Genomic DNA, 109,002 nt, shown 5'->3' on the forward strand with positions numbered 1-109,002 from the left:
ACTCGCTGCGCTCGGACATCGAACCGGTGATCACCCTGGGCGGCTGGGGCATCCACACCCCGTACGCGGTGACCTGGGCGCATGAAACCCAGCACGGTGTGGCCGACGACGAACCGCGCATGGTCGACGCCCCGACCGCCTTCGACTGGCCGCAGGCCCTGCGCGCCATCGAAGCCAAGGCCGCGCAGGCCTGACCGGCATGCAGCGCCGCGGCGGTGGTGTCCCATGAACTTGCGCACGTGGCTGGTGCTGCTGGTGCTGATGCTGCCGTGGGCGGCATCGGCACAGCAGACTGCTGAAAAGTCCGAGGCGTATGTCGTCGATACCGGCGACGTGTGGGTGGACGGCCAGCTGCAGGACATCAACCACTATGCCGAACGCTACCCGGACAGTTTCCTGGACGAGGTGGCGCGCTATGCCGGCGTGTCGCGCGGCTACATCGCCGCGCTGATGTACACCCACGGCTGGCAGGCGGGTGACATCTACTTCGCCTGTTTCTGGGCCCATGCCATTGAGCGCGCGTGCCGCGACAGCGTGCAGGCCTGGAGCCGCGCGGTACCGGAAGAAGGCCAGCCCAAGCGCTGGGAGGACGTGGTGGCCGCGCTGCCGGTCACGCCGACCAACCTGCACTGGCGCGCGCTGCGCCACGCCATCGTGGCCAGCCACGACCACTGGGACCGCCCGATCACGCTGGACGCCACCCTGCAGCGCCAGCTCGGCGACCGCGCCCAGCGCCAGCGCGCAGCGAGCAACCCCACGCCGCCCGCGCGCTAGATTTCTGCGCACGCCCGCACCGGGGGTAGAGCCACCCCATGGGTGGCTGCATGGAATGCCATGGTCGCCAAGGGCAGCCACCCATGGGGTGGCTCTACCCGCAACGCCCCTTTGTTGCTGTGCAGATCGCGGTAACCCCCCGCCCTCGGCGACAATGCGCGCTTGCTGCACCTTCCCCCGTGATCCGTTGCCGAGTACGTAATGAGCGCCGACCGTTTCGTTTCACCCGACGATATCCGCAGCCTGTTCGCCCAGGCCATGTCCACCATGTACCGCACCGAGGTGCCGCTGTACGGCACGCTGGTGGACCTGGTGGCCGAGATCAACGATGCCGTGCTCACCGCCAACCCGGCACTGGCCGAGCAGCTGGACCGCACCGACGAACGCAGCCGCCTGGACCAGGAGCGCCACGGCGCCATCCGCGTGGGCACCGCCGAGGAACTGGCCACGCTGGGCCGCCTGTTCGCGGTGATGGGCATGCACCCGGTGGGCTATTACGACCTGTCGGTGGCCGGTGTGCCGGTGCATTCCACCGCGTTCCGTCCGCGCACCGCCAAGGCACTGGCGCACAACCCGTTCCGGGTGTTCACCTCGCTGCTGCGGCTGGAGCTGATCGAAGACGCCGCGCTGCGCGAGGAATCGGCGCGCATCCTGGCCCGGCGCCGCATCTTCACCGACACCGCGCTGGCCCTGATCGACCAGGCCGAGCGCGACGGTGGCCTCAGCCAGGACGATGCCCGCCGCTTCGTCATCGAATCGCTGGAGACCTTCCGCTGGCACGGGGATGCCACCGTGTCGCTGGCCACCTACCACGCCCTGCACGACGCGCACCGCCTGATTGCCGACGTGGTCAGCTTCCGTGGCCCGCACATCAACCACCTCACCCCGCGCACGCTGGACATCGACGCTGCGCAGGCGGCCATGCTCGCGCGCGGCATCGACGCCAAGGCCGTGGTCGAAGGCCCGCCGCCGCGCCGCTGCCCGATACTGCTGCGCCAGACCAGCTTCAAGGCGCTGCAGGAAACCGTGCACTTCCCGTCGGGTGAGGCGGCTGATGCCGGCACCCACACCGCGCGTTTCGGTGAGATCGAACAGCGTGGCCTGGCACTCACCCCGAAGGGCCGCGCGTTGTACGACCAGCTGCTGGCCCAGGCACGCGACAGTGGCGGCGCCGGCAGCACCGGGCAGGATTACCCGACCCGCCTGGCCGCGGCATTCACCGGGTTCCCGGACGACCACGCCACCCTGCGCCGCGAAGGCCTGGGCTACTACCGCTACGCCCTCACCGACGCCGGCCGCGCCGCCCCGTCCGCCATCGGCGACCTGCCGGCCGAAGCATTGATCGCCGCCGGCCTGGCCAGCGCCGACCCGATCGTCTACGAGGATTTCCTGCCGGTCAGTGCCGCGGGCATCTTCCAGTCCAACCTGGGCGGGGAAGAGCAGCGCGCGTATGCCGCCCATGCCAACCGTGACGCATTCGAGCAGGCGCTGGGCATGCAGGTCGAAGACGAATTCGCGATCTACGAACGCCTGCAGGCCGAATCGCTGGCGACGCTGCGCCACGCGTAACGCATAACACCGGAGTGCCACGACCAACGGTCGTGGCCTACCGCCGGTGGATCATTCTTTCATCGTGCCCGTATCCAGCCACCGCTGGTGCCACGACAACGCTTCGGGCAGCAGATGCGGAGTGTGCTTGCCGTAACTGTCGCGGCTGGCGCGCTCGAAATAATCGTTGAGCGGGTCGCGGAAATCCGGGTGCGCGCAGTTGTCGATCACCACCCGCGCGCGCTTGCGCGGGGTCAGCCCACGCAGGTCGGCCAGGCCCTGCTCGGTCACGATCACCGACACGTCGTGCTCGGTGTGGTCCACGTGGCTCACCATCGGCACGATCGCCGAGATGCTGCCGTTCTTGGCCGTGGACGGGCTCAGGAACGCCGACAGGAACCCGTTGCGCGCGAAGTCGCCCGAGCCGCCAATGCCGTTCATGATCCGCGTGCCCATCACATGGGTGGAGTTGACGTTGCCGTACAGGTCCACCTCGATCATTCCGTTCATGCCGATGCAGCCCAGGCGGCGCACCAGTTCGGGATGGTTCGAGATTTCCTGCGTGCGCATGATGATGCGCTCGCGGTAGAAATCGATGTTCGCCTTGAACGTTTCATTGGCCTGCGGGCTCAGTGCAAACCCGGTGCACGAGGCATAGCTCAGCACCCCGTCGCGCAGCAGGTCGAGCATGCCGTCCTGGATCACCTCGGTGAACGCAGCCAGGTCGCGGAAGCCGCTCTTGGCCAGCCCGGCCAGCACCGCGTTGGGAATGTTGCCCACGCCGCTCTGCAGCGGCAGCAGGTTGGCCGGCAACCGGCCCTTGGCCACTTCGTGCTTCAGGAAATCGATCAGGTGTTCGGCGATCTGCTCGCTGGTGGTATCGATCGGGCTGAACGGGCTGTTGCGGTCCGGGCCGTTGGTGCGCACCACCGCCACGATCTTGTCCGGGTCGCAGCGCAGCGAGGTTTCGCCGATGCGGTCGTTGGCGTGCACCAGCGGAATCGGCTTGCGATGCGGCGGCAGCGCCGTGCCGTAGTAAATGTCGTGCATGCCGTCCACGCCGGCCGGCTGCCACTCGTTGACCTCGATGATCACTTTCTTGGCCAGGTCCAGCCAGGTCTTGTTGTTGCCCACCGACGTGGAGGGCACCAGCGAGCCGTCCTCGCGGATGGCCGACACTTCCACCACCGCGGTGTCGATGTCGCCATAGAACCCGAACCACACGTGCTGGGCCACGTGGCTGAGGTGGATGTCGATGTAATCCAGCTTGCCCTCGTTGATGCGGTTGCGTGCATCCGGGTCGCTCTGGAACGGCATGCGCATGGCGATGCCGTCGGCCTTGGCCAGGGCACCGTCCAGCTCCGGGGCGGTGGACGCGCCGGTCATCAGACTGATCTGGAAGGGCAACCCCTGGGCATGCACCGCCTCGATGCGCTGGGCCAGCGCCACCGGCACCGCCTTGGGATAACCTGAACCGGTAAAGCCGCTCATGGCGACGGTTTCACCCGGCTGGATCAGGGCGGCGGCAGCTTCAGCGGATACAACGCGGTCACGCAGACGCGCGTTGGCAATGCGATCGACAGACATGACGACAACGTTTCTGGGGGGATCTGCATTATCGGCGATCCACGCCGTGCGGGGGGTGCGACCAAGGTGGGATGGCGCTTCGCGCTATCGGCACCCCTGTTCAGTTTCGCGATCACTTCTGTACCCGCAAGTATTGTTTTGCAGTGCAGCGTGCAACTTTTCCGAGGACCCTAGAAGATCGACCTGCATCCCGACGTGGGGGAGGGAGCAGAGCCCGCTGGCAGTTCGCTGCAAGCGGGCTTTTTATTGTCTGAAATTTGGGAACGGCCCCGTATACCCCTGTCCATGCACGCCCGATCCAGGCCGGGCAGAGTCCGGCGCTACGCCAGGCCCAGCCGGTAGGGTCGGATCCCCATCGACCGCCGACCCAGCCCATCGCCGCGGCGAACGCATGACCTTGGCCGAAGAAAGACGGACGGTCGCTATCGCCACCCTCCCGCTTCGCGCACCCGGCAACACGTAGGCGCGCCCAGCGCCCTGCATAATCCCTGCATGCCGATTCCCGCCGACGCCGTCCCCGCCGCCCTCGTTCCCCTCGTCGACCGTGCCCTGGCGCGCCTGGCCCTGTCGCTGGCCGACAGCGGCACCTGGCCGCCACCGGCCGAGATCCTGGACCAGGTACGCCTGCTGGCCATCACCAGCGATTTCGCCATCGACACCCTGTGCCGCCAACCGGCGCTGCTGGCCCACCTCACCCAGCCCGGTTGCCCACCGCTGGCGCGGCCCGAGCTGGACCCGCAACACCCCAGCGACTGGCCGCAGCGCCTGCGCCGCTACCGCACCGCCGCCTCCACCCGGCTGATCTGGCGCGACCTGGCCGGGCTCGACGACGTGCCCGCCACCCTGGCCGGCGCCACCGCCCTGGCCGAAGACTGCCTGGGCATCGGCCTGGCCGCGCTCGAGCAGGAATTTGCCACCCGGCATGGCGTGGTCCGCGCCGCCGACGGCAGCGCCCAGCAGCTGGTGGTGTTCGGGCTGGGCAAGCTCGGCGGTGGCGAGCTCAATTTCAGCTCCGATGTCGACCTGGTCTACGCCTACCCGCAAGGCGGCGAATCCGACGGTGCGCGCCCGCTGGCGGCCGAGGAATACTTCGCCCGGCTCGGCCAGCGCCTGGCGCGGCTGCTGGACGAAACCACCGTGGACGGCTTCAGCCACCGCGTCGACCTGCGCCTGCGCCCGTTCGGCAGTGCCGGCCGGGTGGCGCTGTCGTTTGCCGGCATGGACCAGTACTTCCAGCGCGAAGGCCGCGACTGGGAACGTTACGCCTGGCTCAAGGCGCGCGCGGTGGCCGGCGACATCGCCGCCGGTGAAGCGTGGCTGCAGACCCTGCGCCCGTTCGTGTACCGCCGCTACCTCGATTTCACCGCGCTCGATGGCCTGCGCGAGATGAAGGCGGCGATCACCGCCGAAGTCTCGCGCCGGGAAATGTTCGACGACATCAAGCGCGGCCCCGGCGGCATCCGCGAAATCGAATTCCTGTGCCAGGCCCTGCAGCTGATCCGCGGCGGCCGCGAAGCCAGCCTGCGCGAACGCCGCCTGCTGCATGCGCTGCCCGCGCTGGTGGCGTGTGGGCAGATGGCCGCGCAGGACGGTGACGACCTGCTGCATGCCTACGGCTTCCTGCGCCGCCTGGAAAACCGCCTGCAGATGCTGCGCGATGCGCAGACCCACGCGCTGCCTACCGACCCCACCGACCGCCTGCGCATCGCCACCGGCCTGGGCTACCCCGACTGGGACGCGTTGGTGGCCGCGCTGGAGGTGCAACGCACCCGGGTCAGCACCGAGTTCGGCGCGCTGCTGGCCCCGCGCAAGGGCCAGGCCGCGCCCGATGCGCTGTCCAACTACTGGCGCGGCCTGCCCGACAACGGCAGCGCCGAGATCCTCGCCGAGGCCGGCTTCCACGACCCGCACAGCGCCGACCAGTCGCTGCGCGATTTCGCGCAGTCGCTTGGCGTGAAGTCGCTGTCCGACAGCGCCCGCGCGCGGCTGGACCGCGTGCTGCCGGCGCTGCTGCACGCCGCCACCCGGTCGCCCCAGCCCGACGCCGCGCTCAAGCGCGTGCTCGGCCTGCTGCAGGCCATCCTGCGCCGCACCAGCTACCTGGCGCTGCTCGACGAACAGCCCAGCGCGCTGGCGCGGCTGGTGGACGTATTGGCGCGCAGCGCGCTGCTCGCCGAACGGCTGGCGGCCTATCCGTTGCTGCTGGATGAGCTGCTGGATGTGCGCGTGTCCGGGCCGATGCCCGACGCGGACGCGATGCAGGCCGAGTGCGATGCCGCGCTGGCCGTGGACGATCCCGAAGCCGCGCTGCGCCTGCTCAATGAGACCCGCCTGGCGCTCAGCTTCCGCATGGCGCTGGCCACCCTCGACGGCCGCCAGCGCGCCGTGGACAGCACCCGCCAGCTGGCCGAACTGGCCCAGGCGGTGGTGGTGACCGTGCATGCGTTGGCGGCCGCCGACATGCAGCAGGCGCACGGCGTGATCCCCGGCGGGCGCTTTGCGATCATCGGCTACGGCAGCCTGGGCGGGCTGGAACTGGGCTTTGGCTCGGACCTGGACCTGGTGTTCCTGCACGACCACCCGGCCGACCAGGACAGCAGCGACGGCAAGCGTCCGCTCGACCCGGGCCGCTGGTATGCGCGCCTGGCGCAGAAGGTGATGGCGCTGCTGGGCGCGGTCACCGCCGCCGGTCGCCTGTACGACATCGACGTGCGCCTGCGCCCGGACGGCGGCAAGGGCGCGCTGGTGTCCTCGCTGGCCAGCTACACCGAGTACCAGCGCGAGCGTGCGTGGACGTGGGAACACCAGGCGCTGGTGCGCGCACGCGGCATCGCCGGCGACGCCACCCTGCTGGCCGATTTCGAACGCGTGCGCGCGCAGACGCTCGCCCGCCCCCGCGATGCCGACGTGCTCTACGCCGACGTGGTGAAGATGCGCGCGCGCATGCGCACCGAACTGGACCGCAGCGACGCCGCGCGGCTGGACCTGAAGCAGGGCGCCGGCGGCATCGTCGACCTGGAATTCCTGCTGCAGACCGGCGTCCTCGACAGTGCCGGTGCGCACCCGCAGGTACTGGAACCGCGCGACACCCCCGGCCTGATCGACGCCCTGGCCACCATCGCCTGGCTGCCTGGCGGCACCCGCCAGGGCCTGCATGACGCGCACGCCGCACTGTTGGACGTCGGCCTGGCCTGCACCCTCGACCGCCGCCCGCGCCTGGCCGCGCCCACGCCTGCGCTGGAAGAAGCCCGCGCGGTCATCAGCGCCGCCTGCGACGCAGCCGGCCTCCCGTTCCAGACCCCGCACCCCGCGTAGCGCCGGGCTCTGCCCGGCTGCTCTTCGCCCGGCACCACGCAGCCACCCATGGGGTGGCTCTACCGATGCCGAACCCCCCGCGTATCGCCGGGCTCTGCCCGGCTGCTTTTCGCCCCGCATCGCGCAGCCACCCACGGGGTGGCTCTACCGATGCCGAACACACCCCGCGTAGCGCCGGGCTCTGCCCGGCTGCTCTTCGCGCGACACCACGCAGCCACCCATGGGGTGGCTCTACCGATGCCGAACTCACCCCGCGTATCGCCGGGCTCTGCCCGGCCGCTTTTCGCCCCGCATCGCGCAGCCACCCATGGGGTGGCTCTACCGATGCCCGAACACACCCCGCGTAGCGCCGGGCTCTGCCCGGCTGCTCTTCGCGCGGCACCACGCAGCCACCCATGGGGTGGCTCTACCGATATCGATCACACCCCGCGTAGCGCCGGGCTCTGCCCGGCCGCTTTTCGCCCCGCACCACGCAGCCACCCACGGGGTGGCTCTACCGATACCGAACACCCCGCGTAGCGCCGGGCTCTGCCCGGCTGCTCTTCGCCCGGCATCGCGCAGCCACCCATGGGGTGGCTCTACCGATGCCGAACACCCCCCGCGTAGCGCCGGGCTCTGCCCGGCTGCCTTTCGCCCCGCATTGCGCAGCCACCCATGGGGTGGCTCTACCCGGGCAGCGCGCGCTGCACCAGGGCCCGGTCGCGTTGACCACGGCGCAGGATGGCGCGGCGTTGCAGCGCGTCGCGCAGCCTGGGGTCGTTGGCTGCCAGGCCATTGCGCTGGGCGATGTACAGCAGCGTCTGCAGCGGCCAGGCGTAGAACGCGCTGTGCGCTACGACGTCATCGATCAGCGCCACCGGCACCGTGCGCCAGGCCAACGCGCGCGTCAGCGCGGCATCGGCCAGGCGGTCGACCAGCTGCTGGGCCAGTGCATCGGCATCGTGGGTGCCGGCCCGCACGATCACGCCACTGTGGCCGGCAAAGCCGGGCATGCCGCCGGCAGTCGACATCACCGCCATCAGCATGTCCGGGTTGGGCAACGCCGAAGCCGTGCCGTCGGCCCAGGTCCTGCAGAACGCCACTGCCGTGGGGCAGTTCACGGTCAACGTTGCCGCCCAGCCACCTGCCGCACGCAGCGGGTACAGCCCGGCGCTGGCCAGTTCGGTCTTCCCCTCACGTACCACCCAGTCCAGCCCGCGCGTACGCACGCCGGCGTGGGTGGCAGCAACGTCAGCCAGGCGTGCGCGCACCTGGCGCTCCACGGCGCTCTTGTAATTGGCATCGGTGTCCATCGCCACAGCCTGCTGCACCCGCGTGCGCACTGTCCAGCCAGTACACAGCCGCAGCGCAGTTACGCCGCGCGCGGCGCCATCTTCCACAGCAACGCGCGGAACGGCGCCAGCAGGAACACGCCGATGGTCAGCTTCACCGCCAGGTCGCCCGCGGCCCAGCTCACCCACGGCAAGCTGGAGCCGGCAAAGGCGATGCTCCAGAAGATCGTCGTGTCCAGCGTGGCGCTGCAGGTGGTGGCCACCATCGGCGCGCGCCACCAGTGCCCGCGGCGCAGCCGGTCGAACACGGTGATGTCCAGCAGCTGCGCGGCAATGAACGCCAGGCACGAGGCTACCGCGATGCGCGGCGTGGCGATCCAGATCGACAGCACCACCGCCAGCGCGAACCCGGCCCACGCCACCTTGCGCGCCGCCTGCGGCCCGAAGCGCCGGTTGATCAGGTTGCTCACCAGGAACGCCACCGGGTAGCTGAAGGCGCCCCAGGTCAGCCAGTCGTTGATCGGGTACTGCACCAGCACGTTGCTGCCCAGCACCACCGCGCCCATGGCCAGCACCGCCAGCAACAGCGCGCGCGGGGTCAGCGGGGCAAAGGTGATCGAAGGACGCACAGACATGGCGCACCGGGGAAGTCAGGGAAGCGGCGGATTATCCGGGCTTGGGCGGCGCAGGGCCACCCCGGGCCGGTTCATCTAGAAGCGTTCGCTCATGCTGGTGGCCGCCGCCGTGGTGGTTGGCAGGAACGCCAGTGCCGCGCCGCCGGCATTGGCCACCGTCCAGCCCGCCCCGGCCGGGGTCGGCTTGAAGTCCAGCACGTCGCCTACTTTCACGCCGGCGGCCGGGTTGTCGGCACGGGCCGGCCATTCCACCACCGCCAGCTCGTCCGGCGCGTGCGGGTTGCGCAGGTCCACGCGGTAGGCGCCATCGGGCTGCTGGGCCACGCGTTCCACGGTCAGGGGCGGCAGCGGCCCGGCCTTCTTCGCCGCGGCCCGGGCAGCGCGGTTGTGCGGCATCGAGGCGTCATGCAGTTCGCTGACCCCCAGCGCGCTCAGCCACACCGGCGCGGTGATCACCGCCAGGCTCACCACCGAGGTGGCCAGCACGCTGCTGGTCACCGGCGAGGCGCGGCTCAGGTCCTGCGCCGACGCGGGCAGGGCGGGGCCCAGCAGTGCCACCGCCAGCAGAGAAAGCGCGAATGTCTGTTTCATGCGGCAGCGCCTTACCAGCGTGTACTCGGCTGCGCCGCGTCCGGGTCGGTGGGCAGGAACGCCAGCGTGGTGCCCTGCGCGTTGGCCACGTTCCAGCCCGCGCCGCCCTCGGTGGGGGTAAAGGCCAGCACGTCACCCACCGTCACGGCGGTCACCGGGCTGTCGGCCTGGGCCGGCCACTGCAGCACGGCCAGGTCATCCGGCGCTTGCGGGTTCTGCAGGGCCAGCTGGATGCCGCCATCGGCGGTGTGCTCCACCTTCTCCACCGTCAGCGGCGGCAGCGGCTTGGCCTTCTTTGCCTCGGCGCGTGCGCGGCTGCGTCGGGCCGAGCCGTCGCTGGCCTTGCTCACCCCGGCCGAGACCATCCAGATCGGCGCGGTCACCACGACCACGCTCACGATGGAGGTCACGATGACGCTGCTGGCCACCGGGTGCTTGTTACCCGTCAACATCTGCGCCGAGGCGGGCACGCTGGTGGCGCACAACGCAACGGCCAGCAGCGGGGAAACAGCAAGGCGCGAAATCCGTGTCATCGGGGGGTCCTTTTCAGATACATCGACATAGGCGCGCAGTATGCCTGCACTGGCACTGCCCGCAGCTGACTCACGGCTTGGGCGCGGTAATGCCGTCCACTGCCACGTGCGCGATCGGCAGTTCCATCTGCAGCCCCTTCTGCTGCTGCACGAAGTCGAACACCGATTCCACCGTCACCACCGAATAGTTGCCCGAAATGCGCTCGCCTGCCGGGTGGTCGGTAACGGCGGCATTGGGCACGAAGAAGCGCGCGCCCAAGCGTTTGGCCACGCCGATGTGCAGCGTGCTGGGCCGGTACTTGTGCTGCTTCAGCCAGTCCTGCGCCTGGGTGCGGTTGACGATGAGCGTACCGTCTTCGTTCTGCGCCAACGCCGCCGCCAGCACTTCCAGGATCCATTGGTTGGAGTTCTGGTATTCCGTACTGAACGGGTAGGCCACCACGCTGTAGCGTGCCTCGTGCAGGGCGCGCGCCTGGATGGCGGGTTGGGTCAGCATCGTCTTCAACGTCGCACGCAGCGCCGGCGTGGGCACGCCGATGCGCAGGTCGGTATGCGCCGAGGTTTCGCCGATGAAGGTGGCTACGCCTTCGCGGAACAGGTGCGAGTCGGCGGTCTTGCACGGATTGAGCAGATGCACCGCGCGCCACTGGCCGTCGTCTTCGCGCAGCAGGAACGCCACGTGGCTGTGGCGCAACCCGTACTTGCTCAGGTCCTGGCCGCCGCGTGCCACCAGCACCACGTCCACACCGTCCAGCGCATCCAGTGCGTCGGTGGTCGCCAGCGCCACATCGAACATCGACGCCAGCGCGGCCGGCGTGGGATAGCGCTCCACGCACTGCGGTTGGGCGTGGGCGAGCGCGGCAGTGCCCAGCAACAGCCCACACAGCAGCGCCTGGCGCAGGCGCGTGATCATCGCAGGACGGCGGTCTTCCATGAGGCGTGTTCTCCCACGGCACGGTGCCGCCGGCGCATCATACCGGCAGCAGGCGCGCCTGTACTTCGGCGGCGATGCGCGTGGTCTCGCGCAGCGGTTCAATGCGCCCGTCGGTGTGCCAGTCCAGCCAGCGCGGCTGCAACCGCCCGCGTTCGCGCAGCGCCTGTTGGAACAGCGCCAGCCGCGCCTGCGCCTGGTCGGCCAGCGCCACCGCCACCGGCATGCGCGTGGCGCAGGCCTCGGACAGCAGGTTCACCGAATCGGGCGACACCACCACGCGGTTGGCCCAACCCAGCAGGCCCGCATACGGATTGACGCCGTCGCCACCGTCGCCCCAGATCACATGCGGCACATCGGCGAAGGCACTGCGCAGCGCCCCCACCAGTGCCGGCGGTGTGCGCCGCGAGGTGGTGGCCAACAGACTGCCACCTTCGGCACGCAGCTGTGCGGCCAACTGCTGGAACACCTGCACCATGTGCGGCTCGTGCCACGGCGCGTGCGGGGTAGGGCCACCCACCAGCAACGCAGTACGCGGGCCGGGCAATGCACCGAAGGCGGCAAACGCCGCGCGCCCGCACGCCAGCCAGTCATCGTTGACCGGGTTCAGGCTGCCCAGCAGGGTCAGTACGTTGCTGCCGCGCAGGCGGTCGTGTTCGGGCACCACCACCAGGTCCCAGTGCCGCGCGCTGATCCGCGGGTCCAGGATCTGCACCACCCGGGTACCGCCCCGGCGCAGTTCGCGCAGCGCCCCGGCGGCTTGCCGGCCACAGCCGATGGCCAGCTGCGGGTGTTCGGCGGCCAGCTGTTGGAAGGCCTCGCCGAATCCGCGCGCGGCGCCCGGCAGCCAACGCGGCGCCAGCCAGCGCCACGGCGCGCGCGGGGTCAGCACCAGCGGTTGATGCGCGCCCAGTTTCAGTGCCGACGCCAGCGCCACCGCCTGCCGCACATTGCCGGCACGGCCGTCAGTGATCGTCCAGGGCGGACTCCATCGTTTCACGTATGGCATTAATTCGTTTCAGTCAGGCTGGGTGTTGCAACTGTCACGACACTCTACACTGCCAGCCTTCGCCCCTCCCACGGTCACCCCGACCGGCCGGCAGGCGACACCCGGTTTCTCTCCCTTTTCTGGAGGCTTCATGTCCCACGTGCTCAACGATGCTGCGCTTGACCAGCTGTTCCGTACCGCCCGCACCCAGAACGCCTTCCTCGACACCCCCGTCGAAGACAGCCAGCTGCAGGCGCTCTACGAACTGCTGAAGTGGGGCCCGACCGCGGCCAACGGCAGCCCGGCGCGCTTCGTGTTCGTGAAGAGCCCCGAAGCCAAGGCCAAGCTTGCCCCGGCGCTGTCCGAAGGCAATCACGACAAGACCCTGGCCGCCCCGGTCACGGTGATCGTCGCCTTCGACGAAGACTTCCACGAAAAGCTGCCCTACCTGTTCCCGCACACCGACGCCAAGGCATGGTTCGACGGCCCGCGTGAAGCCCGTACCGAAGGGGCCTTCCGCAACGGCAGCCTGCAGGGCGCCTACCTGATCCTGGCCGCCCGCGCGCTGGGTCTGGATGCCGGCCCGATGTCCGGCTTCGACAATGCCAAGGTCGACGAAGCCTTCTTCAAGGGCACCGCGATCAAGTCGAATTTCCTGGTCAACTTGGGGTACGGTGATTCTTCGGGCCTGTTCCCGCGGCTGCCCCGCCTGAGCTTCGACGAAGCAGCACGCATCGCATAAGCGTTCCCGCCAGACCCCGGCCCGTCTGAGCGGACGGGCTGTTTGCCTCACCTTCCTTCTTTTCCCTTCGTATTCGAGAGAGACCTGACATGACCATGACCCGCAAACTGCTGCTGCCGCTGGCCCTCACCCTGGCCATCGCCGCCTGCTCCAAGCCGGCCGACGAAGCTGCTGCCCCGGCGGCCGACGCTGCCCCGGCCGCTGCCGCCACCACCCCGGCTGCCGATGCCGCCGCTGCTGCTCCGGCCGCCCCGGCTGCCGAGGCCATCCAGATCGCGTCGGGCACCTACAAGCTCGACCCGAGCCACACCGACGTGCTGGCGCAGTGGAGCCACTTCGGCTTCTCGCACCCGACCGCGCACTTCGGCGCCGCCGAAGGCACCCTGGTGTATGACGCTGCCGACGTCACCAAGTCCACCGTGGAAGTGAAGCTGCCGCTGACCGGCCTCAACAGCTTCACCGCCAAGTTCGACGAGCACCTGAAGAGCGCCGACTTCTTCGACGCGGCCAAGTTCCCGGCGGCCTCGTTCAAGAGCACCAAGGTGGAAGCCAACGGCACCAACAAGCTCACCGTCACCGGCGACCTGACCATCAAGGACATCACCAAGCCGGTGACCCTGGATGTGACCATCAACGGCGGTGGCGAGCACCCGATGGCCAAGGTGCCGGCCGCCGGCTTCGACGCCACCACCACCATCAAGCGCAGCGATTTCGGCGTGGGCGCGTACGCCCCGAACGTGAGCGATGAAGTGAACATCCGCATCACCACCGAAGCCACCGGCGAAAAGCCGGCTGCCTGATCGGTTGCTGATGTAGGAACAGCAGAAAGCCCGCCGGAAGGCGGGCTTTTTGTTTGGGTGGGGGTGGGGATTGCGAGGGGTCTCTGTTGCTTGCGCGGACGCCACCGGGGTAGAGCCGACCGTTGGTCGGCTGCCGTTGCATGACTTCGATGCGCCCATTGCCGCGACAGCCGACCAACGGTCGGCTCTACCCCGGTCGTGCCGCAACGCCCCCGGCGGGGCTGACCCGCATCGCCTACACTCCCCCGCTTCACGCGCAACAGGAGCACACCCGTGCAAGACGCACAATTCTGGATGATGGAATTCTGGACCGGCCTGAGCCTGCTCGACCTGATCGGGGGCAGCCTGATCGGCACGCTGGTCGGCCTGGGCCTGGGCATAACCACCTGGCTGGCCATGCATCGCCGCCGCTGGTTCGCCCGGCGCAACCGCTGGCACCATTACACCCTGGCCAGCTACGTGGTGCTGCTGCCGCTGCTGTTCGCTTTCACCGGCCTGCAGCTGGGCTTTGCGGCCGGCGCGCAGCGCGCACTGTACAAACAGATCGACCACTTCCAGCCGCACCTGCAGACTCTCGTGGCCAGCTGGATGGTGGATTTCGAACAGTCCCTCGACGATCCCGCCCTCGCCACGTTGATGCGCAGCGATGCGACCGTGCACGACGCCACCCGCCAGGTGGTGGACGCCTACCTGGCCGAACACCCGTTGCCTGGGGCCAGCTACCTGCAGGGCGAAGGCATGCTCACGCGCTGGACCCGCAGCGGCATTGGACACGTGCGCAGCGCGTTGATGTCGCAATGGGTGGAAGACAGCGTGTCCAAGGAAGTGGCCAGCTACAGCGGCGTGGACAAGAGAGTCTTCCGCGAAGCGCTGGGCATGCGCATGAACGAACTGCTGCACACCAAAGGCGTCATCCGCCTGCTCAAGGCGCAGCTCACCAGCATGATGCCTGGCATCTATTTTGGCCTGCTGCTGCCGCTGCTGATCATCATGGCGCTGGTGCTGATCGAAGTGGGCCTGGCCAAGCGTTATGGCTGGCGGCGTGTGGCGGCGGACGTAACCGACGCATCATCCAAGTCGGCGGCCAAGAACGCTTGACCCAAGCCACGTAGCGCCGGGCTCTGCCCGGCTGCTTTTCGTTTCGGCGTCATGGAAGCCGGATATACGCGGGGTGGGCGCCATGAACGTCCGATACAAGCCGGGCAGAGCCCGGCTCTACGCGGGTGGTGCCTTTCAGCCGGCCGCTACCGTCGCCGCCACTTTGCCCAGCCATGCGGTGGCAAAGTCGGTCGGCAGCCGGCGTGCCGGTGCGGTCAACCCGCCGTCGCGCAGGAAGGCGTGCGTGGCCTGGGCGAAATTCTGCCGGGCAATCAGCGCGGCCTGCTTCACCGTGGCCTGCTGCTTGCGCAGCTGCACGATCTGCAGGCTCGGCTTACCGGGCGCGGCAAACTTCTGGTACCGGCGCAGCTCATCGGCCACCAGGCCGATATCCGCGTTGGCCTGCACCAGCGCCGTCAGCGCCTGTGCCAGCGGCACCATCGCCGCCCGCAGCGGCGCCACGTTGCCGCCCACCGACGGCGCCAGCGCGGTCAGCGCGGCATCCAGGGCGGGGTCGGCGCGCTCGGCGCGGGCGATCAGGTCGGCCAGCGCCGAAGAAGAAACTGCTTGCATGGAAAAGCACCGGCCCAAAACGCGATTGTCGCATTCGCAGCCGGCGCTCGTCGCGGTCTGGCTACCGCCAACCGCCTCGGCGGGGTTCCCGCCGCCTCAACGCCCGCAGGCACCTACGGGCGGGCGGCGGTCATGGGTTTCCATCTGCGGTGGTGGCTCGGGCTCCGCTTGCACCAACGAAGGCCGTCCGTCTCAAACGGTCTCGGCGCCTGCGCAAGGTACCGTGGCCCGGCACCCGCACAAGGCACCGGGGAGGCAGCGCGGCTCAGTCGCCGTCGTGCTCGTCGGCGTGGGCCTTCCAGTAACCGGTCGAGCGGATCCAGTCCTTGGGCACGCCCAGGTGGCCTTCGATGTACTTGCGCATCATCCGCGCCCGGCGCGACTCGGTGGCGATCCAGTAGAACGTGTCGCCCTCGGGCTCCTCGAAATCGGTCAACACGTCTTCCAGCAGCGTGCTGCTGGCCGCATCGAAGCCATTGCGCTCCAGCCACGACACCCGGATGCGGTCATCCTCCGGCAGTTCCTGGCGGTCGCCCGACTCGGGAATTTCGATATACACATCGGCCTGCGCGCCTTCCGGCAGCGTCTCCAGCCAGCGGCCAATCGCCGGCAGCGCGGTTTCATCGCCGATCAGCACGTAGGTGTCGTAGTCCGGCGCGGTCATGTGCGACCCGCGTGGGCCACCCACCGCGATCGCGTCGCCCGGCTGCGCATTGGCGGCCCAGCTCGACGCCACGCCATGCCCATGCATGACGAAATCCAGCGCCAGCTCACCGGCCTCCAGGTCCCACCAGCGCGGGGTGTAATCGCGGGCGGGCGAGGGCTGCTGGCCTTCCGGGTAGCGCGGGCCTTCCGGGGTCATCAACGGCACCACAAACTGGCCCTCGGCATTGGGGAAGAACAGCTTCACGTGGTCGTCCGGCGAGGGCGAATCGAAGCCTTCCAGCGCCGGCCCGCCTACGATCACCCGGCGCATGCACGGGCTGATCTCTTCGGTGCGCAGCACCTGCAGCGGGCGGAACTTCACGGTATGACGCAGCAGTTTGTTTTCATGCACAGCCATGGGGAACACCTGTAATCAAATGCGCCGCAGCGCGGCGTAGGGGGAAGACCTGGCTGGCCGGGGCTGGCTGGGTCGAATACGTGGAAGCGGGGAACGGCATGCTCAGCGTCCTTGCCCGCGGATATGGGCGGCGGCGTCGCGCAGGGCCTGCGCCACGCTGCTGGCGTTGGTGTCGTTCCAGCGGCCGTGGCACAGGCCCAGCGCGGTTTTCAGCTCGCGCAGCGCGTCGCGCACGCTCGGCGGCAGGTTGGCCTTGGTGATCGTGCGCGCGCTGTCGCGCACCCGGCGCAGCGCCGCGTCCACCTCTTCGCGCTGCGCGGCCAGCTCGGCCGCCCCCAGCGCGCTCAGCTGGTAGCGCTTGCGCCCGCCGTCTTCAATGGCGCCCACCCAGCCGGCCGCCTCGAACTGCGCCAGCACCGGGTAGATCGAGCCCGCGCTGGGCGTGTACACCCGCACGAACATGTCGCTGATCAGCTGGATCAACTCGTAGCCATGACGCGGCTGCTCGCCCAGCAGCGCCAGCATCAGCAGGCGCAGGTCGCCGCGGCTGAGCGGGCGTGCGGTCAGCGGGCGGGCAGGGCGGTCGAGGTCACGCGGAGCGGTCATTTCGATATATCGAATGCGATGGCGGAACGATATATCGAAATCCCGCGCGCCGCCAGCAACGGCGCGCGCACGGCAGGCATGCGTTCAGGTGCATCCCGGCTGCGACGGTGCGTGCCCGTGGTGGAACAATTCGCGCCTCTTCAGCCGCCCATGGGCACCGCCGCCAGCCCGCCACGCCGTCGCACCTGGCGGCCCGATCGCCCCGCAGCGCCCGCGCCACCTGCATCGGCTTGTCCAGCGCTGTCCTTCTGACCTGTCGGCGTCATCGCGCCGGCCCATGCTTAACGCGCGCGTGGAACCGTGGCGGCGGGGCAGAACCGTGGCCCAGGCTGTCTCCCAGGACACCGCCGAATCGTCCATACGCACCCGTAGCGAAGTAAGCAAACCCTAGGGTGCGCTACACTTTGCGGCTAGAAATCTAAAACAGTCGCGCGCGTGCGTGCGGTCATGGGAGCGCAAATGAACTGGTTGAACGAGGTGCTGAACAACGACCCGAATCCTGTGGAAACCCAGGAATGGATCGAGTCGCTGAAGGCCGTAATTGATGTCGAGGGCCCCGAGCGCGCGCATCAACTGTTGGAAGGCATGGTTGAACTCACCCGTCGTTCGGGCGCGTACCTGCCGTTCTCTCCCACCACCGAATACGTGAACACCATCGCGCCGACCCTGGAGGCCAAGAGCCCGGGCAACGCCGAACTGGAATGGCGCATTCGTTCCATCATCCGCTGGAACGCGATGGCCACCGTGGTGCGCGCCAACCGCAAGCCCGGCGACCTGGGCGGCCACATCGCCTCCTTCGCCTCCGGCGCCACGCTGTATGACGTGGGCTTCAACCACTTCTGGCGCGCCCCCAGCGACAACCACCCCGGCGACCTGCTCTTCATCCAGGGCCACAGCGCCCCGGGCATCTATGCGCGTTCCTTCCTGGAAGGCCGCATCGACGAAGCCCAGCTGGACAAGTTCCGCATGGAAGTGGACGGCGGTGGCCTCTCCAGCTACCCGCACCCGTGGCTGATGCCCGATTACTGGCAGACCCCCACCGTGTCGATGGGCCTGGGCCCGCTGGCCGCCATCTACCAGGCGCAGTTCCTGCGTTACCTGGAAAACCGTGGCCTGATCGAGAAGTCCGACCGCAAGGTGTGGTGCTTCATCGGCGACGGCGAGAGCGACGAGCCGGAAACCCTGGGCGCGATCGCCCTGGCCGGCCGCGAAGGCCTGGACAACCTGATCTTCGTGGTGAACTGCAACCTGCAGCGCCTCGACGGCCCGGTGCGTGGCAACGGCAAGATCATCCAGGAACTGGAAGGCGTCTTCCGTGGCGGCGGCTGGAACGTGATCAAGCTGCTGTGGGGCGGTTACTGGGATGCCCTGCTGGCCAAGGACACCAACGGCGTCCTGCGCAAGCTGATGATGGAAACCGTCGACGGCGAATACCAGAACTGCAAGGCCTTCGGCGGCGCGTATACCCGCGAGCATTTCTTCGGCAAGTACCCGGAGACCGCGGCGATGGTTGCCGGCCTGAGCGACGATGACATCTGGCGCCTCAACCGTGGCGGCCACGACCCGCACAAGGTGTATGCCGCGTACCACGAAGCCGTGAACACCAAGGGCATGCCGACCGTGATCCTGGCCAAGACGGTCAAGGGCTACGGCATGGGCAGCGCGGGTGAAGCACTCAACCCGACCCACCAGACCAAGAAGCTGGACGACGACGCCGTTCGCCACTTCCGCGACCGCTTCAACATCCCGGTGACCGACGCCCAGCTGGCCGACGGCCAGGTGCCGTTCTACCACCCGGGCCCGGATTCGCCGGAAGTGAAGTATCTGCAGGAACGCCGCGCCGCCCTGGGTGGTTACCTGCCGCAGCGCCGCCGCAAGGCCGAAAAGAGCTTCAACGCGCCCAAGCTGGAAAGCTACGAGCGCCTGCTCAAGAGCAGCGGCGAGCGTAGCTACTCCACCACCATGGCCTTCGTGCAGAGCCTGAACATCACCCTGCGCGACAAGGAACTGGGCCCGCACATCGTGCCGATCGTGGCCGACGAAGCCCGTACCTTCGGTATGGAAGGCCTGTTCCGCCAGATCGGCATCTACGCGCCGTTCGGCCAGAAGTACAAGCCGGTCGATGCCGACCAGCTCATGTTCTATCGCGAAGACCAGAGCGGCCAGGTGCTGCAGCAGGGCATCAGCGAGCCGGGCGCCATCGCCTCGTGGATGGCCGCCGGTACCAGCTACTCGGTCAGCAACGTGCCGATGCTGCCGTTCTACATCTACTACAGCATGTTCGGCTTCCAGCGCGTGGGCGACCTTGCCTGGCAGGCCGCCGACATGCGTACCCGTGGCTTCCTGCTGGGCGGCACCGCCGGCCGCACCACGCTGAACGGTGAAGGCCTGCAGCACGAAGATGGCTTCAGCCATATCGTGGCCGGTGGCATTCCGAACGTGCGCAGCTATGACCCGACCTTCGGCTTCGAAGTGACGGTGATCCTGCAGCACGGCACCAAGGCCATGATGGAAGATCAGATTGATGAGTACTACTACATCACCCTGATGAACGAAAACTACACCCACCCGGAAATGCCGGAAGGCGCGGCCGACGGCATCGTCAAGGGCATGTACCTGCTCACCGACGCCGGCAAGCCGAAGAAGGGCGAGCTGCGCGTGCAGCTGCTGGGTTCGGGCACCATCCTGCGCGAAGCCATTGCCGCGGCCGAGCTGCTGGACAAGGACTTCGGCGTGACCGCCGACATCTGGAGCTGCCCGAGCTTCAACGAACTGCGCCGCGACGGCTTCGACGTGGAGCGCTACAACCGCTTCCACCCGGAAGGCGAGCAGCGCAAGGCGTTCGTGACCGAGCTGCTGGAAGGCCGCCAGGGCCCGGCCATTGCCGCCACCGACTACGTGCGTGCGTACGCGGACCAGATCCGCTCGTTCGTGCCGATGTCGTACACGGTGCTGGGTACCGATGGCTTCGGCCGTTCGGACACGCGTGCCAACCTGCGTCGCTTCTTCGAGGTTGACCGGTACTACATCGCGCATGCCGCGATTGCGGCGCTGGCGAAGGAAGGGAAGATGACGGGTAAGGATGTGGCCCGGGCGATCAAGCAGTACAAGATTGATCCTGAGAAGGCTAATCCTGTCGGGGTTTGATTGAGTCGTCAATAAAATGACGCAAAGGGCGGCCAAGTAGGCCGCCCTTTTTGTTTTATTTCAGATCTTCTAATGCTAGATTTGCAGCTCAAGGGGAGCCATCTCTATGTCTTTCGGCGATGTACCCGTCGCCGTGTATGAAACGTTTGGGACAATGCGCCAACTGTCCCTCCAGTGGTGACCGTATGTGCGCATGTGGCACGTGTCTGCGATAAGTTGATTGATGATGGCTCCCCTTGACTCTTTACTTAGTAGTAGGTCTTTCCTCCAGATTGCGGATCGGGCGGAATTGGCCCAGTGGCTGGGAATTACCGATAAGCGACTCCGCTATCTTCTTTATGCCCAGTCAGAAGATCAGCGATACAAGACTTTTTCTATCCGGAAGAGAAATGGGCAGGATCGACGCATCGACTCTCCTCGTCCCTTCCTTAAGGCGCTGCAAAGAAAAATTGCGGACGTGCTTTATGACGTATCGCCGCCCCGGCTAATAGCAAAAGGCTATATTCCAGGTATAGGAATTGCCGAGATGGGAGGGCTGCACCGAGGAAGCAGGTGGGTAGTCGCCGCAGATCTTGAGGCATTCTTTCCAAGCATTAACTTTGGCCGCGTCAGGGGCCTTTTTTCGTCAGCGCCATTCGCATTTCCTGCCGAAGTTGCCACGGTACTAGCTCAATTGTGTTGTTACAACGCAGCGCTTCCCCAAGGTGCGCCGTCGTCCCCGGCAATCTCCAATATCATATGCCGGGCGCTCGATCGGGAGCTTGTAACCTTCGCAAAGCGACACGCAATTAGGGTCAGCAGATATGCGGATGATATTGTCCTTTCTTTTAGCTTCAAGGACGTTCCTAACTATGTGGCGAGCGCGTCGACTGGCAAGTGGGTCTTGTCGTCCGAGTTGAATAAAATAATAGAGTCTGCGGGTTTTCGTGTGAATGATGCGAAGACCCGGGTTATGCATAGATCTCAGCGGCAACTTGTAACTGGGCTGGTGGTAAACAAGAAGCCTCAAATGCCCAGAGAGTGGCGGCGAATGAATAGATCAATTTTGAACGTCATTCGGAAATATGGGGACGAAGAGGCTACCAAAATAGTCTCTGGATGGTCGAAAATCTCGAAGCCTGTGCTGAGCGCTGAATCACTGATGCGTGGAAGAACCGCTTTCGCGTCCCACTTTGATCGTTTATTCAAGAGTCGGCACTCGGCAAGTCTTAGGCATTCTTTCCCGAGTCAATCTAGTTCCGTTGTTTATAGCCCTGAGTATAGAATCGTAGAGGTTCTAACTGAAGGAAAAACGGATCGGATTATTCTTGAGCACTTCTACAGGGAGGCGAGACTTCTCCCTGATTACCAGGACCTTAGGCTCGTTTTTCCCGCGCTCCATGAGAGGGGAGGATTTGGCGATGGCGCGTTGACGAAGAGGCTTGAGTCATTGGTCAGTTCGGGTGTTAGGACGATGACAGTTGGTTTATTTGACGCAGACAACTCATCTATAATGTCGAAGTACTCAATTGGCACTGGTGAATTTAAGCCGCTATCGATGGCTAGCGACTTCGTTCAAGTGGCGATACTGCCTCGCCCAAAGGGATTTGATGGTTCATCTTTTTGCATAGAGCATTTCTTTCCTCGCGAGTTCATAATGAGGGAGAATTCGCATGGAAGAAGACTTTTTTATAAAGATGAATTTGACGACAGAACAGGGCGTCATCGTGAATTAGATTTGTACTGCCGATCAGAGAAGAAAACTCTGATAATTGACGATGGAGTATATGGGATGGCGAATGATAATAATGTGGCGCTATCTAAATCGGCCTTTGCGCAAGCGGTTGTTGAGCAGAATGAGCCGTGGGCAGACGCGTCCGTTGAATGGTTCTATCCCATCTTCGATCTGCTGAAAGAGATATCTACACAGTAAGATGGCGGCTCTTCGCAAACTGAAAAACTTCAGGGCTGCCCTGCTCGAACCGTCAAGCACTCGGCATCGCTAATTGCTGGCTGAGCGAGCTCTAATGAAGTCACGATGTCCTAGTAACTGCGGTTACATCATCAAAATAAGCTAAACTCGCCTGCCGAATACTTCATTTCGATGAAATGCTAGGTAACCTTGCTGCTGCAGTGAAAACGCTCCATACCTACGGCCACGCACGAGGCCTAGCCCAAGCGCACTCTCCACCTGGGCCGGCAAGTTGCGCGCAATGAGCAGCGTCCCATTGTTCTCAAAACTGATCCAACCATGGTCGAAAAGAAGATCCGCATGGGGTACCAGCAAGAGCCCGTTCTGTCCATCCACACGCTCATGGTCTTTACTGCTCGCCCACGGCTTAATATGGCTAGCGCGTAGGAAGCGAAGGTCTTCAATTCCGGTGAGACGGCAGCCCTTCTCATAGCCGATCAAGCGCTCTCGGAACAGCCTCTGCTTCGTCCGAACCTCTACCAACTTCTTCTTAGCCGTTTCCTGTACCTCTGCAGCCGCCTCCGCCCGCGCGGTGACAATCTCCTCCTCGAACATGCCAAAGCCGTCATGCGGTTCGATCGCCTTCAGCCTGAAAACGATCGCATCGCGTAGGTTACCCTTGGTGTCGGGTGTATTCCGTTGGATGTAGGAAGAGAGACTGATGAACTGTCCCAAGTAACGATAGGGTCGCCCTTTGCCCATCATCTGGAAAAGGATCAATTTCTTACCGTCGCTCACATGCTGTTCAATTGCTCGGTTTCCACCTGTGTAGCGCATGTCGCCTCTCTGTCCTTCACCGAAATAGTGAAAGATCTCATTGTCATCCCAGAAGTCGCGGTAGCCATGTGAGACGCCGGCCTCGCCGGTGAATGCGATGATGACCGAGCTGTCCTTCGGCGTTGAGATGCCGCCTTGCTGCTGACCACCAAGCACGGCGTGGATTTGAGCCTGTCGGTTGTAGAGAGCGCCAACTTGGAAAGGCAGTTCCACTCAGGACTCGAATATCGATAGGGGTTGCCAAATATGCTACCCCAATCAACCATGCGCAAGTGATAGCCGCGCCTGTGGCTCTCAACTTATCTCGCTCCCCCCGGTCCCAGCTAGATGGTTGCTATCAACTGTTCAAGACCAAGCTCGGTGGCGGCCAGAACGTATCCACCCGACGAAGCTCATAGTCCTCCCCAAACGCCAACGCAGCCTCCCTAGCCGGCAAGTCCGAGTAGCACTCCAACAGGCACTGATCCATGCCCGCATCCGCATGGTCGATAGCGAAGAAGCCCAACATGGCCTCGTCGAATGCCTCAAGCCAATCCCCGTCAATCCTGGTCATCTGTGGTCCTCCCGATAGGCCAGAGAGGATGCCGCCACCCCGTCCCAAGGCCTGCGACTGAGCCGGGCCAGTTGCGTCGCACCGTAGACGCCGCCAACCAACCCTCGCCAGATCAACAGGAACAAGCGATTTCCCATCTTCTGCACCAACGCGCATGGTGTTCATCGGAGCGTAGAAACTCTTCTAGTAGCAGAATGTTGGACGTCTATTTGTCGGGAGGGTGGCTAATACAACACCCTCGTGGAAATACGCCCGCCGGTTGCTACTAGACGGTTTCTAACCTCCCGACGCCCTTGCCATCCCGGCAAGGGCCAGCCCTGCAGGAGGTCCAACATGTTGACGCCGTGGGAAGACGAACCCGATGACGCGCGCCCCAAGCGCAAACCCTACGCCCGCCCCGCACGCAGCTACCGCGTAGGCGCGCTGACGTACCCGGACCGCGAAGAGTGCGGTCCCACCGAGATTGTTCCCTACCTCAAGCTGCGCGGCCGCTGGCTGGACAAGCTCGGCTTTGACGTAGGCGCCCGCCTGAAGGTGGAGGCCACGCACGGCATCATCACCCTTACGGTGGTGGAGCGGCCCGTGCCGGTGGTCAAGAAGATCCCCCGCAAGTTGCAGCGCCGCACCGGCTGAACGCCCGCGCCCACCCGCCGGGTGGGCCGTTGCACGGCCAGTGCCCGCCAGCCCTTGCGGGCGGCCTGGCCGCACAGCCGCAGTGCCTGCCCCGGTTCGGCAGCGCTGCGCTGTGGCAGGCGCAAACGCCAGCACGTCACTGCACGCCCGGTGCAGTGTGGATATACAACCTGTTTCATAACCCAGCAGTGGGAGGAACGCATGAGCAAGAGTGTCTTCATGCAGTTGGAAATGGCCGCTGGCCTGCGCGCAAGCTTTCAGCACGCGGCGGCGCGCGAACACCGCCCCGCCGCACAGGTGCTCCAGCGGTTGATGCGGGAGTATGTGGTGCGGCAATCGTGTGTGGATGCCGACGCAGAGGCCGGGGCCTTCGACCTGGTCGAGCGGGCGGCAGGCACGGTGGCCCTGGAGGGGGCGAGGGTGGCCACGTGTGAGGCGGAGGCGGCGCCGTGCTTTGAAAGCGGCGACCGGGATCTGGAGGCGATGGTGGCCCGGCAGCTTGGGTGGCGGTGTTCGCCGTTTGGGATGGGGTGAGCGGGCTCGCTATGGGGAAGAGCTAGGCTTTCATCAAAGGTGAGCGCTAATGATGGAAGCTCAGCTCCGCCCCTTCAGTGGGATCAACGTCGGAAACCAATGCTCGTTAAGGCATTCATCGCGTAAGGGGGGAATGCGCCCGCCGGGCGCATACTCGGTTTCTAGCCTCCCGACACCCTTTCGCCTGCCTAGGCGAAAGCCACTGCCGTCTGGGGCGGACACCATGCGCAACGTCACCACTCGCCAACCACTTGCATCCGAGCATCCGCCAATGTCTCGCATTGTTGCGGCGCCACTGGAGACCAAGCCATGACCCCGCCGGGCGCCTCGCCTTGTCAGAAGTGGTCGATGCCTTCCGCCGCGCCCGGAACTGTGCCGGCCCATCTGGCGCGCCTCGTTCGAGGTCTGTTGCCTGGCGTGGGGCCTGATCCCAGTAAAGGAGTGGGGAGCGGCTAGTCAAGCTGACACGGCAGGAGGGCGCGGGTTGAGGAAAGGACAGCCCACCGGTCAACAGGCGGCGGGCTGCGCCGGGTCCAGCCACCGCCGCAGCATGTCATCCAACGCCGCTGCAGGTTGATCAAGCGCCAACACGTGCACGCCGGTGCGGTTCTCCGCATGAAAGGCAGGCACCTCCAGCCAGGGCGCGTCACCCCCCGCAGGCACCAGAAGCAGGGAGCAGTCCGGGCGCTGGCCGTCCCATCGCAGCGCATCCTGGTAGAGGTGCGCCGAGCGCATGGCCTGCAGGATGTTGTGCCGGCCAGTGCGGTACTTCGCATCCAGCACCAGCATCCGCCGGGCGCCCGCGATCTCCGTGGTCACCAGGATGTCTGGCTTCAACTGCAGCGAGATACTCCGCAGCCCCTTGGATGCACCCTCGGCAGTCACGAACGTTCGCTGCAGCGAGGCTTCCACGCGTGTATGCCCGGCGGCTCCCACGTAGCGAATCACGTCCACCGAAGTTTGCGTCCCGCGTGCCCATGCCAGGCCCGGGAACAGCGTGCGCAGGCTGTCCAGAATGCGCACGTAGCACCAGCGTTCGTAGATCTCCCAGGTGGGGCTGAGCCATAGTTGCTCGTCGCGATCCGGCCCGGCCACGCCCGGCCGCAGCGTTGCCCACCCCAGCCGATACGCGCGCGCGTACTCCGGATGCGCGGAGATCGCGGTCAACCCTGCCGCACCCACCTCGCGGCGGCTCACGTTTGCGTAGGGGGATAGCTTTGCCAGTGACTGCAGGCGGCCTGCCTGTGCCTCCAGATACTCAAGCTTGCGGCCAATGCGGCTGGCCAGCGGCGTGCGTGCGCCTTCTTCTTTGTCCACGGTGGCCAACTTCGCCAGGCCGCTGGCCACGTGTGCGCAGCGTAACCGTACCTGTGACAGCGTTGCCGCCAATGCGCGGTTGGCTGGGTTATCCAGGTTCTCAGCCGATTGAACGACCTCCAACAAGGGCGTACTGCCTGCGGCGGAAGGCTGCCTGCGCAGCAGCCCCGCCGTTTCGGCCCGTGCCATCAGCCGCCGGGCCGAGGTAGCGTCAATTCGCCTCACCCGCTGGAAGGGAACCTGCCTGCGCTCGTGTTGCAGCCGGGTCAGGGGGCGCGCGGCCACCTGCTGCAGCGCTTTGATCAGCCCTTCCGAGTGCCGGCGCAGCCGGGCGTACTGAAGAAACAACGTGGTCACATCGCCGACAACGCCGATGTTGCCCTGCGCCGCTTCCGAACCCAACAGCAGGGCGGGGTCGAACGCCTGGATCTGCGCCATCATCTGCTGGTAGAGCGCAGCGCCCATCTTGCGCGCATCCGGTGCCACATCCAGACGATAGCTCGCCAACGGCCGGCCGAGGCTGTCCACCACCTCGGCCGATACCTCACCGGCATAGAAGCCCGCCTGCCAGCGCAGCACAGGCCCCGCCGCGGTGGATACCGGCTCCACCGCGGCTTCGTCGATGTACAAAGTGGCGCCGTCCGGCAGCACCTGGAACTCGTAGACGCCCGTTTCTCGGAAGCCACTGCAGCAATCGCCCGGGGACACCTCAAAGCGGGTACGCGCCTGGTCATGGCAGATAAGAACGATCATCGGCTCAGCGCCAGAACCGCGCGCTACCCTGCTCGTGCAGGTCCACGGTGAGCTCCTTCACCTTGGTGGCCGATGTGTCCAACTGGTGCGCGGCAAGAACGGTGCTTACCGCCGCGAATGCCTCACGCAGCCGCCGGGTGTCCTCGCCGCGCAGTTTGGGCAGCACCTTGGCATACACAGAGAGATCCAACGCTTGGCGGGCGGTGAGCTCGCCACCGTCCACACCGGCCTCCACATAGCCCAGTACATCCCCGATGGTGCGCCAGCCAAAGTGCAGCCGCACCGCGCGCAGGGGGGCCATCAGTTCGGCCAGCACTGTCTTTACCAAGGTCAGGTCATCCGGTGCCAACGTGGTGGTGGTCCAACCCGGATACTGTTCCACTTGGATGTCCCAGAACTCGATGACCGTGCTGCGGTCGAGCACTTTGTCGCTCAGGCCGTGGGTGGTCTCATCCATGTTCACGGTGCCGATGATGACCAGGTTGGCGGGGTAGGGCAGGCGGCCGGGTACATCGCCCACCTCATCGCCCAATGCGTGGAGCTCGATGTCATCGCCGGTTTCCATCGCCGACAGCAGCGGCGCCAGATACTGCTCGGGGTGCGACAGGTTCATCTCATCCAGCAGCACAACGTAGGGCCGGTCGGGATCGGCGCTGGCGCGCAGCAGGAACTCCAGAAAGCCAGTGCGCATGTACACATCGGTGTCGATGGGGTTCACATAGCCCAGCAGGCTGCTCGGGTCATGCCAGCCCGGTTGAACCGCCACTACATGCCAGCCCTTCTGGTCGCCAGGTTCCTCATCGGCATGAGCCCACAGCGCCTTGGCGTACCCCATGGCCAACAGGGTCTTGCCGGCACCGCTCAGGCCAGTGAGCACGGCAAAATGACGGCGCGGGTGGCGCCGGTTCCACACGCCGGTGTGCAGCTGGGTAATCAGGCTCGGATCAAATGCCAGGTCCTTGCCAAATGAGGCTTTGATGGCCTGCACCGACGGAAGCTGCGACCACAGGTCATCCACCTCGGTCACTACCGAGGTGCTGGCAGTGTCTGCCGCTTCCTTGGCCCGTGCGGGTAGCTCGCCGGGCTTCCAATGGATACGCGAGGCCCACTCCCGGCCCCGCGGCGTAAGGTGCAGCACTTTGGCTGCATCCAACTCTGCCAGCTCCATGCCTTTGATCCAGTTGATCAGCACGGTAGGGGCGAAATTGCTGGTCCAGCCCGGGTTGACCCGCTGCAGCCGGCTGATGGCCTGTTTCTGCGGCAACGGCGCTTGGTCGAGCGCGTGCAGCAGGTTGTCAAAACCGAGAATCTGGGTAAGCAGCCAGTCCGATACGTCTTCAGCCTCACCAGATTCCAGCAATGCCTCGCCCCGGGGGGTGAGATACAGGTCGTCGCCCGTAGAGCGAAGCGCGCCCCACTCGGCGATGAGCGCGTTGAGGTTGGTGCCCAAGGAGTTGGTTGCCAGCTTTGGGTTAACCGAGCGGATGTGCTCCAGGAAGTCGGCGCGCTTGCAGCCATCTTTTGCGAAAGCCAGCATGGCCACCACGCTGGGCACGGAGCCGTTGATGGCCAGCATGCCGCGCCGCCGGCGCTCGGCTGGAAGAGGGTTGAGCTTCAACTCGCTGGGCGATTCGCCGGGCACCTCGGTGGCGGCGTCGCTTTTCTCCTGCACAAAATGCACGAATAGCGCCCACGCCAGGGTCATGCGCTCTTCGCGACTGGTGGTCGCCACGCCCGCTTCATCAAAGCGCTGCAACACGCGCTGGTGAAGCTCGGTGCGGTGATCCAGACCCGTGCTCAGCCCCATCGCCTTGCCCAGCGCCCGCAGCTTCTGGTAATGCGCCACCGTGGTGAAGTGCGCCGGCCACAGGGAGGCGAACACGCGATACATCTTCAGCCGGGGGCGTTTGGGGACCAGTGCAAGCACGCTGTCGTCAAGGCGCTCCCATGCGGCGCCAAACCAGGCGATGCGCTCATCCTCGGTGGCGGGGAGCTCGGCCTGCTTGAGGTCCCAGAGCATCTCGGCAATGGCGTTGCTGGCGATCACGGCCGATACGTCGATGTGGCCCTGGCCGGTGGCCGCGATCGTGCGCTCTTCCCACAGCTCCCGCTGGAACGCTGCGCTCACGAACGTATCGTGGTCGGCGGCCTCAACCCGCGCCAGCCACGTGGAGAGCCGCGAGATCCAGCCATCCAGGTGATGCCACTTGCGGTGCTGCTCAAGCGCGGCATGGCAGGCATCGGCCAGCCCGGTATTGCTCTTAAGATCGATGGTCACTACGAAATCCCTTTGTTGATGTCGCGATCACTGGCCAAAGCCGATGCGTAACAGGATAGAGGCGCTTCAGGGGCGTATCCACCGTTTGATGCGCGGGCAATAGTGCACTGAATACTGCTGCGGATACGCCATCAACATGGCGGCCAGCACGCCATACCACCATCGTAGCGAGTGGTCATCCGCTACCGTGGGGTGCCACCTTACTCGCCTATCGCGCCGCGCCTCGATCATCTGATCGGCTGACAGTAGAGTGTTGTACCCACTTGGCTCACAGCAAGCACTGCTGCGCAGCTGCCACCTCCGTCAGCAGCCGCAGAGGGTCTTAAGCAGATCATGGGAAACCAACAGCGCGAGCAGGAGATCGGCAATCTGTTGGCTGAAATAGCCCGCCAGCGCTACCGACAGCGCCTTGAGCATCAAATCCATCGGCATGGTCAGCCGCCTGCAATACTCAAACTCATGGCAGATGATTCGATGCAGGCGGACGCCATACCGTGCTTCGGCGGCCAGTACGCCCTTCACGCCTGCTACCACCCGCGCTCTGAACACACGGTAGTCGCCCCACTCCATGGCGTGAACTGGCAGGGTGCCGTCGATCACGTTGCGCCAGGTTTCCTTCTTGCTTGACAGCTCATAACGAACGCGAACGAGGCCCTCCCACTCTCTCAAGAGACTGAGTGAAAGTTCAAACTCATTCTTCCGCATGTTCTCTTCGATGCTCATCGCAATCCTTGTTTAGTTGAACGAGCGTGCTACGTCGCTACGCTTTCCGCCATCTGCCCGCCCAGAGGGCAGCCATACCCGGCCACTGCCGCGCGCAGGTCCGCAGCAATTTCCTCACGCAGGTGCGCCGGTGCTTCCACCTGCACATGGCGACCAAACCCCATCAGCCACCAGCGCAGCGATTGATCATCTTCTACCGTGGCGTGCAGCCTGATCTGGTCGTCGCCCAGGGGCTGGATCACCTGATCGGCTGAAAGCGGCGTGTCGCGCAGATGCTCGGCCGCAGCCGCATGGAAGCGCACCACCAGTGCGATCTGCCCCCGGCCCTGGAACGCGGTGGCCACCGTGGATGCGTACTGCTGAAACTCGAAGCCCTCCGGCGCGTTGGCTGGCTCGTCCAGCACCTGCGTGCGCGAGAGGCGGTGCAGCGCCAGGTGCCGCACATCGGGATAGTGGCGCAACGTGCAGACCAGGTACTGCGCGGGGCCCCGCACGATCAGCCCGAGTGGGTGCATCACCATTTCCTTGGGCTCATCGGTCCCCTTGCTGCGGTACCAGCCGGTGAGGCGTCGCTGCAGCAGGAGCGCCCGGTGCACATCCACCTGCACGGCCATGGCCACCTCCGGCGCCTTGAGCGCCATGCCCGTCGGCAGAATGGCGGTGCGCCGATGCCATTCGCTCCAGCCGGTGGCGGCAACTTCGCCCCGCGCCATGTCGAACACGGGCATCAGTTCATTCATGGCAGTGGCAGGCAGCAGGCTGCGAAGGTGCGCCTGTGAGAGCAGCAGCGCCACGCTCTGCGAGGTAGACAGGCGGGGTGTGAAGGCAAAATTGGCGTCCTTGCTCCAGCTCCAGCCAAAGGGCTTGTCACTCTCATCCACGACCAGCTGGAACCGCGAGGACAGATTCTGCAGGTCCCGCTCGATGGTGCGGCTGGTGGTGGTGAAGCCCAACTCAATGAGCGCCTGACGAACCTGTTTGGCGGTGATGCGGCGCGGAGCGCGTGGGATCAGGCGCAGCATCTCCCATTGGCGCATGAGGGTGTCACTGGAACGGTCTTTCATCCGTGAAGCCTTTGGCACTGCTGTCGCCTTGGGGGGCGCTGCAGTGCAGAGAGTGGGAACAGGGGAAGCGGGCCGGCTACCCGACCGCTGTCGGGTAGCCGGAATGCACACTCAGGCAGCCGCCGGCGCGGCTTGCTCCTGCAGCTGGGCCAGCACGCCATCCACGTCGCGCACGGTCTTCTCGGTGGAGAGCACTAGTGCGCCATCCCTGTCCAGGATCGGCGTATCCACCATGAGCTTGATCAACTGTGCGATCTTGACCGCCCGGAAGATCTTCTCGCGCGTCTCCAGCGGGTAGGTGCTGAAGTCCTGGCCATGCGCCGCGATGGCGGCGCGGATGTCCGCAACGCCACGGCGCAGGGGCATGCCGAGCTTGGAGAAGGTCTTGTTGGCCAGTGTGGTGATCACCTGCACGGCGGCCAGGCGCTCGGCGGCCAGTACGGCCTCATCGTAGTGCGTGCGCGCCACTTCTTTGTTGCGCTTGGCGGTGGACAGCGCGGCGTCGGCCTTGGCGCCGACCACCAGGCCGAAGATCGCCAACGCCGGGCCGGCTACCAGTCCGCCCAGCACCATGGTGCCGCCGGCCATGCCAAAGCCACCGGCAGACAGCGCGCCACCACCCAACCATGCCAGGGTGGCATTGGTGGCCGCCGCACCGCTCAGCGTGGAGATGGCGGTGCCGGTGCTGGCGCTGGCCAGCAAGAAGGTGCCGTTGTAAGCGCCAAACGCCAGCGCTGCGCCGCTGCCGAGGCCTGCGCCAACGCCCAGGCCGGAATCCATCAACAGCTGGTAGTCGCGGCGCAGCCCATCGAGGGAGACGACGGAGAAATCACCGTCAACCAGCTTCTCCAGCTCCGGTGAGCTCACGCTGTCCACGTTCTTCAACTTGCCGAAGGCCTCGACGAAGTCTTTGATGGCACCGTTGAACGAGCGCAATTTGCGCGCGCCGTAGTCCTCCAGCACGGCGTTGGTTTTCTTACGCTGGTCATCCAACAGCTTGGTGCTACGGCTGATCAGCTGGTTGGCATCTGCGTTGGCGACGTTGGCGTCCTTGTGGTCAGACACCGCCTTGCCACCTTTGTACAGGCCGTAAATCGCACTGGCGGCCATGGCCGCGCCGACAAACACTGGAATCATGTTCTGCTCCGTTTACTCAAGGATGATGGCGATGGTGCGGCTGGCTTCGGCATTGATGCTCATGGCGCGCTCCAGCAGGTCGGCATAGGTGTAAGGGTCCACGCCGAATCTATCGGCCAGCCAGCGCAGCTGGGCTTCCTCCACGCTGGAGACTTCGCCGTCGGCCAAGGCCAGCAGCATCAACTCATACAGCATCACTTTCGGTGAGGAGGGCTGCATGGACTCGGTGAGTGTGTCGTCCACCAGGGTGCCCAACAGGTCGCAGGCCACGCGGGCGCGCTCGTCCGGATCGGCCTGGCGCAGCAGGGGCAACTGCTTGAGGCGCGCGAGCAGGTCTTTGGTTACGCCATCGGCGCGGTATACCTTCCCGCACTCGCGTGCGAAGTTGTCGAAGATGGCGCGCTCGTGCTCGGATTCGGCCAGGCTCACATTGCTCAGGTCGGTATCACCGGTGAGCTCGTCGTGGGCTTTGCCATCCCACAGCAGGGTGTTGTCGCTAACGCTCATGAGGCGGGCAACCTTGAGGAAGGTCGCCTGCTCGGCGTCGGGCAGCAAGTACAGGAACATCGTCTCTCCGGAGGGTCAAGATGACGCGCTGAATCAGCAACGGCGGCCAGCGCGCGCAGGGATTGGCCGCCTGAATAAAGCTCTGGTACGGCTAGAGCCGAAGCGGTTGATCGCTGGCCATGAACATCTCGAACTCGTCCATGCAGCCAAATTCCAGCGTGGCACCGAGCAGCGTGGCGTAGCTGTTGATCGCCGTGGCGAAGGCATCCACCTCCAGTGCAGCCGCGCTGGCATCCAGTGCAAGGAGCAGGTCGGTTGTGGCTGCGCGCATAGCAGGCAGTTCGGCCACCATGAACATCGCCAGTGCCTCACGCTGCCGCTGGATTTCTTCACGGGCGGCTTGATGCAGCTCGATGGCCTGGTCCAGTGCTTCCTTGGCCAGGGCGGCGTTCTTGCCGGCCAGCATCGCTTCGCGATAGAACATCGAGGACAACGTGCAGCCGATCATGCCGCCGATGGCAGCGCCCAGCACGGGAATGGGAATGGCCACTTGCCCCAGTGCGGCCATCATGCCCGACGCCAGCATGCCAGCGCCCTTCTCGCCGATCTCCTCCATGAACTGCAGGCCGTCGATCTCGCTGTTGGCGTAGCGCTTGATGCTCACCCCCATCGTGATGCACACGTTGACGACCATCGCCGGGGCAGTGGTGCGCGATAGCGTCTGCAGGCCCTGGCTGCTGGATTGCTGCATCACCGAGGTGAGCGTGGCGCCCGCCGCTGCGGAGGCATAGCCCAGCCCAGCGGCCTTGGCGGTGCCGATGGCCACCGCACCTACGGCTGCCTTCATCTGCTGGCGCTCGGTGGCCACCAGGAAGGCATTGGTGGCCAGGCTGATGGCGGCACCGACCATGGCGCCGCCTTTGGCGCCCTCCATGCCGGCACGGTGGCTGGTATGGGCGATGTCACGCAGCGTGGCGATGCGGGGGTGGGTGCGATAGAAGAGCGCATCCTCGCTGGTCAGGCCGGCATCCTTTAGGTTACCGGCCAGTTGATCGTAGTTGTCGGCATGCTCGCGCAGGCGAGCGGCCACCTCCGGCTTGCCCAGTGCATCCACGGCATCGGCGTTGGCGCGCAGCTTGGTCGCTTCCGAGCGGCAGGTGGCCTCTGCGCCGGCCATCTGCTCGGAGGGCAGCTCCAGCTTGATGCCACGGTAGCGGGCAAGCTCGCCATCGGGCTTGGCAATCTTGTTCAGCAGCGCGTCGCAGTTCTTGGCAGCGACAAACTTCATCTGCCCCTCGCTGCCCATGACCACTTGACCATCAAGCACCTGTAGCCGGTCAACCACGGGGTGGTTGCGCTTGTACTCGGGGTGATCATCGCTACGCACGGTGCGTACCGGTGAGCCGTTGATGATCGCCTCGGCATTATCGCGGCTGGTGGCGGCCACTTCAGCGGCATAGCCGGCCTGGCTGGCCAGCACCTTGGCGGCATGATCGGCCGGCACGCTGTAACCGGCGATGGTCTTCAGGCCCAGGGCAAACGTCTCGCCGGTGACGGCATCACGGCCGGTGTAGCCTTTGATGTACTCGGCACCGGCAGCGCCATAGCGCTGAACCACTTCGAGGGTAGATGCCGCCACGGCGGCGTCTACTGCTTCCCTGGTAACAGGCGCTGCGGCCTGATCCTTTGCATTTTGTTCCATGTGCCGTGTCCTCCGTGGAGCGTGGCGTGTAGCGGGAGTTCCATCTTCATCGTGCATAGCGACAGTGGATGTCGCAGCGCGCCGTACGCCCTGACATCGGCAGGGCGGGCCATATCTTTAGGGTCACTATTGTCGAGGCAATCGATATGGGCGCCATGCGACATGGTTTGTCGGAGCACGCATCAGGATCAACGGCGAAGGATCAATTCTGGGCACGGACGCTCGACTCTCTCGACACGCTGGAAGGACGATCATGTTCAAAATTATTGGCGCAGTGGTGGTGTACGGATTCGCCGTGTATGGACTTGGGCAGTGGATGGCGGACAAGGCGGCCGTTGAGGACGGTCGGCTCTGAGTTGGCCTGTGTACTTGTGCAGAAGCGTTATTTGCCCAGCCGGCCGCAGCCGGCTGGGCCCCCCTCACCGCGTATGACACACCGGCGAGCAGGTGGCGCAGCCATCGCTGTTGGCATGGAAGCGCTTGGCTTCCCGCACGGCGGACTGGCAGGTGGTGTGCTCGCCCAGTGCCGTCTTGGAAATGACAGCGCTCAACCAGCGGCAATCCTGGCGGTGCACTTCATGTTCGCCCGTGCGCTGGGCGTGGTTGTTGACATAGCACTGAGCCATCTATGGCCTCTTTGCATCCGCGCGATGTTGCGCGCTATCGACTATCCGCATTTGGGCCAGAATGTGTTGCGACGCGTGTCAATGCCCGCGCATGGCAGCGAATAGGAATTTGATGAAAAGCAGGGAAGTGGGAGATGTGTCCCGCGAGGATTGCGCACGGAAAGCGAGTCGCCAGAAAATCGCAACGTCGATTGGCCCACCCCCAAGCGGAATGGCACGTGCAGAGCCGGGAATGCAGGCGCTCAGTGCAGTAGGAAGACTCTCATTTTGTTCAAATAATGAAGCATGTCTCGTAAATGAGTACACATGGCAAGGAGAAACATGGATGACCGCTGCTAGCCTTTCAGCACATCAATAAAAGCCAAGGATATGGCGTGGGACGCACCGTAATAGTTGTGGGCGATCGCACCAGCAGCGGCGGCACCGTACTCACCGGTTCGCCCTTCACCGACATCAACGGCATGGCCATCGCCCGCATAGGCGACAAAGCCTTCTGCCCCAAACACAACGGCCCATTTCCCATCATCACGGGTGACACCACGTTTCTCGTGGATGGCCAGCCCTTGGCGTGTGAGGGTGACTACATCGCCTGCGGTTGCCAGTTGGTGGCGGTGAAGCAGAGCACGGTAACTGTGGAGTCGGGCGGTAGTGCGGCGCCCAGTGCCCGCAGTACCGCGGGCGCTGCAGCGGTGCCGCCCGCGGGTGGGTTTGTCGCGGCGGGTACCAAGGCCATGCCAGCGCAACGCGCGCCGGTCAAGCAGGACATCCTGCTGCACTACCACTACGGCGACCTCGACCGCACCCCAGTGCGCGGCGTGGCCTACCAGGTGATGCTGCCCGACGACAGCATCCGCACCGGCCAGCTGGACGATGAGGGCCGCGCGCGTATACCCGAGGTCACCGTTGGCCCGGTACAGATGGTGCAGGTGCTGTTCCAGCCTGACGAGCCCGACGAAGACAACGACCCCATCCTGGCCGCACGCGCGCGGCTGAAGGCGGCCTTGGACGCCATCGTCGCCCAAACCCGCACCGACATGGCCCCGGAGTGGCAGCAGTGGGACAAGGCCGGCAACGCCATGCGCTGGGGCCTGCAGCGCGGCAACCAGGCGTTGGGCATGGGGCAGGGCACGTGGGACTACGTGGCCGGCACCGTGGAAACAGCGGTGGACATGGCCGTGCTCATGTACAAGGCCGACCGCGAACTGAAGGAGTGGACCCGCCTGCTGCTCACCGGCGACCGCGACGGCCTGGACCGCAAGATCGCCGCCCTGCGCGCCACCGGCGGCAAGGTCATGGATGCCGCCAGCGAGGCCAAGGAGCTGTTCAACCTGCTGATCGAGGACCCCGGCATCACCGAGATGCTGCCGTCCTTCGGCGCGGCCTGGTGGGAGGCGGTACCGCCCGACGAACAGGAGCGCATCGAGGCCCGCTTCAGCTCACAGATCATGGTGGACGTGGTGGTGTCCATATTGCTGGCGGCCGTCACCGTGGAGTTGGGCGGCGCCGGCGGCTTTGGCTATGCTGCGGCCAAGGCGGGCAACACGGCCGCCCGCGTGGGCAAGAAGCTGCTGCACCTGATGGAAGAGGTGGAGGACGCGTTCAAGGGCCTGGCCAAGGTGCTGAAGACGCGCAAGCGGCGGCAGGCCGACGGGAACCGCACGCCGGATGGTGGCAGGAAGATCGAGACCAAGCGGTTGCCGAAGCGGATGCCGCGGAAGAAGTTGCCTTGCTTCAATACGCAGAAGCTGCCTGAGTCAAAATTCCCCGAAATGGATAGGCAGTTGAAGGGGCAGGAGGCGGGGCTCAACGATATGAGCGTTGAGGAGTACCTTAACGCTCGAAAGGCATTTGATCCTGACAACCGCGATCGCAAGGTTGCCGAGCGGGCCTGGACCAAGTACAGGAAAGCGCTAATTCAGAGGAAGAAGGAAACGTACGAGCGAGCTGGGGTGCCGGCCAAAGATGCCCTGCGTATGGCTAAGGAGGATGCAGAGAACACGCGCAAAGTAATGAACGCTCTGCACAATCCGGACCTCGTGGCTGGCGGCGCTGATGAGATTGCTGACTTTGGAGACGGGGAAGTCAATCAGACAATCGGAAGACAATGGGGAAGTCCCAAGAAGGGTGAGACCTCGCGCATAGCTGAGTTAGACGCGGCAGCAGCGAGGGTTCCTACCGCCGAACGGGCGAATACCAAGATGAATGGTGGGTTGGAGCGATGCAAATGATTGATTTTGTCGATGACAGTTTTGAGTGTTTTTACAAAGACCAAGGCTTTGGGCCTGTGGTCCATTCGAAGCCCGTTCCGCCATCGAAGCTTGCCTACTACAGAGGCAAGGTGCCCGATCGGTTGCTCCAGTACTGGGCGGCCTACGGCTTCGCTGGCTATGGCGATGGTTTGTTCTGGCTGACAGATCCGGAGGAATACTCGGCCGTATTGGACGCATGGTTGGAGGGAACCAGTTTCCACGGCCAAGACCAGTACTACGTCATTGGCCGTAGCGCTTTCGGTGAATTGATAGTGTGGGGCACGCGGACCGGCCCTTGTATGAAGATCGTCTGTGCCTGGGCAATGATTTTCCCGCGTGCCGCGCCGCCACAACTCCCGCCCAGCGAAGCGGACTTCCTCATTGGTTCATGGATATCAGGAATCGAAAAAGAGGATCTGGACGAAACGGATGAAGATGACGAGCCACTCTTTGATCGTGCAGTCAGGCTGCTGGGCCCTTTGGCCAGCAACGAGATGTACGGATTCGTCCCTGCATTGAGAATGGGCGGGCCGTGCAGGATTGATCACTTGCAGAAGGTGTCAACTGTGGAGCACCTCGTCTTTCTAGCGAAGCTCGGCAAGCCAGAAGTCATGCGGGACATCGTTAAAGAGGCCGATGACCAAGGGCTACTGGATTAGTCGAGTGTATTTCGGAAATCACACTATAGATGTGCATGCCGTGCTTGCCCCCTCAGCGAATTTTCCGGTCGTGTATGCAAGGTGTACAGTTAATGATGGGCTGCATTGGTGTAAATAATGTATATGGTCGATGAAGGATTTGAGTCCTTTTACAATGATGAAGGCTTCGGGCCAATAGTTGATACGCGTCCGGTGCCATCTCACAAGCTCGACTACTACAGAGGGAAGCTGCCCGATAGGTTGCTCCAGTATTGGAGGGCATATGGGTTTGCGGGCTATAGCAGTGGGCTGTTCTGGATGACTGATCCTGATGACTATTCAGAAGTGCTCAATGCTTGGCTTTATGGAACGAACTCCCACCGAAAAGATGAATACTATGTCATCGGCCGAACTGCGTTTGGGAAACTTGTTGTATGGGGCACGAAGAGCGGGCCAAGTCTGACTATTGTCACCAACATGGCGATGATATTTCCATCTGACAAGTCCGATCGCATAAAGGATGGATACGCTGACAGTATGATTTCAAACTGGTTGGCTGCTACCAGGCGCAGCAGCTTGGACGAGGATGATGACGACGACCGCCCGTTGTTTGAGCGTGCGCTCAAAGCGCTCGGACCATTGGCGGAGGATGAAATGTACGGATTCGTGCCGGCACTTGGCATGGGTGGGCCTGCCCGTCTGGATCACTTGAAGAAAGTGAAGGCGGTCGAGCACCTGATCTTCTTGGCACAGTTGGGTGATCCAAAGATCATGTTGGATATCGTGAAGGAGGCAAAGGATAGAGGGCTCTGGAAGTAATGAGTCGTCCGCACAAGCCAAACAGGCTGATAATCGACGAAGACTCTGAGTGCTCCCTGTCAAGAATCCGTTCGGGTCGCGATCGTACGGCATTGCCGACAACGCAGACGGACTCTTCTGGATGACAGATCCTGACGAGTGCGCCAATGTGCTCAATGTTTGGCGCAAAGGCACTGAGTTCTAGGGCAGGGGCGCGCACTCCGCCACCCGTTGGTTATGGACTTACAACCACGAGCGCCCAAACATGGCGCTAGGCGGCATCACCCCAATGCAGAAACCTGCACTGGCGGCATAGTTCCACTTTGGGCAACTGCTAAAGCCCGGGGGATTGCCATGCAAGACGAAGACGAAGACGAAGATTTCGAAGGCAAGTACTGGTACGGCGAAGTCGGCTACACCCTGCGCCGTAGCCGCTGGGAACGGGAGCGCGGCACACCCGAGGAAAAAGGCTTGGTCGCTTTCGTCGCGTCGGGTTGCTCGATCGAGGACATTACCGAACGACTCTACTATGAGTTGCTGGCGAGGCATCTGGACATGGCTCCCGACGGCGAGTACCAACTGGGCACGCCCGCCGAAGCCGCCGCGGGCATAGGCCCGGAGCTGGCAGCACGCATGTTGCGATTGCGCAAAGCCGAACCCATGGCCTTTGGTCCATTCCCCTTCGACTAATTGCCGCACCCAAGCACCCACCCCCACACCCTGCTACCATTCCCCGGCATTCCAGCCAGCCAGCCCACGCACACATGCGGGACCGGCCGTCACACGTACGGCCCAGCGAGCCAGGACACCCTTCCGTGCCCATTCAAGGACGCTCGCATGTACCCTCGTTCCCTTCTCCGTTCGGCCGCGCTGGCCCTCGCCGTCACCCTGTCCCTTGGCACCCCGTCGGCGTTCGCCGTGGGCAAGGCCACCCCGGCTGCCGAAACCGCAGCCGCCGTGCTGCGCAAGCCCGTTGCCCAGGGCCTGTATGAGCTGGCCTACAGCCCCACGGTAGACGTGGTGTACGTGGCCTCGTCGGGTGGCTTCGGCGATGCCGCCGGTCCGGCGCAGCTGTTGCTGCTGGACCCCAACACCCTCGACGTTGAAGCGCAGATCCCGCTGGAGCGCAAAGCCTTCGGCCTGGTGCTGGACGACGCCAACCACCGCCTGTACATCGGCAACACCGTGGACACCTCGGTCACCGTGGTCGACACCGCCACCCACAAGGTGGTGGGCATCGTGCAGCTGATGGAAAAGAAGGTCGGCAAGGACGGCAAGGCCGCCTACACCCATGACCTGCGCGAGCTGGTGGTGGATGGCCCGGCCAACCGCCTGTATGTCACCGGCCACTCCGGCGAGGGCAGCGTGCTGTTCGTGGTGGACACGCAGTCGCTGAAGGTGGTCAACACCATTCCGGGCCTGGGCAACGCCAAGGCGCCGGGCCTGGCGCTGGATGCCAAGGGCAAGCGTGTGTACACCTCCAACCTGCTGGCCGAAGTGGTCACCGTGGGCACGGACAGCGGCAAGGTGGAGCAGCGCTTCAAGGTGAGCGCCGAGCAGCCGATGAACATCGCGCTGGAGCCGTCGGGCAAGCGGCTGTACGTCACCGACCAGGGCTCGGAGATGATCCGTAAGTACCAGGCCAGCAGCTCGGGCTTCACCTCCACCCACCCGGGCCAGCGCGTGCTGGTGCTGGACCGCACCACCGGCAAGGAACTGGCCAGCATCCCCACCGACGCCGGCCCGCTGGGCATCCTGCTGGACGCCAAGCGCAAGCGCCTGTACGTCACCAACCGCGAAGCGGGCACGGTGACGTCGTACAACAGCGATACCTACAAGCCGCTGAAGACCTACTCGCTGCCCACGCACCCGAACAGCCTGGCGCTGGATGCCAAGAAGAACGTGCTGTACGTGACCGTCAAGAACGGCGACAACGAGGCCAAGGGTAGCCCGGAGTCGGTGGCGCGGATCCAGCTGGACTGATGCGTTGACCAAGGGGCCATCCGCGTCGGCGGGTGGGCCCCTTGGTGTGGTCGGATGCTGCCGAAACCGCACTGGGATTCGTACTACTTCTTACAAGGCGCCATGCCAACTACCTTGTCGGTAGGGATCCGGTATACGGTTTTATCCTTGCCGCCGTCTATGCGTGCCAGATAGAGCCCACCTAGATTGGAAAGGAGGTTGAGCCCAACGGTCCTTCCGTTCGCAGTGGGCTTGCTGTTGATCAGCATGCCGAAATCAGCAGCGTCAGCAGCAAGCTGCAACGTCACGCACCGGTGACCCCCTGATGCACTGTCACGGAGCGCAATGCCGGTAAGTGCCGCGCCGGTCTGTGGATATGTAAATGCGACTGCAACCAGCAGCAAAGCAGCTATGAAGCCCTGCCGCACGAATCCGGCATGTTGGCTGGTGTCTTGAATCACCACGACGATAGTTACTTGCAGTACGGCGACGGCGATCACAGCTCCCGCCAGAAGTGCCGCTACCCACCCTGCGCTCGTCGAATCGTCGACGTACCGAAGGCTAAATTGCATGGCAAGCAATGCGGCCATCATCTGGACTACGCATGCCGCCAGTGCAAATCCCATGAATTCGGAGAAGATCGGTGCCTTGTGCGCACCCCGCCGGATGCGTCTCGTGAACACGGTGAACACCATCATTGAAACGACGATAGCGATTACCACCAACCAATTGCCCTGGATCTCGAAAGCAGTATCGGCCATCACCGCCGCTACGATCACGAGGCCGGGTAACGCCAGTGTGACGTACCATTGCAGCAGCTTTTTGCGCCTGACAGGGAGCTTTCTCGGCAGCACCCGAAGACGTCCGTCTGGCTCACGGATCGCCCCTTCAAACATCATCAAAGCGGGCAGTACGAATAGCGCGCACAGCATGATGACCAGGAACGAGACGCGTGTAAGCAGCATGGGCAATGCTGCTATGGCATCGGACGAGGCGATTTCCAGTGGTATGTTGCCGTCCGCGACGAAATGATAGAGCCCGGAACTAGGCAAAAAGAACGCAAGTGCTGTCAGGAGAACCGGGTGATCTTCTATCCATTTGCGGATGATGCGAGATTCTTCCGGCCAGGTTCGTTCGTTGGAGCTTGGCTCAACCTTTTCATTGTTCATTCGGTCGTCCTTGATTCATACACGGTGGCGCGCTGCGGAAACGGTGGATCTGTTGATTGAGGTGCCATTCGGGAAGATGGAACGCGTTGGCGTTGAATCTTCGCAAAGCTGCTGGACCGGTTCACGTGCTCATGTCGCACCAGCCACTCTGCTGGAACCATTCAATCCAGCTACGGGCAAACGATCCTCCCACCGCAGACCTCATGGCCGCCCTTGGCCAAAGAGGTCAGCATCACGGGACGTAGCGGCACGTCTGACAAAGTCTTTAGAGGCCGTCGCGGTCCGCGCGGCGCGATGAACGTCTGCGCCATAATTAGCGGTCTGCGCGGACCCACGCGCACCGCTACCGAGACCACGGATGTCCCCACCTTCCCCGCGCACCCTCACCGCGATACCCGCCGAACTCCACTCCCGCTTGCAGGCCGACCTCACCCACCAACGCGCCGCCGGCAATCTATGGCTGTTGATCGCCGTCTGCCTGGCTGTTGCGATCACCGCCTACTTCGGTTGGCGGGGCCTGCACCGCGCGCATGCCGCGCCCACCTGGGTGCCGATGATGCTGGCGGCAGCGGTAGGCGTGGCGGGCATTGTCGCGGCGGTCCTGGTGCGGCAGCGTCGCCCGGTGTGGGTGCGTGAGGCACTGGCATCGGGACAGGTGGCGGTGATGGACGGTGCGCTGCAGGTCGCCGAGATCCTGCCGCAGCAGGTGCGTTTCGAGCGAGCGCCACGTGCCTACGTGGTGGGCGACTACCGGCACCCGGTGCTGGAGGAGTCGCCCGGGACTGACGCACTATCCGGCTTCGTGCCGCAGTACGTTCTGGGGCCTGCGCCGGGCACGCCCTTGCGGTTGGTATGGAGCGCGGCGCATCCCGGTCACCTGCTGCAGGTGGACTACCCGGGGATGGCGGCGGTGGCCGACGCGCCCGCAGTGATGGAGGCGCAGGATTGGCGCGACCTCTGCGCCCGCCCGCGGGCGGCGCTGCGGGCAGCGGCATGGCTGGGCGCGGCGATGGTGGCCGGGCTGGCCGCCATGTCGCTCTTGCTGCCAACCGTGAGCCGCGGTTTCAGCGTGTGGCTGTGGGTCGGTCTGCTGGTGCTCACGGTGTGGCTGTTGGGCACCTGGGTGCCTGCCCTGCGCATGTGGCTGCAGCGCGACGCGGTGCGCCGCCACACGATGACCGGGCCGGTGCAGGAGGTGATGCGGGCGCGTCGCAATGATGGCCGCCAAGGCGTGGAGCACGCACTGTTCGCGCGGGTGGGCGGCGAGTGGCATCTGCTGCAGACCGCCGGCAGTGCCAGCGGGCTGCAGGCAACCGTGGCACCGGGGAAGCGGCTCAGCATCTCCTACGCGGTGCTTGGCGAGCGCCGCATGCAACTGCGCCATTCCGCATCCGCAGACTGAGGGGCCCCTCACCGGTCGTGCGCGGCAGCTTGGTTGGCCGCCGCGCACGTCACTGTCACTTGCGCACGTAGTACGCGCGCGCCTCGCCATGCACCACGCTCAACGCGTTGACCTTGCCCCACGCATCGCGGTGGAACTCGATCTGCAGTCCGTCGATATCCGGTGACACGAAGCGGTTGGGGGCAAGCGGCAGCACTTGCCCGTCCTGCGGCGGCCCCGCGACGCCCACGCGCACCTGCCCGTTGGCCACCTTCACCTGCAATGCCGGAATGTCGAAGATGTCGGCCAGGGCGCGGCGATGCGCCATGGGCACGGTGCGGTCCTGCTCGAACACGCCGGCGTAGTCGGCATAAGCCGGTGCGCGCAGGTCCAGCGCGACAGGGCGGACGGGCGGGTTCACGCCACGGCCCAGCGCATCGGACAGGGCATTGCGGATCTCGGTGGTGAGCTCGGCGCCGTTCTCGCCATTGGTGAGGATGACCAGGCCGTCGCCGGTTTCCAGGTAGCCTTCGATCCAGGCGCGGTAACTGTCGTTGGAGCCGCCGTGGTGGAAGATGCGGGTGGCGCCGCTGCCGTCCAGGCGCGGGCCCAGGCCATGCCAGCTCGGCGATACCTCGGTCATCATGTCGATGGCGATCGGTTGCGGCAGGAAACCACCCGGGCCGCGATAGCTGTTGGTCAACGCGGCGACGAAGGCGGCCAGGTCGTTGGCGCTGGTCCACAGGCCCGACGCGCCGGCTTCGGGGAACGACTGCCAGCCGCGCGGCAGGGCAGTGGGCGCGCCGTCGCCATCGTGGGCCTTGGCGATGTTGTCGAGGGTGTCCGGCGGGGTGGTGAAGCGGCTGCGCTGCATGTGCAGCGGGGCGAACACCTGCGCGCGGGCCAGTGCGTCCAACGGCTGGCCGCTGGCATCTTCGAGCACCTGCTGTTCCACCATGACGCCGCCGCCGGAATAGTCGCCGCGCTCGCCGGGTGCATGGATCAGGCGTACCGGTGTGTTCTTCGCCGGGGCGATACCGTCCAAAGTCTGCAGCAGCGTGGGCAGCGGTTCGCCCGGCAGGTAGTCGGCAAAGCCGTGCACGCCCAGCCCCGCAGTGTGCGACATCAGCATGCGCAGGTTTACCCGCGGGGTCGGGGTGGTGGGTGTCGCCGGGACCTTCCAGCTGCGCAGGTAGGTGCTGATGTCCTGGTCCAGTGCGAGGCTGCCATCGGCCACCAGGCGCAACGTGGTGGCCGCGGTGATGACCTTGCTGACCGAGCCCACCGAGAACAACGTGTCTGCGTTCACGGCATCGCGGCTGCCGGCCTGGCGCAGGCCGTAGCCGGCGCTGTGCACCAGCTTGCCATCCCGCAGCACCGCGATGGCTACACCGGGCACGTGGTAATGCGCCATGCGCGCCTGCAGCGACCAGTGTGGCAGCGGGTCGCTGGCGGGCACCACGCTGGGGCGCAGGCCGGCGGTCAGTGCGCTGTCGATGGCGGTGTCGCGGCGGTCCGCGGCGAAGGCGGGCAGGGCCAGCAGCAGTGAGAGCGTGGTGGCCAGTGCGCCACGCAGCAGGACGTGGCGGGGTGGCAGCACGGAGGCGGCAAGGGAAGTGCGACGGATCGAAACCATGCGGAACCTCGGGGTGCGGTGTGCGGGCGGGAAGCTGGAGGTGCGGCGGTGCCAACTGCAGGCCGCAGCCGGCCGGTGATGGCCGGGCGGCCACCACGTGGGCGTGTGTTGCAGGGGCGGGTTACGCGCGGCGCGCGCGCGGGGTCAGCGGCGGCCGGCGACGGCGCCGTGCTGGATCAGGTAGTCGCGCACGCGGCTGTTGCGCGCCTGGTTCAGCGGCGAGCGCCACTGCCCGGCGTCGGCCACCACGCCCAGGTTGACGTCGGCACCGTGGGCGACCAGATAGGCCACGGTGTCCACGTCGCCGGAGCGCGCGGCATTGATCAGCGGGGTTTCGTCGTAGGCAACGATGCGGTTGACGTCGGCACCGGCGCCTACCAGCCGTTCCACCACCGGCAGGTGGCCACGGCGCGCGGCGGCAATGAGCGGGTTGCCATCGCCACGCGAGGCAAGGTCCGGGGTGGCGCCGAGGGCGAGCAGCGCATCTACCGTAGCCAGGCGCCCGTGGCGCGCGGCGGCGATGAGCGCGGTGCCGTCGCCGGGACGTTGGGTATCCACCGCGACGCCGGCCTGCACCAGCTGCCGCACCTGGGCGAGGTCGCCGTCTGCGGCGGCGTCGAGCAGGCGCTCGGCCTGCGCCGACGCGGTGCGTGTGGCGGGGGCGCTGTCAGGCGCCACCATGATCGGCGCCCCCAGCCGCGGGGTGGCCGCGACGGTGACGCCCACGTGGGTGGCCAGCGCGGCCAGGCACAGGGCGCTCCACCGCAACCGGCTGCGCCAGCCCACCTGCCCGGCCTGCAGGTGCAGCAAGCCATCCACACGTTGCGTCAGCCCACTGCGACTGCCCGACATGCCCACCGCCAGGGCAGCGCCCTGCGGGCGGTGCTGGACCATGCCGGCGATACCGCGCAGCAGTGAATCGGCGTAGTCGCGGCCACTGCTGGAGCGGTGTGCGGCGCGGGCATCGCAGGCCATTTCGCGGGCCAGCTCCAACCGGTTGCCCAGCATGCGCAGGCACGGGCTCCACCAGTACACCGCCAGCACGGTGCGCTGCAGGGCGGTTACCCAGAGATCACGGCGCTGCACGTGCGCGGCTTCATGCAGCAACAGGTCGCGCAGGGCCGGGGGCGACAAGGTGCTGGCCAGGTGCGGGGGCACCAGGATGCGCGGGGCGAACAGACCCACCACCATCGGGCCGGCCACTGCATCGGACAGTGCAACGCCGCTGCCGCGCGGCAGCGCCGGGCCGAGCAGGACGTCCAGTGCGGGGGCAGGACGCGCGGCACGGTGCAGCCGGTGGGCCTGCCAGATGCCCTGCGCCAGGCGCAGCAGCCCCCACAGCGTGCCCAGCAGCCAGACCATCGCCAACGCCTGCAGCGCGGTGGGTACGTAGGTGGCCGGTGAGGTAGTGGGTGACGCGGGTGCAGCTGGCACATCGGAGGCCGGCAGTGCGGTCGAGCGTGCTGCGGCGGGCAGGGACATCCCGGCCTCGGTGACGGTGACCGCTTCGCGCGGCAGCAGCACCAGCAACGGCGACACCGCGGCCAGCGCGAACGCACCGCACAGCACCCAGGAACGTACCTCGGCGCTGAGCCGCGCGCGCTGCATGACCAGCAGTACCAGCGCCAGCAGCAGTGCGGCATGCCACAGGTGCTGCACGGCCACGGTCAACAGGGTGTGGGCTGCGGATGCGCTCATGACGACTTCCCCGGGGGGGCTGCATCGTCAACACGCTTCTGCAGGGCGGCCAGTTCGTCGGCGTCCATGTCGTGTTCGTCGATGAGGTGCTGGGCCAGCACGCTGGGCGAGTCGTTGAAGAACGACTTCAGCAGGTTTTCCAATGCCTGGCGGCGGGCCTCGCTACGGCTGATGGCCGCACTGTAGATAAACGCGCGGCCTTCGCTGCGGTAGGTCACCAGGCCCTTTTTCTCCAGCACTTTGAACATGGTCAGCACGGTGGTGTAGGCCACTGGCTTTTTCTTCGACAGCGCGTCGGTTACCTCGCGCACCGAGGCTTCCTTGGTCTTCCACAGCACTTCGAGGATGCGGCGCTCGGAGTCGGTCAGGGTGGGCGAACTGGGGCGGGCCATGACGGTCTACTGGTTTGTTAGTTGATGATCGGATCGTGCGCCCGCCGCGCTCGGCATGTCAACTATGTAATTAGTAATGGGGTGCGCCATGCCCCAAACGCGAGGACCTGTGGCGCCGGGAGGTGGATCTGCTGGGCTGGGGTGAAACGCGTGCGCTCAGGCGCTGGCGCTGGCTAGGGACGCCGCCTTGCCCACGCACGCCGCGCTGCGGGCGACCGGAGAAGCGGTGCACGGGTGCGAACGCGGCGTGGCGGGGCAGCACTGGCATGCCCCGGCTTGCGCGGTGCTGCGCAGTGCCTTGCGCAGCGCGGCGCGCGAGGCGGGGTGTGCGCCCACGCCGTGCAGCAGCAACGTGCGGGCCAGGCCACCGCAGGCAACGCGCGGCAGGGCCAGCACGGCAGGGGCGGTGGCGCGGGGATAAAGCGGGCGAAGGTCCATCTGTCCCGGTCTCCGTGGGGTGGTGCGTGATGCAGCATGCGGCGTGGCTGTCTCATGGACTGAGACAGCCACGCTGACGATGCACAGGCCCGCCACGGTGGAAGGTCAGTGGCCCCGCTGCTTGGCGGCGCTCAGCGCCTGGTCCGCGCGCAGGAACACGGCGGTGGTGGATTCGCCACGATCGGTGGACGCCGCGCCCAGCAGCAACGGCGTGCCGAGTCGTTGCAGGGTGTCATCCGCGACCGTCTCAAACGCGGCCACGGTGTCCGGGGCATGGGCGCTGCCCAGCACCGCGATGAACTCGCCGCTGCCGGTGACCCGGTTGAGGCTGTCGCCGCGGTCCGGCTGCAGGCACTGCTCCAGCGCGACGTCCAGCTGCTGCAGGTGGCGGTCCAGCGTGCGCTCGCCCAACTGCTGTGCCAGCGTGGCCAGGTCCTGCAGCTCCAGGATCACCACGGTGTAGGCGCTGGCCGGGTCGGGCGACGCTTCCTCTGCTGGCACGGCGTGGTCGAGGATGGCGGCCACCTGCTGGTCGCGTTCGCGGCTGCGGCTTTCCATCAGGGTCATGGTCAGCCGGGCCAGCGCCTGCAACGCATCGCGCTGCACGGCATTGAGTTCGCGCGGGGTAACGTCCACCACGCACACGCTGCCCACCGCCGCGCCCTGCTCGGTGACCAGGGGCATGCCGGCGTAGAAACGTGCGCCGATGTCGTTGAGCACCGGGTTGTCGGCGAAGCGCGCGTCCTGGGCCAGGTCGCCGATTTCCATCAACTGATCGGGCTGGCGAATGGCGTGGTCGCATACGGCCACGTTGCGCTCGGTCTGCATGCCGTCCAGCCCGGTGCGTGCCTTGAACCACTGGCGGTCACGATCAATCAGGGTGACCAGCGCCATCGGCGTGCCGCACACGGCGGCCGCTACCTTCACGATGTCATCGTAGGCCGGCTCGGGCAGGCTGCCCACGATATGCAGGGCGTCCAGTGCGCGTTGGCGTTCGGCTTCGGTGGCGGGCGCAGCAGAGGGCGGGGTCATGCAGTGTCCTGATGGCGTCGTCGAGGGGTCAAGCGTAGGGCACGCCGGTGCGTGGAAGGGTTAACCCGGGGTGGATGACGCGCGCTGCGGTTGATGCGCGATTCATCCGCTGCGCGCCGCGCCACAACGGGGCCATGCGTACCGCTGTGCACGCGGCGTAGAGGGTGCGGCGGAATTTTTCACAGGCCCCGCCGTGCCGCCTGCCTAGCATCGGCCACTCTCTTTCCGCCCACACTCGGAGTTTCCATGACTGCTTCCCGCGTTCGCCTGCATGTTGAAGATACCGGCGGTACCGGCCGCCCGGTGGTGCTGATCCACGGCTGGCCGCTGTCGGCCGACTCCTGGAAGGCGCAGGTGCCGGTGCTCAAAGAGGCCGGCTACCGCGTGGTGGCCTACGACCGCCGTGGCTTCGGGCGCTCGGACAAGCCGGCCGACGGCTACGAGTACGACACGCTGGCCGACGATCTGGCCGGCGTGATCAACGACCTCGACCTGCAGGATGTCACGCTGGTGGGCTTCTCGATGGGCGGTGGCGAAGTGGCCCGCTACATCGCCCGCCACGGCGAACAGCGCCTGCACAGCGTGGTGTTCGCCTCGGCCGTGCCGCCGTACATGCTCAAGACCGACGACAACCCCGAAGGGCCGTTGACCCCGGCCAAGGCCGATGAAATGAAGCAGGGCCTGGAGCGCGATCGCGATACGTTCTTCGATGGCTTCACCAAGGACTTCTTCAGCGCCAACGGTGAGCTCAAGGTCAGCGAGAAAGAACGTCAGGAGGCCATCGACCTGTGCAGGCAGTCGGACCAGACGGCGGCGTTGGGCTGCATGAAGGCCTTCGGCACCACCGACTTCCGCCAGGACCTGAAGAAGGTCACCGTGCCCACCCTGGTGCTGCACGGCGACAGCGATGGCACGGTGCCTTACGAGGGTTCGGGCAAGCGCACCCACGCGGCCATTGCCGGGAGCGAGGCGGTGGTACTGAAGGACGCGCCGCACGGCTGCAATGCCAGCCACGCCGAGCAGTTCAACGCGGCGTTGGTGGCGTTCCTGGCCAAGTGACGGTGCGGTAGCATCCGCCCATGCGCCAGACCCGTACCCCGCCGTGGAAGAAGCCCAACCCCAAAGGCGGGGCGTCCCGACCGTTGTCGCCGGCACAAAAGGACGCCGCGCGGCAACGGGCCGAGGAAAACGGCCGTGCCTATCCGAACCTGGTCGACAACATGTGGGCGGCCAAGCTCCCACGCGGGGACTGACGCGCCCTGATGACGCGGCGTCGCCCGGCAACGGGCGGCGACCTCAGCGGCGAATGGCGAGCACGCCGTCCAGGGCCAGGTCGGCCTTGAATCCGGCCTTCTCCAGGCGCTTGGCCACTTCACGTGGCACATCGCGGCCGCTGGTGAGTTTGTTCGGCGCGCCGGTGTAGTGGAACATGCGCCCGCCTTTGCGGATCACCCGCGCCAACTGGTCGTAGAACACCTGCGAATACAACTCGCCGGCAATGCCGAAGCGCGGCGGGTCGTGCAGGATGGCGTCGACCGAACTGGATTCGAGCGCTTCAATGGCCTGTGACACATCGCCCTGGGTCAGCGACAGGCGCCCGCCGCTGCTGGCCGCCTCGGGGTCGGGCGACCACGGGTTGAGCGTGCGCAGCCACAGCACGTCGGGGTTCTTTTCGAACGATTGGATACGGGTGACGCCGCCTTCCAGGCAGCACGCCGCGAAGTAGCCGAGCCCGCCACAGGTATCGAGCACGGTCTTGCCGGCCGGGGCAATCAGCGCCACCTTGCGCCGCGCATCTTCGAACGGCGACACCTGGGCGCTGGGCAGCATCTTGATGCCGTCGATCTCGAAAGTGGGAGCATCCCACTCGGTGGGCACCAGTTTGATCAGTGCCGAGCCGAACCGCGACACCGCCAGGAATTCTTCGCCGTCCCAGTAATACAGGGTGCGGTCTTTGGTCTTGCCCGGGTAGTCGTAGCGCGCGCCCTTCCACAGCCAGTGGTCGGCGGCCAGCGTGGCGGTGCCGGTGGACAGGCCAAGGTCGAGCGAGCCGGTCCATTCGGTCGCGCCGCTGTCGCGGGCGCAGGTGAGGGCTTCGGCAAGCGGGCGGGTCAGCAGGGGGCCGGTGTAATGGGGCACGGAAGTAGGGGCGCCGGGCCTGTGGGGCCGCGTGGCGCAAGTGAGCCAGGGGTGGGCATCGTACCTGAGACCGCGCCCGGGGGCAGGGAGCACTGGCCGGAGGCTCTATAGTACCGGCGACATACCGTGCTGCAGGGCCTTACAGGGAATCGACGTGGGCACACCGTTGGACTACATCCGCCGTTTCCCGCGCTGGACGCGCGCGCTGAAGATGCTGGGCATGGTGCTGGTTGCCGGCTGCAGTGCGCCGCATGCCCCACCCGCAGGCGCCTTGCAGGACGTGCAATCCATCGAGATCCGCTACCAGTACAGCGGCTGGGGCCGGGTGGACGAAGTGCACCGGTTAAAACCGGGCGCGGGCCGACGCACGTTCCAGCGCAGCTCGCAGCTGGACAGCCAGGAAGACCCGGATGCCGTGGTGACCGATGCCATTCCGGTGCAACGCGTTGCCGAGCTGCTGTGGGCGGTTTCCGCGCCGCCATGGCCGCGCGAGCGCGGCGTGGACGCAGTGGCGCGCCGGGTGCGGCCCGCGCGGATACTGGAGCAGGCGCTGCCGTACGACTCGCCGGCGGCACCCGGATGCCCGGCGCGCGCGTTCGAGACCAGGGTGCACGCGCTGCTACAGCGGGCGTCCCTGAAGGCGCAGCTGGATCATTACTACGCCAACGGCCTCTGGACCGATGATGACCCCGCCATGCGGGTGGTGATCCGCTACGAGCACCGGCCACCGCAGGTGCTGGCCTCCAACGAGCGCACGTTGCTGATGTTGCCGTGGGTGCTGGGTGAGCCCGGAGCAGGCGATGCCGCGGTGACCACGTGGTCGGTGCCGGTCAGCCAGGCGCTGCGCCGGCTGCTGCCCGAATCCTCCAAGGCGTTTGAACGGCTGGGGCGGCGCGAGGACGGGACACTGGTGGGGCGGATCGCCGCCACCGCGCGGGTCGCCTGCGAGGCGCAGCATCGCTGACAATGGCGCGCATCAGGTTCCGTAGCGCAGCAGAGTTCCGCGGCTGAACAGCCATTGGCAGCGTCGCTTGCGCATGGCACGCACCTTGCCGTGTTCGACCACCACGTGCGTCTCGTGCAGCGCCTCCCCGTGTACGTGTGCACCGGGCTTGAAACGGAACACGCCACTCTGGCCGTCCGGGGTCAGCAGGGCTTCTTCCATCTGCGCACGTTCGTCTGCATTGAACAGGACCGCGCGCTGTTCGTCGTCGGGGGTGACCAGCGGTGTAGCCACCTGACGCCAGGGCGAGGCGAGCCGGTAGGCGATGAAGTAACGGCCGTCCACGCGGGTCAGTTTGACGGTTTCCCGGCGGTGGGCACCCGGTGCGGCATAGCAGCCGATCAACCGCCCCTGCCCGATCGAATCGCCGTTGCCGCAGCCGGCAAGCAGCAGAAGCGCAGGCAACAACACGGTGGACAATCGCATCAGGCAGCCACGGGTGCGGGTGACCGCGCAGTGTAGCGTCGTCACCCCATTGAGGGGTTGTCTGATGCTTCGCAGCTCCTGCGATGACAGCGCGGCGCGTCACTTTCCCAGCCAATGGTGCTGCGTCTTCTGATCGCTGCCGTGCAGGCGGATACGGACACTGCGAGCATGTCCTGCGATCACCGCCCCTGGCAGCCTGGCAACGCGTACTTCTTCAGTGCGCACCTGCACCGTGCCCACGCCGGGCTGCTGGTGGAGCATGCGCAGGCCTTGCGGCTGGCGTTCCGGGTGGCGCAGCAGGCACGGCCGTTCCGCATCGATGCCATCGTGGTGCTGCCCGACCACCTGCATGGTGTGTGGACGCTACCGGCGGGGGATGATGACGGGCATCGGCGCTGGACGCAGATCCAGGCCATCTTCGACCGCCACCTGCCGGGCAAGCCGCCGCGCGCGGTGCTGCGTCGCGATCGTTGCGCACGGCCGCTGTGGCACAGCAGTTTCCGCGAACACCGCATTCTGGATGAGGACGACTTCCATCGACACGTGGCCTATGTGCACCAGAACCCGGTGAAGCACGGTCACGTGCGCGATGCGATGGAATGGCCGTACAGCTCCATCCATCGCGTGGGGCGGTCGGAGGAGGTGCAGTGCTGAGGTAGTGCCGGTTGCCGCCAGGGTCAGCCGCAACGCACCTTGAATACCGGTCCGGCGCCGATCAGTACCAGGGCCATGTAGTCGCTGTTCTTGTCCTTGCCCTTGAGGGTGGCGCCCGGGTTGAAGTGGAAGATGCCGAACCCGCCAGTGGGCCGGACCAGCGCCTTGTCGATCTGCTCGGCATCGTCCTTGAAGTAGCGGGTGATGTCCGCGCGCGAGGACTCCTGCAGCGCCGTGGGGTCGCGCTGCCATTGCTCGTCGCGGTTGAAGCTGACGAAGTACTGGCCCTGCTGCTGCTCGATGCGGAACTCGGCGGGCTTGCGCGCGTGGGTGGCGTAGCAGCCCAGCAGGGGATCGGCGGAGAACACGCCGGCGCCGGTGTCGGGGTTGCGGCAGGCACCCAACAGCAGGACCGGGGCAAGCAGGGGCAGGCAGATGGCTGGGCGCATGGCAGTGTGCTGGTGCGGCGGTAGGCGCAGTCTAGGCAACGGTGTCCAACGACGCCGTGTAGAGAGGCCGCCGTGTACACCCCTGCCATCCGCCCGGGTGTACGTTGGTGGCCGTCCAGACGAGCAGCGCCCGTGCCCCCGCACCCCCGTCCGCCACCGGCAGCATCCTTCCAACCACGGCAAGCTGCGGCCCGGGCCCCGGTAATGGGCGTGTGCAGCTTCCTCGGGCTGCCGCTGGGCGCTGCGGCCTATTGGCTGGCAGACGTAGGCGGGCAGGGCGATGCAGGCGTGGCCAGCAGCGTCATGGCGGCCATTGGCGTGCTGGCGGCGGCAGGCGTGGGGATGGTGGCCAGCATCGCCGCACGCGAGCGCCGGGAGCGCTGGCCGTGGTTGGGCATCACCGGCGCGTTGGTCAGCAAGGCGCCGCTGCTGCTGTTCCTCGTGGCGTTCATCGCCCATCACTGAGGGCGATGCGGCCAGACGCCACCTCCACCCGACGCGCTCCCACAGGGATGCGCCCCCGGGCGTCGTGGATCGACAGCGCCTCGCCGATACGGTTCAGGGTGTACGTTGGAGGCCTTCCAAACGAGTAGCGCCTGTGCCCCAGGACAACCTTTCGCCTGCATCCACCCTTCCCGCATCACCGCGTGCCGCACGGGCACCCGTGTTGGGGTTGTGCAGTTTCCTTGGCCTGCCCGTGGGGGGGGCGGCCGGCTGGCTGGCCGGCGTGGCCAACCATGGCGTCATTGCCGGGGCCGGTACCACCGGGGTCGCCATCGGTGTGCTCGCCGCGGCGGCCGTGGGGCTGGTGGCCGCCATGGCCTCGCGGGTGCGCCAGGAACGCTGGCCGTGGCTGGGGATCGTCGGTGCGGTGGTCAGCACGGCACCGCTGGCGCTGTTCATCGTGTCGATGCTGCTGCACCGCTGAGGGGGCGGATGTCCCGCGATCGCGCGCTGACGAAGCGCAGCATCACGCCAGCGGCGACGGTTGACTGCCGCTCAATGCCGATGCCGCCGCCAGGCGTTCCACACATGCGTGGCCGCCAGCAGCAGGCTGCCGGCGACGGTCATCGGGGTTTCGCTGTCGTGGCTGGGCCACTCGGCGGCGCCGGCCAGCAACAGCAGCAGGCCCAGCGCGGCGCTGGTGACGGCGGCCGCAGGCAGGCGCTGCTGGCGGTGCGCGCGCCACAAGGCGAAGCCGGTCAGCGGGGCGGCGATGGCCACGAACAGCACGTGCACCCATTCGGCCTGCGCCCACACCCCGAACAAGGGCAGGGTGGCGGCCAGGATCGGCAGGGCCAGGCAGTGCAGCAGGCACAGGCTGGACAGGGCGATGGCGCCGGCATCGAGCAGGGTTGAAGAACGTTTCATGGGGCTGGGGTCCGGCTCAGTGAATGTTATATAGTAACATTTCATTCCGCTGCGGACCCTGTCCCTCCATGAACGCCACTGCTGCCCCCACCGATGCCCGCCTGCCGGTGACCGTGTTGTCCGGTTTCCTTGGCGCCGGCAAGACCACGCTGCTCAACCAGCTGCTGCGCAACCGCGAGGGACGGCGGGTGGCGGTGATCGTCAACGACATGAGCGAGATCAACATCGACGCGCAGCTGGTGCGCGATGGCGGCGCGGCGCTGCGCCGCACCGAAGAGACGCTGGTGGAGTTCAGCAATGGCTGCATCTGCTGCACCCTGCGCGACGACCTGCTGCAGGAGGTCAAGCGGCTGGCCGCCGAAGGCCGCTACGACTACCTGCTGATCGAATCGACCGGCATCGCCGAGCCGATGCCGGTGGCGGCCACCTTCTCGGTCCGCGATGAGGACGGCTTCTGCCTCAACGACATCGCGCGCCTGGATACGATGGTGACGGTGGTGGATGGGCAGAACTTCCTGCACGACTTCGGCTCGACCGACCGGCTTGCCGACCGCGGCCAGCAGGCCGGTGCCGACGACGTGCGCGGGGTGGTGAACCTGCTGGCCGAGCAGATCGAGTTTGCCGATGTGATCGTGGTGAGCAAGTGCGACCTGATCGACGACGACACGCTGCAGTCGACCCTGGCCGTGCTGCGCGCAATGAACCGCGAGGCGCGGCTGGTGCTGTCCGAACAGGGCAACGTGCCGCTGCACGACGTGCTGGATACGCACCGCTTCGACTACATCAAGGCGCAGTTGGCACCGGGTTGGATGCAGGCCCTGCGTGGCGTGCATACGCCGGAGACCGAGGCGTACGGCATCAGCAGTTTTGTGTACCGTGCGCGCCGGCCGTTCCACCCGCAGCGGTTCGCACAGCTGTTGCAGCAGGGGCTGGGGCCGGTGATCCGCAGCAAGGGGTTCTTCTGGCTGGCCAACCGCATGGACTGGGTGGGCGAGCTGTCCAGCGTGGGCGCGGCCACCCGTACCGAGGCGGCCGGTTTCTGGTACGCCGCACGCGAGCGGGTGGAGGCCGGGCTGGAGGACGCCCCGCCGCTGCTGCCACCGCCGCAGGTGCCTTACACCGACGTCGGTTGGGTGCGCCAACAGGCCGCCTGCTGGACCGCGCCCATGCCGTGCATGGACGAGGTGGGCGATGCCGGCGAGTACCAGGCCATGCGCCGCATGTGGCACCCGTGGTGGGGCGATCGCCGCCAGGAGCTGGCGGTGATCGGGGTGGAGATGGACGAGCGCGCGGTGCGCGCCGAGTTCGACGCCTGCCTGCTCACCGATACCGAGATGCGCGCCGGGCCGATGCTGTGGCAGCTGCTGCCCGACGCGTTCCCGTCGTGGTCGCGGCACTGACGGCGCCGCCTACACCGGCGTCAACGACCAGCCTTCGGTGCCCGCGTCCAGGAGGTGGGTCAGCCCCACGGCATCCAGCAGCGCCTGGTCGTGCGAGACAATCATCAGCGTGCCGTTGAACTGGCTCAGCATCTGCTCCAGCGCGGCCAGGGAGGGCAGGTCAAGGTGGTTGCCGGGTTCGTCGAGCAGCAGCAATTGCGGCGGCGCGCGCGCGTACAGCACGGCGGCCAGCGCGGCCTTCAGGCGCTCGCCGCCACTCAGCGTGGACAGCGGGCGCAGGCTGCGTTCGGCGTCCAGCCCGAGCAGCGCAAGCCGGGTGCGCGCATCGGCGTCGCCGGCCTCGGGGTGGGCCTGGCGCAGCAGCGAAAGCGCCGTTGCCTGCGCGGGCAGCGATGACAGGGATTGGTCGAGCAGCGCGGTGCGCGCGGCCACCGTGCAGGTACCGGCAACGGCATCGCAGTCGCCGGCCAGCAGCCGCAGCAGCGTGGATTTGCCACTGCCGTTCGGGCCGCGCACGCCGATGCGCTGACCGCGCTGCACCCGCAGGCTGAGCTGCCGCCAGGGCGGCGACACCCACGGCAGCTGCACGTCGATAAGCTCGGCCACGCGCTGCGGCCCGGGCTCCGCCTGGTGGGGCGCGAGCAGGGCAATCCCGGCGACATCGTCCACCTGCGCAGCGGCCTCGCGCACGCGGGCGTCCAGCGCGGCGCTGCGCTCCAGTTGCTGGGCCTGCCAGCGCCCGGCACTGTGCTCGCTGCGGTTCTTCATGCCGCCCAGCAGGATCGGGGCCTGGTTGGCCGTGCGCGCGGTGCGTTGCGCGCGCGACTGGCGGTGCTCAAGCCGTTCGCGTTGCTCACGCGCGGCGTCGTGCTGGTGGCGCCGTTCGCGCTTGCGCAGCGCCAGCAGTTCGGTGGCGGCGCTGTGCTCGTCGTGCTTCTGCGCCGCATACAGGTCGTAGTTGCCGCCGTAGCTGCGCAGCCCGCCCGGCGACAGTTCGACAATGCGCTGCATCGCGCGTAGCACGTGGCGGTCGTGGCTGATCACCACCAGGCCGCCGCGCCAGTGCGCCAGCGCATCCAGCAGCCGCGTGCGATGGCGGGCATCGAGGTGATTGCTGGGCTCGTCGAGGATCAGACCGTCGGCCTGCGACAGCAGCGCACCGCCCAAGGCCACCTGCATGGCCTGGCCGCCGCTGAGCGAGGCGGCCGGTTGTGCCGGGTCCAGCGGCGGCAACCCCAACTGCTGCCACTGCACTTGCAGTTGTTCGCGGATGTTCCAGCGCTCGCCTACCGCGGTGAAATCGGCGGGATCGACACTGCCGGCCTCGATGCGCGTCAGCGCAGCCAGCAGCGGGGCCACGCCCGCCAGCGCGGCGATGCTGCCCGGCGGGGCACCGCTGTGCTGGGCCAGCAGGTGCACGCGGCCGTGGCGCTGCACCTGGCCGGCACTGGGCGCGCGCTGGCCGGCCAACACGCGGGCCAGCAAGCTCTTGCCCACGCCATTGCGCCCGACCAGGCCGGTCGGGGTGGTGTCGAAGTGGGTGCTGATATCGGAAAACAGAACCCGCCCATCGGGCAGGGTGTAGGTCACGCGGTCGAGCGTGAGGGAAAATGCGGTCATGCGACCTCCAGGGATGCCGTGGGTTCCCTTCACGCACGGGGCGGGAAGGACACAGGCCGTCAAACAGACGGCGGGGCATCACTGGCGCATGCGGGCATACCTCATTACACAGGCGACTGGCTGTCGCGACGCCAGTATAGATTTGCGCCGCGCCAAGGGAGTGAATGCACGCTGTTCAACAACTCACGCCGGTGAGTCGGGCGCTGACGAAATCGATGAATACCCGCAGCTTGGGGAGCACGTGGCGGCCTGACGGCCACAGCAGGTGGAAGGTGCCGCAGGCGTGGATCTGCTCGGGCAGCACGCGCACCAGGCGGCCATCGGCCAACGCATCGCGTACCGAGTGCTCGGGGATGTAGGCGATGCCGCGCCCGGCCAGCGCGAAGGCCAGGCGTGCCTCGATGGTGTTGGCCACCATCGACACCGGCAGCTCCAACGCCGGTTCCCCCGACGCGCGTGGCAGCGGCCACGATTCCAGCTTGCCGCTGCTCGGGAAACGGTAGTGCAGGCAGTCGTGCTGCAGCAGATCGTGCGGGGCCTGGGGCGTGCCGCGCCGGGCCAGATACTCGGGCGAGGCCACCAGGTAGCGGGGGAACACGCCCAGCCGGCGCGCGCTGAGCCGCGAGTCGGACGGCTCGCCCACGCGCAGCACCGCGTCGAAGCCTTCTTCGACCACATCGACCAGGCGGTCGTCGAAATCCAGCTCCAGGCGGATGCCGGGGTAGGTGGCCATGAACGCGGCCAGGATCGGCAGCGACAGGTCACCCACCAGCGGCAGGCTGAGCCGCAACACGCCACACGGGGCGGCGGCCTGCTGGGCCAGTTCGGTGCGGCCGGCGTCCAGCTCGTCGAGGATGCGACGGCAGCGCAGCAGGAAGCGCTCGCCCTCGGCGGTCAGGGTCACGCTGCGCGTGCTGCGATGGAACAGGCGCACGCCCAAGGCCTGCTCCAGGCGGGTGATGGTCTTGCCGGTGGCCGAGGCCGACACGCCGAGCAGGCGCCCGGTGTCGACGAAGCTGCGGGTGTCGGCCACGTGCACGAAGGTCTGCAGGTTGCCGATGTTGTCCAAAGCCGACATGGCCGAACTCAAGGGGAAAGGCGCCACTCTAGCGGCCCGGCGCGGCGGCGGTGCAGGGCGGATGGAATGCAGCGGTGCGTGCGGGGGGGCAGCGGCGGCATCCCTTGCTGGTACGGGGTCTGCACCGATTGCGGAATGCACTGTCCGGAATGAGTGGACTGCGACCTGGGTGTTTGGCGCGCCGCCGAACACCGAGCATGGCGCTCCCCCCGCTGCTGGAATTCCGCCATGTCCTCCGTGCTTGATGCGCCTCCCCTTGTCCCGCCGCGCCTGGCCGCGGTGGATACCGTGCTCTCCGCCGCCCATGCCGACCAGCGCGTTGTCGGCGCGGTGGTGCTGGTGCGCGAACATGGCCAGCTGCGCCACGCCAGCGCCAGCGGCTGGGCCGACCGCGAGCAACAGCGGCCGATGCAGCCCGATGCCCTGTTCCGGCTGGCGTCGGTAAGCAAGCCGATCGTGACCGCCGCGGTAATGCGCCTGGTGGCGCAGGGGCACGTATCGCTGGATGCACCGGTCACCGATTGGCTGCCTGACTTCCGGCCCGCGCTGCCTGATGGCACCCGGCCGGTCATGACCCTGCGCCAGCTGCTCAGCCACAGTGCCGGGCTTGGCTATCGCTTCCTGGATGCCGACGCCGAAGGCCCGCATGCGCGCGCCGGGGTCAGCGACGGCATGGACGACAGCCCGATCACCCTGCACGAGAACCTGCGGCGGATCGCCGATGTGCCGCTGCTGTTCCCGCCCGGGCAGGGCTGGCACTACGCGCTGGGTGTGGACGTGGCCGGTGCCGTGCTGGAAGCGGCCACTGGTCAGCCGCTTGCGCAGGTCGTGCGCGAGCAGGTGACTGCGCCGTTGGGCATGAAGGACACTGGTTTCCACACCACGACCCCGGTGCGCCTGGCCACGCCCTACGTGTCCGATACGCCGCAACCGCACCGGTTGCGCGAAGGCGAGGTGGTGCCGCCCTTCGAAGGCACGGCGGGAATTGCCTACAGCCTTGCCCGGGCCAGCAACCCGGATGCATTTCCTTCCGCCGGCGGCGGCATGGTGGGCACCGCGCAGGATGTGATGCGCCTGCTGGAAGCGCTCCGCGGCGATGCCGAGCGCGCCTGGCTGCCGGCGTCCAGCGTGGCCGCGATGGCGCGTGCGCAGGTGGGCGAGCAGGGGCCGCCGGATGCACCGGGCTGGGGCTTCGGGCTGGGGTTTGCGGTACTGCGGGACCCGGCACTTGCCGCCACGCCGCAGGCGGCGGGCAGCTGGTGCTGGGGCGGTGCCTATGGACACAGCTGGTTCGTCGATCCGGCGCGCGGGGTGAGCGTGGTGGCGCTGACCAACACCTTGTACGAGGGCATGCATGGCCCGTTCGTGGCGCAGCTGCGCGATGCGGTGTACGCCGACCTTGCTGCCGGTGCACGGGCATGAGCGGCGCAGGCATGAGTGGCGAGGCGGGTTCAGGCGTGCTTGCCGACGCGCCCACGGCGGCCGAGCGGTTGCCGTTGTCCGGGTTGCTGGCGCTGGCCTGCGCCGGCTTCATCACCATCCTCACCGAAGCCTTGCCAGCCGGGCTGCTGTCGCCGATGAGCGCCGATCTGGGCGTCAGCCGCGCGTTGGTGGGGCAGTTGGTGACCATCTATGCGTTCGGCTCGCTGGTGGCGGCGTTACCGATGACCGCCCTCACCCAGCGGCTGCCGCGGCGACCGCTGCTGTTGGCGGCGATTGCCGGGTTCGTGGTGGTCAACACGGTCACCGCACTGACCCACCATTACGCGGTGATGCTGGTGGCACGCTTCGTCGCCGGCATCAGCGCGGGCCTGTTGTGGTCGTTGGTGGCCGGCTATGCCAGCCGCATGGTCGCGCCCCGGTTGCAGGGGCGCGCCATTGCGGTGGCGATGGTGGGGACGCCGCTGGCGTTGTCGCTGGGCATTCCCGCCGGTACGTTGCTGGGGCAGACCATCGGCTGGCGCTGGGCGTTCGCGCTGATGTCGCTGCTGAGCGTGGGCCTGCTGGTGTGGGCGCGGTTGGCCTTGCCGGCACTGTCGGCTCCCGGCGCGGGCGCGCGGCAGACGCTGGGCGCGGTATGGCGGCTGCCAGGTATGCGCGCAGCGCTGTTGACCATGTTCCTGTTCGTGCTGGCGCACAACGTGCTGTACACCTACATCGAACCGTTTGCAGCGCTGTCCGGCGCGGTGGCCTGGCTGGACCGGCTGCTGCTGGTCTTCGGTGTGGCCGCGCTGGTGGGCATCTGGATCACCGGGATGTGGGTGGACCGCTGGCTGCGCGTGCTGGTGATGGCCAGCACGGCCGCGTTCGTGCTGGCCGCGTTGGCCTTCGCGCTGTGGCCCGCATCGGCCGGGGTACTGGTGCTGGGCACGGTGGTGTGGGGCATGGCGTTCGGCGGCGTTCCCACCTTGTTCCAGACCGCTGTGGCGCGTCGCGCCGGGGTGGCCGGCGACATCGCGCAATCGTTCGTGGTCACCGGTTGGAACCTGGCCATCGCCATCGCCGGGGTGGTGGGCGGGGTGATGCTGGAAACATGGGGCGAGCGGTGGCTGCCGGGCGTGGTGCTGGCGCTGCTGGCTGCCACGGTACTGGTAGTGCTGCGGCGGCCGGGCGCGTGGGCGCCCACGTCGGGGACGTAGCGCCCGGCTCTGCCGCTCTTGGACGTAGCGCCGGGCTCTGCCGCGCCGCGAGGTTCGCAGGGCGCCATGGCGTAGAACGCGTCGCCACGCGCCAGGGACCCACCGCGTCGGGACGTAGCGCCCGGCTCTGCCGCTGTTGGACGTAGCGCCGGGCTCTGCCCGGCTGCTTTCCGCAGGAATATCGAACTGCCGGGCAGAGCCCGGCACCACGTGTTCTGGCCCGGCACCACGTGTTCTGGCCCGGCACCACGATTGGTTTAAGGTGGCGGCACGGATCAGGAGGGTTGCGTGCGCCACATCGTGTTGCGTTGGATGGGACTGGGACTGCTGGGACTTGCCGCGGCCGTGCAGGCCGCGCCGGACCAGCGCATTGCGTTGACCATCGACGACCTGCCCTGGCAGCGGCTGGATGAGCGCGATGATCCGGAGCTGGCACACCGCCACGCGCAGCTGCTTGCCGCGTTGAAGGCGGCGCAGGTGCCGGTGGTGGGGTTCGTCAATGAGATCAAGCTGGAGCGCGATGGCCAGGTGCAGCCGGCGCGCGTGCAGATGCTGCGCGACTGGCGCGATACCGGGTTCGAACTGGGTAACCACACCCGTGGCCACGTGGACCTGCATGCGATCGGGCTGGCGGCCTACGAGCAGGACATCCTGCGTGGCGAGCAGACGCTGCGCCCGTTGCTGGCCGAACGCGGGCAGACGCCACGCTGGTTCCGCCATCCGTACCTGCGTGCCGGGGAGACCCCGCAGCAACGCGCGGCGCTGGCGGCCTTCCTGGACCAGCACGGCTATCGCATTGCGCCGGTTACGGTGGACAACAGTGAGTGGATCTGGGCCTTCGCCTACGACCATGTGCGCGACACCGAGGCCGACCCGGTGGTGCGCGAGGCCCGGCTGCGCCAGCTGCGGCGAGGCTATGTGCCCTACATGCTGAGCAAGCTGGACTACTACGAAGACCAGTCGCGTCACCTGCTGGGCCGGTTGCCGGCGCAGGTGTGGTTGATGCATGCCAACGCGCTCAATGCGGCCAGCATCGACGAACTGATCGCCGCTACCCGCCGAAGAGGCTACACGTTCATTACCCTGGAGCAGGCGCTGCAGGACCCCGCCTATGCGCACGCCGATGGCTACAACGGCGCCGGCGGCATCAGCTGGATCCACCGCTGGGCGATGGCAGAGGGCAAGCCGCGCAGCTTCTACGCCGGCGAGCCCAAGGTGCCGCGTTGGGTGCTGGAGCTGGCGGGCATCGCCAACGAGTAGCGCCGGGCTCTGCCGCGCCGCGTGACCTGCGGGCGCCATGGCGTGGAACGCGTCGCCACGCGGCTGTGTCCTCTCGCGCCTTCGGGAGCGAGTAGTGCCGGGCTCTGCCGCGCCGCGCGACCTGCGGGCGCCATGGCGTGGAACGCGTCGCCACGCGCCTGTGTCCTCTCGCGCCTTCGGGAGCGCGTAGCGCCGGGCTCTGCCCGGCAGTTCAGGATCCCCGCAGAAAAGCAGCCGGGCAGAGCCCGGAGCTACGTGGCGACGCGTTATACGCGATGGCGCCCACGAACCTCGCGGCGCGGCAGAGCCCGGCGCTACTCCACCGCGCTGTTCGGGTTCTGGAAGTTCTCGCGCGCCTTGCCGTACTGCTGCAGGCGCTGGTGGTGGAAGGCGATGAAGGCCTCCGGGGACAGCGCACGCGAGAACAGCCAGCCTTGCCCGAACTCCACCTGGCGGGCCTGGAGATAGGCCAGCTGGGCGGGGGTTTCGATGCCTTCGGCTACGGTGAACAGGCCCAGGGTCTTGGCCATGTCGATGATGTGCGAGGTGACCGGGCTGGTGGCGCTGTCGGTGCCGATGGCATCGATGAACGACTTGTCGATCTTCAAGGCATCCAGTGGCAGCTGCTGCAGGTACTGCAGGCTGGAATAGCCCACGCCGAAATCGTCGATGGCCACGCAGTGCCCGGTGCGCCGCGCGATGGCCAGGGTGTTGCGCGCGCGCTGGATGTCGATGAAGCCGCGCTCGGTGGCCTCCAGCCAGATCTGCTGCGGGTGGATGCCGGTGCCGGCCAGCTTGGCCGCCAGCACCTTGAGGGCGCGCCCGCTGCTGACATCGCCGGCCGACAGGTTGATGGCGATATGCGCGCTGCGGTCTTGGACCAGCAGCTCGCGCATGTCGTCGATGACGCGCTCGATCACCTGGTCGGTCAGTGCGTCGATCAGGCCATGTTCCTCGGCCAGCGGAATGAACAGGTCCGGGCGCACGTGGCTGCCGTCGGGCCGGGTCCAGCGCACCAGCGATTCGGCGCCCACGCAGATGCCCGTGTCCAGCTCGATGATGGGCTGGTAGTGCATGTGGAACTCGCGCCGGCGCACGGCCGTGGCCAGTTCCCCGCGCAGCGACAGCCGCCGCCGCGACAGCCACACCACCGCAGCGATCGCCGCCAGCGCGCCCAGCACGCCCAACGGAATGAACTGCCGGAACTGCTGGCGGAAGCTGGCCAGCAGGTCGGTGCGCGGGGCGGTGGCGATGGCCAGCCACTCCTGGTCCTGCGCGGTGGCATACAGGGTGTGGTTGTCCATGCCGCTGTGCGGATCGCGCAGCAGGCGTTGCAGCAGCGGCTGGTCGAGCAGGTCCTGCTGGGCCATCAGGCGGCCATCGGGGCTGGCCACGGCCAGGCGCACGTTGGGATCGGCAATGACGTCCACGAAGCGGGACGGGTCCATCAGGATGTCGTAGCGGCCAAAGTGCAGGGCGATCAGCGGCGACCCATCGCCGGCGATCGGCCGTACCCCCAGGGTGATGCCGGCGCCGTCGGCGGTCACATGGTCCGGCCGGGGCTCGGGCACCTGTGCGTCCATCATGCCCCAGGAAGTGCACCGCAGGCGGCCGTCTTCGAAGTAGCCCACCTGTTCGGCCGAGTGGGTGCTCAGGGTGAGGGCCCGCATCAGGTGCAGGTGCTCGGCCGAGCACGGTTCCAGCGGGCTCTGGTTGAGCCGGCGCAGGGCCAGCATGCCGGCTTCGTAGGCGCGGTTGGCGCGCAGCAGGGTGCGTTCGGCGGTGAGCTGGAGGCGGGTCGCCTCCGCTTCGGTGGCCCGGCTCCAGGTGAAGTACACCAGGCCGGCGATCGGCACGAAGGCGCCGAGCAGGGCGAACAACACGGTGGCGGCGATGATCCTGGCGCGGTTCAAGCAGACCTCGATGCCGTGGAAGGGAGACGGGGGCGGCGCTCACGACCTCGACCCCCCGTGACCCGCTGCGCTATCTCACCACCTGACGGGCGGGATTGGAACCGGGATGTTCCGGGGTACCCGTCAGGCGGCCGCCCGCCGGGCTGTCGGGCCGCGTCGGAGAGGGTGAAACCGACATCGACCGGCCGCAAATGCACGCAACAGTGGCGCGGCGGCCAGCGGTCTTCTATGTTCAGAGCCTTCGCCCTGCTGGCCCCGCCCATGACCGATCCCGCCGTGCCGCCGCAACACCTCCGGCGCAGCCTGTCCAACCGCCACCTGCAGCTGATCGCCATCGGGGGGGCCATCGGCACCGGCCTGTTCATGGGCTCGGGCAAGACCATCAGCCTGGCCGGCCCGTCGATCGTGCTGGTCTACCTGATCATCGGCGCGATGCTGTTCTTCGTGATGCGCGCGATGGGCGAGCTGCTGCTGTCCAACCTGGAGTACAAGTCGTTCATCGACTTCTCCACCGACCTGCTCGGGCCTTGGGCCGGATTCTTCTGCGGATGGACCTACTGGTTCTGCTGGATCATCACCGCCATCGCCGATGTGATCGCCATCGCCGCCTATGCGCAGTTCTGGTTTCCCGAACTGGCGCCGTGGATACCGGCGCTGCTGTGCGTGATCCTGCTGCTCAGCCTGAACCTGGTCACGGTGAAGCTGTTCGGTGAAATGGAATTCTGGTTCGCGCTCATCAAGATCATCGCCATCTGCGCGTTGATCATCACCGGCTTCGGGCTGGTGGCGTGGGGCTTCACCTCGCCGTCGGGCCACCAGGCCTCGTTCGCCAACCTGTACAACGACGGCGGCCTGTTCCCGATGGGCATGGCCGGGTTCTTCGCCGGCTTCCAGATCGCGGTGTTCGCCTTCGTCGGCATCGAACTCGTCGGCACCACCGCCGCTGAAACCGCCGATCCCGAGCGCAACCTGCCCAAGGCGATCAACTCCATCCCGGTGCGCATCATCGTGTTCTACGTGCTGGCCCTGATCGCGATCATGGCCGTCACCCCCTGGCGCGAAGTGGTGCCGGGCAAGAGCCCGTTCGTGGAGCTGTTCGTGCTTGCCGGCATTCCGGCTGCGGCGAGCCTGATCAACTTCGTGGTGCTCACCTCGGCCACCTCGTCGGCCAACAGCGGCATCTTCTCCACCAGCCGCATGATGTACGGGCTGGCCGAAGAACGGCACGCCCCGAGCTTCTTCGCGCGCCTGTCGCGGGCGGCGGTACCGGCACGGGGCCTGCTGTTCTCGTGCATCTGCCTGCTGCTGGGCACCATGCTGATCTACCTGATCCCCAACCTGGTTACCGCCTTTACGCTGGTCACCACGCTGGCGGCCGTACTGTTCATGTTCGTGTGGTCGCTGATCCTGTGTTCGTACATCGTGTACCGCCGCCGTCGCCCGCAGCTGCACGCGGCGTCCAGGTTCAAGATGCCGGGCGGCGTCTTCATGTGCGGGGTCTGCCTGGCGTTCTTCGTGTTCGTGCTGGTGCTGCTCACCCTGCAGCCGGACACCCTGTACGCGCTGGCGATCAGCCCGCTGTGGTTCCTGCTGCTGGGCCTGGGCTATGCGGCCAAGCGGCTGATCGCGCGTTGAGCCGGGCGGGGCCCGCCGCCATGGCGGGCCCGGTATTCACCTTCGGTTCGCAGCCAGGGCCGGATGATCGCGCCGCACCCTTCCGTGCCCCGATCCGAGCCCATGAATCCGACCCTGCCTGCCGCGTTGGCCCTGTTGTCGATGCTGCTGCCGTGGTCGGCGTCGGCGCGCACGGTGTACCGCTGCGTGCGGGACAACACCGTGAGCCTGGCCACCGCGCCCGAGCCGGGCTCGAAATGCACGCCGCAGCAGATCGATGACAGCGCCGTGCAGACCCCCAACCTGTGGGGCAACATGGGCATCTTCAGCGGCACCCTGTACGAACGCGAGCAGGACGGAGCGCTGGTGTATTCCACGCGCAACCTGCCCGGGTCACGGGTGTTCCTGAAGTTCACCGTGGCCACCCCGCCCGGCGAGCCGGCGCACGAGGGGCTGGGCAAGGTGGGCACGCCACAGCTCAACCGCCATGCCAAACAGTTCAAGGCGGCGGCCAAGGCCACCGGCGTGGACGATGCCTGGCTGCGTGCGATCGCCCATGCCGAAAGCGGCTTCGATGCCGGTGCGATATCGCCCAAGGGCGCGCAGGGCGTGATGCAGCTGATGCCCGATACCGCCACCGAATGGGGCGTGGCCGACCCGCTGTCGGCCGAACAGTCCATCAACGGGGGCGCGCGCTACATGAAGGCGCTGCTGAAGCGCTACAAAGGCGACCGCACCCTGGCGGCGGCCGCGTACAACGCCGGGATCGGCGCGGTGACCCGCTACAAGGGCGTGCCGCCGTACGCCGAAACCCTGGCGTACGTGGAAAAAGTCAGCGCGTTGTACCAGCGCTACCGCGAGGCGATGGGCTTCAAGGTGGAAACGCCGGCGCGCTGATCGCGGCGTGCGGCCTCACCGCCACGCACCGCGCCCGTAGATCGGCAAGGTCTCGCGGCGGCCGACCCGTTCCAGCGCGGCGCGCACATCGGGTCGCTTCAGCAGCGCTTCCCAGCGTGCGTCGTTGTCCACGTCGGCGGGCATCGGGGGCAGCGCGCGGAAGTCCTGCATCACCTCCAGCAGGTCCTGGCGGCGCCGGGGCGACTGCAGTTCGGTGATGACCCAGCGTGCCGCCTCGTCGGTGCGCTGCTCTTCCAGCAGCACGTTTACATACACGCTGCGGCCCTCGTCCTGGTTGGCCTGCAACCACTGGCGGGCCTGCGCCGAGCGCGCGGTATCCCCCAGCGACCGGTACGCGCTGAAACGGATCCACTGGCGCAGGTACTCGCCGAACATCGGCGCCTCCTCCAGCCCGTCCAGGGTCTGCAGGGCACGCGCCGGTTTGGCGCTGGACAGGTACCAGCTGGCCAGGTAGAGCCGCTGCAGCGGGTTCACCGTGTCGCCCTCGTCGGTGAGCGTACTGGCCAGCTCCAGCGTTGCCTCGGTCTGGTCGTTCTGGCCCAGCCGGTGCTGGGCCACGGCGCGGTGCAGCAGCACCCACGCCGCGTAGGCTCCACCAGGGAAGCTGCGCGGGGCGCCGGCCTCGGTCAGGCGTGCATGGAGCGGGTCCGTAGCGGTCAGCACCTGCGCGTGCTCGCCCAGCAACAGCAGGGTGTCGGTGAGCGCGGCGAGGTCGCTGGCCTCTGGCTGCAACAAGGCCGACACGCGCAGGGCATCGGCATGGCGACGCGCCGATTGCAGCGGGTCGAAGCGCGGATCGCGGCGGTCGACCACGGCATCGAAACGCTTGTCGCTGCGCAGCGCGACCACTTCGATCGGCGCATCGATACGCATCACGGTGGCGGCCAGGCGTTGCTGCTGTCCGGCATCGGCCTGCAGCGTGGCCAGCGTCAGCCACACGGCCGTCGGCTCCAGGCCATCGACCTTCCACTGACGGTCGAACAGCACCTCCAGCAGCGCGCGGTAGTCATCGGGCTGCTCCTGCAGCGCATCGCCCAGCCGGTACACCAGCGGGGCATCGATGTCGGCCAGGAACCGGTCCGATGCACGCAGCGAGTGGGTGATCAGGGCGGCGCCCTGCACCGGTTGGTCCTGCAGCAGCTTCAGGCGACCCAGCACATACAGCGCACGTGCGTCATCGGGCGCCTGCTTCAGTGCCGCGTCCAGGTAGCGCTGCGTCTCCTGCGGCTGGCGCGCGTTGAACGCCGTGCGCCCGGCACTGACCCACCCTTCCAGGCGTTGTGCGGCATCCAGGGTGGCCAGGTTGGGATCGTTGAATACGCGTTCGAAGCCGATCAGTGCACCGACGCTATCGCCCTGCTCGGCCAATGCGATGGTGTCGGTCAGGCGCTGCGCAAGTGCGTCTTCAGGCGGTGTGGCCACCGGCGTCGCGGCGAGTGCTGGCATACCGGACATCGCCAGCAGCAGGGATAGGGCGAGGCGATGGTGCGGGCGGTGCATGGCGCATCCTTGCGTGGGGTCTGCACCGATTGAACCCGGAACCACGCAGCCACACAAGCGCATGGGGTGTGCAGACGCGCAGGCAACGTTTAAGGTCTACGCCGGACAAGCGCAGGGATGGCAATGAAACGTTGGCAGGTAATGATCGGCGGGGTGGTGGCGATCACCGCTGCGGCACTGGCATGGACGTTTTTCGACACGCCTGCATCGGCGCCGGTTGACCAGGGCCCGGTACCCACGCCGCTGGCGTGGCAGGCGCAGATTCAGGTGCTGGCCGGTGATGGGGTGGGTGGCCTGCGCGATGGAGCCGGTGCACAGGCGCGCTTCGCCGATCCGTATGCGCTGGTGGTTGATGCGCACGGTGTTGCCTACATCGCCGACGCCGGCGACAACAATCGCATCCGCCGGGTGTATGCCGATGGGCGCGTGGATACGTTGGCCGGCACCGGCGAGGGGTGGCGCGATGGGCCGGGCGCGCAGGCGCAGTTCCATACCCCATCGGGCATCGCGCTGGATGCCGCGGGCAACGTGTACGTGGCCGACACCGGCAACCACCGCATCCGCCGGATCGGCGCCGATGGCGTGGTGAGCACGCTTGCCGGCGACGGGGTGGCGGGCTTTGCCGATGGGCCGGCCGCGCAGGCGCGGTTCGATGCGCCGATGGGCGTGGCCGTGGATGCCAGCGGCCGCGTGTACGTGGCCGATACCTACAACGACCGTATCCGGGTGATCGAGCTGGACGGCATGGTACGCACGGCGGCGGGCGGCGAGCATCCGGGCAACGTGGATGGGTTCGGTGCCGAGACGCGCCTGGATACGCCGGTGGCCCTGGCGCTGGACACCCACGGCAACCTGTTGATCGCCGACCTGTACAACAACGCCATCCGGCGGCTGTCGCCGGACGGCATGCTGCGCACCCAGGTGGCCAACGGCAGCGTGATGAGCGGTCCGTTGTCGGTGGCCGTTACCCATGATGATGTGCTGTACGTGGGCGACATCAACGGCAAGGTGGTGCAGGTGTCCACGCAGGGCCACCAGGTGGCGTTGGCGGGCGTTTCACCGCAGCCGCGCTTTGCGCGGCCCAGCGGGTTGGCACTGGATGCGCAGGGCGCTGTCTACCTGGCCGATGCCGCGGCGTACCGCGTGCATCGCCTGCGTCCGCTGGACATTGGTGCGGTGCCGGCACCGGCGTTGACCGGTCCCGCCGCCAATGCGCCGTTGCCGGTGACGGGTGGGCGTTGGCCGCTGGCCCCCCAGGACGGGTGGCATGAAGTGGTGGGCACGCTGGGTGAAGTGCGCGGCAACTTCAGCGGTGAGAGCCGCCACCACCTGCACGGCGGCTTCGATATCCGCGGCGATGTCGGCCAGCGCGTGCTGGCCATCGCCGATGGCAAGGTCGACAGCGCCTTTGCCAGCTGGTCGGTGGGCGGGCAGGCCGAAGGCATGGCGCTGGGTCGGCTCAAGTACATCCACATGCAGGTGGGGCGCGACCCGCGTGGCCAGCCGTTCGACGCCCGCTGGCAGCAGGTGCTGGACATGGACGGCAAACTGGAACGGGTACGCGTGCGCCGGGGCACGCGCTTCCATGTGGGCGAGCCGCTGGGCAGCATCAACCGTATGGCGCACGTGCACCTGAGCGTGGGCGCCAGCGGATTCGAGCGCAACGCGGTGGCGCTGGGCTTTGTCGGCTACGCCGATGCGTTCGCACCGCGCATCACCTCGGTGGAAGTACTGGACGACCAGGACCTGCCGATCAAGGCCGTGGGCACGGCGCCGCTGGTGGTGCCACGGCAGGGCCCCGGCGTGCAGATCGTGGTGGAAGCGTGGGACCAGGTGGACCGCAACCTGCCGCGTCGTCGCCTGGGCGCCTACCAGGTGGGTTACCAGATCCTGGATGCACAGGGCCAGCCGCTGGCCGGGTACGAGCAGCCGCGCTTCAACATCGTGTTCAACCGCATGCCGCCGCAGGACAGTGCCACCGTGGTGGCCTATGCGCCGGACAGCGGCATCACCGTGCACGGCAGTGCGGTTACACGCTTCCGCTACCTGGTAACCAACACGGTACGCGATGGGCTGGTGGAAACAGGCCGTTGGCGGCCCGACGCGCTGCCCGCCGGCGACTACGTGATCCGGGCCAGCGTGCGCGACTACAGCGGCAACGAGGGCGTCGGCGCGCGCGATCTCAAGATCACGCTGTTGTAGCGCGGCTCAGGCGCCGACGCGTTCGCGCTCGGCGTCCATGTCGGCCAGCGGCCGCACCTCGATGCTGCCAAAGCGCGACCACGGGAACTGCCGGGCGATGCGCAGTGCATCGTCGTGGTCGCGCGCGTTGATCAGGTTGAAGCCGGCCAGCAGTTCGTGGGTTTCGGCGAACGGCCCGTCGGTGATGCGCTCCTTGCCCTGGCGGGTGCGCAGGGTACGGGCGCTGTGCACCGGCTCCAGTTTCTGCGCCAGCACCAGGGTGCCGTCGGCCTGCAGGGCATCGGCGTGCTGCAGGCAGTCGTGCATCAGGCGGTCGTATTCCTCGCCGGGCAGGGCCTGCAACAGGCCGTCGTCGATGTAGATCAGCAGCAGGAATTGCATGGCCGGCAGGCTCCGGGGCAGGGGCGGCCATGATGCCGCAGCCGGCGCATCCGTGCTGTTGCAGCGCGGCACGCGGTGCCTGTTCAGGCGGCTCCGGGCGGCGGCGGAAATTATTTTTGCCGACGTGTCGATTTCCGGCGCCCGGCTGCGTTGTATCCCTTGAAGGGCCCACCAACCGGGCCCGCCCTGAGGGAAACACCGATGAAAGTCATGGTACTGGTCAAGGCGACCCCGGAGACCGAGGCCGGTGAGATGCCGACCGAGCAGGAAATCCGCGCCATGGGCGCCTACAACGAACAGCTGGTGCAGGCCGGGATCATGCTGGCCGGCGAGGGCCTGCACGCCACCTCACGCGCGCGCCGCGTGGCCTTCGGGGCGCAGCCGCCGCGGGTGATCGATGGCCCCTTCGCCGAGACCCGCGAACTGGTCTGCGGGTTCTGGCTGTGGCAGGTGCGCTCGCTGGACGAAGCCACCGAGTGGCTGAAGCGCGCTCCGTTCGGCCCGGGCAGCGTGGTCGAGCTGCGTCCGATCTTGAGCGCCGAGGATTTCGGCGAGGCCTTCACCCCCGAATTACAGGCGCAGGAACAGCGTCTGCGCGAGCAGATCGGCGCCGCCGACTGACCCACCCGACTTCCCTGGAGCACTCCCATGAAACTGATTCCGTTCCTTGGCTTCAACGGCAAGACCCACGAGGCCATGGCCTTCTATGCGCAGGTGCTGGGCGGCAAGGTCACCTCGGAAATGAGGTACCGCGACATGCCGCCGATGGAGAACACCGACGGCTGCGGCGAGATGCCGCCGGAAACGCTGGACCACGTTGCGCACAGCCAGCTGGAAGTGGGCAGCGCGATCCTGATGGCCGCCGATGGCCCGTCCAGCGGCGGGGAAAACAGCACCACCATCAACATCGACGTGGACACCGTGGAAGAGGCCGAGCGCGTGTTCAAGGCGCTGGCCGACGGCGGTGAGGTCAAGATGCCGATCGGCGAAACGTTCTGGGCCCACCGCTGGGGCTTCCTGATCGACCGCTACGGCAAGCCGTGGATGGTCAACTGCATGAAACAACCCTGATTCCCACACTTCTAAGGATGGCACCGTGAGCGATTCCCCGCAGATGATCTTCGTCAACCTGCCCGTGCGCGACCTGGAGGCGTCCAAGACGTTCTTCGCCGCGCTGGGCTACACCTTCAACCCGACCTTCACCGACGCCAACGCGGCCTGCATGATCATCAGCGACAGCATCTTCGTGATGCTGCTGGTGGAGTCGTTCTTCCGCGGCTTTACCACCCAGCCGATCAGCGACGCGCGCCAGCAGACCGAGGTGATCACCTGCCTGTCGGCGACCAGCCGCACGGCGGTCGACGCGCTGGTGGACAAGGCCCTGAAGGCCGGTGCCAGCGAGCCGATGCCCGCGCGCGACTACGGCTTCATGTACCAGCGCGGCTTCCAGGACCTGGATGGTCATCTGTGGGAAATTGCGCACATGGACGGCGAACCCGGCTGACCGGAACAAAGCCTGCCCGGCGGCGGGCTTGAACCGGCCTGCCGCCAGTGCTTTGATCGCGCGCATGGAAAACGCCCTGTCGCACCGCTTGGACACCCTCTGGCGCATGGAGTCGCCGGCCCTGATCGCACGCCTGGCGCGGATGCTGCGCGGCGACGTGGGGCGTGCCGAAGAACTGGCCCAGGACACCTGGCTGGCCGCGCTGGAGCGTTGGCCGACGCAGGGGGTTCCGGACAACCCGGGAGCGTGGCTGATGACCACCGCGCGCAATCGCGCCATCGACGTGTTGCGCCAGCACCAGCGCGTGGCCGGCCAGCATGCGCTGTGGGGCAGCGAACTGGAGCCACAGCCGTTGCCCCTGCCCGACGACAGCGATGCGCTGCAGGACGACATCGGCGATGACCTGTTGCGCCTGATGTTCGTGGCCTGCCACCCGGTGCTGTCGGCCGACGCGCGGGTGGCGCTGACCTTGCGGCTGCTCGGCGGGCTGACCACCGACGAGATCGCGCGGGCGTTCCTGCAGCCCGAACCGACCATCGCCCAGCGCATCGTGCGCGCCAAGCGCACCCTGGCCAGCAAGCAGGTGGCCTTCGAAGTGCCGCGCCAGGCGGCGTTGCCCGAACGGCTGGGGTCGGTGCTGGAGGTGGTCTACCTGGTGTTCAACGAGGGCTACACCGCCAGCGTGGGCGACGACTGGATGCGCCCGGCGCTGTGCGACGAAGCACTGCGGCTGGGGCGGGTGCTGGCCAGCCGGCTGCCGGCGTGGCCGCAGGTGCACGGGCTGTTGGCGCTGATGGAGCTGCAGGCCTCGCGCGCAGCGGCGCGGGTGGATGCGCACGGCACCCCGATCCTGCTGCCCGAGCAGGACCGCGCGCGCTGGGACTGGTTGCAGATCGCACGCGGGCAGGCCGCGCTGGCCCAGGCCATGGCGCTGGGCGGCAGCGACGATCCCTATGTGCTGCAGGCGGCGATTGCCGATTGCCACGCCCGCGCGCGCCGCGTGCAGGACACCGACTGGGCGGCGATGGCGGCGCTGTACCAACGGCTGGCCGAGCAGCAGCCATCACCGGTGATCGAATTGAACCGGGCCGTCGCGGTGTCGCGCGCGCAGGGCGCGGCCGCGGCATGGCCGTTGGTGGAGCAGCTGGCGCAGGACCCGCGCCTGGAGGGCTATGCCCCGCTGGCGGCGGTGCAGGGCGACCTGCTGCTGCAGCTCGGGCGCGTCGATGAAGCCCGCGCCGCGTTTTTGCGTGCCGCCAGCCTCAGCGCCAACGCCCGCGAACAGGCCGTGCTGCGCGCACGGGCGCAGGCCGTTCCGATCGCATAACGCCGCCGTCGCCGTCGCCGTCGCTGACACCGTCGTAGCGCCGGGCTCTGCCCGGCTGCCGTTGCGTTGCGCGGTGTGGGGTTAAGGGCAGCGGGGCAGAGCCCCGCTGTACGGGGGGCAGCGCTCGTAGCGCCGGGCTCTGCCCGGCTGCCGTTGCATTGCGCGATGTGGCTAGGGCAGCGGGGCAGAGCCCCGCTCTACGGCTGTCGGGGCGCACCGTCCCGTAGCGCCGGGCTCTGCCCGGCTGCTGTTGCATTGCGCGATGTGGCCAGGGCAGCGGGGCAGAGCCCCGCTCTACGGGGCCTGTGGCGCCCGCCTCGTAGCGCCGGGCTCTGCCCGGCTGCCGTTGCATTGCGCGATGTGGCCAGGGTAGCGGGGCAGAGCCCCGCTCTACGGGCCTGTGGCGCACCGCCTCGTAGCGCCGGGCTCTGCCCGGCTGCCGTTGCGTTGCGCGATGTGGCCAGGGCAGCGGGGCAGAGCCCCGCTCTACCCTACACTTGGGCTTTCGTGGTCCAAGCTGTGGAGAGAGCGATGAAGCGAGTAGTACTGAGCGTGCTGGCCCTGTCGGTGTCCAGCGCCCTGATGGCGGCAACACCCAAATTCGATGGCGCCCGGATCTCCGCGGACGTCAAGGAACTGGCCTCCGACGCCTACGAAGGCCGCTCCCCGGCCACCGCCGGCGAAGAAAAAACCGTGGCCTACCTGAGCAAGCAGTTCGCCGCGGCCGGCCTGCAGCCGGGCGGCGACCTCAAGGACGGCAAGCGCCTGTGGACCCAGGCCGTGCCGCTGCTCAAGGGCGATATCGTCGGTACGCCGAGCCTGTCGCTGAGCAGCAAGGGCACGCCGCAGGCGTTGAGCCAGGGCAAGGAAATCGCCGTGCGCGCCGCGATGAACGGTGCCAGCGCCGTGGACATCAAGAACGCGCCGCTGGTTTTCCTCGGCTATGGCGTCAAGGCCGGTGAGCGCAACTGGGACGACTTCAAGGGCGTGGACCTGAAGGGCAAGATCGCCGTGGTGCTGATCAACGACCCGGACTTCGAAACCGGCCAGGGCGACTTCGACGGCAAGGGCATGACCTACTACGGTCGCTGGACCTACAAGTACGAAGAAGGCGCACGCCAGGGAGCCCTCGGCGTGTTGATCGTGCACGAGACGGCACCGGCATCGTACGGCTGGGCCACGGTGGCCGGCTCCAACACCAACACCATGTTCGACGTGGTCCGCGACAACCCCGCCGAGGCACATCCGCTGCTGGAAGGCTGGATCCAGCGCGACCTGGCGGTGGACCTGTTCAAGCGCGCCGGGCTGGATTTCGAGGCGCTCAAGCGCCAGGCCCAGACCCGCGATTTCAAGCCGGTGGAACTGAAGGGCGAAACCTTCTCGGCCAAGTACGCGGTGAAGACCGAAGTGATCACCTCGCACAACGTGGCCGCGCGCCTGGAAGGCAGCAAACATCCCGACGAGACCGTGGTGTACAGCGCGCACTGGGACCATATCGGCGTGGGCAAGCCCGACGCCAACGGCGACACCATTTTCAACGGCGCGCTCGACAACGCCAGCGGCACCGCGTCGCTGATCGAACTGGCGCGTGGGTTCGCCAAGGGCAAGCGCCCGGAGCGGTCGGTGCTGTTCCTGGCCGTCACCGCCGAGGAAAAGGGCCTGCTGGGCTCGGAGTACTACGCCAGCCACCCGCTGTATCCGCTGAGCAAGACCGTGGCGGTGATCAACATGGACGGCATGGCACCGTTCGGGCCGTCGCGTGATTTCGGCATCTACGGGTCGGCCAAGCTGGAACTGCTGGACCAGCTCAAGGACGTGGCCAAGGGCTGGGACATCCGCTACACCCCGGACCCGAAGCCGGAAGCCGGCCTGTTCTTCCGCTCCGATCACTTCCCGTTCGCCAAGCGCGGCGTGCCGGCGGTGTCCTACTCGGCCGGCCAGGACTGGGTGAAGGGCGGCGTGGCGGCCGGCAAGGCGGCGTCGGATGACTACACCGCCAAGCGCTACCACCAGCAGGGCGATGAGTGGCAGGCGGACTGGACCTTCGCCGGTGCCTCGCGCGACCTGGAGGTGCTGTACACGCTGGGCAACCAATTGGCCAACTCGCGTACCTGGCCGAACTGGAGCGCCGATTCCCAGTTCCGCGCCCCGCGCGACGCCAGCGCCGCCGAGCGCAGGTAACCCCACCGTCCCCACCGGCATCCCCGGTGGGGACACCCCGGCCGTTGCGCCGGGCAGAGCCCGGCGCAACGTGATCGGTGCTTCGTCCCCCCATTCCCGGCTTTCGTCGCATGCCGCTTGTTCCCAACGGTGGCAGGGCTATGCTCGCCTCACTCCCTATGTGAAGACGCCGCCGTGTTCGCCAGCCTCGCACTGATCCTCCGCATCCTGTTGGCCTGGGCCGCCGCCATCATCGTGGCGGGCTTTGTCTGGAGTGGCATTTTCAGCGGCATGGACGACGGCCCCGGGTGGGTCTTCGGGCTGCTGGCCATGTTCCTGGCGGTCACCGCCATCGGCAGCTGCATCACCCACATCCGCCGGGTCTGGCTGATCGCCGGGCGCCTGGACGGTACCACCCTGTCCAGCCGCCAGCGCCGCCAGATCGAACTGCCGATGGATGCCGGCCCGGCCTTCGCGCTGCTGGAAAAGGCCATCGCCGAACTGCCCCGCGTGGAAGACATCGAAAGCGCCGCCGGCAGCCTGCAGGTGCGTGCCTATGTGCGCCGCGTGGATCCCTACAACGGCCGGCCGCCCTCGCGCTGGAACCTGCCGGCGCGGCTGGCGATCCGCCGCAACAGCGTGCTGGCCACGGTCACCCCGGGGCAGGGCACCAGCAGCGTCACCCTGCTGTTCGAACCCGATGCCGGGGTCTGGGCCGACCTGCTGGCCGTGGATGAGGGCAGCAACTTCGAAAATGCCGAAGCGGTAACCCGGGCCATCACCCGGCGCGTGTCCGAGCAGCGCCGCGACGAGCAGGCCGCGGCCGAACAGACCGCCACCGAGAAGGAACTGTCGGTGGCCAAGCTCAACCTGCTGCACGCCCAGGTGGAACCGCACTTCCTGTACAACACGCTGGCCAATGCGCAGGTGCTGACCCGCACCGATCCGCCGCGCGCCGACCAGATGCTGGGGCATCTGATCCAGTACCTGCGCAGCTCGCTGCCGAGCGTGGACGAGTCGATGTCCACCCTGGGCGTGGAACTGGAGCGCACCCAGGCCTACCTGGAGATTCTCAAGATCCGCATGGGTGCGCGGCTGGCGCTGCAGGTCGACGTGCCGCCCATGCTGTTGACGCTGCCGTTGCCGTCGATGGCGCTGCAGACGCTGGTGGAAAACGCGATCAAGCATGGCCTGGAACCCAAGCCCGGCGGCGGCACGGTGTGGATCATCGCGCGCGCCTTCGACGACCATGTCACCCTCACGGTCGCCGACGACGGGCTGGGCTTCGGCCAGGGCACCAGCGGCACCGGCATTGGCCTGAAGAACCTGCGCGAACGCCTGCGCCTGACCTGCGGCGAACGCGCCGGGGTGGCCATCGTCTCCAACTTCCCCAGCGGCGTTGCCGCCACCATTACCCTGCCGCGCGATGCGCGCGAGGCCATCCATGCAGCTTGATGCCCTTATCGCCGAAGACGAAGACCTGCTGCGGCAGTCGCTGGTGGCGCAGCTGCAGCGGTTGTGGCCGGAGCTGCGGCTGGTGGCCGAATGCGAAGACGGTGCGTGCGCGCTGGAAAAGCTGGCCGAGCTGAAACCCGACCTGGCCTTCCTGGACATCCGCATGCCCGGCATCACCGGCATCGACGTGGCGCGCGCGCTGCCCGAGATCAGCCCACGTACCCAGGTGGTGTTCGTGACCGCCTACGACCAGTACGCGATCGACGCCTTCGAACAGGGCGCGATGGACTACCTGCTCAAGCCGGTCAGCGACGAGCGCCTGCTGGCGACCCGTGAGCGCATCCTGGCGCGCATGCAGCAGGGCCGGCCGGACAACGCCATGCTGGAGCAGCTGCTGCAGCGCCTGGCGCAGGGCGGCACGGCGCCCGGCAGTGCGCCGCCGCTGGCCTGGATCACCGCCAGCAACGGGCGCGACACGCAACTGATCATGCTCGAAGACGTGCTGTACTTCCGTGCCGACAGCAAGTACACCACCGTGGTCACCGAGCACGGCGAAAGCCTGCTGCGCACGCCGTTGCGCGAGCTGCTGGACGTGCTGGACCCGCAGCGTTTCCGCCAGGTCCATCGCTCCACCATCGTGAACATGAAAGCGGTGGCGGCGGTGAGCCGCGACGATACCGGGCGCGGCCAGCTGCGCCTGAAACACCGGGCCGAAGTGCTCAATGTCAGTCAGCCGTTCATGAGCCTGTTCCGGGGCATGTAGCCGGAACGGGCCCTCATCTTCCTTGGAGTGATCATGCGTATTCTTCTGCCCCTGTGCGTCGCCGTGGTGCTGCTGGCCGGGTGCCAGCAATCCAGCAACACGTCGGTGACCCGCATCCGTGCCAACGGCGTGGATGCGCTGTACAGCAAGAGCACCCTGGTGGACGGCGTGGCGCACTTCGAGTGCATCGCCAGCAGCAGTGGCACCTGCCACTACCTGCTGCTTGACCCGTCCTGTAGCAAGGGCACCGCGTGCGCGAAGCCACCGCTGCACCGGTTGGCGGTGGCCGCCGGCAAGACCGAACAGATGGCCGGGTTGCCGGCCGGTTTCAACCAGTGCGTCAGCGAGCAGCCCAAAGAACAATGCCACCGTGAGTGATCACGATGGCATTGTGGCTCCCCCCACTTTCCGGGTTGGTCAGTACGCGGGTTGCAGGTGCAGGTTGCTGCGGTTGTCCTGCTCGCCCACGTGGTTGAGCTGGCCGACCAGTTCGGTGTGCTGCTGCATCCGCCCGATCTCGCGCATGATGCGGATGTCTTCGTGGCGAAGCTCGCGGCGCGCGCTGACGGCCTGCTTGTAGTCCAGTACCTCAGGATAATGCTGGGCCATGTCCAGCGCTTCGGCCACGCATTCCACGCTGTCGGCGTCGGAGGTGATGCGGGCGCGGCTGTTGAAGGCCTTCATCCAGCGCTCGAAACCGGCGGTATGGTCGAACATGTTGGCCATGAACCAGATCACGAACAGGATGGAAATCCACGAGCCGAACACGATCACCACGCGGGTGAAGGTGATATGGAAGTCGTCTTTCCACAGGTAGTTGGAGATCAGGCCCAGGATCAGCAGCGACGCTGCCTGCCAGCCGACAATCGAGGCCATCAGCCACTGGCCCTTGGCCTTGGCCAGCACCGCCACTTCCTCGCGGATCTGCTGCTCGCTCTTGTTACGCCAATGCGCGACCTGTTTTTCGAACGGGCTGCTATACAGCTCGTTGTCCTGCAACAGCAAACCCAAACCCTTGAACAAAGCGATCATGACGTGCTCCTTCTGGAACGTGCGGCAGCGCATTGGACGAACGTGAGGCGGATTCAGTTCTAGCACTTCCAGCGGGTCGTGCAATGGGGGAAATGCGAAGCTGCCGGACGGATATTTCTGAATGCGGGTGGCCTGATGCGGTGCATCATCGCGATCGCAGCCTGCGACAAGATGTCGCAGGTAAAATCATGCTGCACCCGCACATCGAACGCCGGGTAAGCGCAGGGGCTCCCCGCAGGCCCCGGGATCGGCCAGAATCGGCGCCGACCGCGCAGACTGCCGTCGCCTTCGCCCGATTGGACCCCCTGAGATGCCGCCGTTGCTGCACCGTCTTTCCCAGCCCGTCACCGCGCCCATCCGGCGCTGGGTGCTGGGCGCCTTCCCCCGCGGCCAGAGCGGCATCGAGTACGACCATCCGCGCGGCGACCCGGGCTGGTTCGGCCCCCACAGTGCCACTTGGCGCGTGCATTCGGAATTTCCCGGCATGCTCGCCGGCGGCCTGTGCGCGTTGATGCTGCAGACCCTGCACCCGCTGGCCCTGGCCGGGGTGTACGACCACTCCAACTTCCGCGACGACCTGGTTGGGCGGCTGCGACGCACCACGGCCTTCGTGGCCGGCACCACGTATGCGCCCAGCAGCGAGGTGGACGCGCTGGTGGCCAAGGTGAAACGCATCCATGCGCAGGTACGCGGGCACAGCGCCGACGGGCGCGCGTATTCAGCCGATGATCCGGCCCTGCTCACCTGGGTCCACGTGACCGAGGCCTACGGTTTCCTGCAGGGCTGCCGGCGCTACTGCCGCGAGGTGCCCGGCGCGGTGGCCGACCAGTATTACCGCGAGTACAAGCGCGTCGCCGAGGCCTTGGGCGCCACCGACGTGCCCGCGTCAGAAGCGGAGGTGGACGCATACTTCGCCCGGCAGTTGCCGCAGCTTCGGTTCGATGCGCGCTCGCGCGAAGTGCTGGGGGTGTTGTCGGGCATCCGCCTGCCGGTGCCGATGGCCGGGTTGTCGCGCGAGCTGTTCCTGGGCGCGGGCGCGGCGCTGTTGCCGGACTGGGCCGAGGCGATGCTGGAACGCACGGGGATGCAGCGCGCACAGGCACGCACCTACGCGCGCATGCTGCGCGCGATGACCCCGTTGTTCCGGCGCGCGCTGCAGGACGGCCTGGCCCCGCGTGCCTGCGCACGGATGGGCCTGCCGGCCAGCGTGCTGGCCGAGTGGCCTTCCCCGTAGAGCCGACCGTTGGTCGGCTGCGCCATCGCCGCACGGCCCGGATTGGCGTGCGGGCGTGCAACACCACGCCGATGCGCGCCGGCCGTTCACCGCGCACCCAGACGCGAAAACGGGCGCCGAAGCGCCCGTTCCCGGGTGTCACCGTTGCGCGGTGAGACCGATCACCACACCTTGACCCGCTTGTCCGGGGCCAGGTACAGCTTCTGGCCGTCCTTGACCTCGAACGCCGGGTACCACGCGTCCAGATTGCGCACGGTGAGCGCGCGGAACTGACCCGGTGCATGCACGTTGGTCAGCAGCGAGTTGCGCAGGGCCTGCTCGCGCGCCTTGCTGCGCCAGGCCTGGGCAAAGCCCAGGAAGAACCGCTGGTCCGGGCTGAAGCCTTCCAGGGTCTGGCCCGGCTTGCCCTGCAGCGACAGCTGGTAGGCGTCGTAGGCGGTGGCCAGGCCGGCCACGTCGGCGATGTTCTCGCCCAGGGTCAGGCGGCCGTTGACCGACACGCCCGGGAACGGCTGGTAGCTGCTGAACTGCGCGGCCAGCGCGTCACCGGCGGCGTTGAACTTCTTCAGGTCATCGGCCGTCCACCAGTTGTGCAGCTTGCCGGTTTCATCGAACAGCGCACCGGCATTGTCGAAGCCGTGGCTGATCTCATGGCCGATCACCGCACCGATGGCGCCGTAGTTCACCGCGTCGTCGGCAGCGCCATCGAAGAACGGCGGCTGCAGGATCGCGGCCGGGAACACCAGGCGGTTTTCCAGCGGCACGTTCATCGCGTTGATGGTCTGCGGCAGCATCGCCCACTCGCCGTGGTCGACCGGCTTGCCCAGCTTGGCGATGTTGCGCTGGTACTCGAACTGCTCGGCGCGCTCGGCATTGCCCAGGGCGTCGTCGCGCTTGATCTCCAGGCCGGTGTAGTCGCGCCAGGTCTCCGGGTAACCCATGCCCACGGTCAGCCCGGCCACCTTGGCCTTGGCGTGCGCCTTGGTCTGCGGCGACATCCACGCCAGCGCGTCGATGCGCTTGGCGAAGGCGGCGATGATGTTCTTGGCCATCTCGTCGGCACGGGCCTTGGTGGCCGGGTCGAAGTGGCGTTCCACATACAGCTTGCCGATGGCCTCGCCGACGGCGTGGTTGCTGTCATCCACCGCGCGCTTCCAGCGTTCGCTCTGCTGCGGGGTGCCGTTCAAGGTGGTGCCGTGGAAGGCGAAACGCGCATCGGCGAAGGTCTTGGGCAGGTACGGCGCGGCACGGTCCAGCGCGTGGAAGGCCAGGTAGTCCTTCCACACGTCCAGCGGCTCGGTGGCCACCAGGCGCGAGATGCCGGCCACGGCCTTGGGCTGCCACACGATGAAGTCCTGCTGCTCGCCCAGCTTGGCCCCGGCCAGGAACGCGGCCCAGTCCATGCCCGGCGCCTTGGCGTTCAGGTCGGCCTGCTTCCAGGCATTGGCGCCCTTGGCCACGTCATTGGTTTCTTCCTGGGTGGCGTGGGCCTGGGCGATCTTGGTCTCCAGCGCCAGGATGCGCTGCGCCTTGGCCGCCGGGTCGGCCACCCCAGCCAGCTGCAGCACCTGGGCGATGTACGCCTGGTACTGCTTGCGCAGTTCGGCCATGCGGCCGCCCTGCAGGTAGAAGTCGCGGTCGGGCAGGCCCAGGCCACCCTGCACCAGGTACGGCGCATTGCGGTCCGGCTGCAGCAGGTCCACCGACACCCACACGCCGAACAGGCGGTCGGTGTAGAAGTTGGTCGCATTCAGCAGGTCGACGTCGGCGCGCAGGGTGCCGCCCAGGGTGGTGGCCAGCGCGGCCTTGTCGGCGATCCCGCCGATGGCGTCCAGTTCCGGCTTCACCGCGGCCACGCCACGCGATTCGATGCCGGCCTCGTCCATGAATGCGGCGTAGTAGTCACCGATCAGCTTCGCTTCGCCGCCGGCCTTGGTGTCGGCGGCGGCGCCTTCGAGGATGGCGCGGGTGTCGGCCAGGGTCTTCTCGGCAATCACGTTGAAGCTGCCGTAGCTGGAGCGGTCGGCCGGGATCTCGGTGTTCTTCACCCAGCTGCCGTTCGCAAAGCCGAAGAAGTCGTCACCGGCGGCGACGCTGCGGTCCATGCCGGTGGCATCGAAGCCGAAGCTGCCCAGCTGCGGCTTGGGCGCGACCGGTGCCGCGGCGGGGCTGTCCGGCGCGGTGGCGGCGGGGGCGGCCGGCTCACGGTCGCAGGCGCTCAGGCCCAGCGACAGGCTGGCGGCGATGGCAAGCATCAGGGTAGGGCGGCGCAGCTTGGACATGGACTTCTCAGGCAACGGGGAAACCTCAAGTCTAATCCCCCCGGCAGCGGGTTGGTTGCCGCTGCAACCGCACCTGGCTGTGCCAAGCGTGGCCGTTCCCCACGCGGCGCGCGGCCGGGGCTCTTCCCGTGCTGCACGCGCTGGTGCATGCTGGCAGACAGGATTCGGGGCGCGCCTGCGTGCAGTCACGGCGGGGCGACGCAGAGGTCAAGAATCCCGGGCTTCGGCCGCTCAGGTTTGGGGAAACCAGGAAGCGTTTACGCATGAAGTCAGCCCATCGCAGCGGGAGAGGTCGGCAATGCCCGCGTTGAACCGCGCCTTGGCACGGCCATTGCGTACGATCGTGTGGCTGGGCGTCAGCCTGGGCGTGCTGCTGGCCGTTGGGCTGGCGATGACGCTGGCCAACGATTACCAGCGCCGCCAGGAAGCCGCGCAGCGCCAGAGCGCGGCGCTGGCCACCGGCTCGCAGCGCCTGCTGCGGCTGGAACTGCGCAACCTGGAACGGGCCATGCTGGGCATCGCCGAGGACGGCGCCTTGCTGTTCGAACGCGTGCCGACGCAGGCGCCGGACCTGCTGGACGACGCCATCGGCGGGGTGCTGCAGCGGCATGCCGAGCTGGACAGCATCGTGGTGGTGGACCAGTACGGCCGCGCACTGACCAGCGGCAGCGGCGACCTGTACCTGCCGCTATGGGCCGTGGATACCAATCGCGGCAGCGACAGCCGGCTGTACCTGGGGCCGCCGCAGCAACGCAACGCGCAGCGCTGGGTGCTGCCGCTGGCGTTGCGCATGGGCGACGACCGCTGGCTGCTGAGCCGGCTGCACACCAGTGAGCTGCAATCGATCATCGGTGGCATGGACACCGGCGAGCAGGGCGTCATCTCGATCACCGATGCGCAGGGCTACGTGCTGGCGCGCAGCCCGGACACCGTGGGCCTCACCGGCCAACGCTTCGGGCTGGGCAAGCGCGAGATGCTGCGCCGCGATGCCGTGGTCCCGCTGGGCGTTGAAACCAGCGCCATCGACAACATCGAGCGGATTTCCACGCTCACCACCCTGGGCCAGTACCCCATCGCGGTGTACGCCGGGTTGGGCCGCGCCGACGTGTTGGCGCCCTGGTGGCCCTACGTGCAGGCGTCGGTGGCGTTGTACCTGCTGTACTGGGGCGTGTTCGCGCTGGTATTCGTGAGCGTGCGCCGTGCCACCCGCAGCCAGGATGCGCTCACCGAGGAACTGCGCACCGGCCACGCCGAGCTGTTGATGGCGCACCAGGTGGGCAAGGTGTGCACCTGGTACGTGGACGAGGACGCCTCGCTGTTGCGCTGGTCGCCGCTGGCCCGGGAGATCTTCGGCATCGAGACCGAAAGCCTGCCGGTGGCCGCGTTCTTCGCGCGGGTGCACCGCGAGGACGCCGAGCGCATGCAGCTGGCGTTCGACAACGCCTTCGCCGGCAACGGCGTGCTGGACGAAATGTTCCGGGTGGTGCTGCCCGGCGGCGCCGTACGCTGGGTGTCAGCGCGCGGGCAGCGGGTGGCGGTGGTTGACCGGCAGCGGCGCATGATCGGCGCGCTGACCGATGTGAGCGAACGCGTGCAGGCGCTGGCCCGCGTGCAGCAGGCCGAGCGCCAGTTCCGGCTGCTGTTCGACCGCAACCCGGCCCCGTTCTGGGTGTTCGACCCGGACACGCTGCGCTTCATGGAGGTCAACGAGGCGGCGGTGAAGCAGTACGGCTACAGCCGCGACGAGTTCCTGTCGATGAGCATCCTGGATATCCGTCCGCGCGAAGGCTGGGACGAGATCCGCGGTGCGATTTCGCGCGCCACCATCGGCGATGCCCAGGACGCGCAGGTACGCGTGCACCGGCGCAAGGACGGCACCCTGTTCGAGGTGCGCGCGCATCTGTCGCGGCTGGATTTCGACGGTCGCCAGGCCTGCCTGGTGCTGGCCGAGGACATCAGCGAGCGCCTGGCCTACGAGCGCGACCTGGCCTACCACGCCACCCACAACCCGGCCACCGGGCTGCTCAACACCCGCGCGCTGGCCGCACAGCTGGACGAGGAAGGCGGCGGCTACACCATCGCCTACGTGCAGTTCCGCGGGCTGCAGCTGGTGGCCGACACGCTGGGCCGCGAAGTGGGCGATGTGGTACTGCAGGCCATGGCCAAGCGCCTGGGCGGGCTGGGAACGCGCTATGGCTTGCTGGCCTTCCAGCCGGCCGAAGATTTCATCTTCGCCATCCGCGACGACCACGAGCGCCAGACCGCACTGGATACGCTGGTGCAGACGGTCTCGGAGCCGGTGCGCGGGCAGGACTGGCTGCACCAGTTCGAGCCGCGGATCGGCGTGGCGGTGAAGTTCGACGGCGACAACGTGCCGGCCGAACAGCTGATCGGCATGGCCGCACAGGCCGCGCACGCCGCACGTGACGAGGGCAGTGTGATTGCCTGGTTCGACACCACGGTGAGTTCGCGGCTGGCCGAGCGGCTGCGCCTGGCCGGGCGCATCCACAGCGCGATCGACAGCGAGTTCGAGCTGTACTACCAGCCGATCTGCCATGCCAGCGACGGCACGCCGGCGGCGCTGGAAGCGTTGCTGCGCTGGCCGCAGGCCGATGGCAGCTTCATTCCGCCGGGCGAGTTCATCCAGCTGTGCGAAGACACCGGGTTGATCCTGGCGTTGGGGCGCTGGGTGATCCGGGCGGCGGCGCAGGCGCAGCGACGGTTGGCTGATGCGGGCTGGCCGTTGCCGATCGCGGTGAACGTGTCGGCGGTGCAGTTCTTCAACAGCGACCTGGTGGCCGAGTTCGCACGGGCCACGCAGGAGTTCGGGCTGGAACGCGGCGCGTTGCAGGTGGAACTCACCGAGAGCAGCCTGATGCGCAAGCCGGCCCAGGCCAAGCAGACCATGCAGCGGCTGCACGAGCAGGGCGTGTGCATTTCGCTGGACGACTTCGGCACCGGGTATTCCAACATGTCCTACCTGCAGCACCTGCCGCTGGACATCCTGAAGATCGACCGCAGCTTCGTTTCGGATGTGGAAACCAATCCGCGCAATGCATCGATCTGCCGCGCGCTGTTGTCGCTGGGCCACAGCATGGGACTGACGGTGATCGCCGAAGGCGTGGAAACGCCGGGCCAGCATCAGTGGCTGGCCGCGCACGGCTGCGACCAGGTGCAGGGCTACCTGCTCGGGCGCCCATCGCCACTGGTCGAGGTCATCGCGCGGTTGGAAACCGCCGAGGCCACCTGATGCGAGGCAGCCGGGCAGCGCCGGGCTCTGCCCGGCCGCTTCACCCGCACACGCCGGGATTTCGGCGGCGCCCGGCGTTGCGACACGGTCGCGCATGATGCGCATTGTTCGGCCGTCAGCATGCCGTAGCGCCGGGCTCTGCCCGGCCGCTTCACCCCACCACGCCGGGATTCACCCCAACGCCTCCACCAGGTAATCGATGAAGCTGCGCACCTTCGGGGCCAGATGGTTGCGGCTGGTGTAGACGGCGAAAATGCTGATCGGTGCGATCTCCCAGTCGGGCAGCAGGCGTTCCAGGCGGCCGTCGGCCAGCGCGTCGGCGATCAGGAAGTCCGGCTGCAGGATGATGCCCATGCCGGCCAATGCGGCTTCACGCAGCACGTCGCCGTTGTTGGCGCGCAGGCCGCCGTGCACCGGCACGGACACCTCGCCGCGCGGGCCGCGCAGCTGCCAGCTGTCGCCGCCACCCCAGTAGCTGTAGCCCAGGCATTCGTGGCCGGCCAGGTCTTCGGGCTGTTGCGGGCGGCCATGGGCGTCCAGGTAGGCGGGGGCGGCACACAGGGTGATGTGGGTGCCGGCCAGCTTGCGTGCGATCAGCGCCGGGTTCGGCTGGCGGGTGATGCGGATGGCCACGTCGTAGCCTTCTTCCACCATGTCCACCAGGCGGTCGGACAACGACAGATCCAGCTGCACCTGCGGGTAGCGCGCGCGGTAGCCGGCCAGCAGCGGGCCCAGCCGGGCGATGCCGTAGCTGACCGGGGCGTTCACCCGCAGCAGGCCCGACGGCTCCAGCGCCTGCGCGCCGATGCCCGCTTCCAGGGCGTCGAACTGGGCCAGCAGCTGCACGCATTGCGCGTAGTAGGCCGCGCCGGTGCTGGTGGGGCTCACCCTGCGCGTGGTGCGGTTGAGCAGGCGCGTGGACAGCCGCTTTTCCAGCGCGGCGATCTGCCGGGTGACGCCGGCGGTGGACAGGTCCAGGGCCTGGGCAGCCGCGCTGAAGCCGTTGCGTTCCACCACCGCCACGAAGACACGCATCGCGTCGAGGGTATCCATTGTTTCAGATCCTGTAATAAACAGCGTCGTCTGATCGTATTTATCGCCACGGCTGAGCGCAATAACCTGTCGCCATCCTAGTCCGCGAGGTGTCCCATGCCTACCACCGCTGTCCGCGTTTCCTCGCTCGCCCCTGTCGGCGCCACCCTGCTGCGTTGGAGCCTGGGCGTGCTGTTCCTGGTGCACGGCCTGACCAAGCTGCTGGTGTTCACCCCGGCCGGCACCGCGGCGTACTTCCAGTCGCTGGGCCTGCCCGGCGCGCTCGGTTACGTCGCCCTCGTGCTGGAACTGACCCTGGCCGCTGCGCTGTTGCTGGGCGTGTACGCGCGCTGGGTAGGGCTGCTGGGCGTGCCGCTGCTGCTGGGCACCATCGTCAGCGTGCACGGTGCCAATGGTTTCAGCTTCGCCAATGCCGGCGGCGGCTGGGAATACCCGGCGTTCTGGGCGCTGGCGCTGCTGGTGCTGTTCTGCATCGGGGACGGCAAGTGGACGCTCGCCTCGCGCTGAGCACCGCACCGTCGTTGATCCTTTTCTGGAGCCTGTGATGTCCCGTCTGCCTTCGCTGTACATCTCCCATGGTTCGCCGATGACCGCGCTCCATCCCGGTCTGGTCGGCGAACGCCTCGCGGCGCTGGCCGCACAGTTGCCGCGCCCGCGCGCCATCGTGATGGCCTCGGCGCACTGGCTGACCCACCAGCCGGCGGTGGGCGCCCACGCGCAACCACCGACGATCCACGATTTCGGCGGCTTCCCGCAGGCGCTGTTCGACCTGCAGTACCCGGCCCCGGGCGATCCGGCGCTGGCCGGCGAGATCGCCACGCGGCTGGCGGCGGCCGGGCTGCCGACCGCGCTGGACACCACCCGCGGTCTCGACCACGGCGCGTGGGTGCCGCTGCGCTTCCTGTACCCGCAGGCCGACATTCCGGTGGTGCCGCTGGCAATCCAGCCGCTGCTGGGGCCGGCCCACCAGTTCGCGCTGGGCCGCGCGCTGGCCCCGCTGCGCGAGCAGGGTGTGCTGGTGATCGGCTCGGGCAGCATCACCCACAACCTGCACGACTGGGGCCATTACCAGGACGGCAAGGAAGCGCCGTACGTGCGGCCCTTCATCGACTGGGTGGAGCAGCGCCTGCAGGACAACGACACCGCCGCGCTGCTCGACTACCGTGCCCGTGCGCCGCACGCGGTCAAGGCACATCCGACCGACGAGCACCTGCAGCCGCTGCATGTGGCGATGGGCGCGGCCGGGGGTGACACGCTGGGTGCGCAGCGCATCGATGCGGGTATCGACGCGGGGTTCCTGGCGATGGACATCTACCGCTTCGACGGGGCTGCGGCATGAGCACGCTGCACGCCGTGGTGCGCCCCGCCACCGGCCCGGCGCACGGGCTGGTGGTGCTGCTGCATGGCGTGGGCAGCAACGAACGTTCGCTGCAGGCGCTGGCGCACGGCCTGGACCCGCGCGTGGAGGTGGTGCTGCCGCGTGCGCCGCTGGCGTTCGGGCCGGATGCGTTCGGCTGGTTCACCGTGCAGTTCGGCGCGCAGGGGCCGGTGATCGACCCCGCGCAGGCCGAGGCAAGCCGCCTGCTGCTCATCGATTACGTGCGTGCACTGCAGTCACAGCACGGCGTGGATGCCGCGCACACGCTGGTGGCCGGCTTCAGCCAGGGCGGCATCATGAGTGCCAGCGTGGCCCTCACCGCGCCGCAGGTGGCCCGCCGGTTCGCGATCCTGTCCGGGCGGATCCTGCCGGAGATCGCACCGCACATTCCCGCCGATATCGCCACGCGTGGCGTGCGCGGGTTGATCCTGCACGGTGAGCAGGACAGCAAGCTGCCGTTCGCGCTGGCCACCGCCGCAGCGGCGCGGCTGCAGGCGCTGGGCGTGGAGCATGCACTGCACGGCTACCCGGCTGATCACACGCTGACCGCTGCGATGCAGGTCGATTTCAACGCGTGGACCACGCGCGCGCTGCTGTCCGGCCACTGAGCCGCGGCAACCCCGGCGTTCGCGCAGGCGGATGGGTGTGGTAGTTTTTTTGCAGTTTCCGGCGCCTGGCTGCCTGCAGCCTCCCCCTCGCGCCGTCCACTGGAAAATGCATGCATACCATTGAAGTCGTCCTGGCGATGCTGGTGGCCGTGGTCGCCAGCGGCTATCTGGTCCGGGTGTTGCCCCTGTCGTTGCCGCTGCCGTTGGTGCAGATCGGCCTGGGCGCGGTCATCGCCGGGGTGTTCAACCGTGGCCACGCGCTGGAACCGGAGATGTTCTTCCTGCTGTTCCTGCCGCCGCTGCTGTTCCTGGACGGCTGGCGCATTCCCAAGCAGGGCCTGTTCCGCGACAAGGGCGTGATCCTGGAGCTGGCGTTCGGCCTGGTGGTGTTCACCGTGATCGGCGCCGGCTTCCTGATCCACTGGATGATTCCGGTGATGCCGCTGGCGGTGGCCTTCGCGCTGGCGGCGATCATCTCGCCCACCGACCCGGTGGCGGTGGGATCGATCGCATCGCGTGCGCCCATTCCCAAGCGGCTGATGCACATCCTGGAAGGCGAGTCGCTGTTGAACGATGCCTCCGGCCTGGTCTGTTTCCGCTTTGCCGTGGCCGCGGTGATGACCGGCAGCTTCTCGCTGGCGACCGCCTCGCTGACCTTCCTGTGGGTAGCGTTGGCCGGTGTGGCGATCGGCGCGGCGGTCACCCTGGGCGTGTCCACCTTCCAGCGCTGGCTGTGGCGGCGGTTCGGCGAGGAGCCCGGTGCGGCGCTGCTGGTCAACCTGCTGATTCCGTTCGCGGCCTATCTGCTGGCCGAAGAAGCCAACGCGTCGGGCATCCTTGCGGCGGTGGCCGCGGGCATCACCATGAGCTACGTCGAGCTGACCGGCCGGGTGTCGGGCAGCATGCGCGTGCAGCGCGCGGCCGTGTGGGGAATGCTGCAGTTCAGCTTCAACGGCATCATGTTCGTGCTGCTGGGCGAGCAGCTGCCGGGCATCGTTGAACGCGCCATCACCACCGTCAGCGAGAGCGGCCACCACAGCGCGTGGTGGCTGCTGGTGTACGTGGTGGTGATCAACCTGGCGCTGGTGCTGCTGCGCCTGGCCTGGGTGTGGCTGTCGCTGCGCTGGAGCGTGCTGCGGGCGCGCCACCGCGGTGAAGCGCGGCCGGGCACGTCGTGGCGGATCGTGGTGGCCACCTCGCTGGCCGGCGTGCGCGGTGCGATCACCCTGGCCGGCGTGCTCACCCTGCCGCTGTTCCTGCCTGATGGCAGCGCCTTCCCGGCGCGCGACCTGGTGATCTTCCTGGCGGCGGCGGTGATCCTGGTATCGCTGGTCGGCGCCAGCGTGGCATTGCCGCGGTTGCTGAAGGGGCTGGAGCTCCCGGCCGATTCGGGCGAGCGCAAGGCCGAGGACCTGGCCCGGCGGCTGGCGTCCAAGGCGGCGCTGGCCGGGGTGGAACGCATGCGCCAGCAGCTGGTGCAGAACCAGACCACCGAGAACGTGCAGCTCTACAACGACGCCGCCTCACGGGTCAGCCTGCTGTACCAGCGCAATCTCGAGAAGGACGACGGCCCGGATGCGGACCCGGAAAAGGTGCAGCGCATGGAGCAGGGCTACCGCCAGCTGCGCGGCGCCGGGCTCACCGCCGAGCGCGAGGAGCTGTTCCGGTTGACCCGGCGCGGCACCATCTCCGACGAGGTCTCGCGCAAGCTGATCCGCAACCTGGACCTGCTGGAAACCCGCCAACGCGATTGAAACCGGGACGCGCCCGCCCCCCGGGGGGTAGAGCCACCCCATGGGTGGCTGTCGCGATGCCCGATGCCTGGGGCGCGCCTTACCCGGGAAACAGCCACCCATGGGGTGGCTCTACCCCCCGGGGGCCGGCCGTTACGGGCCGGCCATCAACGCGGGTTACGCGTCGGCTTTCTGGTCCAGGTAATACGCCACCACGGTGCCCTTGATCTTGATGGTCATCGGGTTGCCACGGCGGTCACGGGCCTTGCCGGCCTGCACGCGGATCCAGCCTTCGCTGACCGAATACTCTTCAACGTTGTCGCGCTCGACATCGTTGAAACGAATGCCCACGCCGCGCTCCAGGGCGGCCGCATCGTGGAAGGGGCTGGTCGGGTTGATCGCCAGGTGATCGGGAGGGGTATCGCTCATGGTCATTCAGTTGTGATGGCCACCACGGCCATCTTCCAGGCGCACAGGATAAACCGCGGCGTGGCCCACGCCGAATTTCGCTTCCTGCCAACGCCACTGCACGGCAGAATGCCCGCCTGCCTCAAGGAACTACCGGTCATGCCTGACAACAGCGATTATTTCGACTTCGAAGAAGACGAGCGCGATTTCGACGAAGACGACTTCGAGGCGCGGATCTGGAACCTGTTCGTGCTGATCAACCCTGGCGATGACGAGCTGGCGCTGCAGCAGTTCAACCGCTGGCGCGAGGCGCTGCTGGAAAGCGGCGAGGAGATCGACGAGGAGGCCGACTGGCTGCCGCCGCTGATGGCCGCCATCGCCTGGCAGTCCGGGTTCGAGGTGGACCGCGAGGATCCCGATGCGCTGGTGTCGGCGATCAACGAGCTGGCGGCACGCTGGAACCTTCAGCTGGACTGGGGTGGCGACCTGGACGATGAGGATTTCGCCGCCGCCACCGACGCCCCGGCGCTGATGGCCACCGCGCACGACCGCCTGCGCGAGCACAACTACGCGCTGTGGAGCGTGGATACGGGCAATGGCGGCCTGGCCGGCTGGATGGCGCTCAACCGCGACGATGACGCCATGCTGGCGCTGTGCTCGCTGCTGGGCGTGGAAGTGCGGCCGGGTTCGGACCCGTTCTGATGCGTGCTGCGGGTTGACCGGTGCGGGCCCGCGGCTTGCGTAGCAAGGCGTGGGGCGCAACGCGCGCACTCAATACCCGCCTACGGCAGGTATTGAGTGCGCGCGTTGGCGATGACGGCTTTGACCAGTGCGCGGTCGGTGTGCCGCGAGATGGCCTGTGCGCCCAGTTCGATGGCCTGCAGGCGCAGCGGGGCGGGGACGTCGTAATGCGCGCCGCTGGGGCGGTTCTGGAACGCCCGCCGCGGAATCCCGAGCTGCGCCGCCATGGCGTGCAGCTCGGGCAGGGTGTCGGCCATCAGATGCGCCCAGCGCTCGCCGCGCCAGGGGTGGACTGCATCGTCGATATAGACCGTCACCGGGCGGCCGTGACTCAGGCCTGCGGCTTGTCGTCGCTGGCGGCCGGGGTGGCGTCGGCGGCGGCATCGGTGCCAGCCTCGTCTGCCACCGGGGCGTCGTCGCTGGCGTCGGCAGTGGTTTCAGCGGTTTCGGCGTCGTCGCCTTCTTCGCCTTCCACACCTTCAAACTCGGACACCAGCTGGGCCAGGTAGTCGTCGGCGGTCTTGCCTTCGTCGGCGGCCAGGTCGTCGATCAGCTGCTGCAGCTGGGTCGAGTACTCCAGGTTGACCTTGCGGCCTTCCTTTTCCTGCACGTTGGACAGGTGCTTGAGCATGGCGAGCATCGGGATCGGGTTGTCGGCGTTGCCCATGGTCTGGCCGCCGATGGCCAGCAGCCATTCGGTGCCCTGCAGGCCGATCGCGGCCACTACCTGGCCCTCTTCGTTGGTCAGCACGGCATGGTTCTGCACCTGCTGCTGGGCGTTGAGGCGGTTGATCGGGCGCTTGGGCTGCAGCTTCTTGCGCTTGTCGCGCTTGGCCTTGGACTGCTTGGACATGGTGGGATCTATCTGTACGTGGAAAGCGGCCATTGTAATGGGGGTTGGCCGCAGGCGTCGGCCCTTCCGGTCATGCCCCCATCGAATGCGGCCCACCGCGGTAGGGTCGGGTCCCAACCGACTGCCGGTAGCCTGTCCACGCCCGGGGACGCATGGCCTCCAACGACATGGCGTCTGGAAGCGGCCATTCCGTTGAAGGTCATGCCCCTATCGAACGCTGCCCATGCGCGTGCAGTCGGCTGGGGCGCGACCCTACCAGCGCGCGAGGCGTGCATCGTCTGGGCGTGCAGGCATCAACCGAACGTGGCGCGCGACATGGCGTCTGGAAGCGGTCATTCCGTTGAAGGTCATGCCCCTATCGAACGCTGCCCATGCGCGTGCAGTCGGCTGGGGCGCGACCCTACCAGCGCGCGAGGCGTGCATCGTCTGGGCGTGCAGGCATCAACCGAACGTGGCGCGCACCGACCGGCCGTGCGGCCCTCCGACCGGCCCGCACGGCTGACCGACCCCCGACCGGCCCCGGTCAGGGCGTCGCCGCCGGGGCCTGTGCGGCGTGGATGTCGGCGTCGCCGGTGGTGGGCGACAACGCCACCTCCTGCCCGGCACCGGCCAGCGCTGCCGCTTCGGCTGCCTTGGTCATCACCACGATGCTGATGCGGCGATTGATCGGGTTGTCCGGCTGGGCCTTGTCGAACAGCACCGACGAGGACAGGCCGACCACCCGGGTTACCTTCTCTTCGGTCATGCCACCGTCCAGCAACGCGCGCCGGGCGGCGTTGGCGCGGTCGGCGCTGAGCTCCCAGTTGCTGTAGCCGTGCACCGCGTTGTAGGCGGTGGTGTCGGTGTGGCCGGTGATGCTGATCCGGTTCGGCACGTGATTGATGAACTGCGACAGCTCGCGCAGGATCTCGCGGGTGTACGGCTTGAGCGCCGCACTGCCCATGTCGAACATCGGGCGGTTCTGCTTGTCCACGATCTGGATGCGCAGGCCTTCCGGGGTCAGGTCCAGCAGCAGCTGGTCCTTGAACGGCTCCAGCGCCTGGCTCTTGCTGATGGCCTCTTCCAGCTCCCGCTTCAGCGCTTCCAGCTGCTGCTGTTCGCGCTCGCGTTCGGTCTGCGGGATCGGCTTGGCGGTCTGCTGGGCCTGGAACGGGTCGTTGCTGTTGCCGCGCGAGATGTCGGTGGCGCCGCCCAGTTTGATCATCGAGGTGCTGGCCCCGCCCGGACCGGCCATGCCGGGCGCCGGGGTGGAACTCTGCCCGACCAGCGGGCTGGGGTTGCGGAAGTACTCGGAAATGGCCGCGCGCTCAGGCTTGGTGGTGGCGGCCATCAGCCACAGCACCAGGAAGAACGCCATCATCGCGGTGACGAAGTCGGCGTAGGCCACTTTCCAGGCGCCGCCATGGTGGGCAGCGTGGCCGGCCTTCTTGACCCGGCGGACGATGACGGTGGGTTTGTTCTCGGCCATGGGGGTGCCTTACTTGACCGTCTTCAGGTGCTGCTCGAAGGCGCTGAAGCCCGGGCGCACGTTCGAGGGCAGGGTCTTGCGGGCGAATTCCAGTGCGATCTTCGGGTTGTAACCGCGCAGGCAGGCCAGCAGCGCGGTCTTCACCGACTCATAGATGCGGCTGTCCTGTTCGGCGCGCGCTTCCACCGCCGCGGCCAGCGGGCTGACGAAGCCGTAGGCCAGCAGGATGCCCAGGAAGGTACCGACCAGCGCGCCGGCCACGTGCGCGCCCACTTCGGTGATTTCGCCGCCGATCGAACCCATGGTGATCACGATGCCCAGCACCGCGGCCACGATGCCGAAGCCGGGCAGGCCGTCGGACACCTTGTTGAGCACCGCCGAGGGCTGCATCGCTTCGGCATGGTGCTTTTCCAGCTCCAGCTCCAGCAGCGGCTCCAGTTCGTGCGGCTCGATGTTGCTGCCGATCATCAGGCGCAGGCAGTCGGTGATGAAGTCCACCAGGTGGTGGTCGGCCTGCACCTTGGGGTAGTTGGCGAAGATGCTGCTTTCAGCCGGGCGCTCCACATGGTCTTCGAGCGCCATGAAGCCTTCGCGGCGGGCCTTGTTCAGCAGTTCGTAGAGCAGGCTCAGGACGTCGATGTAGTCCTGCTGCTTGTAGGCCGGGCCCTTGAACACGCCCACGGTGGCCTTCAGGGTCTGCTTGACGGTCTTGAACGGGGTGCCGACCAGGAACGCGCCCAGTGCCGCGCCGCCGATGATGACCAGCTCATAGGGCTGCCACAGGGCGCCCAGCTTGCCGTGCGCGCCGACGTAGCCGCCGAGCACGCTGATGATGACGATGAGGAATCCAACGATGATGAGCATGGGGCCGGCGCGGAGTAGGGGATACCTCCATGTCGGCCCCGCCCCCGGTTTTCTGAAGGGGGGCGTTCGCTCAATGTCACACTTTTACGGATTCAGCCGGCCGGTTGCGCCTCGGCCCCGCCGCGCTGCAGCGGATCCGGATAGGCCTGTCCGTTCGGGGTGAACGACAGCGAGACCGAGTTCAGGCAGTGGCGCTCGTGGGTCGGCGGCGGGCCATCGGGGAACACATGGCCGAGATGGCTGTCACACCGCGCGCAGACGATCTCGGTGCGGATCATGCCGTGGCTGATGTCGCGGATCTCGCGCACGTGGGCCGGATCGAACGGGGCGAAGAAGCTGGGCCAGCCGGTGCCGGAGTCGAACTTGGTGCTGGAGCGGAACAGCGGCAGCCCGCACAGGCGGCAGCCGTAGACGCCGTCCTGCTTGTTGTCCAGGAACACGCCGCAGAACGGCGCTTCGGTGCCGTGCTGGAGCAGCACGCGGCGTTCGTCGGCGCTGAGGCCGGCCACCAGGGCGTCGCGCTGGGCGTCGCTGGGGGGAGAGAGATCGAAGGCGGTCATTGGCGGTTCCTCGCGGGGGTGGGTTCAAGATTGGGCCGGGATGGCGGGCTTCAAGCCAGCGCCCCGCTGACCCGGGCGCGTTCATGGTGCTGATACCCGCGTGGGTGCAAGGTGCAGTATCGATCACCGCCGGAGCCTGCCATGTGCCGCCACGTCCGCTTCGCCACCGCGCTGGGCCTGATGCTGTTGCCGGCCATCGGCATGGCCCAGATCGGCCCCCCGCCCAGTCCCACCGCGACCCGCCCGGTGGTGGTGGCCCCGCCGGCGCCGCTGCCGACCCCCGTGCGCCCTGCACCGGTGGACAGCCTGTCCGGGCAGATGGCCCCGGTGAAGTCCAACAGCCAGGTCCAGCAGCAACTGCGCAGCCATCCCATCCAGGCGCGCGACACCGGCCCGGCGCAACCGATCCAGGGGCCGACCCTGCAACCCAAGGTGTATGACCGCCACGGACGGATCATTCCCGGCGCCAAACAGGTCGGGCCGAACCGGGTGCTCGATACCCGCACCGGCAAGTATTACGACGCCATTCCCAGTGGCGATGGGCAGCAGATCCGACCGTAAGCGGTGCGGCCGGGGGCAGTGCATGAACCGTGCACAAACCACGCCGCACAGTCAGCTGCATCAACGCGCCATCTCACCGCTTTTTCGCCTGTGTTTAACCGTTTTCGCGCGACCCTTTGCGTGCGCCGGAACGCGGCGTATTCCGAAGGGTTTTCCAGAAGAGTGCAATCATGACCAACCAGCAGAACCAGAAAGGCGGCAAGATGCCGCAGGAACAGCAGGGCAGTCAGCAACAGCACCAGAAGGCCGGACAGCAGAACCAGCAACAGTGGGACCAGCAGAACCAGAAGGGCAAGCAGCCGGACCAGCGTCACCCCGATTCCAAACAACAGCGCTGACGCGCGGGATTGCATGACCAAGGCGGTGCGCGCAAGCGCGCCGCCTTCTGCGTTGAGGGCCCCCGGTTCAATCCGGAATCGGCAGGGTCAGCGTTTCCTTCACCTCTTCCATCACGATGTAGCTCTTGGATTCGCGCACGTGCGGCAGGGTCAGCAGGGTGCTGCCGAGCAGCTTGCGGTAGGAGGCCATCTCGCTGATGCGCGCCTTGAGCAGGTAGTCGAAATCGCCCGACACCAGGTGGCACTCCAGCACGTTGGGCAGCTTCAACGCCGCGCGGCGGAACTCCTCGAAGATGTCGCCGGACTTGTAGGCCAGGCTGATCTCCACGAATACCAGCAGGCTGGCCTTGAGGTAATGCGGGTCGAGCTTGGCGTAGTAGCCGGTGATGGCGCCATCGCGTTCCAGCCGCCGCACCCGTTCGGTGCACGGCGTGGTCGACAGACCCACCCGTTCGCCCAGTTCGGTAAAGGAAATGCGGCCTTCGTCCTGCAGGATGCGCAGGATCTTGCGGTCGATCTTGTCCAGTTCGCGGGGGCGCACGGCCATCGGCGTCATCCAGGCATGGGGGTTGGCGCGACAATATCCTGTCATCGCTCCTAAAAACAGGGCAAAAGCTTGGTTTGGCCGGAATATACTTCCGCAATTATGGTCCCGGCACGCTCCAGTGCAGGGAATGATCGGGTCGGAGAAGCTACATGCGCGTTCTAGTCCTTGGCAGCGGCGTCATCGGCACCACCAGTGCCTGGTACCTGCGGCAGGCCGGGTTTGAAGTCACGGTCGTGGACCGCCAGCCCGGTCCGGCGCTGGAAACCAGTTTCGCCAACGCCGGCCAGCTGTCGTTCGGCTACACCTCGCCGTGGGCCGCGCCGGGCGTGCCGCTCAAGGCGGTCAAGTGGCTGTTCTCCGAGCACGCTCCGCTGGCCATCCGCCCCGGCCTGGACTGGCGCCAGTACGCCTGGCTGGCGCAGATGCTGCGCAACTGCACCCATGAGCGCTACGCGATCAACAAGGCGCGCATGGTGCGCATGTCCGAGTACAGCCGCGACTGCCTGAACGAGCTGCGCCGCGAGACCGGCATCGCATTCGAAGGCCGCGACCTGGGTACCACCCAGCTGTTCCGCACCCAGCAGCAGCTGGACGCCTCGGCGCAGGACATCGAAGTGCTGGCCCAGTACGGGGTGCCCTACAAGGTGCTGGACCGCGACGGCATCATTGCCCACGAACCGGCCCTGGCCGGGGTGGCCGACAAACTGGTCGGCGCGCTGTGGCTGCCGCGCGACCAGACCGGCGACTGCCAACTGTTCACCCGGCGCCTGGCGCAGATGTGCGTGGATGCCGGGGTCGAGTTCCGCTTCGACCAGGACATCGCCGGGCTGCAGACCGACGGCGACCGCATCACCGGCGTGCGCATCGACGGCAAGCTCGAAACCGCCGACCGCTACGTGGTCGCGCTGGGCAGCTATTCGCCGTCGCTGGTGGACCCGCTGGGCCTGCGCCTGCCGGTCTACCCGCTGAAGGGCTACTCGCTGACCCTGCCGATCACCAATGCGGCCATGGCGCCCACCTCGACCATCCTGGACGAGAGCTACAAGGTGGCGGTGACGCGCTTCGATGACCGGATCCGCGTGGGGGGCATGGCTGAAGTGGGCGGGTTCGACCTGTCGCTGTCGCCGCGCCGCCGCGCCACCCTGGAAAAAGTGGTGGGCGACCTGTACCCGGACGGCGGCGACCTGTCGCGCGCCGAGTTCTGGACCGGCCTGCGCCCGGCCACGCCCGATGGCACCCCGGTGATCGGCGCCACCCCGTATCGCAACCTGTTCCTCAACACCGGCCACGGCACGCTGGGCTGGACCATGGCCTGCGGTTCGGGCCGTTACCTGGCCGACCTGATGAGCGCGCGCCAGCCGCAGATCAGTACCGAAGGCCTGGATATCTTCCGTTACGGCCACACGGCCGCATCCGTTGTTCATAGTGAGCCCAAAGCATGCGCCCAGCCCGCGCGTTGATCGACCTGGACGCGTTGCGCGCCAATTTCATCCTTGCCCGTGAACTGGGCGGCGGTCGCAAGACCCTGGCGGCGATCAAGGCCGATGCCTACGGCCACGGCGCCGTGGCCTGCGCGCGCGCGCTGCAGGGCCTGGCCGACGCGTTCGGCGTGGCCTGCATCGAAGAGGCGCTGGAACTGCGCCAGGCCGGCATCACCACGCCGATCGTGCTGCTGGAAGGCTTCTTCGACGCCGACGAACTGCCGCTGATCGTGCAGCACGACCTGTGGTTCGCCGTGGGCGCACCGTGGCAGGTGGAGGCGGTGCTGGCCTTCCAGACCACCGCCCTGCTGAAGATCTGGTTGAAGCTGGACAGCGGCATGCACCGCCTGGGCCTGTCGCCGGCCGACTTCCGCGCCGCGCACGCCCGCCTGAGCGCGCTGCCGCAGGTGGCGCCGATGGTACTGATGAGCCACATGGCCCGCGCCGACGAGCTGGACAGCCAGCGCACCCGCGAGCAGGCCGACCTGTTCGCCGCCACCATCGATGGCCTGGCCGGTGAAACCAGCCTGTGCAATTCGCCGGCCCTGCTGGGCTGGCCGGACGTGCGCAGCGATTGGGTGCGTCCGGGGCTGATGCTGTACGGCGCCAACCCGCTGCCCACCCAGTCGGCGCTGACCGAGCGGTTGCGCCCGGTCATGATCATGCAGTCGAAGGTCTTCGCGGTGCGTGAGATCGGAATCGGCGAACCGGTCGGCTATGGCGCGCGGTTCGTCGCCGAGCGGCCGACCCGGGTCGGCGTGGTGGCCCTGGGCTATGCCGACGGCTACCCGCAGTTCGCCCCGAATGGCACCCCGGTGCAGATCGACGGGCAGCCCGGCACGCTGATCGGCCGGGTATCGATGGACATGCTGACCGTGGACCTGACCGACCTGCCGCAGGCCGGGGTGGGCAGCACGGTAACTCTGTGGGGCGAGTCACCGCGGCTGGATGTGCTGGCGCCGCTGTGCGGGGTGAGCGCCTACCAGCTGCCGTGCGCGGTCAAGCGTGTGCCGCACCAGCACCTGGGCGGCTGAGGGGACGCCACGCCTGGCGTGGCGCCACCGTCACCGGCTGGCGGTGGCGTCGCTGCGCAGGTCGCGGCGGACCCAGTCGTCCACCAGCCGCTTCTCATAGCGCAGCGGGTCGGTATCGCGCTGCAGGCCGATATTGTGCAGGTAACCGCTGTCCGACAGCTTGCGCTCGCCTTGCGCCAGCACCTGCCCCTGGGCATCGGTGAGGGTGAAGGTCAGCGCGATGCGCGGCGGGTAGACGTCGCGCAGGATGCGGATATCGTTGCCGCGCGGCCCGTGCCACGGCTCGTAGTCGCCGGCACGTTTGATATCGGTCAGGGTCACCTCCAGCCGCTGGCCGGGCTGCAGCTGCTTGCCGGCGCTGGTCTGCACATACGTGGCCAGTTGCTCGACCCAGTTGCCTCGCTGGGCTTCGAAGCGGTTGGTGCTTTGCCGGATCTCGCTGAACTGGGCCGGGTCGGTCCACGACACCTGGACCGGGCCATCGCCGCTCAGGGCGCGGGGCGCCTGGGGGTCGGTCACGGTGCGGGGCGCAGCGGCGGTCGCGCTGCCGATCACCAACAGGCAGGTCAACAGACCGGCCACCAACGGTTTGCGGTTCATGACGACTCCTCGATCGCGATCACAGACGGGATCAGGTTTTCAGTGTGATCCTCATCCCCCGGTGGGACAATCGCCAATTGCGTCGGCCGCAGCGGCGGTTGCCGCCAATTCACCTACGTCTTCGATTACGTCAATCCCACCCATGGCGCTTGACGCTACGAATACGCCCTCTGGAAGATGCTGTGTCCCTCTGTTTCGCCAGTTGCCCCCTTGACGCCCTTGCCCAGCCTGCCTACTTCCACTCTTGAACGCCCTTCTTTCATGACAGTTGCGTCCCACGCCGGGATGTACCGGAGCGTGCTGGAGCAGATGAACGCCGGCTTCTGCGTGATCGAGGTGCTGTTCGAAGGCACCAAGGCGGTGGATTACCGCTTCCTTGAGGTCAACGACGCCTTCGAGCGCAACACCGGGCTGCTCAACGCGCGCGGGCAGCGCATGACCACGCTGCAGCCCGACCACGAGCCGGACTGGTTCCGCATCTACGGCCAGGTCGCCCAGACCGGCCAATCCCAGCAGTTCGAGCTGGAAGCGCGTGCGCTGGGCCGCTGGTACTCCGTGGAAGCGGTGCGGGTGGGCGAGCCGGGTGACCACCAGGTCGCCGTGGTGTTCTTCGACGTCACCAGCCGCAAGCAGATCGAAGTGGAGCTGGCCGAAAGCGAAGCACGTTTCAGCGCGCTCGCCGATGGCCTGCCCATGCCGGTGTGGGTGCTGGACGAAGCGGGCCATGCGCGCTTCGTCAACAGTGCCTTCAGCGAGTTCTTCGGCGGCGACGAACAGCGCGTGCCCGAGAACGTCTGGCGGGGCCTGGTCCATCCCGATGATGCGTCGGTGTTCGATTACGAGCTGCAGGAAGCCCTGAAGGCGCAGCGGTCGATGCATGCGCTGGTGCGTGGCCTGCGTGCCGATGGCCAGTGGCGCTGGCTGGAAATGAACGCCCGGCCGCGGTTCTCGCGCATGGGCCACTTCATCGGCCTGGCCGGCAGCAGCCCGGACGTGACCGAACGCCGCGAAATCGAGATGGCGCGCGAAGAGCTGCTGCAGTCCGAGCGTGCCGCGCGCAGCGCCGCCGAAAACATGGCGCGGCTCAAGGACGAGTTCCTGGCCACGCTGTCGCACGAACTGCGCACCCCGCTGACCACCATCCTGGGCTGGAGCGAACTGCTGCTGCAGCGCGTGGACGCCACCAGCCCGCTGTACAAGGGCCTGGGCGTGATCGCCAACAGCGCGATGGCGCAGAAGCGCCTGATCTCGGACATGCTCGACCTGAGCAGCATGCTGCTGGGCAAGGTGCAGCTGGAAGTGGAAGTGCTGGACCTGCGCGCCCAGCTGACCGAAGCCATGCGGGCGCAGGAGCTGGTGGCCGAAGGCAAGGCCCTGCACATGACCCTGGCACTGCCCGACGAGCCCACCCTGGTGCTGGGTGACGCCACCCGGCTGCAGCAGGTGCTGTGGAACCTGCTGTCCAACGCGATCAAATTCACCCCGGCCGAGGGCACCGTGGCCGTCACCCTGGCCAACGACGGCGGCCACTGGTCGATCAGCGTGGCCGACTCCGGCGACGGCATCGCCCCCGAATTCCTGCGCCACCTGTTCAGCCGCTTCCGCCAGGCTGATGGCACCACCACCCGCCGCCATGGCGGTCTCGGGCTGGGCCTGGCCATCGCGCAGCAGCTGGTGGAACTGCATGGCGGCACCGTGGCGGCCACCAGCGATGGTCCCGGCCACGGCGCCACCTTCACCGTGCGCCTGCCGCGCTACCAGCCGCAGGCCGACGGCCGCCCGCTGCGCGAGGTGTTCAGTGGCCCGATCGGGGAACAGGTCATCGAGCCTTTCCCGCTCAAGGGCCTGCGCCTGCTGGCCGTGGAAGACCAGCCCGAAGTGCTGGAGTACCTGCGCCGGCTGTTGGAGGAGCAGGGCGCCGAAGTCACCGCGGCTGCCTCGGCGGGCGAGGCGCTGGCCCTGCTGGACCGCGGCGGGCATGAAGGCATCGACGTGCTGCTGACCGACATCGGCATGCCCGGCATGGACGGTTACGGCCTGGTGCGGACGCTGCGCGAGGACATCGGCGTGGAAGCGCAGGTGCTGCCCGCCGTGGCGGTGACCGCGCTGGCCCGTGCCGATGACCGCAAGCGGGCACTGGCCTCCGGGTTCCAGGAGCATGTGGCCAAGCCGTATTCGGTGGCCCAGCTGGTGTCGGCGGTGCGCAGCGTACTGGCCGAGCAGCGCCGGTAAACCCGCACCCGTACCCCACAGGAGTCACCATGTCCCGTTACGCCCCGACCATCCATACCGACCCGGCCCGGATTGCGGCGCTGGAAGCCCTGCTGCCGCAGCTGCGCGGCCAGGCCCCCGTCGAGATCACCCTGGACGACGGCACCCGCGTGCTGGGCACGGTCACGGTGCAGCCCACCCTGCAGCAGTACCGCGATGCCGACGAGAACGAGGGCAGCAACGGCCAGCTGCGGCTGGACGACCTGGATACCCCGGTGCAGCAGCACCTGGTCTGGCTCGACCGGATCGCCAGCATCCGCCAGCTGCCGCCGGTCGAGTAACCCCCGCGCCGGGCAGACCGGCGCCAATGCGTTGCATCGGTCGCCATGCGCGCGGTAGCGCCCGCACGGCGACGGAAAACCAAGGGCCGGCACTGAACCTCAGCGCCTGCCCTCACCCCGCCTCAATGCACGAACACCTCGGGCTCGGCCTCGAAACGGCGTGCGTAGGCGCGTTCGTCAGCCACCCGCGAGACCTCGTCGTCGGCCATGTCCGGCGCGCCATACACCGCGTACGCCACCGTGCCGTCGGCCTGCTTGCCGACCTGGTGCAGGCGGTAGCGTGAGTGACCACCGCCGGTGTCCTCGGGGTAGTGCACCGGGGGCTGGGCGCCCTCGATGTCCATCTCGCTGTTGTCGACTACGCCACCGACAAACAATGCACGCATGAGCCATCTCCATCGCAAGTGAGCCTCCACCCTGACGGTTTGGATGTTGCCGGGGCATCAACATGGCGTTGAATAAACGCAAATCGGCCCCGGCCGGAGGCGATCCGGGCGAACCGGTAGAATGGCGGTCTCTTTTCAAGATGTGCCCCCTCTCGATGGCTGCCCAGCACGACGCTCCCCTGGAAACCCTGTTCCTGCCGTTCGCCAGTGGCGTGCTGTCCTGGCCCGCCGGCCCGGTGCTGTTCCTGCGCGCCCGCGACGGCTGGCCGCTGCGCGAGCATGCCCAGCCGGCCCAGCTGGTCTGCGAGCAGAGCTTCCGGCCGTTCGCCGATGCGCTGGAAGCCAGCGGCTGGACCGTGCGCGACGAGCAGCAGCTGGCCGCCGACAGCACCCGCTACGCGGTGGTGCTGGTGCTGCCGCCGCGCCAGCGTGAGGAAGCCAAGGCGCTGTTTGCCCGCGCCGTGGCCCTGGCCGCCCCGGGCGGGGTGGTGGTGGCCTGCCAGCACAACAACGAAGGCGCCCGCTCCGGCGAAGGCGACCTGCAGCAGCTGACCGGCCTGGGCGGCAAGCTCACCAAGAACCACTGCCGCGCCTACTGGACCGCACCGTTGAACGGCCAGCACGATGAGGCCCTGGCGCAGCGCTGGGCGAAGCTGGACGCGCCGCGCGCGATTCTGGGCGGGCGCTTCCAGAGCCGCCCGGGCATCTTCGCCTGGGACCGCATCGACCCGGCCTCGGCGCTGCTGGTGGAGCAGCTGCCGGCCGACCTGGCCGGGCGCGGCGCCGACCTGGGCGCCGGTTTCGGCTACCTGTCGGCCGAAGTGCTGGCGCGCTGCCCCGGTGTGACCGGGCTGGACCTGTATGAGGCCGAAGGCCGCGCGCTGGCGCTGGCCCGCACCAACCTGGACGCGCTCGGCACGTCGGCCGCACTGGCCTACCACTGGCAGGACGTGACCGCCGGGATCGAGGCGCAGTACGACTTCATCGTGACCAACCCGCCGTTCCACACCCCCTCGCGTGCCGACCGCCCCGACATCGGCCAGCGCTTCATCGCCGTGGCCGCGCAGGCGCTGCGCCCGGGCGGACGGATGTGGCTGGTGGCCAACCGTCACCTGCCGTACGAGCAGATCCTCAACGAGAGCTTCGGCCAGATCCGCGTGGCCGCCGAGCGCGACGGCTTCAAGCTGATCCAGGCCACCAAGGCCAGCAAGACCGCCACGCCGGTCCGGGCGCCCCGGGAACGTGAGCCGTCGTGGGGCCGCGGAGGCCGCGCGTGAAGCTGGTCAAGCTTCTGGCCAACCTGGGCTATGGCAGCCGCAAGCAGGTGCAGGGGATGTTCCGCGAAGGCCTGATCACCGACGCCGACGGGGAAGTGCTGTACGCCGATGACGTGGTCGCGCACGAGGCGATCCGGGTCGAGGGCGAACCGCTGGACCCGCCGCAGGGCCTGACCCTGATGCTGCACAAGCCGCGCGAGTACACCTGTTCCACCAAGGACAAGGGCCGCTTGATCTACGACCTGCTGCCACCGCGTTTCCGCGAACGTTCGCCGCTGCTGTCGTCGGTGGGCCGGCTGGACCGCGATACCAGCGGCATGCTGCTGATGACCGACGACGGCGCGCTGCTGCACCGCATCGTGTCGCCCAAGTCGCGCCTGGACAAGGCCTATGAGGTCACCCTGGCTGAAGACCTGCGCGGCGATGAAACCGCGCGCTTCGCCAGCGGCACGCTGCTGCTGGAATCGGATGACAAGCCGCTGCTGCCGGCCGAGCTGCACGTGCAGTCGCCGCGCCAGGCGCAGCTGGTGCTGCACGAGGGCCGCTACCACCAGGCGCGGCGCATGTTCGCGGCGGTGGGCAACCACGTCGCGGCGCTGCACCGCAGCCGCATTGGCGGGCTGACCCTGGGTGAGCTCGGTGAGGGCGAGTGGCGCATCCTCGATGCCGCCGATCTTGAAACGCTCTTCAACGTGCCATGACGGCGATTGCCGCGCTGCCGTTCCTGCCCGACGCCGTCATCTTCGACATGGACGGCCTGATGATCGACAGCGAGCGGGTGTCGATCGCCTGCTGGACGCAGGCGGCGCACGAGCTGCAGCTGCCGCTGGAGGATGGGTTCTGGCTGCGCTTCGTCGGCCTGGGCGACCGCGACTGCGAGCGCCTGCTGCTGCAGCACATCAATGCGGAGCAGGTGGCCGCGTTGTTCGCGCGCTGCCATGACCTGTACGAAGCGCGCACGCAGGAAGGCCTGCCGCTGCGTCCGGGCATCCTGGACCTGCTGCAGCTGCTGCACGACCACGGCATTCCCCGCGCGGTGGCAACCTCGACCCGGCAGCCGCGCGCGTCGCGCAAGCTGGCCGCAGCCGGACTGCTGCCGTTCTTCGAGGTGGTGGTGACCAGCAGCGACGTGGCCCACCCCAAGCCGGCCCCGGACATCTACCTGCTGGCCGCGCAGAAGCTGGGCAAGGACCCGGCGCGCTGCCTGGCCCTGGAAGACTCACCGGCCGGCATCCGTGCCGCGGTGGGCGCGGGCATGACCGCCATCCAGGTGCCCGACCTGGTGCACCCCGACGACGATCTGCGCGCGCTGGGGCACCGCATCGTCGACTCACTGGCAGACGCGCACACCCTGCTGCTGCCGCACCTGCGCTAAACCGGGCTCGATCCGGCGAGCGGCGTCTCCGGCCCGGGTCATGCCATCCGAGGGGCGCATCGCGTGCCCCCGGTAGGGTCGGTTCCCCACGGCACTGGCCGCACATCCGCGCACAAAAAAACCCGGCGCGAGCGCCGGGTTTTTCGGTCACTGCATCAACCGTGCATCACACCCGGCCGAACACCAGCGCTGCATTGGTGCCGCCGAAGCCGAAGCTGTTGGACATCACCGTGTTCAACTGCGCATCCTGGCTTTCGCGCACGATCGGGAAGCCTTCCACCAGCGGGTCCAGCTCGCCGATGTTGGCCGAGCCGGCGATGAAGCCGTCGCGCATCATCAGCAGGCAGTAGATCGCTTCGTGCACGCTGGCTGCGCCCAGCGAATGGCCCGACAGCGCCTTGGTCGACGACAGCGGCGGCACGTCCTGGCCGAACACTTCACGCACCGCCTTCAGCTCGGTCACATCGCCCAGCGGGGTGGAGGTGCCGTGCGTGTTGAGGTAGTCGATCGGGCCGCTCAGGTTGGCCATGGCCATGTTCATGCAGCGCACCGCGCCTTCCCCGGACGGGGCGACCATGTCGGCACCGTCGGAGGTGACGCCATAGCCCACCAGTTCGGCGTAGATGCGCGCGCCACGGGCAACGGCGTGGTCGTAATCTTCCAGCACCAGCATGCCGCCGCCACCGGCGATGACGAAGCCATCGCGGTCCTTGTCGTACGGGCGCGAGGCGCTGGCCGGGGTCTCGTTGAAGCGGGTGGACAACGCGCCCATGGCGTCGAACATCACGCTCATCGACCAGTGCAGGTCTTCACCGCCGCCGGCGAACATCACGTCCTGTGCGCCATGGCGGATCAGGTCGGCCGCCGCGCCGATGCAGTGCGCCGAGGTGGCGCAGGCCGCCGACAGCGAGTAGCTCAGGCCCTTGATCTGGAAGGCGGTGGCCAGGCAGGCCGACACGGTGGAGCACATCGTGCGCGGCACCATGTACGGGCCGACCTTGCGCACGCCGCGGGCGCGCAGGATGTCGGCCGACTCGACCTGCCACTGGCTGGAGCCGCCGCCGGAACCGGCGATCAGGCCGGTACGCGGATTGGCGACCTGCGCCTGGTCCAGGCCGGCATCGGCGATCGCATCGCGCATGGCGATGTAGGCGTACGCCGAGGCATCGCTCATGAAGCGCTTCACCTTGCGGTCGATCTGCGCGTCCAGGTCCAGTTCGATGTTGCCACCGACGTGGCTGCGCAGGCCGGCTTCGGCATGGTCCGGCAGGTGGCGGATGCCGGCGCGGCCTTCACGCAGTGCGCTGGAGACGGTGTCCAGATCGTTGCCCAGGCACGAGGTGATGCCCATTCCGGTAATGACGACGCGACGCATCAGAAGTTCTCGGTGGAAGTGAACAGACCTACGCGGAGGTCTTTGGCGGAGTAGATTTCACGGCCGTCCACCAGCATGCGGGCGTCGGCCTGGGCCATCACCAGCTTGCGGTTGATGACGCGGGTGATGTCGATTTCGTAGCTGACCAGCTTGGCTTCGGGCAGTACCTGGCCGGTGAACTTCACTTCGCCGCAGCCCAGGGCGCGGCCACGGCCGGGCGCGCCCAGCCAGGTGAGGTAGAAGCCGGTGAGCTGCCACATGGCATCCAGGCCGAGGCAGCCGGGCATGACGGGGTCGCCGATGAAGTGGCAGCCGAAGAACCACAGGTCCGGGCGGATATCCAGTTCGGCGCGTACCAGTCCCTTGCCGTGGGGGCCGCCGTCGTCGCGGATGTCGGTGATGCGATCGAACATCAGCATCGGATCGTTGGGCAGGCGACCGCTGCCCGGGCCGAACAGTTCACCGCGGGCGCTGGCCAGCAGTTGTTCGCGCGAGAACGCGTGGAGACGAGTCATGGAAAGCGCAATCCTGAAGAAGCCATCGGGTAAAGCCGGCCATGGGCAGGCTGTGTTGCTGGAACCAAGTGCGCAAGAGTGCAGAGGAAAAGTGATTCAATCAAACGTTTTAACCGTACGCCGGCGTAGTGTTTTCAGCTTGAAAAACGCATGTTGTTGTTATGAAAAGACCATACTCAGGCGTGTGGCTGTAATCTTGTTCATCTACGCATCTGCTTCCAGGTCCGAGTCTTCCCGCCGTGTCTGTTCTGCGCAAAATCATCCATGTGGACATGGACGCGTTCTACGCGTCGGTGGAGCAGCGCGACGATCCGTCGCTGCGCGGCAAGCCGGTGGTGGTGGCGTGGAAGGGGGCACGTTCGGTGGTGTGCGCGGCGTCGTACGAGGCGCGGGTGTTCGGGATCCGGTCGGCGATGCCGGCGTTGCGTGCGGAGCGGTTGTGTCCGGACGCGGTGTTCGTGCCGCCGGATTTTGTGCGCTACAAGGCGGTGTCGCGGCAGGTACGGGAGATTTTCCTGCGGCATACGGATCTGGTGGAGCCGTTGTCGTTGGATGAGGCGTATCTGGATGTGACGGTGCACAAGGGGGGGATGACAGTGGCGACGGAGATCGCGGCGATCATCCGCGGGCAGATTCGCGAGGAGACGTCGTTGACGGCGTCGGCGGGGATCGCGCCGAACAAGTTTCTGGCAAAAATCGCATCGGACTGGCGCAAGCCGGACGGTCAGTTCGTGGTGCCGCCGCATCGGGTGGAGCAGTTTTTGACGCCGCTGCCGGTGAACCGGGTGCCGGGGGTGGGGAAGGTGATGGCGGCGAAGCTGGCAGAGTTGGGGATTGCGACGGTGGGCGATCTGCGGGGGCTGCCGTTGGAGGTGCTGGAGGGGCGGTTCGGGACGTTCGGCGCGCGGTTGTTCAATCGGGCGCGGGGGATCGATGAGCGGGCGGTGGAGCCGGACCAGCCGGTGCAGTCGATTTCGTCGGAAGATACGTTCGCGGAAGATCTGCCGTTGGAGGCGCTTGAGGCGGCGATCGTGGAGTTGGCGGGGAAGACGTGGCGGGCGACGCGGAAGACGGAGCGGGTGGGTCACACGGTGGTGCTGAAGTTGAAGACGTCGCAGTTCCGGATCATTACGCGGAGTTTTACGCCGGAGTCGCCGCCGGAATCGGGTGAGGAGTTGCGTGATATTGCGCTGGCGTTGCGGGCGCGGGTGGATCTGCCGGCGGAGACGCGGTATCGGTTGGTGGGGGTTGGGTTGGGTGGGTTTCGCGAGCGCGAGGCGGTGAGTCAGCCGGGGCTGTTTGATCATCTGGAGGGTGGGTGAGGTTTGTTGTCTGCTGACGGCTAACAGCTGACAGCTGACAGCTAACAGCTAACTTCAACAGCCGGCGTGCTGGCGCTGAGGGGCTGGGTGGCGGGGGGGGGGGGGGGGGGGGGCCCGCCCCCCCAACCCCGGGGGGGGGGGGGGGGCCCCCCCCCGGCCCCCCCCCCCCCCCCCCCCCCCCCCCCCCCCCCCCCCCCACAACCCCCCCCCCCCCCCCGCCCCGGGGCCATTCAGGCCCAGCCGGGGGGT

At 67.3% G+C, this 109,002-nt stretch carries 104 protein-coding genes (1 of these 104 cut by a window edge); 55 read left to right on the top strand and 49 right to left on the bottom strand.

What is annotated here, in order from left to right; all coding sequences use genetic code 11:
• The 3 genes from ABIA71_RS13145 to hglS form a co-directional block, all read left to right on the top strand.
• Positions 1 to 194, top strand: partial view of an HAD family hydrolase gene (locus ABIA71_RS13145; protein WP_128098193.1) — the end only. Its footprint begins 556 nt before the window's first position; 194 of the gene's 750 nt are visible here — the last part of the coding sequence; its start codon lies off the left edge, out of view; the stop codon is at positions 192 to 194.
• A gap of 31 nt (positions 195 to 225) precedes the next feature.
• On the top strand, positions 226 to 774 hold the full coding sequence (locus tag ABIA71_RS13150) for a hypothetical protein (protein ID WP_354285654.1): 549 nt from the start codon (positions 226 to 228) through the stop codon (positions 772 to 774).
• A gap of 201 nt (positions 775 to 975) precedes the next feature.
• Positions 976 to 2,343 (top strand): 2-oxoadipate dioxygenase/decarboxylase HglS, encoded by a 1,368-nt coding sequence (gene hglS / locus ABIA71_RS13155; RefSeq protein WP_354285656.1) that lies wholly within the window; start codon positions 976 to 978, stop codon positions 2,341 to 2,343.
• A 51-nt stretch (positions 2,344 to 2,394) separates the two neighbouring features.
• Here the strand turns inward: hglS and scpC are convergent, their stop codons facing one another.
• On the bottom strand, positions 2,395 to 3,909 hold the full coding sequence (scpC, locus tag ABIA71_RS13160; RefSeq protein ID WP_354285658.1) for a succinyl-CoA:acetate CoA-transferase ScpC: 1,515 nt from the start codon (positions 3,907 to 3,909) through the stop codon (positions 2,395 to 2,397).
• A 492-nt stretch (positions 3,910 to 4,401) separates the two neighbouring features.
• Between scpC and glnE the strand changes: the two genes are divergently transcribed.
• Positions 4,402 to 7,224 carry a bifunctional [glutamate--ammonia ligase]-adenylyl-L-tyrosine phosphorylase/[glutamate--ammonia-ligase] adenylyltransferase gene (glnE, locus tag ABIA71_RS13165; RefSeq protein ID WP_354285660.1) on the top strand — a complete coding sequence of 941 codons (2,823 nt, stop codon included), beginning with the start codon at positions 4,402 to 4,404 and terminating at the stop codon, positions 7,222 to 7,224.
• 665 nt (positions 7,225 to 7,889) lie between these two features.
• Here the strand turns inward: glnE and ABIA71_RS13170 are convergent.
• From ABIA71_RS13170 to ABIA71_RS13195, 6 genes are all read right to left on the bottom strand, one after another.
• Complete coding sequence (locus ABIA71_RS13170) at positions 7,890 to 8,516, bottom strand: hypothetical protein (protein WP_354285662.1); 627 nt, start codon at positions 8,514 to 8,516, stop codon at positions 7,890 to 7,892.
• Between the two features lie 59 nt (positions 8,517 to 8,575).
• Positions 8,576 to 9,130, bottom strand: a complete 555-nt coding sequence (locus tag ABIA71_RS13175; protein WP_038690846.1) for a queuosine precursor transporter — start codon at positions 9,128 to 9,130, stop codon at positions 8,576 to 8,578.
• Between the two features lie 75 nt (positions 9,131 to 9,205).
• Entirely contained in the window at positions 9,206 to 9,721 is a 516-nt protein-coding gene (locus ABIA71_RS13180; RefSeq protein WP_354285664.1) for a hypothetical protein, read from the bottom strand.
• A gap of 11 nt (positions 9,722 to 9,732) precedes the next feature.
• Positions 9,733 to 10,254, bottom strand: a complete 522-nt coding sequence (locus tag ABIA71_RS13185) for a hypothetical protein (RefSeq protein ID WP_354285666.1) — start codon at positions 10,252 to 10,254, stop codon at positions 9,733 to 9,735.
• A 70-nt stretch (positions 10,255 to 10,324) separates the two neighbouring features.
• Positions 10,325 to 11,188 carry a DUF2145 domain-containing protein gene (locus ABIA71_RS13190; RefSeq protein ID WP_354285667.1) on the bottom strand — a complete coding sequence of 288 codons (864 nt, stop codon included), beginning with the start codon at positions 11,186 to 11,188 and terminating at the stop codon, positions 10,325 to 10,327.
• A 37-nt stretch (positions 11,189 to 11,225) separates the two neighbouring features.
• Complete coding sequence (locus ABIA71_RS13195) at positions 11,226 to 12,194, bottom strand: mitochondrial fission ELM1 family protein (protein ID WP_128098186.1); 969 nt, start codon at positions 12,192 to 12,194, stop codon at positions 11,226 to 11,228.
• Between the two features lie 130 nt (positions 12,195 to 12,324).
• On the opposite strand from ABIA71_RS13195, the gene ABIA71_RS13200 reads away from it, so the two are divergent.
• The 3 genes from ABIA71_RS13200 (at position 12,325) to ABIA71_RS13210 (ending at position 14,813) form a co-directional block, all read left to right on the top strand.
• The gene (locus ABIA71_RS13200; protein WP_128098185.1) at positions 12,325 to 12,915 is read left to right on the top strand and encodes a malonic semialdehyde reductase; all 591 of its coding nucleotides are present in this window, start codon (positions 12,325 to 12,327) and stop codon (positions 12,913 to 12,915) included.
• 89 nt (positions 12,916 to 13,004) lie between these two features.
• Complete coding sequence (locus ABIA71_RS13205) at positions 13,005 to 13,715, top strand: YceI family protein (protein WP_354285670.1); 711 nt, start codon at positions 13,005 to 13,007, stop codon at positions 13,713 to 13,715.
• 273 nt (positions 13,716 to 13,988) lie between these two features.
• Positions 13,989 to 14,813, top strand: coding sequence for a hypothetical protein (locus ABIA71_RS13210; protein WP_354285671.1), 825 nt, complete (start codon positions 13,989 to 13,991; stop codon positions 14,811 to 14,813).
• 135 nt (positions 14,814 to 14,948) lie between these two features.
• Here the strand turns inward: ABIA71_RS13210 and ABIA71_RS13215 are convergent, their stop codons facing one another.
• The 3 genes from ABIA71_RS13215 to ABIA71_RS13225 all read right to left on the bottom strand — a co-directional run bounded on the left by ABIA71_RS13215 (position 14,949) and on the right by ABIA71_RS13225 (position 17,055).
• Positions 14,949 to 15,386, bottom strand: coding sequence for a hypothetical protein (locus tag ABIA71_RS13215; protein WP_354285673.1), 438 nt, complete (start codon positions 15,384 to 15,386; stop codon positions 14,949 to 14,951).
• Positions 15,387 to 15,651: 265 nt separating this feature from the next.
• On the bottom strand, positions 15,652 to 16,449 hold the full coding sequence (locus ABIA71_RS13220) for a siderophore-interacting protein (protein ID WP_159495569.1): 798 nt from the start codon (positions 16,447 to 16,449) through the stop codon (positions 15,652 to 15,654).
• Between the two features lie 102 nt (positions 16,450 to 16,551).
• Complete coding sequence (locus ABIA71_RS13225; protein WP_354285675.1) at positions 16,552 to 17,055, bottom strand: PadR family transcriptional regulator; 504 nt, start codon at positions 17,053 to 17,055, stop codon at positions 16,552 to 16,554.
• 459 nt (positions 17,056 to 17,514) lie between these two features.
• Here ABIA71_RS13225 and aceE point away from each other — a divergent pair, with 459 nt between their 5' ends.
• Together aceE and ABIA71_RS13235 are read left to right on the top strand one after the other, a co-directional pair.
• Positions 17,515 to 20,202, top strand: coding sequence for a pyruvate dehydrogenase (acetyl-transferring), homodimeric type (aceE, locus tag ABIA71_RS13230; protein WP_354285677.1), 2,688 nt, complete (start codon positions 17,515 to 17,517; stop codon positions 20,200 to 20,202).
• 226 nt (positions 20,203 to 20,428) lie between these two features.
• Positions 20,429 to 22,114 carry a reverse transcriptase domain-containing protein gene (locus tag ABIA71_RS13235; protein ID WP_354285678.1) on the top strand — a complete coding sequence of 562 codons (1,686 nt, stop codon included), beginning with the start codon at positions 20,429 to 20,431 and terminating at the stop codon, positions 22,112 to 22,114.
• 141 nt (positions 22,115 to 22,255) lie between these two features.
• Here ABIA71_RS13235 and ABIA71_RS13240 read toward each other — a convergent pair whose 3' ends face one another.
• Both ABIA71_RS13240 and ABIA71_RS13245 read right to left on the bottom strand, forming a co-directional pair.
• Positions 22,256 to 23,143: an HNH endonuclease gene (locus ABIA71_RS13240; RefSeq protein WP_354285680.1), complete on the bottom strand. Its 888-nt coding sequence runs from the start codon at positions 23,141 to 23,143 to the stop codon at positions 22,256 to 22,258.
• A gap of 124 nt (positions 23,144 to 23,267) precedes the next feature.
• A complete protein-coding gene (locus tag ABIA71_RS13245; RefSeq protein ID WP_354285682.1) occupies positions 23,268 to 23,483 on the bottom strand; it encodes a hypothetical protein in 216 nt (71 codons plus the stop codon).
• Between the two features lie 333 nt (positions 23,484 to 23,816).
• On the opposite strand from ABIA71_RS13245, the gene ABIA71_RS13250 reads away from it, so the two are divergent.
• Together ABIA71_RS13250 and ABIA71_RS13255 are read left to right on the top strand one after the other, a co-directional pair.
• A complete protein-coding gene (locus ABIA71_RS13250) occupies positions 23,817 to 24,116 on the top strand; it encodes a SymE family type I addiction module toxin (RefSeq protein ID WP_137191215.1) in 300 nt (99 codons plus the stop codon).
• Between the two features lie 201 nt (positions 24,117 to 24,317).
• Entirely contained in the window at positions 24,318 to 24,650 is a 333-nt protein-coding gene (locus tag ABIA71_RS13255) for a hypothetical protein (protein ID WP_354285684.1), read from the top strand.
• Positions 24,651 to 25,157: 507 nt separating this feature from the next.
• Here ABIA71_RS13255 and ABIA71_RS13260 read toward each other — a convergent pair.
• The 8 genes from ABIA71_RS13260 to ABIA71_RS13295 form a co-directional block, all read right to left on the bottom strand.
• Positions 25,158 to 26,720 (bottom strand): DUF2357 domain-containing protein, encoded by a 1,563-nt coding sequence (locus ABIA71_RS13260; RefSeq protein ID WP_354285686.1) that lies wholly within the window; start codon positions 26,718 to 26,720, stop codon positions 25,158 to 25,160.
• A gap of 4 nt (positions 26,721 to 26,724) precedes the next feature.
• On the bottom strand, positions 26,725 to 28,998 hold the full coding sequence (locus ABIA71_RS13265) for an McrB family protein (protein WP_354285688.1): 2,274 nt from the start codon (positions 28,996 to 28,998) through the stop codon (positions 26,725 to 26,727).
• Positions 28,999 to 29,301: 303 nt separating this feature from the next.
• Positions 29,302 to 29,721 carry a hypothetical protein gene (locus tag ABIA71_RS13270; protein WP_137191211.1) on the bottom strand — a complete coding sequence of 140 codons (420 nt, stop codon included), beginning with the start codon at positions 29,719 to 29,721 and terminating at the stop codon, positions 29,302 to 29,304.
• A gap of 29 nt (positions 29,722 to 29,750) precedes the next feature.
• The gene (locus ABIA71_RS13275; RefSeq protein WP_354285689.1) at positions 29,751 to 30,785 is read right to left on the bottom strand and encodes a helix-turn-helix transcriptional regulator; all 1,035 of its coding nucleotides are present in this window, start codon (positions 30,783 to 30,785) and stop codon (positions 29,751 to 29,753) included.
• A 111-nt stretch (positions 30,786 to 30,896) separates the two neighbouring features.
• Positions 30,897 to 31,922: a hypothetical protein gene (locus ABIA71_RS13280; protein ID WP_354285691.1), complete on the bottom strand. Its 1,026-nt coding sequence runs from the start codon at positions 31,920 to 31,922 to the stop codon at positions 30,897 to 30,899.
• 12 nt (positions 31,923 to 31,934) lie between these two features.
• Complete coding sequence (locus ABIA71_RS13285; protein ID WP_038690813.1) at positions 31,935 to 32,489, bottom strand: hypothetical protein; 555 nt, start codon at positions 32,487 to 32,489, stop codon at positions 31,935 to 31,937.
• A gap of 91 nt (positions 32,490 to 32,580) precedes the next feature.
• A complete protein-coding gene (locus ABIA71_RS13290; RefSeq protein WP_354285693.1) occupies positions 32,581 to 34,068 on the bottom strand; it encodes a hypothetical protein in 1,488 nt (495 codons plus the stop codon).
• Positions 34,069 to 34,550: 482 nt separating this feature from the next.
• Positions 34,551 to 34,757, bottom strand: a complete 207-nt coding sequence (locus tag ABIA71_RS13295) for a hypothetical protein (RefSeq protein WP_137191207.1) — start codon at positions 34,755 to 34,757, stop codon at positions 34,551 to 34,553.
• 374 nt (positions 34,758 to 35,131) lie between these two features.
• Between ABIA71_RS13295 and ABIA71_RS13300 the strand changes: the two genes are divergently transcribed.
• From ABIA71_RS13300 to ABIA71_RS13320, 5 genes are all read left to right on the top strand, one after another.
• Positions 35,132 to 36,985: a PAAR domain-containing protein gene (locus tag ABIA71_RS13300; protein WP_354285695.1), complete on the top strand. Its 1,854-nt coding sequence runs from the start codon at positions 35,132 to 35,134 to the stop codon at positions 36,983 to 36,985.
• Positions 36,982 to 37,665, top strand: coding sequence for a GAD-like domain-containing protein (locus tag ABIA71_RS13305; protein ID WP_354285697.1), 684 nt, complete (start codon positions 36,982 to 36,984; stop codon positions 37,663 to 37,665). Before ABIA71_RS13300 ends, ABIA71_RS13305 begins: the two co-directional genes overlap by 4 nt.
• A gap of 117 nt (positions 37,666 to 37,782) precedes the next feature.
• Entirely contained in the window at positions 37,783 to 38,463 is a 681-nt protein-coding gene (locus tag ABIA71_RS13310) for a GAD-like domain-containing protein (RefSeq protein ID WP_354285698.1), read from the top strand.
• 333 nt (positions 38,464 to 38,796) lie between these two features.
• Positions 38,797 to 39,132: a hypothetical protein gene (locus ABIA71_RS13315; protein WP_354285700.1), complete on the top strand. Its 336-nt coding sequence runs from the start codon at positions 38,797 to 38,799 to the stop codon at positions 39,130 to 39,132.
• A gap of 147 nt (positions 39,133 to 39,279) precedes the next feature.
• On the top strand, positions 39,280 to 40,425 hold the full coding sequence (locus ABIA71_RS13320; protein WP_354285702.1) for a YncE family protein: 1,146 nt from the start codon (positions 39,280 to 39,282) through the stop codon (positions 40,423 to 40,425).
• Between the two features lie 83 nt (positions 40,426 to 40,508).
• On the opposite strand, the gene ABIA71_RS13325 is transcribed toward ABIA71_RS13320, so the two are convergent.
• Positions 40,509 to 41,573: a hypothetical protein gene (locus tag ABIA71_RS13325; protein WP_354285704.1), complete on the bottom strand. Its 1,065-nt coding sequence runs from the start codon at positions 41,571 to 41,573 to the stop codon at positions 40,509 to 40,511.
• A 358-nt stretch (positions 41,574 to 41,931) separates the two neighbouring features.
• Here ABIA71_RS13325 and ABIA71_RS13330 point away from each other — a divergent pair, with 358 nt between their 5' ends.
• A complete protein-coding gene (locus ABIA71_RS13330; protein ID WP_354285706.1) occupies positions 41,932 to 42,975 on the top strand; it encodes a hypothetical protein in 1,044 nt (347 codons plus the stop codon).
• A 55-nt stretch (positions 42,976 to 43,030) separates the two neighbouring features.
• Here ABIA71_RS13330 and ABIA71_RS13335 read toward each other — a convergent pair whose 3' ends face one another.
• The 5 genes from ABIA71_RS13335 to ABIA71_RS13355 all read right to left on the bottom strand — a co-directional run bounded on the left by ABIA71_RS13335 (position 43,031) and on the right by ABIA71_RS13355 (position 48,150).
• Positions 43,031 to 44,590, bottom strand: a complete 1,560-nt coding sequence (locus ABIA71_RS13335; protein ID WP_354285707.1) for a serine hydrolase domain-containing protein — start codon at positions 44,588 to 44,590, stop codon at positions 43,031 to 43,033.
• A 144-nt stretch (positions 44,591 to 44,734) separates the two neighbouring features.
• A complete protein-coding gene (locus ABIA71_RS13340; RefSeq protein ID WP_354285709.1) occupies positions 44,735 to 46,288 on the bottom strand; it encodes a M56 family metallopeptidase in 1,554 nt (517 codons plus the stop codon).
• Positions 46,285 to 46,680, bottom strand: coding sequence for a BlaI/MecI/CopY family transcriptional regulator (locus ABIA71_RS13345; RefSeq protein WP_354285711.1), 396 nt, complete (start codon positions 46,678 to 46,680; stop codon positions 46,285 to 46,287). The genes ABIA71_RS13340 and ABIA71_RS13345 overlap by 4 nt, the downstream gene beginning before the upstream one ends.
• A gap of 156 nt (positions 46,681 to 46,836) precedes the next feature.
• Positions 46,837 to 47,118, bottom strand: coding sequence for a hypothetical protein (locus ABIA71_RS13350; RefSeq protein ID WP_354285713.1), 282 nt, complete (start codon positions 47,116 to 47,118; stop codon positions 46,837 to 46,839).
• 105 nt (positions 47,119 to 47,223) lie between these two features.
• On the bottom strand, positions 47,224 to 48,150 hold the full coding sequence (locus ABIA71_RS13355) for a GAF domain-containing protein (protein WP_354285714.1): 927 nt from the start codon (positions 48,148 to 48,150) through the stop codon (positions 47,224 to 47,226).
• Between the two features lie 246 nt (positions 48,151 to 48,396).
• On the opposite strand from ABIA71_RS13355, the gene ABIA71_RS13360 reads away from it, so the two are divergent.
• Positions 48,397 to 49,209, top strand: a complete 813-nt coding sequence (locus ABIA71_RS13360) for an alpha/beta fold hydrolase (protein WP_354285716.1) — start codon at positions 48,397 to 48,399, stop codon at positions 49,207 to 49,209.
• Between the two features lie 20 nt (positions 49,210 to 49,229).
• Positions 49,230 to 49,403 (top strand): hypothetical protein, encoded by a 174-nt coding sequence (locus ABIA71_RS13365; RefSeq protein WP_181393967.1) that lies wholly within the window; start codon positions 49,230 to 49,232, stop codon positions 49,401 to 49,403.
• Between the two features lie 43 nt (positions 49,404 to 49,446).
• Here ABIA71_RS13365 and ABIA71_RS13370 read toward each other — a convergent pair whose 3' ends face one another.
• Positions 49,447 to 50,289, bottom strand: a complete 843-nt coding sequence (locus ABIA71_RS13370) for a class I SAM-dependent methyltransferase (protein WP_354285718.1) — start codon at positions 50,287 to 50,289, stop codon at positions 49,447 to 49,449.
• 154 nt (positions 50,290 to 50,443) lie between these two features.
• Between ABIA71_RS13370 and ABIA71_RS13375 the strand changes: the two genes are divergently transcribed.
• Positions 50,444 to 51,253, top strand: a complete 810-nt coding sequence (locus ABIA71_RS13375) for a hypothetical protein (protein ID WP_354285720.1) — start codon at positions 50,444 to 50,446, stop codon at positions 51,251 to 51,253.
• Between the two features lie 12 nt (positions 51,254 to 51,265).
• Here ABIA71_RS13375 and ABIA71_RS13380 read toward each other — a convergent pair whose 3' ends face one another.
• Positions 51,266 to 51,718, bottom strand: a complete 453-nt coding sequence (locus ABIA71_RS13380) for a hypothetical protein (protein WP_354285722.1) — start codon at positions 51,716 to 51,718, stop codon at positions 51,266 to 51,268.
• 168 nt (positions 51,719 to 51,886) lie between these two features.
• Between ABIA71_RS13380 and ABIA71_RS13385 the strand changes: the two genes are divergently transcribed.
• Entirely contained in the window at positions 51,887 to 52,372 is a 486-nt protein-coding gene (locus ABIA71_RS13385; RefSeq protein ID WP_128095782.1) for an REP-associated tyrosine transposase, read from the top strand.
• Between the two features lie 23 nt (positions 52,373 to 52,395).
• Here the strand turns inward: ABIA71_RS13385 and ABIA71_RS13390 are convergent, their stop codons facing one another.
• The gene (locus ABIA71_RS13390; RefSeq protein ID WP_354285724.1) at positions 52,396 to 52,821 is read right to left on the bottom strand and encodes a hypothetical protein; all 426 of its coding nucleotides are present in this window, start codon (positions 52,819 to 52,821) and stop codon (positions 52,396 to 52,398) included.
• 204 nt (positions 52,822 to 53,025) lie between these two features.
• Here ABIA71_RS13390 and ABIA71_RS13395 point away from each other — a divergent pair, with 204 nt between their 5' ends.
• Together ABIA71_RS13395 and ABIA71_RS13400 are read left to right on the top strand one after the other, a co-directional pair.
• Positions 53,026 to 53,286, top strand: a complete 261-nt coding sequence (locus tag ABIA71_RS13395) for a hypothetical protein (RefSeq protein ID WP_502961247.1) — start codon at positions 53,026 to 53,028, stop codon at positions 53,284 to 53,286.
• Between the two features lie 199 nt (positions 53,287 to 53,485).
• Positions 53,486 to 53,749, top strand: a complete 264-nt coding sequence (locus ABIA71_RS13400) for a hypothetical protein (protein ID WP_258223647.1) — start codon at positions 53,486 to 53,488, stop codon at positions 53,747 to 53,749.
• 71 nt (positions 53,750 to 53,820) lie between these two features.
• On the opposite strand, the gene ABIA71_RS13405 is transcribed toward ABIA71_RS13400, so the two are convergent.
• Positions 53,821 to 54,192: a MerC domain-containing protein gene (locus ABIA71_RS13405; RefSeq protein ID WP_354285727.1), complete on the bottom strand. Its 372-nt coding sequence runs from the start codon at positions 54,190 to 54,192 to the stop codon at positions 53,821 to 53,823.
• 68 nt (positions 54,193 to 54,260) lie between these two features.
• Between ABIA71_RS13405 and ABIA71_RS13410 the strand changes: the two genes are divergently transcribed.
• Entirely contained in the window at positions 54,261 to 55,592 is a 1,332-nt protein-coding gene (locus tag ABIA71_RS13410) for a GTP-binding protein (RefSeq protein ID WP_354285729.1), read from the top strand.
• Positions 55,593 to 55,601: 9 nt separating this feature from the next.
• On the opposite strand, the gene ABIA71_RS13415 is transcribed toward ABIA71_RS13410, so the two are convergent.
• Together ABIA71_RS13415 and ABIA71_RS13420 are read right to left on the bottom strand one after the other, a co-directional pair.
• Positions 55,602 to 57,212 carry an ABC-F family ATP-binding cassette domain-containing protein gene (locus ABIA71_RS13415; RefSeq protein ID WP_354285731.1) on the bottom strand — a complete coding sequence of 537 codons (1,611 nt, stop codon included), beginning with the start codon at positions 57,210 to 57,212 and terminating at the stop codon, positions 55,602 to 55,604.
• Between the two features lie 175 nt (positions 57,213 to 57,387).
• A complete protein-coding gene (locus ABIA71_RS13420) occupies positions 57,388 to 58,290 on the bottom strand; it encodes a LysR family transcriptional regulator (protein ID WP_354285733.1) in 903 nt (300 codons plus the stop codon).
• 228 nt (positions 58,291 to 58,518) lie between these two features.
• On the opposite strand from ABIA71_RS13420, the gene ABIA71_RS13425 reads away from it, so the two are divergent.
• The 3 genes from ABIA71_RS13425 (at position 58,519) to ABIA71_RS13435 (ending at position 62,189) form a co-directional block, all read left to right on the top strand.
• Positions 58,519 to 59,712 (top strand): serine hydrolase domain-containing protein, encoded by a 1,194-nt coding sequence (locus tag ABIA71_RS13425; RefSeq protein WP_354285734.1) that lies wholly within the window; start codon positions 58,519 to 58,521, stop codon positions 59,710 to 59,712.
• Positions 59,709 to 60,929, top strand: coding sequence for an MFS transporter (locus ABIA71_RS13430; protein WP_502961248.1), 1,221 nt, complete (start codon positions 59,709 to 59,711; stop codon positions 60,927 to 60,929). Before ABIA71_RS13425 ends, ABIA71_RS13430 begins: the two co-directional genes overlap by 4 nt.
• A 303-nt stretch (positions 60,930 to 61,232) precedes the next feature.
• On the top strand, positions 61,233 to 62,189 hold the full coding sequence (locus tag ABIA71_RS13435) for a polysaccharide deacetylase family protein (RefSeq protein ID WP_354285806.1): 957 nt from the start codon (positions 61,233 to 61,235) through the stop codon (positions 62,187 to 62,189).
• A gap of 314 nt (positions 62,190 to 62,503) precedes the next feature.
• Here the strand turns inward: ABIA71_RS13435 and ABIA71_RS13440 are convergent, their stop codons facing one another.
• Positions 62,504 to 64,102, bottom strand: a complete 1,599-nt coding sequence (locus ABIA71_RS13440; protein WP_354285736.1) for an EAL domain-containing protein — start codon at positions 64,100 to 64,102, stop codon at positions 62,504 to 62,506.
• 261 nt (positions 64,103 to 64,363) lie between these two features.
• Between ABIA71_RS13440 and cycA the strand changes: the two genes are divergently transcribed.
• A complete protein-coding gene (cycA, locus tag ABIA71_RS13445) occupies positions 64,364 to 65,737 on the top strand; it encodes a D-serine/D-alanine/glycine transporter (RefSeq protein ID WP_354285738.1) in 1,374 nt (457 codons plus the stop codon).
• Positions 65,738 to 65,839: 102 nt separating this feature from the next.
• Complete coding sequence (locus ABIA71_RS13450; protein ID WP_038690762.1) at positions 65,840 to 66,613, top strand: lytic transglycosylase domain-containing protein; 774 nt, start codon at positions 65,840 to 65,842, stop codon at positions 66,611 to 66,613.
• A 15-nt stretch (positions 66,614 to 66,628) separates the two neighbouring features.
• Here ABIA71_RS13450 and ABIA71_RS13455 read toward each other — a convergent pair whose 3' ends face one another.
• A complete protein-coding gene (locus ABIA71_RS13455; protein WP_354285740.1) occupies positions 66,629 to 68,134 on the bottom strand; it encodes a tetratricopeptide repeat protein in 1,506 nt (501 codons plus the stop codon).
• Positions 68,135 to 68,257: 123 nt separating this feature from the next.
• Between ABIA71_RS13455 and ABIA71_RS13460 the strand changes: the two genes are divergently transcribed.
• Complete coding sequence (locus ABIA71_RS13460) at positions 68,258 to 70,336, top strand: NHL repeat-containing protein (RefSeq protein WP_354285742.1); 2,079 nt, start codon at positions 68,258 to 68,260, stop codon at positions 70,334 to 70,336.
• Positions 70,337 to 70,342: 6 nt separating this feature from the next.
• Here ABIA71_RS13460 and ABIA71_RS13465 read toward each other — a convergent pair whose 3' ends face one another.
• A complete protein-coding gene (locus tag ABIA71_RS13465) occupies positions 70,343 to 70,717 on the bottom strand; it encodes a YciI family protein (protein ID WP_354285744.1) in 375 nt (124 codons plus the stop codon).
• A gap of 201 nt (positions 70,718 to 70,918) precedes the next feature.
• Here ABIA71_RS13465 and ABIA71_RS13470 point away from each other — a divergent pair, with 201 nt between their 5' ends.
• The 8 genes from ABIA71_RS13470 to ABIA71_RS13505 all read left to right on the top strand — a co-directional run bounded on the left by ABIA71_RS13470 (position 70,919) and on the right by ABIA71_RS13505 (position 78,304).
• A complete protein-coding gene (locus ABIA71_RS13470) occupies positions 70,919 to 71,338 on the top strand; it encodes a YciI family protein (RefSeq protein WP_354285746.1) in 420 nt (139 codons plus the stop codon).
• Positions 71,339 to 71,365: 27 nt separating this feature from the next.
• Complete coding sequence (locus ABIA71_RS13475; RefSeq protein WP_128095817.1) at positions 71,366 to 71,788, top strand: VOC family protein; 423 nt, start codon at positions 71,366 to 71,368, stop codon at positions 71,786 to 71,788.
• Positions 71,789 to 71,831: 43 nt separating this feature from the next.
• The gene (locus ABIA71_RS13480; protein ID WP_354285808.1) at positions 71,832 to 72,221 is read left to right on the top strand and encodes a VOC family protein; all 390 of its coding nucleotides are present in this window, start codon (positions 71,832 to 71,834) and stop codon (positions 72,219 to 72,221) included.
• 64 nt (positions 72,222 to 72,285) lie between these two features.
• The gene (locus tag ABIA71_RS13485; protein ID WP_354285748.1) at positions 72,286 to 73,548 is read left to right on the top strand and encodes an RNA polymerase sigma factor; all 1,263 of its coding nucleotides are present in this window, start codon (positions 72,286 to 72,288) and stop codon (positions 73,546 to 73,548) included.
• Positions 73,549 to 74,079: 531 nt separating this feature from the next.
• Positions 74,080 to 75,729: a M28 family metallopeptidase gene (locus tag ABIA71_RS13490; protein WP_354285750.1), complete on the top strand. Its 1,650-nt coding sequence runs from the start codon at positions 74,080 to 74,082 to the stop codon at positions 75,727 to 75,729.
• Positions 75,730 to 75,903: 174 nt separating this feature from the next.
• The gene (locus ABIA71_RS13495) at positions 75,904 to 77,163 is read left to right on the top strand and encodes a sensor histidine kinase (RefSeq protein ID WP_128095286.1); all 1,260 of its coding nucleotides are present in this window, start codon (positions 75,904 to 75,906) and stop codon (positions 77,161 to 77,163) included.
• Positions 77,153 to 77,926, top strand: a complete 774-nt coding sequence (locus tag ABIA71_RS13500) for a LytR/AlgR family response regulator transcription factor (RefSeq protein WP_354285752.1) — start codon at positions 77,153 to 77,155, stop codon at positions 77,924 to 77,926. The genes ABIA71_RS13495 and ABIA71_RS13500 overlap by 11 nt, the downstream gene beginning before the upstream one ends.
• Before the next feature lie 33 nt (positions 77,927 to 77,959).
• Complete coding sequence (locus tag ABIA71_RS13505; protein ID WP_354285754.1) at positions 77,960 to 78,304, top strand: hypothetical protein; 345 nt, start codon at positions 77,960 to 77,962, stop codon at positions 78,302 to 78,304.
• Positions 78,305 to 78,343: 39 nt separating this feature from the next.
• Here ABIA71_RS13505 and ABIA71_RS13510 read toward each other — a convergent pair whose 3' ends face one another.
• Positions 78,344 to 78,958 carry a hypothetical protein gene (locus ABIA71_RS13510; protein ID WP_354285755.1) on the bottom strand — a complete coding sequence of 205 codons (615 nt, stop codon included), beginning with the start codon at positions 78,956 to 78,958 and terminating at the stop codon, positions 78,344 to 78,346.
• Between the two features lie 310 nt (positions 78,959 to 79,268).
• Here ABIA71_RS13510 and ABIA71_RS13515 point away from each other — a divergent pair, with 310 nt between their 5' ends.
• On the top strand, positions 79,269 to 80,192 hold the full coding sequence (locus ABIA71_RS13515) for an oxygenase MpaB family protein (RefSeq protein ID WP_354285757.1): 924 nt from the start codon (positions 79,269 to 79,271) through the stop codon (positions 80,190 to 80,192).
• A 161-nt stretch (positions 80,193 to 80,353) separates the two neighbouring features.
• Here ABIA71_RS13515 and ABIA71_RS13520 read toward each other — a convergent pair whose 3' ends face one another.
• Positions 80,354 to 82,474: a M13 family metallopeptidase gene (locus ABIA71_RS13520; protein ID WP_354285759.1), complete on the bottom strand. Its 2,121-nt coding sequence runs from the start codon at positions 82,472 to 82,474 to the stop codon at positions 80,354 to 80,356.
• Positions 82,475 to 82,772: 298 nt separating this feature from the next.
• Here ABIA71_RS13520 and ABIA71_RS13525 point away from each other — a divergent pair, with 298 nt between their 5' ends.
• Positions 82,773 to 85,724, top strand: a complete 2,952-nt coding sequence (locus ABIA71_RS13525; RefSeq protein WP_354285760.1) for a bifunctional diguanylate cyclase/phosphodiesterase — start codon at positions 82,773 to 82,775, stop codon at positions 85,722 to 85,724.
• Positions 85,725 to 85,895: 171 nt separating this feature from the next.
• Here the strand turns inward: ABIA71_RS13525 and ABIA71_RS13530 are convergent, their stop codons facing one another.
• The gene (locus ABIA71_RS13530) at positions 85,896 to 86,777 is read right to left on the bottom strand and encodes a LysR family transcriptional regulator (protein ID WP_354285762.1); all 882 of its coding nucleotides are present in this window, start codon (positions 86,775 to 86,777) and stop codon (positions 85,896 to 85,898) included.
• Positions 86,778 to 86,873: 96 nt separating this feature from the next.
• On the opposite strand from ABIA71_RS13530, the gene ABIA71_RS13535 reads away from it, so the two are divergent.
• From ABIA71_RS13535 to ABIA71_RS13550, 4 genes are all read left to right on the top strand, one after another.
• Positions 86,874 to 87,284: a DoxX family protein gene (locus ABIA71_RS13535; protein ID WP_128097445.1), complete on the top strand. Its 411-nt coding sequence runs from the start codon at positions 86,874 to 86,876 to the stop codon at positions 87,282 to 87,284.
• A 37-nt stretch (positions 87,285 to 87,321) separates the two neighbouring features.
• On the top strand, positions 87,322 to 88,116 hold the full coding sequence (locus ABIA71_RS13540; protein WP_354285764.1) for a dioxygenase family protein: 795 nt from the start codon (positions 87,322 to 87,324) through the stop codon (positions 88,114 to 88,116).
• The gene (locus ABIA71_RS13545; RefSeq protein ID WP_354285766.1) at positions 88,113 to 88,763 is read left to right on the top strand and encodes an alpha/beta hydrolase; all 651 of its coding nucleotides are present in this window, start codon (positions 88,113 to 88,115) and stop codon (positions 88,761 to 88,763) included. The genes ABIA71_RS13540 and ABIA71_RS13545 overlap by 4 nt, the downstream gene beginning before the upstream one ends.
• 110 nt (positions 88,764 to 88,873) lie before the next feature.
• On the top strand, positions 88,874 to 90,517 hold the full coding sequence (locus ABIA71_RS13550) for a Na+/H+ antiporter (RefSeq protein WP_354285768.1): 1,644 nt from the start codon (positions 88,874 to 88,876) through the stop codon (positions 90,515 to 90,517).
• A 156-nt stretch (positions 90,518 to 90,673) separates the two neighbouring features.
• Here ABIA71_RS13550 and ABIA71_RS13555 read toward each other — a convergent pair whose 3' ends face one another.
• Positions 90,674 to 90,925, bottom strand: coding sequence for a DUF3297 family protein (locus ABIA71_RS13555; protein ID WP_128097447.1), 252 nt, complete (start codon positions 90,923 to 90,925; stop codon positions 90,674 to 90,676).
• A gap of 138 nt (positions 90,926 to 91,063) precedes the next feature.
• Between ABIA71_RS13555 and ABIA71_RS13560 the strand changes: the two genes are divergently transcribed.
• Positions 91,064 to 91,606, top strand: coding sequence for a DUF6630 family protein (locus ABIA71_RS13560; protein WP_038692549.1), 543 nt, complete (start codon positions 91,064 to 91,066; stop codon positions 91,604 to 91,606).
• 80 nt (positions 91,607 to 91,686) lie between these two features.
• On the opposite strand, the gene ABIA71_RS13565 is transcribed toward ABIA71_RS13560, so the two are convergent.
• From ABIA71_RS13565 to msrB, 5 genes are all read right to left on the bottom strand, one after another.
• On the bottom strand, positions 91,687 to 91,962 hold the full coding sequence (locus ABIA71_RS13565) for a DUF4031 domain-containing protein (RefSeq protein ID WP_354285771.1): 276 nt from the start codon (positions 91,960 to 91,962) through the stop codon (positions 91,687 to 91,689).
• A 14-nt stretch (positions 91,963 to 91,976) separates the two neighbouring features.
• Complete coding sequence (locus ABIA71_RS13570) at positions 91,977 to 92,498, bottom strand: hypothetical protein (RefSeq protein WP_354285773.1); 522 nt, start codon at positions 92,496 to 92,498, stop codon at positions 91,977 to 91,979.
• Positions 92,499 to 93,021: 523 nt separating this feature from the next.
• The gene (gene motB / locus ABIA71_RS13575; protein ID WP_128097450.1) at positions 93,022 to 93,966 is read right to left on the bottom strand and encodes a flagellar motor protein MotB; all 945 of its coding nucleotides are present in this window, start codon (positions 93,964 to 93,966) and stop codon (positions 93,022 to 93,024) included.
• Positions 93,967 to 93,975: 9 nt separating this feature from the next.
• A complete protein-coding gene (motA, locus tag ABIA71_RS13580) occupies positions 93,976 to 94,830 on the bottom strand; it encodes a flagellar motor stator protein MotA (RefSeq protein ID WP_128097451.1) in 855 nt (284 codons plus the stop codon).
• Positions 94,831 to 94,922: 92 nt separating this feature from the next.
• Positions 94,923 to 95,390, bottom strand: coding sequence for a peptide-methionine (R)-S-oxide reductase MsrB (msrB, locus tag ABIA71_RS13585; RefSeq protein WP_128097452.1), 468 nt, complete (start codon positions 95,388 to 95,390; stop codon positions 94,923 to 94,925).
• 141 nt (positions 95,391 to 95,531) lie between these two features.
• Here msrB and ABIA71_RS13590 point away from each other — a divergent pair, with 141 nt between their 5' ends.
• Complete coding sequence (locus ABIA71_RS13590) at positions 95,532 to 95,951, top strand: classical arabinogalactan protein 4 (protein WP_354285775.1); 420 nt, start codon at positions 95,532 to 95,534, stop codon at positions 95,949 to 95,951.
• Positions 95,952 to 96,121: 170 nt separating this feature from the next.
• A complete protein-coding gene (locus tag ABIA71_RS13595; protein WP_128097454.1) occupies positions 96,122 to 96,289 on the top strand; it encodes a lana protein in 168 nt (55 codons plus the stop codon).
• 67 nt (positions 96,290 to 96,356) lie between these two features.
• On the opposite strand, the gene ABIA71_RS13600 is transcribed toward ABIA71_RS13595, so the two are convergent.
• Positions 96,357 to 96,836 (bottom strand): Lrp/AsnC ligand binding domain-containing protein, encoded by a 480-nt coding sequence (locus ABIA71_RS13600; RefSeq protein ID WP_038690714.1) that lies wholly within the window; start codon positions 96,834 to 96,836, stop codon positions 96,357 to 96,359.
• A 149-nt stretch (positions 96,837 to 96,985) separates the two neighbouring features.
• Between ABIA71_RS13600 and ABIA71_RS13605 the strand changes: the two genes are divergently transcribed.
• Together ABIA71_RS13605 and alr are read left to right on the top strand one after the other, a co-directional pair.
• Complete coding sequence (locus ABIA71_RS13605; RefSeq protein WP_128097455.1) at positions 96,986 to 98,296, top strand: D-amino acid dehydrogenase; 1,311 nt, start codon at positions 96,986 to 96,988, stop codon at positions 98,294 to 98,296.
• A complete protein-coding gene (gene alr / locus ABIA71_RS13610) occupies positions 98,275 to 99,351 on the top strand; it encodes an alanine racemase (RefSeq protein ID WP_354285778.1) in 1,077 nt (358 codons plus the stop codon). The genes ABIA71_RS13605 and alr overlap by 22 nt, the downstream gene beginning before the upstream one ends.
• A gap of 30 nt (positions 99,352 to 99,381) precedes the next feature.
• Here the strand turns inward: alr and ABIA71_RS13615 are convergent, their stop codons facing one another.
• Entirely contained in the window at positions 99,382 to 99,951 is a 570-nt protein-coding gene (locus ABIA71_RS13615) for a DUF3016 domain-containing protein (protein ID WP_354285780.1), read from the bottom strand.
• A 261-nt stretch (positions 99,952 to 100,212) separates the two neighbouring features.
• Here ABIA71_RS13615 and ABIA71_RS13620 point away from each other — a divergent pair, with 261 nt between their 5' ends.
• Together ABIA71_RS13620 and ABIA71_RS13625 are read left to right on the top strand one after the other, a co-directional pair.
• Positions 100,213 to 102,183 carry a hybrid sensor histidine kinase/response regulator gene (locus ABIA71_RS13620; protein WP_354285782.1) on the top strand — a complete coding sequence of 657 codons (1,971 nt, stop codon included), beginning with the start codon at positions 100,213 to 100,215 and terminating at the stop codon, positions 102,181 to 102,183.
• A 29-nt stretch (positions 102,184 to 102,212) separates the two neighbouring features.
• Positions 102,213 to 102,503, top strand: coding sequence for a DUF3247 family protein (locus tag ABIA71_RS13625; protein WP_128097459.1), 291 nt, complete (start codon positions 102,213 to 102,215; stop codon positions 102,501 to 102,503).
• Positions 102,504 to 102,625: 122 nt separating this feature from the next.
• On the opposite strand, the gene ABIA71_RS13630 is transcribed toward ABIA71_RS13625, so the two are convergent.
• Entirely contained in the window at positions 102,626 to 102,889 is a 264-nt protein-coding gene (locus ABIA71_RS13630; protein WP_354285784.1) for a hypothetical protein, read from the bottom strand.
• A gap of 155 nt (positions 102,890 to 103,044) precedes the next feature.
• Between ABIA71_RS13630 and ABIA71_RS13635 the strand changes: the two genes are divergently transcribed.
• The 3 genes from ABIA71_RS13635 to ABIA71_RS13645 are packed head-to-tail and all read left to right on the top strand — an operon-like array spanning position 103,045 to position 105,541.
• Positions 103,045 to 104,166, top strand: a complete 1,122-nt coding sequence (locus ABIA71_RS13635) for a class I SAM-dependent methyltransferase (RefSeq protein WP_354285786.1) — start codon at positions 103,045 to 103,047, stop codon at positions 104,164 to 104,166.
• On the top strand, positions 104,163 to 104,867 hold the full coding sequence (locus ABIA71_RS13640; RefSeq protein ID WP_354285788.1) for a pseudouridine synthase: 705 nt from the start codon (positions 104,163 to 104,165) through the stop codon (positions 104,865 to 104,867). Before ABIA71_RS13635 ends, ABIA71_RS13640 begins: the two co-directional genes overlap by 4 nt.
• Positions 104,864 to 105,541 (top strand): HAD family hydrolase, encoded by a 678-nt coding sequence (locus tag ABIA71_RS13645; RefSeq protein WP_354285789.1) that lies wholly within the window; start codon positions 104,864 to 104,866, stop codon positions 105,539 to 105,541. Before ABIA71_RS13640 ends, ABIA71_RS13645 begins: the two co-directional genes overlap by 4 nt.
• A gap of 166 nt (positions 105,542 to 105,707) precedes the next feature.
• On the opposite strand, the gene fabB is transcribed toward ABIA71_RS13645, so the two are convergent.
• Both fabB and fabA read right to left on the bottom strand, forming a co-directional pair.
• The gene (gene fabB, locus ABIA71_RS13650; RefSeq protein ID WP_354285791.1) at positions 105,708 to 106,916 is read right to left on the bottom strand and encodes a beta-ketoacyl-ACP synthase I; all 1,209 of its coding nucleotides are present in this window, start codon (positions 106,914 to 106,916) and stop codon (positions 105,708 to 105,710) included.
• On the bottom strand, positions 106,916 to 107,431 hold the full coding sequence (fabA, locus tag ABIA71_RS13655; RefSeq protein ID WP_038690696.1) for a 3-hydroxyacyl-[acyl-carrier-protein] dehydratase FabA: 516 nt from the start codon (positions 107,429 to 107,431) through the stop codon (positions 106,916 to 106,918). The genes fabB and fabA overlap by 1 nt, the downstream gene beginning before the upstream one ends.
• Positions 107,432 to 107,670: 239 nt before the next feature.
• Between fabA and dinB the strand changes: the two genes are divergently transcribed.
• Positions 107,671 to 108,753 carry a DNA polymerase IV gene (gene dinB / locus ABIA71_RS13660; RefSeq protein WP_354285793.1) on the top strand — a complete coding sequence of 361 codons (1,083 nt, stop codon included), beginning with the start codon at positions 107,671 to 107,673 and terminating at the stop codon, positions 108,751 to 108,753.
• Positions 108,754 to 109,002: the final 249 nt, after the last annotated feature.

Origin of the sequence: Stenotrophomonas sp. 2619 (assembly GCF_040548725.1) — a bacterium.
Lineage (GTDB): Bacteria > Pseudomonadota > Gammaproteobacteria > Xanthomonadales > Xanthomonadaceae > Stenotrophomonas > Stenotrophomonas maltophilia_AP.

What these genes read in the sequence shown, in the direction of transcription:
- ABIA71_RS13150 (WP_354285654.1), top strand. Translation starts at nt 226, where the DNA reads ATGAACTTGCGCACGTGGCTGGTGCTGCTGGTGCTGATGCTGCCGTGG.
- hglS (WP_354285656.1), top strand. Translation starts at nt 976, where the DNA reads ATGAGCGCCGACCGTTTCGTTTCACCCGACGATATCCGCAGCCTGTTC.
- scpC (WP_354285658.1), bottom strand. Translation starts at nt 3,909, where the DNA reads ATGTCTGTCGATCGCATTGCCAACGCGCGTCTGCGTGACCGCGTTGTA.
- glnE (WP_354285660.1), top strand. Translation starts at nt 4,402, where the DNA reads ATGCCGATTCCCGCCGACGCCGTCCCCGCCGCCCTCGTTCCCCTCGTC.
- ABIA71_RS13170 (WP_354285662.1), bottom strand. Translation starts at nt 8,516, where the DNA reads ATGGACACCGATGCCAATTACAAGAGCGCCGTGGAGCGCCAGGTGCGC.
- ABIA71_RS13175 (WP_038690846.1), bottom strand. Translation starts at nt 9,130, where the DNA reads ATGTCTGTGCGTCCTTCGATCACCTTTGCCCCGCTGACCCCGCGCGCG.
- ABIA71_RS13180 (WP_354285664.1), bottom strand. Translation starts at nt 9,721, where the DNA reads ATGAAACAGACATTCGCGCTTTCTCTGCTGGCGGTGGCACTGCTGGGC.
- ABIA71_RS13185 (WP_354285666.1), bottom strand. Translation starts at nt 10,254, where the DNA reads ATGACACGGATTTCGCGCCTTGCTGTTTCCCCGCTGCTGGCCGTTGCG.
- ABIA71_RS13190 (WP_354285667.1), bottom strand. Translation starts at nt 11,188, where the DNA reads ATGGAAGACCGCCGTCCTGCGATGATCACGCGCCTGCGCCAGGCGCTG.
- ABIA71_RS13195 (WP_128098186.1), bottom strand. Translation starts at nt 12,194, where the DNA reads ATGCCATACGTGAAACGATGGAGTCCGCCCTGGACGATCACTGACGGC.
- ABIA71_RS13200 (WP_128098185.1), top strand. Translation starts at nt 12,325, where the DNA reads ATGTCCCACGTGCTCAACGATGCTGCGCTTGACCAGCTGTTCCGTACC.
- ABIA71_RS13205 (WP_354285670.1), top strand. Translation starts at nt 13,005, where the DNA reads ATGACCATGACCCGCAAACTGCTGCTGCCGCTGGCCCTCACCCTGGCC.
- ABIA71_RS13215 (WP_354285673.1), bottom strand. Translation starts at nt 15,386, where the DNA reads ATGCAAGCAGTTTCTTCTTCGGCGCTGGCCGACCTGATCGCCCGCGCC.
- ABIA71_RS13220 (WP_159495569.1), bottom strand. Translation starts at nt 16,449, where the DNA reads ATGGCTGTGCATGAAAACAAACTGCTGCGTCATACCGTGAAGTTCCGC.
- ABIA71_RS13225 (WP_354285675.1), bottom strand. Translation starts at nt 17,055, where the DNA reads ATGACCGCTCCGCGTGACCTCGACCGCCCTGCCCGCCCGCTGACCGCA.
- aceE (WP_354285677.1), top strand. Translation starts at nt 17,515, where the DNA reads ATGAACTGGTTGAACGAGGTGCTGAACAACGACCCGAATCCTGTGGAA.
- ABIA71_RS13235 (WP_354285678.1), top strand. Translation starts at nt 20,429, where the DNA reads ATGGCTCCCCTTGACTCTTTACTTAGTAGTAGGTCTTTCCTCCAGATT.
- ABIA71_RS13245 (WP_354285682.1), bottom strand. Translation starts at nt 23,483, where the DNA reads ATGACCAGGATTGACGGGGATTGGCTTGAGGCATTCGACGAGGCCATG.
- ABIA71_RS13250 (WP_137191215.1), top strand. Translation starts at nt 23,817, where the DNA reads ATGTTGACGCCGTGGGAAGACGAACCCGATGACGCGCGCCCCAAGCGC.
- ABIA71_RS13255 (WP_354285684.1), top strand. Translation starts at nt 24,318, where the DNA reads ATGAGCAAGAGTGTCTTCATGCAGTTGGAAATGGCCGCTGGCCTGCGC.
- ABIA71_RS13260 (WP_354285686.1), bottom strand. Translation starts at nt 26,720, where the DNA reads ATGATCGTTCTTATCTGCCATGACCAGGCGCGTACCCGCTTTGAGGTG.
- ABIA71_RS13270 (WP_137191211.1), bottom strand. Translation starts at nt 29,721, where the DNA reads ATGAGCATCGAAGAGAACATGCGGAAGAATGAGTTTGAACTTTCACTC.
- ABIA71_RS13275 (WP_354285689.1), bottom strand. Translation starts at nt 30,785, where the DNA reads ATGAAAGACCGTTCCAGTGACACCCTCATGCGCCAATGGGAGATGCTG.
- ABIA71_RS13280 (WP_354285691.1), bottom strand. Translation starts at nt 31,922, where the DNA reads ATGATTCCAGTGTTTGTCGGCGCGGCCATGGCCGCCAGTGCGATTTAC.
- ABIA71_RS13285 (WP_038690813.1), bottom strand. Translation starts at nt 32,489, where the DNA reads ATGTTCCTGTACTTGCTGCCCGACGCCGAGCAGGCGACCTTCCTCAAG.
- ABIA71_RS13295 (WP_137191207.1), bottom strand. Translation starts at nt 34,757, where the DNA reads ATGGCTCAGTGCTATGTCAACAACCACGCCCAGCGCACGGGCGAACAT.
- ABIA71_RS13305 (WP_354285697.1), top strand. Translation starts at nt 36,982, where the DNA reads ATGATTGATTTTGTCGATGACAGTTTTGAGTGTTTTTACAAAGACCAA.
- ABIA71_RS13310 (WP_354285698.1), top strand. Translation starts at nt 37,783, where the DNA reads ATGTATATGGTCGATGAAGGATTTGAGTCCTTTTACAATGATGAAGGC.
- ABIA71_RS13315 (WP_354285700.1), top strand. Translation starts at nt 38,797, where the DNA reads ATGCAAGACGAAGACGAAGACGAAGATTTCGAAGGCAAGTACTGGTAC.
- ABIA71_RS13320 (WP_354285702.1), top strand. Translation starts at nt 39,280, where the DNA reads ATGTACCCTCGTTCCCTTCTCCGTTCGGCCGCGCTGGCCCTCGCCGTC.
- ABIA71_RS13325 (WP_354285704.1), bottom strand. Translation starts at nt 41,573, where the DNA reads ATGAACAATGAAAAGGTTGAGCCAAGCTCCAACGAACGAACCTGGCCG.
- ABIA71_RS13330 (WP_354285706.1), top strand. Translation starts at nt 41,932, where the DNA reads ATGTCCCCACCTTCCCCGCGCACCCTCACCGCGATACCCGCCGAACTC.
- ABIA71_RS13335 (WP_354285707.1), bottom strand. Translation starts at nt 44,590, where the DNA reads ATGGTTTCGATCCGTCGCACTTCCCTTGCCGCCTCCGTGCTGCCACCC.
- ABIA71_RS13340 (WP_354285709.1), bottom strand. Translation starts at nt 46,288, where the DNA reads ATGAGCGCATCCGCAGCCCACACCCTGTTGACCGTGGCCGTGCAGCAC.
- ABIA71_RS13345 (WP_354285711.1), bottom strand. Translation starts at nt 46,680, where the DNA reads ATGGCCCGCCCCAGTTCGCCCACCCTGACCGACTCCGAGCGCCGCATC.
- ABIA71_RS13350 (WP_354285713.1), bottom strand. Translation starts at nt 47,118, where the DNA reads ATGGACCTTCGCCCGCTTTATCCCCGCGCCACCGCCCCTGCCGTGCTG.
- ABIA71_RS13355 (WP_354285714.1), bottom strand. Translation starts at nt 48,150, where the DNA reads ATGACCCCGCCCTCTGCTGCGCCCGCCACCGAAGCCGAACGCCAACGC.
- ABIA71_RS13360 (WP_354285716.1), top strand. Translation starts at nt 48,397, where the DNA reads ATGACTGCTTCCCGCGTTCGCCTGCATGTTGAAGATACCGGCGGTACC.
- ABIA71_RS13365 (WP_181393967.1), top strand. Translation starts at nt 49,230, where the DNA reads ATGCGCCAGACCCGTACCCCGCCGTGGAAGAAGCCCAACCCCAAAGGC.
- ABIA71_RS13380 (WP_354285722.1), bottom strand. Translation starts at nt 51,718, where the DNA reads ATGCGATTGTCCACCGTGTTGTTGCCTGCGCTTCTGCTGCTTGCCGGC.
- ABIA71_RS13385 (WP_128095782.1), top strand. Translation starts at nt 51,887, where the DNA reads ATGTCCTGCGATCACCGCCCCTGGCAGCCTGGCAACGCGTACTTCTTC.
- ABIA71_RS13390 (WP_354285724.1), bottom strand. Translation starts at nt 52,821, where the DNA reads ATGCGCCCAGCCATCTGCCTGCCCCTGCTTGCCCCGGTCCTGCTGTTG.
- ABIA71_RS13395 (WP_502961247.1), top strand. Translation starts at nt 53,026, where the DNA reads ATGGGCGTGTGCAGCTTCCTCGGGCTGCCGCTGGGCGCTGCGGCCTAT.
- ABIA71_RS13405 (WP_354285727.1), bottom strand. Translation starts at nt 54,192, where the DNA reads ATGAAACGTTCTTCAACCCTGCTCGATGCCGGCGCCATCGCCCTGTCC.
- ABIA71_RS13410 (WP_354285729.1), top strand. Translation starts at nt 54,261, where the DNA reads ATGAACGCCACTGCTGCCCCCACCGATGCCCGCCTGCCGGTGACCGTG.
- ABIA71_RS13415 (WP_354285731.1), bottom strand. Translation starts at nt 57,212, where the DNA reads ATGACCGCATTTTCCCTCACGCTCGACCGCGTGACCTACACCCTGCCC.
- ABIA71_RS13420 (WP_354285733.1), bottom strand. Translation starts at nt 58,290, where the DNA reads ATGTCGGCTTTGGACAACATCGGCAACCTGCAGACCTTCGTGCACGTG.
- ABIA71_RS13425 (WP_354285734.1), top strand. Translation starts at nt 58,519, where the DNA reads ATGTCCTCCGTGCTTGATGCGCCTCCCCTTGTCCCGCCGCGCCTGGCC.
- ABIA71_RS13430 (WP_502961248.1), top strand. Translation starts at nt 59,709, where the DNA reads ATGAGCGGCGCAGGCATGAGTGGCGAGGCGGGTTCAGGCGTGCTTGCC.
- cycA (WP_354285738.1), top strand. Translation starts at nt 64,364, where the DNA reads ATGACCGATCCCGCCGTGCCGCCGCAACACCTCCGGCGCAGCCTGTCC.
- ABIA71_RS13450 (WP_038690762.1), top strand. Translation starts at nt 65,840, where the DNA reads ATGAATCCGACCCTGCCTGCCGCGTTGGCCCTGTTGTCGATGCTGCTG.
- ABIA71_RS13455 (WP_354285740.1), bottom strand. Translation starts at nt 68,134, where the DNA reads ATGCACCGCCCGCACCATCGCCTCGCCCTATCCCTGCTGCTGGCGATG.
- ABIA71_RS13460 (WP_354285742.1), top strand. Translation starts at nt 68,258, where the DNA reads ATGAAACGTTGGCAGGTAATGATCGGCGGGGTGGTGGCGATCACCGCT.
- ABIA71_RS13465 (WP_354285744.1), bottom strand. Translation starts at nt 70,717, where the DNA reads ATGCAATTCCTGCTGCTGATCTACATCGACGACGGCCTGTTGCAGGCC.
- ABIA71_RS13470 (WP_354285746.1), top strand. Translation starts at nt 70,919, where the DNA reads ATGAAAGTCATGGTACTGGTCAAGGCGACCCCGGAGACCGAGGCCGGT.
- ABIA71_RS13475 (WP_128095817.1), top strand. Translation starts at nt 71,366, where the DNA reads ATGAAACTGATTCCGTTCCTTGGCTTCAACGGCAAGACCCACGAGGCC.
- ABIA71_RS13480 (WP_354285808.1), top strand. Translation starts at nt 71,832, where the DNA reads ATGATCTTCGTCAACCTGCCCGTGCGCGACCTGGAGGCGTCCAAGACG.
- ABIA71_RS13485 (WP_354285748.1), top strand. Translation starts at nt 72,286, where the DNA reads ATGGAAAACGCCCTGTCGCACCGCTTGGACACCCTCTGGCGCATGGAG.
- ABIA71_RS13490 (WP_354285750.1), top strand. Translation starts at nt 74,080, where the DNA reads ATGAAGCGAGTAGTACTGAGCGTGCTGGCCCTGTCGGTGTCCAGCGCC.
- ABIA71_RS13500 (WP_354285752.1), top strand. Translation starts at nt 77,153, where the DNA reads ATGCAGCTTGATGCCCTTATCGCCGAAGACGAAGACCTGCTGCGGCAG.
- ABIA71_RS13505 (WP_354285754.1), top strand. Translation starts at nt 77,960, where the DNA reads ATGCGTATTCTTCTGCCCCTGTGCGTCGCCGTGGTGCTGCTGGCCGGG.
- ABIA71_RS13510 (WP_354285755.1), bottom strand. Translation starts at nt 78,958, where the DNA reads ATGATCGCTTTGTTCAAGGGTTTGGGTTTGCTGTTGCAGGACAACGAG.
- ABIA71_RS13515 (WP_354285757.1), top strand. Translation starts at nt 79,269, where the DNA reads ATGCCGCCGTTGCTGCACCGTCTTTCCCAGCCCGTCACCGCGCCCATC.
- ABIA71_RS13520 (WP_354285759.1), bottom strand. Translation starts at nt 82,474, where the DNA reads ATGTCCAAGCTGCGCCGCCCTACCCTGATGCTTGCCATCGCCGCCAGC.
- ABIA71_RS13525 (WP_354285760.1), top strand. Translation starts at nt 82,773, where the DNA reads ATGCCCGCGTTGAACCGCGCCTTGGCACGGCCATTGCGTACGATCGTG.
- ABIA71_RS13530 (WP_354285762.1), bottom strand. Translation starts at nt 86,777, where the DNA reads ATGGATACCCTCGACGCGATGCGTGTCTTCGTGGCGGTGGTGGAACGC.
- ABIA71_RS13535 (WP_128097445.1), top strand. Translation starts at nt 86,874, where the DNA reads ATGCCTACCACCGCTGTCCGCGTTTCCTCGCTCGCCCCTGTCGGCGCC.
- ABIA71_RS13540 (WP_354285764.1), top strand. Translation starts at nt 87,322, where the DNA reads ATGTCCCGTCTGCCTTCGCTGTACATCTCCCATGGTTCGCCGATGACC.
- ABIA71_RS13545 (WP_354285766.1), top strand. Translation starts at nt 88,113, where the DNA reads ATGAGCACGCTGCACGCCGTGGTGCGCCCCGCCACCGGCCCGGCGCAC.
- ABIA71_RS13550 (WP_354285768.1), top strand. Translation starts at nt 88,874, where the DNA reads ATGCATACCATTGAAGTCGTCCTGGCGATGCTGGTGGCCGTGGTCGCC.
- ABIA71_RS13555 (WP_128097447.1), bottom strand. Translation starts at nt 90,925, where the DNA reads ATGAGCGATACCCCTCCCGATCACCTGGCGATCAACCCGACCAGCCCC.
- ABIA71_RS13560 (WP_038692549.1), top strand. Translation starts at nt 91,064, where the DNA reads ATGCCTGACAACAGCGATTATTTCGACTTCGAAGAAGACGAGCGCGAT.
- ABIA71_RS13570 (WP_354285773.1), bottom strand. Translation starts at nt 92,498, where the DNA reads ATGTCCAAGCAGTCCAAGGCCAAGCGCGACAAGCGCAAGAAGCTGCAG.
- motB (WP_128097450.1), bottom strand. Translation starts at nt 93,966, where the DNA reads ATGGCCGAGAACAAACCCACCGTCATCGTCCGCCGGGTCAAGAAGGCC.
- motA (WP_128097451.1), bottom strand. Translation starts at nt 94,830, where the DNA reads ATGCTCATCATCGTTGGATTCCTCATCGTCATCATCAGCGTGCTCGGC.
- msrB (WP_128097452.1), bottom strand. Translation starts at nt 95,390, where the DNA reads ATGACCGCCTTCGATCTCTCTCCCCCCAGCGACGCCCAGCGCGACGCC.
- ABIA71_RS13590 (WP_354285775.1), top strand. Translation starts at nt 95,532, where the DNA reads ATGTGCCGCCACGTCCGCTTCGCCACCGCGCTGGGCCTGATGCTGTTG.
- ABIA71_RS13595 (WP_128097454.1), top strand. Translation starts at nt 96,122, where the DNA reads ATGACCAACCAGCAGAACCAGAAAGGCGGCAAGATGCCGCAGGAACAG.
- ABIA71_RS13600 (WP_038690714.1), bottom strand. Translation starts at nt 96,836, where the DNA reads ATGGCCGTGCGCCCCCGCGAACTGGACAAGATCGACCGCAAGATCCTG.
- ABIA71_RS13605 (WP_128097455.1), top strand. Translation starts at nt 96,986, where the DNA reads ATGCGCGTTCTAGTCCTTGGCAGCGGCGTCATCGGCACCACCAGTGCC.
- alr (WP_354285778.1), top strand. Translation starts at nt 98,275, where the DNA reads ATGCGCCCAGCCCGCGCGTTGATCGACCTGGACGCGTTGCGCGCCAAT.
- ABIA71_RS13615 (WP_354285780.1), bottom strand. Translation starts at nt 99,951, where the DNA reads ATGAACCGCAAACCGTTGGTGGCCGGTCTGTTGACCTGCCTGTTGGTG.
- ABIA71_RS13620 (WP_354285782.1), top strand. Translation starts at nt 100,213, where the DNA reads ATGACAGTTGCGTCCCACGCCGGGATGTACCGGAGCGTGCTGGAGCAG.
- ABIA71_RS13625 (WP_128097459.1), top strand. Translation starts at nt 102,213, where the DNA reads ATGTCCCGTTACGCCCCGACCATCCATACCGACCCGGCCCGGATTGCG.
- ABIA71_RS13630 (WP_354285784.1), bottom strand. Translation starts at nt 102,889, where the DNA reads ATGCGTGCATTGTTTGTCGGTGGCGTAGTCGACAACAGCGAGATGGAC.
- ABIA71_RS13635 (WP_354285786.1), top strand. Translation starts at nt 103,045, where the DNA reads ATGGCTGCCCAGCACGACGCTCCCCTGGAAACCCTGTTCCTGCCGTTC.
- ABIA71_RS13645 (WP_354285789.1), top strand. Translation starts at nt 104,864, where the DNA reads ATGACGGCGATTGCCGCGCTGCCGTTCCTGCCCGACGCCGTCATCTTC.
- fabB (WP_354285791.1), bottom strand. Translation starts at nt 106,916, where the DNA reads ATGCGTCGCGTCGTCATTACCGGAATGGGCATCACCTCGTGCCTGGGC.
- fabA (WP_038690696.1), bottom strand. Translation starts at nt 107,431, where the DNA reads ATGACTCGTCTCCACGCGTTCTCGCGCGAACAACTGCTGGCCAGCGCC.